The following is a 112617-nucleotide window of genomic DNA, read 5'->3' as shown; positions in this document are numbered from 1 at the left end:
CAAAGCTGATCGCAATAGCTAAGGTGTTCGGCGTGAAGCCCTCAGACATCGACCCCGCCCGAACGGAGCTTGACGGTATCGAGATGCAAAGCGCACCCGCACGGAACGCCTATTCGATCTCGCCATCCTTGAACGGCGACAAGGGTCGTGTGTTCCTCGAGGTTGCAACTGAAATGCCGTTTTCCGAGGCGGCGAAGATCGTTCAAATTATCACAGAAAGTTCAGATGACTGACAACCTTCCATACCTGACGTCGGTCAAGGGACGCCCGCACCTACACATCCGCGACGGGAAGAAGCGGATCAGTACTGGTGAAACGAGCCGCGGAAAAGCTACAGCGGTGCTCATGAAATACATCGCGGAGAGGCCGGGACGTAACGAGCATGAGGCCACCATCGAGACGGTCTCCGACCTTATGTCGGTGTGGGCCGCAGAGCGGCAGGAAAAAAACGAGAAGACTTGGAACCGCAAATTCAAGTATCTCGAGAAGACAGTCAATCGATACGCTGGCGACGTCACGCTGCAAGAGATCGACAAGGAGTGGTCGAAAGATTACGCGTATTCACGTCGTCAGGACGGAGTTGCGGGACCCACGATCCGGCAGGAATTATCGTCATTGACTTCAGCGTGGAATATCGCAATCGGCGCAAAGCTGATTTCGATCACGATGCCTAAGCTTGATTTGCCGCCGGCCTCGGAAGCGAAAGACGTCGCGCTGACGCGGGATCAGGCGCGTGCTCTGATCGCGGCATGCGAACATGCACACATCAAGCTATTTGTTCGACTGTGCCTTGACACTGCCGGTCGCCCAGGCGCGATCCTCGCCCTGCCCTGGCATCGGGTTGACTTGGAGCTTGGGGAAGTCGACCTGCGCGAGACGCGCGAAGAGAGAGCCGCCAGGGGTGATGCTCGGATCAAGCCAGCTGCACATGTGCCCATCAATGAAGGCATCGTGGAAGCCCTCACCGAAGCTCGGAAGCGGTCCGTGACTGGCAACGTCATTGAGTTCGGCGGTAAGTCTATCGCATCGGTGCGGAAAGCATTTGGGACAGCGGTTGAGCGGGCCGGCTTGGGCGGCTTGGACATCACTCCGCACGTTTTGAGGCATACGGCTGCGACGTGGATGGCCCAAGCTGACGTGCCGCTGTTCGAGATCGCGGGTAGACTTGGTCATAAAAACACAACGATGGTGGAACGCGTTTATGCGCACCACCGTCCGTCGTATCAGTCGAAGAGCAAAGATGCCGTCAGGCTTTAGAACGGATCCTGGACTGCATTTCCATTCAAGTTGTGCTGGCCAAGGTTTTTACCGTTCGGGTCCATGTCTACTTGCTCATTGATGAATGCTGCCATGCCCAGAACGTCAGGTGCGCCGGAAATGTATGTCCGGAATTTGCCGGTGTCGGGGTCGTTCTCATTGTACGGTCCACCGATCACGTCGAGGACGCCAATGTCTTTCGGATTTGTGCGGCAGATTGTAAGCAGTGTGCCAGTCATCTCGTCGACAAGCATCGACACCATCTTCGATGTTGAGCCCTCAGGGAGAAGCTCTTTCACAATCTTATCCGATTGAGCGACAATACCGTTTTGCCCGCGGCCAGCGTACGGCATTCCACGCTCTGCCGCGATTTTGACTGCATGGTAAACGTACGGCCGGAGGCGACGCAGCATCGCTGCTTCTTCGAGCTCCATGACTTCACCAATCGGCTTTCCGTCCGGAGCAGTCGCGACGAAAGTCATGCGCTTCTTTGAGCGGATGACGGGAAATGTTTCGCCGTTTTTCGGGTGACCGATATTCGACTTAACTGCGCAGACCCACAGGGAGTCACCCTTATCGATCTTAATGTTCTCGTACATACCCTTAGATGCCGGAACCATTACGATTGAATGCCGTGATGCGTTCACAAGAGCAGCCGAGCCACGCATCGTTGCGATCAGCTCGTCTGATGTTGTGGTTTCGTCGATCTTCTTGAGGCCGTCTTTTGTCAGGTGCGATGTCAGGATGACGGCGCATTTGGCTTTGGATGCGAAGTCGTCGAGGATATCGATGACAGAATATACCATGGTGTCATCTGTCTGATTTGCGCCACACAGCGACGTTAGCGTATCAAACACGACAATATCGGGGTTGAGTTCAATAATGGCATCAAACAACTCAACTCCACCATCTGAAAGCTTTGCTTCAGCGTTGATCATGTGGTCGGGGGTCACCATGTTGCGCTTCGCTTCACGGTAACAGACAACCTCAATCATGCCGGACTCACACGCGGTGATGTAACGATCAAAAGCACCATCCGGCAGGACGTTCGAGAGACGCTGGTTAAACATGAGGGGTGACTCTTCGCCGAGCACCAGTACCATGCGCTGAGGCTTGTCGTGATTACGGAGTCCGAACAAATCCATGATGCCCGTCGCGGCTGCGTTGATGCCTGCGTGCACGAATGCGGTCGTTTTGCCCGCAGATCCCTTCATTGCAACGACAGTACAAACACCCACCGGGATCAGAAAACCGTCCACATATTCCTGAGGAGGGCATGTCCTCATCAGCGATTTCGGGTCGATACCATTTTTAATGAAGTAGCTCAGTCGAGCCTTTGTCGGTTGTGCATTTGTCATTTCGTCATCCATGTTTGTAGGGCACAAAAGCTGCGCCGATTAAGACTTGAATTTCATGTTGGGGGATTCGGGCCAGAGACCTGTATCGGGGCCAAGGTGATGTTCCTCAGCGAGCAACTGGGCGTCGCCCTGAGCATCGCCGCACCGCTGGGAGATCCCAGCGAACGACTTGAAGGCCGAAAGGTTTGCGGCATCGACAGCGTCGAGGCAGATGAACATCAAAGCCAAGCCACGCCGAACGTGCGGAAGCGTCGTGTGCCGGCACAGTAAGCGGAACGCTTCGTACTGATAGGTGATGAGGAGATCCCTCAGGTCGTCCATCAGTCGCGTGACAAGCCTGCCGCGCTCGCTGTGCTGGTCCACGTAGTCGAGAAGCCAGGACTCGCCGTTGCGGCGGTATGCGGTCAGCGAAGCGGTGAACGACACCCCGGCGTAGAGTTCTGCGATCTCATATGAGTCACGCTTCTCCAGATCCGAGAACGAGAACCTTTCAGCCAGCGTCCGTCCGGTCTTGATCTTACCGATGACGACTTCGATGTCGTGCGTCGTCGTGCTGATCGACCCGCGGATGAGCCTCCCCGCCGTGTGTGTGATGTCGTTGTTCATGTGCCTGTCTCCGTTCTTCAGAGACATTCGCTGCACCGGCTGTTTGGCGCATTTCGGCGGGCGTATCGAAACCGGAAGATGCTGCTGTTAAGTGAGCGGTAGTCATGAAATTCCCATTGCTTTCAGGGATGTATCATTTCGCAAAACTTCCGCATTCTGATTTCGGTGACTTGCCCAGCCGCGCATAGCAATGGGTCCGATCGGTATCCTGATGGAAAGCAGGAGATCGACATGACGCATGTGAACGACGCGACCAGAGCACTCATTCAAAGCTACGAGCAGTGCCACCTGAATGCGTATCTCGACGCTGTCGGGGTCTGGACGATCGGCTGGGGCACGACTTCCAGGGCCGGTGTCGGGATCTCGCCGCGGGCCGGCATGACGATCACGCAGGCTCAGGCGGATGCCTACTTCGAGGCGACACTGGAAAAGTTCGGCGCCGAGATGGACCGGTTGATCACACGCCCGATCAACGAGAACCAGCGCGGCGGCTACTTGTCCTTCGTCTACAACGTCGGTTCGGCGAACTTCGCCACATCATCTTCGCTTCGCCAGTTCAACGCGGGCAACGTGCAGGACGCTGCGGATCGCCTGCGGCTATAGAACAAGGGCACCGTCAAAGGGAAAAAGGTCGTTCTCCGTGGCCTGACACGGCGCCGGGAAGATGAGCGGTCGCTGTTTCTGACGCCGGTCACGGCAGCCCAAGCACCCGTGAAGCCGATCAGTGTGCAGAAGCCGTTCTGCGCCGGCCTTTGGACGCGCTGATGAGGATCAACGTCATCATCGCCGCCATCGCCGCGTCGGCGTGGGTCTACGCAATCGCAGCCGGGAGTTGCTGACATGTTCAAGTTTATCACCGTCACTCTACTGATCGCGACTATCGGGCTGCTGACCATGGTTCTATTTGAGAACCGGGCACAAGGCGCGATGATCGATGTTGCAGTGACAGCAGACCACGCATCAGACCGGATCGAAAAGTCGGGCACAATCAGGGCGCTCGACGAACTCGCGCGGATCTGCAAGCCGGGTTGGGATACGTGATGCTGGGCAGGGTTCAGTTCGCCGTAGCCCTGGTCGCGATTGTCGCGGCGTTTGGGGCGTATGTCTTGTCCTTGCGGTCGGACTTGCGCGCGACGGATGTCGAGCTTCAGGCATCGCGGCTGGCCGTGTCAGCGTATGCAGAGGCGGCCGATGTGATGGTCGCGCAGGTGGAAGCCCTGCGGACTGCGAGGCCGGCCTCTGATGCTGCATATATAGACAGGCTGGCCCGCATCAGGGCAGCCAAAGGTGTGTGTGTCGACGAGGCCCTCCCGGGCGCTCTGCTCGACTGAAGAAGAACTGGTGCCTGCGGCGGCTTTGGTCGGGTGGGTAAGGAAAATCAGGAAGAAAGTGGTGGTGTGATGAAGTCTTGTTCTATTCTTTCTGTTGGATTTCTTCTCCCGCTGGTCCTGTCTGCTTGCGCCGCAGGCACTGGGTTTCCGGCTGCGGTTACGCCGCCGCGCATTGAGATCGTCTGCCCTGATCCCGCTGGTCGCTCCTTGCTCCTCGAAGGCTCAACGTTCCGGGACCTGGCAGCCAGCCGAGCTGAGGCCTTGGACGGCTGGCAGCAATGCCACGACGGCCTGAACATCTCTCAGTCGTCTTCTGTCAGCACCCGTCGGTAGACTTCCCTTAGAAACCTTAGCTCATTAAAAACGTAGCCCGCATCATGCGGGAATAGCGTGTGATTTTTCCACCTGATGAGCTTGCACCAACCGCGCGTCGTGCATGCGTGCGTCAGCCCCGTCGTCAGGCCGACCAGCAGATTCTGACCCAGTGGCGACCCATCCACATTTCCTGTCAGTGTCCAACGGCCGTGCCTCTCGCGCCGGATTGACCACCTCTCGACGTCGATGCAATTCATCCCGTCGCCCAGTTTCATGCCATCTTCAAACCGGAGGATCCACGTTCCAAGGTCCGGGTAGTCTGCCTGCGTCATAGCATCGACATCCCCTTGACGAAGGCGGTCGCCATACGCTCGGTGTCGGCACCGACGCGGTGCTCTCGCGGCGCATCTGACAAGTGGCTGAAGGCCACCAGCATGGCGCCCATCTGACCCTTGCAAGCCATTTTGACGATCCTGTCCACGTCCTGAAACCTCGGCGGCACGGCATCGATGACGTCGACCAGCTTAAAACACCAGTTCCAGTCGAAACCCGGCGCGTCGCTGACAACGCTCCGTTGACCGATGCGGGCCAGGAGTTCCCTCGCGACGTCAGCGGCCGCCGGCGCCCCGTCCAGATCTGTCCTGCTGATGCCGTGGATCTGCTCAGCTCGCGCGTCCCAGGACCGCGCTGGCCAGTCAGGCTCCGGCTTGATAAGTGACGACCAGGTCTGCAGTTGGCCACCAGCGATGATTGTCAGACCGACCTCTACGGGCCAGCTGTTCGCGTCGAGGCCCGATGCCTCAAAGTCGATGAAGACCAGGTGGTCAGTCGTGAACGACATGACGCCTCCGTTCGCCCGTTAAGGCCTAAAACTGATTACAGAAATGGTAGGAGACCCGGGTAACGATCCCGGCCGTGAACGCTGATCTGGCGCCTTAAGGGGGTATAAGACCCTCCCGCACACCTGTGCTGTCTCCCGTTCGTAGCCCCGTGAGGGCCGCCGTGGGCTACGATATTCGGTGCTGGTGCGTTGCGGTGTCCATATCAAGACAGTGTACCACAGCGGACTCGGCGTCAAGCGAGTTCACGCATGATAAGACAAGCACATCAGGGGAGAGTGCGAGCGTTCATCTGTACGCAGATCGCTTGATAAGACGTCATCATGCGTGTATCTATTTTGCAACCATCGACGAGAGGGATGTAATCCACAGATTACAAAGTCGCATCTGTCTCATCTCTTTGTAAAACATACGATACATACAAGTTCGCATGATAAGACAAAGCACACACCCTTGGTAAGGGTGAGGTCGAGAGTTCAATCCTCTCTCACAGCACCATCTGAACCCCTTGATATTAAAGAATACCCTTGCGTTGCAGGTGCTTTGTCCATCCTGATGTTACAAAGCACGTTACAAAGTGGGTTCTCTATGGCAGGTAAATTACGGCACTTTCAGCTCCGCGACGGGCGCTACTACGCTCGACTCGTTATTCCAAAAAGTCTCCGAGCCTACCTCGATAACAAGACAGAACTTCGTGAGCCTCTCGGCGGTGACCTTCGTGCTGCAGAACGTAAGCATCCGGGTGTCTTGGCTGGACTGTTCCAAATCATTGCAATTGCTGAACAGCAAAGAGCCTCAGCCGAAGGGGAATTGGCGGTTCCCGGACGGTATCCTCTGTCGGCCCAGCAGATAGCTCTGCAAAGCTACGAAGCCCGGTTGATGCAGGATAACGATGCACGCAACACGCAACCAGCATACGGCCTAGTCGCTGTAGACGATCGCTACGTGGCGATGTTACGCTGCGGGATCGCAGGAACGGCGAGTAACCTCGAGCTGGCAAATTTGGTTGGCCATCGTATCGAGCATTTTCGTAAAATTGGAAATACTACCGCGGAACCTAACACACCTGAGTGGCGAGAGCTGGCACGTGCCCTTTGCACGTCAGAGCTAGAAGCGCTTGCCCGCGTCGTCGAACGTGATGACGGCGACTACTCTGGTGTTCCAGTTGATCCGATATTGCAAAATGTTCCGCCGCTCGAACGAGAAAGGGCATCCGTGTCCCTCTCGGGATTGTTTGAAGACTATATTGCCACGCGGAATTACCTCGGTCGCAGCAAGGGCACAGAGCTACGCTGGAAACCCGTATTTCCGAGCCTGGTGTCCCATCTAGGCCATGACAACGCGCGCAAGATTTCAAAAAAGACATTATCAAGTGGCGGGATATGCTAAGAATGTCCCTGGCGCCTAGCACAATAAAAAAAGTTCACCTCACAGCCGTTAAGGCAGTTTTGAAGTGGGCCGTTTCCGAAGACCTTTTGGATGAGAACCCGGCTAAGGATGTCCGGCAGGAAATGCCAAAACAGATTAAATCGAGGGAGCAGGGATATACGGAAGAAGAAGCGAACGCGGTTTTGCTATTTGCTTACAATTATGAACCAAAGCCCTTCAACGGCGGTTCCATTCGAGAATATCCTCAAACGTCAGCTGCAAAAAAAATGGGTCCCGCTCCTTCTTGCCTACAGCGGCGCCCGCGTCGTTGAGCTGACGCAGCTTCGTAAACTGGACATCTCACTGGAAGGCGAAATTTACTCAATGCGTATTACGCCGGATGCCGGAACAGTTAAGTCTGGCGGCTATCGGGACGTGCCGATCCACCCTGCCCTTGTCGAAGCCGGCTTCATCGCCTTCGTTTCTGCAGCCCAATCAGGCCCACTGTTCGTCCCTGAATACGGTAAAGGGACCGTTCTAAAACGCGCGCAAACTACTGGTAACCGAATTGCTGAATGGCTTAAAAAAGAAGGGCTCGTCCCGCCTGCGGTGAGCCCCAACCATGGGTGGCGACACCGCTTCAAGACTGTTGCACGTGAAGAGTGAGGTGCCCCCCGAAAACTGGACACTGACGTAAGCTCCGATTTGCTGTCTGTTGATCTTCACCACGAAGGAGATCGAAGATGTCGAAACGAAAGCAGCACGCCCCTGAGTTCAAGGCGAAGGTGGCGCTTGAGGCGCTGAAAGGTGAGGCGACGGTGTCGGAGCTGGCGAGCCGGTTCGGCGTGCATCCGACGATGATCAACCAATGGAAACGTGCGCTGCTGGATGGCGCGTCCGGTGTCTTTGAACGCGGCGGCCGCAAGACGCCGGTCATCGATGAAGACCAGGTCAGGGATCTGCATGCCAAGATCGGGGGAGCTGGCGGTGGCCAACTCTTTTTGGAAAGAAAGCTCAAACCTTGGGGCGGGAAGTGAGGCGCAGCATGGTCGAGCGCGACCATCCGGACCTGTCGATTGGCCAGCAGTGCGCGCTGCTACAGGTTTCTCGGTCGTCGTTTTACTATACGCCGCAGGGTGAGACGGAGCAGAACCTCGCGCTGATGCGGCTGATCGACGTGCAATTCCTGGAGACGCCCTTCTTCGGCGTGCGCCAGATGACGTGGCACCTGCGCAACGAGGGACACGCGGTGAACGAAAAGCGCATCCGTCGGCTTATGCGCCTGATTGGTTTGATTCCAATCTACCAGAAACCCAACACCAGCAAGCCGGCGAAGGGGCACAAGACCTATCCCTACCTCTTACGCGGGCTGCGCGTAGAGCGGCCCAATCAGGTTTGGTGCGTGGACATCACCTACCTGCCGATGCGCAGAGGGTTTCTCTATCTGGTGGCGATCATGGACTGGCACACCCGAATGGTTCTGGCGTGGCGGATCTCGAACACGCTGGACGCCGACTTCTGCGTCGACGCGCTGAACGAGGCAATCTATCGGTTCGGGCCACCTGACATCATGAACAGCGATCAGGGATCGCAGTTCACATCGTTTGCCTGGACAGACCGCCTGCGGCGGTCGGGCGTCCGCATATCGATGGATGGCAAGGGCCGCTACTTGGACAACATCTTCATCGAGCGCCTGTGGCGCACGCTGAAATACGAGTGCGTCTATCTGCATGTCTGGGAGACCGGGTCTCAGGCCCGCGCGGGTGTCCGGACATGGATGGGGTTCTACAATCACCGCCGCCCGCACAAAGCCCTTGGCGGCCAACCACCGGCCGTAGTCTACTCGCTGAAAGTCGAAGCAACGCAACCCGATCAGCAGGAGCAGATCAGAGCTTAGAAAGCGCCAGATCCTGTCCAAGGGAAGGGGAGCACCTCATCCCTCTGGCATTGGTGCGCGTTCACCCCGACAGAAACACTCGACGCCTTGGACATCGACGGCCATGTGCGCGGCGCGGCGCTCTTGCCGCCGGTTCACCTTCCGCGGCGCATGTGGGCCGGTGGCAGTCTCACGTTTCACCGCCCTCTCCATGTGGGCGAGCCGCTGGAGCGGTCGACGCGCATCCGGTCATTGGTCGAAAAGCAGGGCAAGACTGGCCCGATGGTTCTGCTGACACTCGATCACGTCATACATGGCACTCAAGGTCTCGCCATCGAAGAGCGCCAGGACATCGTTTACCTGCAGATCCCGGAGATGTTCACGCCACCGCCGAAGAAAGACCTTCCAGCGGCCCCTCAAGAGATGATCGAAACGCCCGAGACGCTCCTTTTTCGCTATTCCGCGATCACATTCAACGCCCACCGCATACACTATGATCAGAGCTATGCGCAGACCGTCGAACAATATCCCGGACTGGTCGTGCATGGTCCGTTGCAAGCGACATTCCTGATGCGCGCGGCAACACGGCACAAGGGGCGATCACCATTCTTCTTCGAGTTCCGGAGCGTGCATCCTATGTTTGCGGGTGCCACCTGCGACATCGCTTGCCAGGAAGACGAAGAGGGCCTTGCGCTGTGGACGGGTCAGAACGGACACCAATGCATGCAGGCCCGCGCCGTTTGGGAGGAAACACAATGACGGTTCTCAAGGGGATGCGAGTGGTCGAGGGATCAGCGTTCGTTGCCGTGCCTCTCGCCGGAATGACCCTAGCGCAAATGGGGGCGGAAGTGATCCGCTTTGATCGCATCGGCGGTGGACTCGATGCAGGGCGTTGGCCACTTGCCCCCAACGGAAACAGCTTGTTCTGGGCTGGCATGAACAAGGGCAAGAAATCCATTGCCGTCGACATGAAAGCTGCGGAAGGCAGAGAGCTGATCTCTCAGATCATCACGGCGCCGGGGGACGATGCAGGGATGTTTCTGACCAATCTGCGGGTCCGCGGTTGGATGGACTATGAGACCCTGAGCAAGGCCCGCGAAGACCTCGTGATGGTCACTCTCACCGGCGATCGCCATGGAAGGCCTCAGGTGGACTACACGGTCAATCCGGCTTTGGGCATTCCGATGATGACAGGCCCCGAAGACAGTCAGGAGCCTGTCGCCCATGCTCTTCCCGCTTGGGACCTGATCGCGGGCAACCTATGCGTTTCAGCCCTCCTCGCGGCAGAACGCCACCGTTTGCGAGGTCATGGCGGACAAGAAGTTGAAATTGCGTTGAAAGATGTGGCTGCAGCCACGCTGGGCCACCTTGGTATCATTGGCGATGTCTCGCTGAATGGCGCGGATCGTGGCAAAGCAGGCAATGCCCTCTATGGGGCCTATGGACAGGATTTCCTCTGCGCCGACGGGCGGCGGGTCATGGTCATCGGTCTGACCCATCGCCAGTGGATCGGGCTGGTCAAGGCGACAGGCCTGGGTGACGCGATCAAGGGGCTTGAAGCCAGGCTGGGTCTGTCTTTGGACGATGAAGGCAATCGCTGGAGACACCGCAAAGCGATCACAGCAGTTTTCGAACCTTGGTTCGCGGCGCGCAATGTCAGCGATTTCGAAGGGACGTTTAATAGCGCAGGTCTCACCTGGTCTGAATTCAGATCCGTGCGGGAGGCAATGTCCGACGACTCTGATCTGAGCGAAGACAACCCGATGTTCAGAGCTGTCAAACATCCTGATACCGGCACTTATTTGACTCCTGCACACCCGGCCATTTTTCACGGTGCACCCCGGGAAGCTGCGACAGCAGCCCCGGTTTTGGGTGCAAATACAGAGGAAATATTGGCGGACATTGTAGGACTCAGCAGCGCCAGTATAGGTGCACTGTTCGATAAAGGCTTGGTCGATGGGCCGCGCACAGGAGCGCACAAGACAGCCGCTTAGTTCGAGGATTTTTGCGCTAGCATTCAACCCAAATCGTGCAGCGTGACAATCAAGATGAGAATCTCATGCCGATTGTCGCGCTACACAAATCGCTGTGGTCAAAGAAATGCGGCAGCCGGAACAGGTATTTTAACTGCTGACATTACTCTATCTTCAACGCGGATATCCGAATTGAAGTATGCGACAAGGCAGCCCCTCGGGTTAAAGGGCTGCCTGTTCGGGGTAGGTTTGCTGCGTTGACGCAAGCGCCGGGGTTCTATGTCTACGACCAGTCCTACGCCTATGCCTACGCATCACAGCTTTCAACTGATCGAAGCCGTCGTCGAACATCTTGACGGTGCGCGGGTGCCCATTCTTACGGATGCCTACCGCGGCGGCGCACGGCTCTTTCGTAGATTAACGAACCGCAAGGGCGCGACCGTGGAACGCGCGATGAACCCCTTAGTCCCAGGCGATGCCGTGCTCTGCTCGCACGGAGGCAACCGCGACAAGAACCTCGCGGCGGCACTCTGCGACAATGGTGAAGGCGTCTGACCACTGTTGCACCTCATATCTGGGGTGGCAGTTACCCGTCTCAACTTGTCGGCCATGACTTGGCTGTGCGCACGATCCAAATCAGATGGAGTAATGCCCGTCAACGATGTCCATCTCGGCTCCGCGCCTGCGCAACGAAGTCAAGCACGAGCCTTTGCTACCGAGATTCAGCGTGGCCGTGCGAAAACGTTGGTCTCGATCAGATTGGCCGCCTTATGCAAAGCCGTCGCGATATCCTGCATCGCCTCCGCACTTGTCTGACCCGCAATGCTGATGGCGCTGAGCCCCAAGCGGGGCCTGCCGTCGGCGTCGCAGACCACAGCGGCAGCGATGTTGAGTCCGATGAAGAGGTTGCCGAAATCAAAGGCGAAACCGGTTACCCGCGCCGTCTCGATATCCTCCCAATATGCCTCGAATCCCGGCGGGGACTGCCATTTCAAGCGGTCATAGGCCGCCTGCGCATGGCCCCGTGTGACACCCGTGAGCGCGGCATAGCAGCGGCCGACTGCACCAATCATCGCCGGAAGGCGAGACCCGGTCTCCAGCTTCGCGTGCACAGTCTTGTGCGGCGCTACACTGTCGATCAAAACGATGCGGTCGCATTCGGTGATCTGCCACAGGGCAATCAGCACGCTATGCTCTGTCGCAAGTGCATTCAGCAGGGGCCGGATCAGATCATTGGGATTGGCGCCGAGGATGGAACCCACGATTTCCAGGACGCCCATGCCGATCCGGTAGGTCTTGTCCTTTTCGTCGAAGGTAACGAAGCCCTCATTGGCGAGGGTCTTGAGGATGTTAAACGTGGTCGATCCGTTCAGCCCCGTTGCCCGCGCCATGGCGGCCACGCCTTCCGGCTCACTCGCCATGGCGATGCGCCGCAACAGCTTGATCGCGTTCTCGACGGCTGGGACGAATTTCGACGGGCCGGTTTCTTTCATGCTATCCCTCATGCAGCCGCCTTCTACACGGCATCCCCGCGATGCACGTCATTTGACTTGTCCTGCGCCACGATCGGCCGCGATCTGTTTGCCAAGCTCGTGCTTCATGCAACTCCGTCAGGTCACCGGATTGACTCGCACGAGGACGTCCGCCCGCCCGGTATGGGCTGCCTTTCCATGCTGGTTGACCAGTTCGAATCGGCGCCCGATGCGGCCGGTATTGCCGCTGCGGCCAAGGCTTTTATCCAGGATGTGCAGTTTAAGATGCAGCGTATCGCCGATGAATACCGGTTCCTTGAACTGCCAGTCCTGCACGTCCAGAAGTGCGACTGCGCTGTCCTCGAAGATGCCAAGGTTGTGCATAAGACCGAGGGCCAGTCCAATGCCGAAGGCGCCGTGCATCAACCGCTGGCCGAACCGCGTTTGCTTTGCGAATTCCGCGTCGTTGTGCACCGGGTTCCAATCGCCGGTCAGCATCGAGAACATCGTCAGGTCGCTTTCTGTCATCGTGCGTGCTTGGCTGGTAAAGACCTGCCCCACCTCAAAATCGTTGTAGTAGAGCGAATGGCTCATGACGCATCTCCTGACAGTCTCGCTTCGGCCATGTCCCGCAAGCGGGTCTTCTGAATTTTTAGCCCGTTGGCACTCTCGGTTGTCGGAAAGGCATCAAGCATGATGACCATCAGCGGCACCTTGTAATGCGCAAGTTTTGACTTGGTATGTGCAATGACGGCATCCGCGTCGGGCGTCGCTCCCGGCTTGGCCACGACGAAAGCCACGGGCCGCGTCTTGCCGTCGTGCGTGACGCCGACGACCTGCGCCTTGGACACACCGGGGGCTTGCGCGATGACCTCCTCGATCTCGGCAGGGTCGGTCAGGAAGCCTGACAGACGGACGAAGTCGCCGTTTCGCGCGAGATAAACGAAGGTGCCGTCATCGCGCAGGAACCCCGCGTCGCCGGACAGGAAATAGCCATCGGCGTCTAACGCCTTTGCCGTCGCCTCCGGGTTCTCGAAGTAGCCCTTAAAGTTCGTGGGCGCTCGGATCTCCAGCATGCCAGCCTCTCCTGTCTGGCACAGCGCGCCGGTCTCGCTGTTGCGGACGCGGATCTGCACGGTGTCGCCGCCCGCAGGGCGGCCGCCTCCCTGCAACCGCTGTTCGACCAACAGGGCTAGGGGCTGGATCGAGAAGATGGCGTTGACCTCGGACGCGCCATAGACGCCCACCAAGGGCAGACCTGCAGTTGCCATTTGCCGCAGGGTTTCGCTTAGGCCGGGGGTAAAAGAGGCAAAGCCGCAAAGCCGCGCCTCTGCGAAGCCATCGCGGTCGGCCTCCCACATCTGACGGAACATCTCGTCCGAGCCGAAGAAATGAGTGATCGCGTTCGCGCGAGCCATCTCGATTGCCGGGGCAACCTGAAAGACCGGCATTATGTGGACAGTTGCCCCGCCCGCGACGGCGGCCAGCGTCGGGTTCAGTCCGAAGACGCCACAAAACGGCATCGCGGCCAGATACCGCGCGCCGGGCTGGTTGAAACCATAGGCCCCAGCGCACAGGGTTGCGTGAAGGGACAGCGTTTCTTGCGTGTGCAGCACCAGCTTGGGCTTGCTGGTGGTGCCAGAAGTCGTGAACAGCAGAAGGGGGTCGGCCGGGGCAGCGTCCTGCGACGGAGTCGGATTGAGATCATCGAAACTACAAGCAGCGACGGCCAGACCCGCGATTTCAGTCCCGCCCGCAGGCGACGCGAGCGCCGTCAGGGTGGGCAGCGTCGTCATGTCGAGGGCGGCGATCATTTCGGCAAAATCCGCATGGCTGTCGTCGCTGTCGAAGATCAGCATTCGGGCGCGAGAACTAGCCAGTATGTGATGCAGCTCGGCCGTGCGATAACGGGTGTTGACCGCCGCCACGACGGCGCCGATGCGCGCCGCGCCGAACAGTAGGGCCAGCCACGTGTGCGAGTTGTTCAGCCAGACTGCAACACGGTCGCCGCGCCCCACGCCCTGCCCCGTCAGCCACGTCGCCGCTTGACCGACGTGCCGGTCGAATTCGGCGGCACTGACGGCCCGCCCTGTGGCGGTGACCAGAACGGGGCGGTCATCGTCCCGGTCTTGGCGGGCGGCGATCAGACCGTCGAACGTCAGACGCGACGTCATCAGTAAAGCTCCATCAGCTTTTCGTTGTCGGACAGCTCCTCGGGCATCCCTTCCCAGATCATGCGACCGGATTTCATCACAACGGCACGGTCCGAGATTTTGAGCGCCTCGCGCACATTCTGTTCGACCAGCAATATCGAAAGCCCCTCCTGTTCCTGCAGCTTGCGGATCGGGGCGAGCAGGTCCTGAAAAAGCTTCGGCGCCAGACCAATCGAAGGCTCGTCCAGCAGCAGGATTCGAGGGCGCGACAGCAAGGACCGCCCGATGGACACCATTTGTTGCTGTCCCCCGGACAGGGTCGAGGCGGGCCGGTGCATGAATTCCCGAATGACGGGCAGGATGTTCAGCACCCAGTCGATGCGCTCCTCCCGCTCGTCCTTCGGCACAGACGTCGCGTGCATCCCGAGCGCGAAGATTTCGTTCACCGTGAGTGACGGAAAGACGCCCCTTCCCTCGGGGACCATGGCCACTCCCATGTCGGCGATGGCGCGCGGCGTGCTGCCGGTCACGTTCTGTCCATTCACCTGCACCTGTCCGGCTTCGGTGGGCAGCAGACCGAACATCGCTTTCAGCAGGGTCGACTTGCCCGCACCGTTATGACCGATCAGGCATAGCACCTCGGCCTGATTCAGTGTGATATCGATTTCCGAGATCACAGGGCGACCACCGTATCCGGCGGCTAGGTCGTGGGTCTGCAGAACGGCGGTCATGCGCGGTCTCCGAAATAGATTTTCGCCAGTTCTGGGTCATCCAGCACAGACTGGGGATCGCCGTCCGCCAGCAGCTTGCCCCGATCTAGAAATGCGATCCGGTCGGAAATTCCGATGACGATGTCAAGGTTGTGCTCGATGATGCAGACCGTGACGCCCTTAGCCACGTCCTCGCGCAGGATCGTCAAAAAACGGTCATAGGAATTCGGGTCGAGCCCCGAGGCGGGTTCGTCCAGCAGCCACAGCCGCGCCTGCGTCGCCATGATCCGCGCAAGGGACAGGAACTTGCGTTCTGCATAGGCGAGATCGATTGCACGGGTGTTGCGCTTGTCGGCCAGTCCGGTGCGTTCCAGCACCTCATCGATCCGCTCTTGCCGCCGGCGCCGTGCCGTGCGGGACATGGGCAGTGGCAGGGCGTTGAATTCGGTGGCGTTCAGGGTGTTTTCCAAGACCGTCATGCCATCGAACAGCCGCAAATCCTGATAGGTGCGCATGACACCCATCCGGGCAATCCGGTGCGGACTCACGCCCGCGATGTCATTGCCCAGCCACGTCACCTCTCCACTGTCGCGGGCGAGGTTGCCGGTGATCAGGTTGAAGAAGGTCGTCTTGCCCGCACCGTTGGGGCCAACCAGCGTCGTGACGATGCCGGACCGCAGATCCATCGTCACATTGTCGACAGCGGTGACGCCGCCGAAGCTCTTGCTGAGGTTTCGGATCTGCATAAGTGGCTCGTTCAGGGCGGGGGCGCTTACGCTCATTTCCCCGCCCTCCGGCCTACGATGCCGCCGGGGCGGAAGATCATGAGCAGCGTCATGCCAAGGCCATAGATGATCTGCTGCAGGGCCCCGATCTCTGTTTGCGGCAGGAACGCGAAGTAGGAGATCAGCGAAGGCAGCAGCAGGAGGACTGCGGCCCCCACGACAGGCCCCGCGATGGTGCCTGTGCCGCCGATGATGACCATCGCCATGATCAGCACCGAGTTATCCAGCGTGAACGTCTCTACGTTGATAAAGCTGAGGTAGCTGGCGTAAAGCACCCCCGCGACGGCGGCCAGCGCAGCCGAAATGACGACCGAGATTGTCTTGATCATGGGGACGTTCTTCCCGAACGACGCCGCGGCGCTTTCGCTGTCGCGGATGGCGCGCAGATTGCGGCCGAAGCTGGAGTGGACCAGCGCATTGATTGCCAGCAATACCAGGATCAGCATCGCGACCGACAGGATCGAGAACTGGCTGGGTTGATAGACCTCCACCCCCATGATTCGGACAGCGGGGATCGCCAGCACACCACCGATGCCGCCGGTGAAACCCTTCCATTCCGAAAAAATCGTGACGGCCAGCACCTGCAATCCCAAGGAAGCGGCGACGAAGTATTCGCCCCGCACCCGAAGTGCCGGAAGCGCCAGCAGCAGCGACACCACGGCGGACGCTGCCATGGCGGCAGGCAGGGTCACGAAAATCGATGGGCTGACATTCTGCGCGACCCAGGATCCGGTATACGCTCCGATCCCGAAAAAAACCGCATGGGCCAGCGAGTAGATTCCCGCATATCCCATGATGAAGTTCAGTGTGACCGCGAGGATCGCATAGATCGCGATCAAATTGACGAGATTGAAAATGTAGGCTTCCACGTCGCCCCCCTCAGTGCGCGATAGTCCGGCCCAGCAGGCCCGACGGTCGGATGATGATGAAGGCGAAGAGGATCGCGAAGGTCACTGCCTCGGTCCATTGCGAGTCGACGACCAGCAGCGCCATGCTTTCGGCCAGTCCCAGCAGAACCCCCGCAAGCACAGTGCCAGGGATCGACCCGATACCGCCCACGATGGTCGCCGCAAGCGAGATCAGCATGACATGGTGCCCGACGGACGGATTGAGCCCCGTCGTGGCCGAGGTGATGATCGCCGCGGGCACCACCAGCAGCGATCCGATGGCGAAGGCCATGGCCTCGATCCGCCGTGGATCGAGACCGAAGGTGCGGACCAGCTCTGGATTGTCCGACAGCGCCCGGAGAGACATGCCGACGTGGGTCTTTAGCAGCACGAACTGCAGCCCACCCAGAAACACAACGGCGCAGAGGATAGCAATCCAGGCGAGTGGCGAGACGTAGATGTTGTCGAACATCTCGACACTGCGCGACAGCGAGGTGTTCACGGTCACGAAACCGCGGCCGAAGACCATGCCAATGATATTCTGGACCGCGATCCCAACCCCGAACGACGCGACGAAGACTGTGAAGAAGGACCCTTCGTGCCGCTGGATTGGGACATAGACCAGCCGGTCAAGCGCCAGACCGAAGACCACCGCCCCAATCGCCGCGGCGAGGATGCCGGGTGCGACGCCCCAACCGGCGTTGAAGACCGCATAGAACAGGTAGGCGGCGACCACGAAGGTCGCGCCATGGGCGAAGTGGAAGATCCGCGTCGATCCGAAGATCAGCGAAAACCCCACTGCCGTCAGCGCATAGAGCGCACCTGTCTGCAGACCAGTGATGGCCAGTTGGATCGCCAGCATCGCCCGTCCCCTATTCGAAGTTGACGGATGTCAGGGCCTCGGCCGCGCCGTTCTTGATCTCCTTGACCTGGATCGGGAACAGCAGCGTGCCGTTGTCCTGGAAGGTCACGGTGCCACCAACTAGATCGAAGCTGCCCATCTCCTTGCGCTTGTTCAGAAGCGCCTCTCCGGTAACGTCGTTGCCGTCCTTTTCGATGGCAGCGGCCAAAACGCCGTAAAGCAGCGTCGCGTTGTAATAGTTGATGTTGTAGGCGGTCGGGTCACGGTCATATTTCGCACGGTAGTCAGTGACGAAGCGCTTAGTGACGGGGTCCTGCGCTTCCAGGTCGACACCTTGGCCGGTGATCAGCATCCCCTCGGATTCAGGCAACGCAAAAGCATCAGGCACAGCGTAGCCGGAATAGGAAGCCAGCTGCGCGTCCACGCCATTATCACGTAGCTGCTTGACGATCTGGATCTGCTGGTTGCCGTAGCTGGCGACATAGACAACGTCGGCCCCTGAGGAGCGCACCTGTGCGGCCACGCCGGAGAACTGCTGCGCCGTGGTGGGGACCGAATAGGCCTCGACCAGCTCCGCACCGACCTTTGGGAGCTCGGTTTCGAATTCAGCCTCCATCGCTTGGCCCAGTGGATCGTCGATGTAGATCAACGCCACCTTGGTCAGCTTGCGCTCATTCACCATATAGGGAACGATCGCTCGCACCTCGAGGTTAGCGAGCGGGATGACGTTCCAGAAGTATTCACCCAGCGTCGCAAGATCGGGACCAACGCCGCCACCGTTCACCGCAACGACCTTGTTGCGCATAGCCAAGGTCGAGATCGCCTTGGACACGCCGGTGAAGGCGGACAGAGTGTAAGGCACCTTTGTCACGTTCACCAGTTTCGTCATTCCTACGACTGCAGGCTGCGGCAAACCCTGACTGTCCTCGTAGGCGATGGACAGCGGTCCGGACAGAATGCCGTCGGCATTGATGTGATCGACCGCCAGATCGGCGCCGGACATGAAGACGTCGCCGTAGACCGCATTGGGGCCTGACAGCGGGAACAGGGCCCCAATGGTATGGTCGGCGGCCGCTAGCGGCTGCGCGAGGCAGACAAGCGCGCCGACCGCGGCGAAAGTATTCCTGAGCGTGATGGACATGACGTTCCTCCGTGAAAATGACTGACGGCCCCCGCATCTGGCAGGACCGCATTTTGCAGCTTGCCGGTGCAAGTGCCGCTGCCCATTGGCGCGTCGCTTGCATCTCCTCCCGGCGCGGCATCGCGTTGTCCCGCGCATCGGACAACTTGTGCCGCCGCCTTCATTCTGTATAGTAAATGATGTTCTGCAAGGAAAATATGCATGCGATCCTCAGAAAACTTGGATTTAAAAGGCAACGACCAGACGTCACGAGGGCGGCTTCGCCGCGCGAAAATTCTGCCTGAAGCGCCGATTTCCCCTGTCACTTCGACTGCACGCTTAGCGCACGGAAGGGACATCCGGTGATCGACGATGCCACCCTTTGGACCTTTGCCCGATTTGCGCCAGGCCAGCATTTCGCTCCTGTCACCGTGCCACTCGACGCCAATCGCGTCGCAGGATGGGAGGCGATTTACGGTGCCGTCATAGGCGCGACAGCCCCGGACGGCATGATCATCGCCGGCATGATGGAAGCCTACATCCACGCTATCCAGCCACGCCCCAAAGGCAACGTCCATGCAGGACAGAAAATCGCACTGACCGGCGCGCAGGTCGCCTTGGGGCAGACGTTAACCTACCGCGTCGGCGTTGCCGAGAAGGCCGAGAAGAAGGGGCGTCACTGGGTCACCTTCACCGTCCGCGCCGATCACGACGGGACCGAGATCCTGAACGGTCGTATCGTCGCCATCTGGAACGCATGAGGAGCATGCGATGACCGATTTTCCCGCCACCATCGCCCCGCTGACGCTGACAACCAGCGTTGCCGCCGCAGAGGCATACGCCGCGCTGACGCAGGACTTTAACCCGATCCACCTCGACCCCACATTTGCAAAAGGGACCGCCTTTGGCAAACCGATTGCGCATGGAACGATGGCCCTGAACCTGCTCTACGCCGCCGTGGACGTGGCCACGGCACAAGCGTTCTACATCGCAGACCTCAATATCCGTTTTTCGGCACCGACCTACGTCGGTCAGGTGATCACTGGGATCCTGCGCCAACAGGACGGCGCGCTGTATGCACTCGAGGTGCGGACTGACGACAACCGCGTGGTGCTGACGGGCACCGCTCGCCTCGCCAACAGGGTCGCACCGTGACCGCCTATCTGCGCGCTGCCTATGCCACGCCATTCGGCCGGCAGGAGGGGTCGGACCCCATCGGCCTGATGACCAGCGCCGCCGACCGCGTGCTGGACGACGCAAATCTTACGCGCGGCGACGTTGACGGGCTGATCTGCGGCTATGCCACCACCCTGCCCCACCTGATGCTGGCCAGCCTCTTCGCCGAAAGCTTCGGCCTGAAACCCACTTATGCCCATGGCCTGCAGATGGGCGGCGGCACCGGGGCCGCGATGATCCACCTCGCCCACATCCTCGTAACTTCGGGCACCTGCCGGTCCGTGCTGGTCGTTGCGGGTGAAAACCGCCTGACGGGTCAAAGCCGCGATTCATCACTGCAGACGCTGGCGCAGGTCGGCCACCCGACACGAGAGGTCCCGACCGGGACGATCGTGCCTGCCTACTACGCCCTTCTGGCCGCACGCTACCTGCATGACACTGGCGCTACACAGGACGACCTAGCGGCCCTTGCGGTCCTGATGCGCCGCAACGCCGCGCGCACGCCCGGCGCCCATCTGCAGGACCTTGTCACCGAAGCGGAGGTCATGGCCTCGCGCCCTATCGCCACGCCGCTTAAGCTGCTGGACTGCTGCCCTATCTCCGACGGCGGTGCGGCGGTGCTGGTAACGGCCGCCCCCGGCGACGGGCCCGCCGTCGCCCTGACCGGCGCGGGGCAGGCCCATCTGCACCAGCATGTAACTGAGGCGCCCGATGACCCAGCCCTTGGTGCGCGGATCGCAGTGGCGAAGGCCTACGCCGAGGCGGGCATCAGCGCGGCCGACGTCGGCCTGCTGGCAATTTACGACAGTTTCACCGTCACGCTTGCTTTGCTGCTGGAGGCTACTGGCATCAGCGCCCCGGGCCGCGCCGGGGCAGAGGCGCGCGCAGGACGCTTCAACGCCAGCGGCGACCTGCCGCTGAATACGCACGGCGGCCTGCTGTCCTATGGCCACTGCGGCGTCGCTGGGGCCATGGCCCACGTGGCAGAGACGCTGGCGCAACTGCGTGGAACCGCGGGCGAGCGGCAGATCCCTAACCGCCCTACCCACGCGCTGATTCACGGCGACGGCGGCGTCCTGTCGTCCCACGTCTCGCTGGTGCTGGAGAGAGTGTCGTGACCGCGATCCGCTATCAACGCTGCGCCGCGTGTGGCGACGCCTGGGCGCTCGACCGCCCCCGCTGCAGGACCTGCGGCGCCGATGCCCCGGCCTCGCACGACAGCACCGGTTGCGGCACGGTGTTCTCCGTCACGATCCAGCACCGTGCCCCAAGCCGCGACCATCCGGAGCCGCTGCCGTGGTGCATCACGCTCGTCGATCTGGACGACGGCCCCCGCATCATGGGCCACGCCGATCCGGATACCGCTATCGGCGACCGGGTGGCGGGCCGTATGCAGGATTTCGCCGGCACCCCCGTGCCGACCTTCACAACCGTCAAGGAGGATTGAGAGATGAGCCAGGTGCTCAAGGACAAGGTCATGCTTGTCACCGGCGCCGGGGGTGGCATCGGGCGCGACCTCGCCCTGGCGGCAGCCGCTGCTGGTGCCGCCGTCGTGGTCAACGATATCGGCGCCACACTGAAAGGCGAGCGCGAGAACCAGGGCGCGGCCCAAGCCGTCGTGCAAGAAATCGAGGAAGCGGGCGGGCGCGCCATCGCCAACGGCGGCAGCGTCAGCGACCCGGACGCCGCCCGCCAGATGGTGGCGGACGCGGTTGCGGCGTTCGGCCGTCTTGACGCCGTCGTCAATAACGCGGGCATCCTGCGCGACGGCTTCTTCCACAAAATGAGCTTTGAGGACTTCGACGCCGTCATCAAGGTGCACCTCTACGGCGCGTTCAACGTCTCGCGCGCTGCGGCGGACCAGTTCCGGGCACAGGAAAGCGGCGCGCTGATCCACATGACCTCGACCTCCGGCCTGATCGGCAACCTAGCGCAGGCGAACTATTCCGCGGCTAAGCTTGGCATGGTTGCCCTATCCAAATCCATCGCGCTCGACCTCAAACGCTGGAACGTCACCTCGAACTGCATCGCTCCCTTCGCGTGGAGCCGGATGACCTCGTCCATCAAGGTCGACAGCCCGGAGCAGGAGGAAAGGGTGCGCAAGCTGCAGGAGATGAAGCCTGCCAAGATCGCACCGCTGGCAACCTACCTCGCCTCCGACGCAGCGCGCGACGTGACCGGTCAGATCTTTGCCTGCCGCAACAACGAGATCTTCGTGATGAACCAACCGCGCCCCGTCCGGTCTGTCCACCACAGCGAAGGCTGGACACCCGAGAGCGTCGCCGACCACGCCATCCCAGCCCTAAGGGCCGGCTTCACCCCGCTCGACGTATCGGCGGACGTATTTAACTGGGACCCCATCTGAGGAAAACGACATGCCCAAGCGTAAGGACAAGATCACCTCCGCCATCGGGTGGAGCACGGCCGACAGGATTCAGGTTCACGGCCTTGATTTGCCATCCGAAATCCTCGGCCACGTAAATCTAGGCGACATGGCCTTCATGCAGGTGACGGGGCGCAAGCCAACTGCACCGGAATCAATCGTCTTCAACGCAATCGCTGTGACGCTGGTGGAACACGGCATCACCCCCTCGGCCATGGTGGCGCGGCTGACCTACATGGGCGCGCCAGAGTCACTGCAGGCCGCGGTGGCCGCAGGCCTCTGCGGGCTCGGGACGGTGTTCGTCGGATCGATGGAAGGGGCGTCGAAGATGCTTTACGCCGCCCTGCCCCCCGGCGAGAAGGCGACCGAAGCGGACCTCAGCCGGATCGCCAAAGAGACAGTGGCCGCATACAGTGCCGCAGGCAAGATCGTCCCCGGCCTGGGTCATCCGGTGCACAAGCCTGTCGATCCTCGCACCCCGCGCTTGTTCCAGATCGCCGAGGAGAACGATATGTCCGGTTTATATGTCGCTCTGATGCAATTGATCCAGACTGAGGCAGAGGCGTCATCCCGCAAGAAGCTTCCAATCAACGCCACCGGCGCCATTGGCGCGATCTGTTGCGAATTCGGCTTCCCCCAAGAGATCATCCGCGGCTTCGGTGTCATGGCCCGGGCAATTGGCTTAGTCGGGCACATCCTCGAAGAAACCCGCAACCCAATTGCCTTCGAGCTTTGGCAGCGAGCAGAGGAGGAGATCTTGCAGACGAGCGGTCCGGACGCGCAGTAAGTCGCAGAAGATATTGCGAGTGACAGCAGCAGTTGTGCTAGTCAGGAGAATAACCTCCGCGAGGTTACCGTTCACGTGCCGGAGAAGGACTATTGATGAACATGGAGCCCCTCTGCCGGCATCGCCTTTTCCGGGGCCCAACGGGGCTCCAGAAACTCCGGGAAGTATGACCCCTTCCGAAGATTTGGGCTCTGAACATCGACGGTCCCGGCCCGCGTTGCCCACCGGCGCTCACGATACCCGTTCCGATGATTGACCCGTTCGGTGCTCCGCTCATGTGTTCCAGCATCGCATCGCTGGTCAACTGCCAGCGCCATCAGGCGGTCGGCGACAAACCCAAGCATCTCGGCCAATATCTGATGATCCGCGGTGTCCGAAAGAAGCGCCTTCAGCGCCACGGTTTCTGCTATCATGTCTTTGGTCATGGGGGATCTCCTCGATCGTTAGGTCAGTTTTGCAACTCAACCCTACCGGAGAACGTCAATGGCCGCTCAGAACCCGCGCGGACTGCAAAACCGGAGGCAGACACTGGCTATGTTTCAGACACCAAGAGGTTGCGCCCCTGCATCCCCAACGTGGGCAACAGATCCCCCCACGACCGATCCAGATACGCTTCAACGCCTGCGCGCATCGATCATGTCGGCCATCACGCAAAGCAATTCAAACATCATTGTCGCGCCGACTAATGCGGTCATGCCACCGACGTCGAACGGCGGTGCCACCTCAACCACATCGGCACCGACGATATTGACGCCTGCCAGAAGGCGCAGCATTTCTTGCGCCTCGCGGGTGGTAAAGCCGCCGATTTCCGGCGTACCGGTGCCGGGCGCCATCGAAGGGTCGATACTGTCGACATCGAAGGTCACATACGTTGCGCCATCATCTACAATGGTGCGGGCCTCCTCCATCACGCTGGCAACGCCGCGTTGAACGAATTCCTCCATATAAATAATACGGATTCCCTGCGACCGCGCCCAATCATGTTCAGTTGGATCGTAGACCGACCCGCGTATGCCGATCTGAACCATCCGTTTGGGGTCGATCAGTCCCTCCTCGATTCCACGCCGGAATGGTGTGCCGTGGGTATAGGGATTATCACCGAAATAAGTATCGTTGGTATCCGAATGAGCGTCGAAATGGATCAGGCCGACCGGGCCTTTGGCCGCAACGGCACGCAGCACGGGAAGTGTCGTCAGATGATCACCACCAACAGACAATGGGATCGCGCCGGTCGCGACGATTTCAGCCATGCCGCGCTGGATCAGATCAAGCCCGTCCATCAGATTGATCGGGTTCACGGCCAGATCACCCACGTCCGCCACGTTCGCTATTGAAAACGGAGCCACCCCGGACACGTGATGCGCACGGCGCATCAAGCTCGACATGCTGCGCACCTCGCGCGGGCCATGGCGTGCACCAGCACGGTTGGTAGTGCCCCCATCCCACGGAACCCCGATCAGCGCGATATCCAAGCCAGCGGCGGATTCCACGGCGGGGAGTCGCATGAACGTTGCATGCCCGGCAAAACGCGGGACAAGCGATGCATCGACGGGTTGGTGGAAATTGGTCATGCCTTACATCCCTTAGAAAATTCGCTTTCGATCATGGCGACAATGCCATTCACACTGTCGGCCAGCAGCCACTCCCCTTTTTCGGCCGATGACCCTTCAGTCAATGAAAGCACACCAGAGTCCGGCACCTCGTCGCTGGGGCGCGGATAGCGGTCGTAGGGTCGAAAGTTTGCAGGCCCGTCGTGGGTCGCGCGAGCCAGATCCACCAGTTCCGGTCGCAGCGCCAACATGATCGATGTTTCGATGACTGAAGCGTGCTCCAGCTCGATCCCAGGATAACCGTCAGGAAAAATTCGGTCCAAGGTCTGCGGCTGAACCATGTCCCAGTGATCGACCCGCAGGATGACAAGGTCGCGCACGACATCTCGGCCCAGTGCGTCGAGTGCCAATTCTATTCCTTCGATGGTTGGCCCAATGTTTTCAAAGTGGCCGTTGACGGTCACGATTTTACGCACATTCTGCCGATAAAGATCGCAGATCACGTCTCGCACGATCAGCGCAAAAGTATGGGCCGTCAGGTTCAACGTGCCTGGAAAACGAGGGCCGCCGCCGGTCTTGGGCTGCGACCGGTTGCCATATGCGACTGTCGGCAGAACGAGACCACCGACAAGCGACGCAGCCCGCACGGCAATTGCCGTCGGAATAACAACGTCCACATTTAGCGCCATATGCCGCCCGTGCTGCTCCGTCGCGCCGAGGGGCAAGAATATGGGGGCGCCAGCGGCCACACGCGCGGCAACCTCCGGCCACGGCAGGTCGGCGTAGAAAACACTTTCGGTCATAATGGTTCCATCATGTCATTGCCGCGCCGCCATTGGCACCAAGGCATTGTCCTGTAAAAAATGTGGCGCCCGGTCCCGCAAGGAACACGACCGCGGCAGCAACCTCTTCTGGTTGTCCGATGCGACCCAGTGGATTGGCGGTTTCCGCAGCCTTCTCATCGTCTGTCAGTGCCGAAAAACCCAGCAATGGTGTATCCGTTGGACCTGGGGCGACGGCGTTCACCAGAATGCGCGGGCCCAATTCGCGGGCCCAAGACCGCGTCACGCCGATCATGGCCGCCTTCGTGCCGGCGTAGACGGCGCCTCCGGCACGGCCCAGATAGGCAAGCTCTGACACGATATTGATGATCCGTCCGCCGTCGGGCAAATGCGGCAGCACTTCACGTGCAACCAGCATCGCTGCACGCACATTTACCGCAAACATCGTATCGATATGCTCTGAGGTCAGCTGTGCCAGCCGCTGTTCCCGCAGGATGCCTGCGTTGTTCACAAGAATGTCGATTCCGCCCAGATGTGCCTGCGCTTGTGCCACTGCCGCGATGATCTGGACCTCGTCACGCAGATCGCAGGCAAGGATGTCATTACCGGGCTGCAGGTCCAGTCCGATCACCCGGGCGCCTGCCTGCCGCAGCGCCACCGCTGTCGCCAGACCGATCCCGCTGGCTGCGCCGGTCACAATCGCCGCCTTGCCGGTAAGCGGCATTACCACGGCACCTCTCCTCGGTCGACGCCCAGCGATTGACCAGTGATGTTTGCAGCCATGGCCGAAGCCAGAAACAGATAGGTTGGCGCCATATCCGCCGGTTCCATCAGGCCAGAAAGGGATTGACCGGCAACGATCCGGTCAAGCAGTTCCTGTTCAGGCAAGCCTGCATCGGCCGCCATGTGAGCCAGTGAACGCATGGACGCTGCCGTGCGCACCCAACCTGGACAGACCGCATTCACGCGAATGCCGCGTGGTCCCAGTTCGCGTGCCCAGGTTTTCGTCAGCCCGATAATTGCGTGTTTCGAGGCGACATAGGCACCGAAGCCGGGTTCCGCCACGCGACCCCAAATCGACGACGTGTTAACGATTGCTCCCCCAGCGCCCATGCGACCCAAAGCGGCGGTCGTGACCAAAGTCGTGCCAATGACGTTCACATCGATGACCCGACGAAATGCATCCGACAGGGTGCCGGACGAATCTGCGATCGGCGTCATCAGCTCCAGACCCGCGTTATTGATCAAAACATCGATCCGATTAAGCGGTGCGAGGGCTGCGGCAACTTGATCGGCATCTGTGATATCGGCAACCGCCGCCGTCGCGCCGAGTGTTTCGGCACATTGGTTCACTGCGATGTCATCAGCGATCAAATGCAGGACCGCCCCTGCTGCGGCAAAACCCTCTGCGATGCCCAAGCCGATGCCGCGGCTTGATCCGGTGACCACGACGGTCCGCCCCGTGAAGTTGAGCGACATCAGTGCTTCCCCTCTTCCCGCATCATGCGCATGATCTTCCTCTCCATCACGCCATAGCCATCAAGTGCAATCAGGTCTTCCTTGTTGACGAGCCGTGTCGGGGGCTTGAAATCCGGCAAAATCTCTTCCTTGACCCGGCCCGGGTGGCTTGACAGGAAAATAATCTTGTCAGCCAGAAAGATGGCTTCCTCAATATCATGGGTCACGATGACCATCGTCGTGCCAGATGCCTGCGCAATGTCCATCATCAGTTCCTGCATTTGCCAACGCGTTTCGGCGTCCAATGCGCCAAACGGTTCGTCCATCAGCAGCACCTTTGGCGCGTTTGCCAGAGTGCGCGCGATGGCGACTCGCTGGCGCATCCCCCCCGACAGCGTCGACGGATAAGTATCGATGAATTTTGTCAGTCCGACGAGATCAATGAAATGGGCCGCCCGTTCCCGCCGTTCAGCCACAGGCACACCATTCACGCGCATTCCGAATTCGACATTCTTGCCGACTGACATCCAATCGAACGAAGTATAGGCCTGAAACACCATTCCCCGGTCCTGCCCTGGCCCGTCAATCTGCTGACCGCCAATCTGGATCACACCAGAGGTCTGGGTTTCCAGACCCGCGATCATGCGCAGGATTGTTGATTTCCCGCTGCCGGACGGACCCAACAGGACGCAGACTGATCCCGCGTCGATATTGAATGACACGTCGTCTACTGCTGTCAGGTCGTCGCCAGATGGCAACCGAAAGGTTTTCGTCACGTTTTGCAACGTCAACAGTGACTCGGTCATCAGCGCACTCCGCGCAGATAAGGGAACAGACGGCGGTGCAAAATCGCAAAGGCTATGTCGCAAATCAGCCCCAAAGCGCCAATCACAACGATGCCGGCAAGAATTTCATCCGTGCGCAAAAACCGCCGCGCCCGCATCATCATCGCACCGATACCCGTTGACGAAGCAACGATTTCAGCAATCACAAGATAGGTCCACACCACAGCGAGCATCTGCCGCATAGCGACCACAATATTGGGAAGTGCCGCGGGGAGAATGACCCGCAGCAAGGTGACGCCGCGACCAGCTCCCAGCGTCAGCGCAGTCTCGACCAGTTCTTTGCGGACCTCTTTGGTGTGATCTGCGATCAAGGTTACAAGAAAGAAGATTACCCCAAGGAAGAGCAGGGCCAGCTTCGGTGCTTCTCCGGTGCCGAACCACATCAAAAGTATCGGAATGAACGACGGCGCCGGTAGATACCGCCACGCCGACACAAAGGGACCAAACACCGCATCTACCGCAGGAAAGGTCCCCATTACGACGCCCAGGGGCACTGCAACGGCACAGGCCATCGCGAAGGCCACCACGACCCGCATGAGTGAAATCAAAACATCGGATCCAAAGCCCTGATTGGCGAAAAGGTCATATATTGCGCTAAACACACTGACCGGCGACGGCACAAGAATTGGATTGACCAATCCCGCCGAAGTCGCAGCCAACCAGACGCCAAAAAACACAACCCAGATCCCAATCGCTGAAACAGCGCCCTGACGTGGCGACACCGGGACGCGCACTTGAAGTCGCCGGGATGATCTACCCGCGTCGGCCATTGTCTTTGCAACCTCGGGTTTGGGACCCTCCGCAGCTCGCGCCGCGAAGCGTCGCACTTCAGTTTGCCGCGAAGGCTTGGCGGTAGCCCTGCGCCACGAGATCAGACATCAGGCTGCAGTCAATGCCGGCAGCCGGGTCAACTGTTTCAGTCATTAGTCCCAACTTGACCCACCATTCGTTCGTCAGTGCAACCGAACTGACCATCGATCCGTTCGCTAGACCGAAAGGAGGCTCGCCGTCCAACACACCGCAGGTGCGGGCGGATTCATCGAAATCGAAGGTGTAGTTTCCACCCTCGACGCTTTTGCCATTCGTGCCGATTACGGATGCCACGTCTTCTGGCGACCACTTCAAATAAGACGCGATCAAGCCATTTGTTTCTTCAACGTTGTCGTGCCAGTATTGCCGTCCGTCCCATTCCGCCTTCAGCACGGCAAGGGCGGCTTCGCGGTGATCGGCAATGAAAGTCTTGTTCATGTAAAGCGAGTCCATGAAGATGCCTGTTTTAAGCATCTCGGGATCGGTTGTATTCACGACAGATCGTGCGCCAGGCGCGGCAGCCAGCACAGTGCCGATCCACGGTTCATACATGTATGCTGCGGCGAGGTCGCCAGACAACATTGGTCCGACTGCTTCATCAGCGTTAAGATTGACCCATTCGACATCGCCAGGCGCGATACCAACGCGGTCGAGCCACAGTCCCATCAGCAACTCGCCAATATAGGCCTGAGGCGCGGCAACCTTTTTTCCCTTTAAATCAGCCGGTTCAATCCCTTCAGCCAGAATGATGTGATCCACACCAAAGGATGGATTGAGGTATGCAACGTTGACCGTGTTCAAATCAGCCGCAATTGCCACAGGGATATAGTCAGCCGTGCAGCCATAGACATCGATTTGTCCCGCGGCCAAGGCAGAATGGCCCCCGATCGGATCCTCGAAGATCGTAAGGTTCAAGTCGTAGCCGGGTATCAGGTCCTTCTCCCGGGCAACCTCCAGCATCGCGTAGCCAGGCCACGAGACACACATCCCGACATTTACAGTCTCTTGCGCCCACGCAGCGCCGCCTGCGCAGGTGGTTACAGCAATTGCAAAGACAAATGGGCTACGTGGCATCCTGATCTCCATATGCGATGATTTAGAGAACCATATGAGGTAAAAAATTTTAGTCCACTAAATTTTTTACCTAGACAACTTTTTATGTTGACCCTCAGATCATGTCGCAGGACAACACGGTCTATGACAGATATTCGCACCACCGGGCTCCGCGAACGGCAAAAGGAGGATCGCCGAGAGCGCATCATCGCCGCCGCGAAAAGCCTCTTTGAAAAGGCGGGCATCGAAAACATCACGATCGAAGCCATCGCAGAGATCGCAGGCATATCCGGCGTCACCGTTCACAATTACTATGGCACGAAATCCAACATCCTTTTGGCGCTCGTTGCCGAAAGTGACAGCGCGTTGATCGACACACTTGCGCGAGATCTGGTTGGACATCCGGAAAACGTGTCCGAACTGGTTTTACGCTTCTTCGATATTATCTGCGCGCATACCCTGACCCACCTCGACAAGGCGATCTGGCGGCAGGTTATTTCGGCCTCTGTCAGCGCGACGGAACCGAGGTTCGGAAAGCTGTATCATGAGCTAGACGATCGTCTGGCACAGGTTCTGATCCGAGAGATTGGCCGCTTGAATGACAAGAAAATGCGCATCACGGCCGACCCCGTTCATTTGGGGTGGGCGCTCTTCAACGTGCAAAATGCAAGATTTATCGAATTTATCTCGAATGACAAAACCGAACAGTCAGTTGTCATGCAATATTTAAGAAACGATCTGGAGGCACTGTTCCCTCCAACGTCCGCCTGAGAGATGTCCCGTCACAATAGCGGATCGCTGATGATCGTTGTGACGGAAATGAAATCGCCATTTTTTGCCAACTCAAAGACTTCATGCCACAAGGACTGAAGATGATGCGCGGCCTGTCAAGGTGGCGGCTGCCCATTCTTACGGATGCCGACCGCGGCGGCGCACGGCTCTTTCGTAGATTAACGAACCGCAAGGGCGCGACCGTGGAACGCGCGATGAACCCCTTAGTCCCAGGCGATGCCGTGCTCTGCTCGCACGGAGGCAACGGCGACAAGAAACTCGCGGCGGAACGCTGCCTTGAGCACTTCGTAGTCGGAAGTAAGCCTGGCACACGGGTCGCGGCGGGCTGCTATCATATCCAGAATGTGAACTCGCTGCACGCCAGCTACGGCAGGTTCATTAAGCCCTTCTGTGGGCCAGCGACGAAGAACCTGAACGGCTACATCCGGTGGCTGGAAGTCCGGATGGAAGAGATGCAACCGGCAAAATTTATTCTTGCCTCATAAGCTTGGCGCTGATGTGGTCGGATTTCCGATTCGATCTCTCCTTACTAGATTTCTGCAAAGCGGCGAATGTCAGCATCAGGAGTTTTATTAAGAACGAGGTCAAACAAACTAGATATTTCTGTTGCAGAAGCTAAAGATGCAGCGTCAGTAAATCTTCCATTGACCGTGTCGCGGTGCCGGAAGTCTATCGCATTTGACGACCTCAGGAAAAGTTCCTATGAATGAAGATCAGGGGTTTGTGAGAACCCCGTGAGGCGTCAGCCCAATCTCGCATCCTTCCAGTTTCGATCTCACATTTGGAGGATGCTTCATGGCGTCATTTAGCGAGATTTCCGTATCGACCCTGTCCCGACTGGTGGGCACACCCGACTGCCCCGTGCTGATCGACGTGCGCACCGACGAGGATTTTAACGCAGACCCGACCCTGATCCCAAGTGCGTATCGCCACCCTTTTGCAAAGGTGGCTGATCTGGCCGACGCCCTCAACGAACAGGCGATCGTCGTCTACTGTCAGAAGGGCCACAAGATCAGCCATGGTGCAGCCGCGGTATTGCGCGCTGCGGGCGTGCGTGCGGAAATTCTCGAAGGGGGGCACTTCGGTTGGCGAGACGCCGGGCCTCCCACGGTGTCGACGGAAAAGTTGCCGCCGCTTGACACCTTGGGCAGGACGGTCTGGGTGACCCGTCACCGGCCCAAGATCGACCGGATCGCCTGTCCCTGGCTCATCCGTCGCTTTGTCGACCCGAAAGCGCAGTTCCTGTTCGTGGCGGCGTCGCAGGTAAATGGCGTGGCCGAAAAGTTCGATGCCGCGCCCTTCGACATCGAGGGTGTATTCTGGAGCCACCGGGGTGCTGCATGCACGTTCGATACGATGATTGAGGAGTTCGGCATTCGCAACGATGCCCTCTCCAGGTTGGCAACCGTCGTGCGTGGGGCCGACACCGACAGCCACGATCTGGCACCGGAGGCGGCAGGACTTCTTGCAGTGTCACTCGGCCTCTCTCGGATGTTCCGCGACGATCTGGACCAGCTCGAGGCCGGCATGACGCTATACGACGCTTTCTATCGCTGGGCACGCGACGCGACTGGCGAAGGTCACGATTGGCCCGCTGCAACGGGCAAGGCATAGATCATGCCACAACCCATAAACATCATTGCGAACGATAAACCCTCTCTAGCACAAGCGACCCGCGTCTGGTGGAAGATCGGCATTCTGTCTTTCGGCGGTCCTGCTGCCCAGATCGCGCTCATGCACAAGGAGGTTGTCGACGACCGCAAATGGCTGACCGAGGACCAGTTCCTCAACGCCCTGAGTTTCTGCATGCTTCTGCCCGGGCCGGAGGCCATGCAACTGGCGACCTATGCGGGCTGGCGGCTTCACGGCACCTTGGGAGGACTGATTGCCGGACTGCTGTTCGTTGTTCCCGGTGCGACGGTCATCATGGCGCTTGCCGCCATCTACAGTGTCTACGGCAACGTGCCCCTTGTCGCGGCGCTGTTCTACGGCATCAAGGCCGCCGTTCTGGTCATCGTCGTCGAGGCGTTGCTGCGCGTCGCGAAGAAGGCACTGTCGCAAAGGTGGCACTGGGTAGTTGCGGGGCTTGCCTTCGTGGGCATCTTCTTTCTGTCGATCCCCTATCCGTTGATCGTTCTGATGGCGGGTCTTGTGGGGTGGTTCATGGCAACCGCTGATACGCAGGGTCAGGTCATCAACATGTCGCATGTCTCGTTCGCCAAAACCGGTCGCACGATCGGCATCTGGCTGTCGATCTGGCTGCTTCCGCTTTTGATCCTGACATCGTCAGGAGCCCCAGACATTCTGGTTCAGGTTGGCAAGTTTTTCTCGACGCTCGCCGTTGTGACATTTGGCGGAGCTTACGCCGTCCTTGCGTATATGGCGCAGGACGTCGTGGTTCAATTCGGATGGCTGTCGCCGCAGGAAATGGTGGATGCCCTGGGACTGGCAGAGACCACGCCCGGCCCTTTGATCCTCGTTACCGAATTCGTCGGCTTTCTGGCAGGCTTCAAGGACGGCGGACTTCTGCTCGGAGCAGCGGCTGCCCTCGTGGCGCTCTGGGTAACGTTCGCGCCTTGCTTTCTCTGGATATTCGCAGGTGCCCCCTACATCGAATGGATCTCAAACCAGCCCCGGCTGAAGGGTGCTCTCAAAGCGATCACGGCTGCGGTTGTGGGCGTCATCCTCAACCTTTCTATCTGGTTCGCACTGCACGTCTTGTTCGCAAGGGTTACGCGGCAGCAACTGGGGCCAATTACGCTTTGGCAGCCAGAGCTGGCCACAATTGAATGGCACGCACTGGCGCTGTTCCTCTTGTGCGCCTTTCTGGCGTTCCGACTGCATTGGGGCATCATCCGCATTCTACTCGTCGCCGCAGGTCTCGGCGCAGCAGGCCAGATGATCTTATGACGTGTCGGTCGGGACTCGTCACCACCGCCTTTCTTAGCGGGACGCAAACCCGGACATTGGTGCAACTGCTGCGAAAGCAAACTTTGTCCGCAAATAGACTTCGACAAGCATCGTAGCGAAGTTCCGCTGCTCGCTGACAACTCCTCCATGACGCATGCGGCGATGGTCGGCTCTGTGCCTAAAGTAGCTGCGGTTCATCCCCATTGGTGAATGGCACATAATGGGAACACAGACAGCCACAGCTGCGTTATCCAGACAGAAATTTCAATGAAGGAGAGACGAGATGAACTGGGATCAAATTCAAGGCAACTGGAAGCAGATGACCGGTAAGGCAAAGCAGCAGTGGGCTGACCTGACCGACGACGATCTGGCACATGCCAACGGTGACCGTGACGTGTTGGAGGGTAAAATCCAAGAGCGCTACGGCGACAACAAAGAACAGGCCAAGAAGCGCGTCGACGCCTGGATCGACTCACTCTGAGGACCGCTGAATCATAGGATCAGCCCGGCCCGTTGCAATCACGGCGCCGGGCACTTTTCATGGCGAACGTAACATCTGGATGCGGCGCCAAAAATGCGACGGTCGTGACACCGCCAGTGCGGACTTCATGAATTCATTCAAGTCATCGGTGCGGTGAGCACGCACTCGACTCCTGTCGGGTGATAAATGATCCGGACTGATCTTTCGAAGTCGATGGCCAACAAGTTCTCCACGAGGATCGTTCCGAATCCCCGACGACTGGGCGGCGTAACGCGCGGACCTCCGGTCTCGATCCAACGCCAGACCAGCGTCTCGGCGTCTGCTTCACTTTTAGCCGGCGAAGTCCATTCAACCGACACTGCCCCGTTCGGCGTCGAAAGTGCGCAATAATTCGGGGCATTCGTGCCAAGCTCATTCACGGCGAGGGCCAAGGAAGGTGCCATCTTGGGGCTGAAAGAGACAGGTGGACCGAAAATCGGTATCTGCTGTGTCGGAAAGACGGCAATCGTATTGGCGATCACTTCCATCATAGAGGCGTCCGTCCAGCGCGTGTCGTTCAGGATGTCATGTGCATGTGCGAGCGCGCGGAGTCGGTCGGCAAGGACCGTGCGACCCGTTTCAATATCTGTATTCCGCATCGTCTGCGACGCCATTGCCGATACCATCAACAGGATGTTTTTTATGCGATGTTCCAGCGCATGGGTCAGCATCAAACTCCGCGCCTCGGCTTCCTTGCGCGCCGTGATATGTTCTCCTCGTGTCCGAAAGGAATTGGCCCGTCGTTGGTGCATATGACGAAAGTTGCACGGGGAAGGCTACTGGGGTCTGCTGTCAAACCTGTTCATATGATTGACGTTCTGCGGTGTTCAATTAAGCTGCAATGACCAGAAACAGGTTAGGTCGGTGCGGTTGGCCCGGCCCCCAATTCCAAGCGGGTCCTTACGTGCATCGGCGCTCCGATAGTCGCGTCCCATGGTCCAGACGCCTGCACATGTCGTGCGGGCATGGGAAAGAATATGGAAATGCAGCAACAGATCGCAGTGGTAACACTTGGGATATCCGACCTCGAAAGATCGAAGGCGTTTTATCAAAAGGGGTTCGGCTGGACCCCGGTTTTCGAGAACGCTGAAATCGCCTTCTACCAGATGAATGGATTTGTCTTTGGCACATGGTTGAAATCGTCTCTTGAAGACGACACGAAGCAGCAAGGTCTGTCGGCGTCGGCTGCTGTGACGCTTGCACACAATGTGCCCGAAGACAGCGATGTTCAAACTGTGATCGACAAGCTTGTTGCCGCCGGAGCGGCAGTGCTTCGTGAAGCTGACGAGCCTCCCCAAGGCGGACGTCGCGGATATATCGCGGACCCGGACGGTCATATCTGGGAAATCGCGTTTAACCCACTGTGGCCAATCAACGAAGACGGACATGTGGCCTTCAAAATGTAACGCGATGAAAGCCTGCTGAGCGACGTGTCCGGTGCGTCGCTCGACAGATCTTTCAAACCAGATGCGGACTATCAGGTGACAACGTCAGACGGCAGCTTGGTCCGCATAGCCGACCAACACAGCTTGCGGATACCCCCAAATTTTTTCGGTCGTTTGCCTGCCCGTCACAGCGTTACAAAGCATGGCGTAAGTCATTGATTTATATAACACGGTCGAGAGTTCAATCCTCTCTCACAGCACCATCTGAACCCCCTTAGCTTCAAGAAGATGCGCGTTATTCGTGGGTTGGAATGTTCTTGTTGGTACACAAGGACGGTACACATGGGATTACGAATGCCCAGACCAACGAAGACTTCGAACGGTATCTGGCAGGATCGAGTCAGGCTGCCTGCTGACGTTGGCGAAAGTGTTGGCCGCGATGTCATCAAAGAAAGCCTGAACACGAGAGACGAAGCCGAAGCCATCACCCGCTTCATCATCCGCCACGCTCAGTCGTTGTCCCCCCAACGTTGGTAACAGATCCCCACGACCGATTCAGATACGCTTTAACGCCTGCGCGCATCGATCATGTCGGCCATCACGCAAAGCAATTCAAACATCATTGTCGCGCCGACTAATGCGGTCATGCCACCGACGTCGAACGGCGGTGCCACCTCTACCACATCGGCACCGACGATATTGACGCCTGCCAGAAGGCGCAGCATTTCTTGCGCCTCGCGGGTGGTAAAGCCGCCGATTTCCGGCGTGCCGGTGCCGGGGGCCATCGAAGGGTCGATGCTGTCGACATCAAAGGTCACATAAGTTGCGCCATCACCTACGATGGAGCGAGCCTCCTCCATCACGCTGGCGGCGCCGCGTTGAATGAATTCCTCCATGTAGATGACACGGATGCCCTGTTCGCGGGCCCAGTCGTGTTCGGTCGGATCGTAGACGGACCCGCGTATGCCGATCTGAACCATCCGTTTGGGGTCGATCAGACCCTCCTCGATTCCCCGCCGGAACGGTGTGCCGTGCGTATAGGGATTGTCGCCAAAATAAGTGTCGTTAGTGTCTGAATGCGCGTCGAAATGGATCAAGCCCACTGGGCCTCCCGTCGCGACGGCCCGCAGCACCGGGAGCGTTGTCAGGTGATCTCCGCCGACTGACAACGGGATCGCGCCAGTCGCCACAATGTCAGTCATGCCGCGTTGGATCAAAGCGAGCCCATCGGTCAGATTAATCGGATTGACCTGAAGGTCACCCACATCCGCTACGTTCGCGATCGAAAACGGGGCCACCCCGGAGACGTGATGCGCGCGGCGCATCAGACTGGACATGCTGCGCACCTCGCGCGGGCCATGGCGCGCACCGGCACGGTTGGTGGTGCCGCCATCCCACGGAATACCGATCAAAGCGATATCAAGGCCTTGGGCGGTGGCCACCGCTGGCAGCCGCATGAACGTTGCGTGCCCGGCAAAGCGTGGAACAAGCGATGCATCCACGGGTTGGTGAAAATCGGTCATGCCTTGGGTCCTATTTCAAATTCGCTTTTGATGGTGAGCGGTGCATCTGTGCTGGCCCTGAACGTTCTATCACCTATTTCGGGACGGGTTGTCAGCCTTTGCTGTTCAGAAAAACCATGAGGTCTGCAGATCAAGAACTAAAGGAGGGTCGTTTCCCCCCTGCTGCGTTGATCATGCGCGCCATCCAATATGATCTGCTTTTTGGCCGCAAAATGTGGTATGGATGATCCATGCGACGCAAAGGCGTCATGGCGACGTGCTGCGTCCGTTTGCGGAGGTCCTGCTATGTCCAAGACAATCGGCAATCCCCTGACATGGGTCACTCAGAGGCTCGGCGACAGCTCTCAGTTCATGGGCGAAAGTGGCCGTGCTTTGGGTTCAGTGGACCGTGACCCCATCGTCATCCGTCAGTTGGTAGGTAGTGACGTCACGGATGCCCTTCGGAAAGGAGCACAGGATTTCATGTCCCTGCGAACCGATGTCATCGCTCTCGTCCTGATGTATCCCATCATTGGCATCATGCTGGTCTGGTTCGCATTGGACCGAACGTTGTTGCCACTGGTATTTCCGATCGTCGCAGGGTTCGCATTGATAGGTCCCGTGGCCGCCATTGGCCTCTACGAGATGAGCCGCCTGCTGGAGCGAAGGGAGAATGTCAGTTGGGCGGACGCACTCCGGGTCATAGGATCCCCGTCCTTCGCACCGATCGCCACCCTTGGCGCCTATCTGGCAGCCGTCTATATTGTGTGGCTCATCGTCGCCGTAACGATTTACAATGTCACGATAGGCCCAGAGGCGCCGTCTTCGATAGGCGCACTCCTTCAGACCGTGCTCACAACGTCCGCGGGTTGGGCTTTGTTGGTTGTCGGGGTGGGAGCAGGATTGATATTTGCCGTCTTGGTGCTGGCGATAAGCGTCGTATCGTTTCCACTCCTCTTAGACAGACCTGTGGGGTTGTCGGTCGCCGTCGTTACATCGGTGAAGGTAGCACGCCAGAACCCCGGCGGTGTCGCCCTATGGGGTATCGCCGTTGTCGCCCTGCTCGGAATTGGCATCCTGACGTTCTTCATCGGTCTCATTGTGACACTTCCAATCCTGGGTCATGCGACATGGCATCTATACAGGAAAGCCATTGCCGAACATTCCAGCTCATTGGCGTAGGTCACCGCCCGCCTTCACGATCGATATCAGATACCCTGAAAAAACCTGAAACCCGGGCGCCGCGGCCGCAGGAAGACGACGCTCTTTCAGAGCAAATCGAGGGGCCTGTCATTCCGCATTCGCCCTCTTCAATTTCCGGCGATCAGGTCTTCGGGTCACTCCATTCAGCGAGCATTCCAATCCTGCCATCAAGGACGCGAGATGTTGATTATCGAGAGCATGAAAGATCTGCCGGTCATAGCAGGACGGATGGGTCATCGGCGTAGTTTACCAAGTGGTCTGCTGCGGCTCATCAGGAGCTTAATTCACGCACACAACCAAATGGTGATATAGATCAAATATCGCTTTCATGTTATAGTATAAGTGTTCTGAATGGGAGATGCGTAACGCCAAAAAGGGAGGGATTAGACATGACCGTCAAGACAATTCTTACGTGCCTGACATCCGTATCAACAGCGGATTCAGTTTTGTCAGTGGCTTGCAACCTTGCCCGGCAACATGGTGCGCATCTGGTAGTCCTACGCATTATTGAGGCGCCAACGGTCTACCCTCTGGCTGACATGCCAATTCCGGTGTCAATTTACGATGAATTCAGCGCCATGCAGTCGGAAAAGACCGCCGCGCTCAAAACCGTATTCGACAAACACACCCATGCCGAAGACTTTGTCTCGGAGTGGCGCGACATCAAAAGTGAATTCTACACGCCTGAGGATTGTATCATAGAAAGCGCCGGAGGCGCCGACATCGTGATCATGGCGGCTGTGAGCCGTGACGAGGAACGGTCCCTGTATGTCAAAATGCTGGAGCGCGTCATCCGCTACTGCGGCAGACCAGTGCTCCTCGTTCCTGCAAACCTGCGCAACGAGATGGTCGGACACTCAGTGCTGGTCGGGTGGAACGGATCGAAACAAGCCGTGCGGGCGGCCCATGACGTCCTGCAGTTGCTGAGTGCGGGTGACAAGGTCGAGATCATGAAAATCTCCGACACCAGCACCAACGGCGAGCCTGACGATTCAACGAGAGATCTCGCGGCGGCGTTTGACAGGCATGGCATCGATACAACGGTCGTGCAGCGGACGTGGTCGAAACCTGGAGTTTCCGAGGTCTTAAGCAAGGAAGCGTTCGAGATCGGCGCGGATATGATCGCGGTTGGAGCTTTCGGTCACTCCCGGATTTACGACTTGGTGGTTGGCGCCGCGACGCGCAACCTGCTTGCCCACTCTGACCTGCCCGTGATGTTCTCACGCTGATTGGCGGCCCCTTCCCGATCTGAAAAACGCCAGAGGACAACCTCGGTCCTTGACCCATAATATCTTACGATATCATCAGGAAGCACTCGTCATCTGCCCAGTTCGTTTCCGATCAAATCACCTGCTTAGTTTGCTGCGCATCGGCCCAGGCCGAGATCCAGGATCGATATTTCTCATTCTCGGGGGCAAAGAACACTGCTGCAGCATTGGCAAGCAGTTGCTTGAAATGACTGCCAGGCGTCATGTCGTCAAGGTCTTGAGTGGCCGCCGTGCCGCGCATTGGAGAGGTTCGATTTGTTTGAACAGGTTCCAAGGGCTTTTTAAGTGGTTTTCCGCCTTGGTTGCCGTGTCGGGCCAGCGCCTTTTCGACGGCCTCAATACAAAAGTCGGCCTCCACGCTATCGGTCGACAACGCATCGGAGGCGATCAAGATCGCTTCCGACCGCACGCAGGCAGTCAAGGTGCAGCTGACATTCGGCTAGGCGGCGGCCCTTTCCCGACGGGACGTGGCCCGACCACCCTAGCTTGGAAGTGCCCCGCAGAACCCACCGGATGTCGACAAGCCAGAGCCCAGGGCCAGCATCGGCGGCGCCTGATAAGGGTTGGGCGGCGTGCGCAGCGTATCGAGGCCGATGACAAACGCCACGCCGGCGATGGCGAGTGATCCGGTCAGCAATCGGGTCATGGCCGCGCCTCCAGTCCGCTGACCGCACGGATGCGGATTCCCAGAAATGCGCCCGCGAAGGCCGCGGCGAACCAGACCCAGCCATGCAGGCTGCCAGTGCCGATGCCGGAAAAGAAAGCCCCGACATTACAGCCGAACGCCAGCCGCGACGAATAACCAAGCATGAGGCCGGCGATGATCGTGACAATCCAGGCGCGGGCCGGATAGGACGGCAGCGGCTGTGACAGCCCCCCGCTTCGCCACGCCGCCACGCCGAAAGCGCCTGCGATCATCCCGAAATTAGTCAGAGAGGTGTAATCCGTCAGCACACTGGCGTTCAGCCGCTCTTCCGATCCGACAGCGGCATAGAAGGCAGAACCGGACAGATCGGCCCCCAGCGCCGTAACCCCCTTTGCCGCCCAAAGGCCGAGACCATAGACCACGCCCCAAGGCTGGCCGGCGACAACGAGGTTCGCAATGGCAAGCGCCGCAAGCGTCAGGGCCGCCAGGACATAGCGTCGTGGCAGGCGCCATGATCCGGGCTTGCCCAGCCACAGCAGCACGGCCGCGACCAGCGCCAGCCCCACCAGTGTGATCATCAAGCCCGGCGTGCCGCGCAGCGTCAGAATCGGCAGCGCGCCCAAGTTCGTCCACCAGATCAGATGATAGGCCCCCGCAAAGCTGCCCAGTGCAAAGAACGGCAGCGCCAGCAGGCCCACCGGATTGCCCGATCCCGCATTGACCAGCGTGCCCGATCCGCACCCCAGAACGACCTGCATGGCCGCGCCAAAGACGAAGGCGCCGCCGATCATGGCAAAACCGATCGGCGCCTGCGCGCCGGTCAGCTCTTGCGGATGGGACGCCAGCATGGGGATCGCGACGCAAGCAACCACCGCAATCGACAGAAGCTGCGCCAGAATGCCCGCAGGCTCGCGCCGCAGGATCATCGCCCGCCACGGCCCTGCAAAACCAAAGCGGAACCCTTCGAGCGCGACGCCGAACCCCAGACCGATCAGTAGCATCAGCGCGTAGCGCACGCCGACAAACAGCGCCACCATCGCGATGACGACAAGCGCGAGCCCGATCAGCCCGGTTCTAGCCGCCAGGGGGCGGAAACCGGGCGAAGCCAACGTCGTCGCGGTCATCAGTTGCCGCCAGTGATCTGGCTAAGGAAATTTGCGATCAGGCCGGGCTGGTTGGCCATCTCACCGTCGGTCTGCGAATATTCGACCATCGACCCCGGGTAGAGCTTCACGTTCTCAATCCCCGCCAGTTCCGACATGGCGAACCAGTCGGTCGCCGCCCAGTGGCCCGTATTGCAAAAGGACACGACGGCATCGCCCTCCTCGATCCCGAGCTTCGCTTTCAGGGCCGCGACATCTGTGTCGCTGCCAATGGCCGTCGCGCCGGGACGAAAGAACTCAGTGTAGGGCAGGCTTTGCGCACCCGGCAGCGTGCCCGGACGCGCGGCTGCGGGATGCGCCTTCTTGCCCTCGAAAAAGGCCGTGGGCCGCGAGTCGATCAGCTTGCCCCCGGCCTTGCCGGCGATGACGTTGTTCACCTGATCGGTGCCGGCGGTCCATGTGTCGTTCCACGTGATCGAAAGATCGGTCTTTGCCGGCGCGATGGCTTCGGTCGAAACCGGCAGTCCCGCGTTCACCCACCCCGTCGCCCCACCGTTCAGCACGGACAATTGAGTAAAGCCGGAGCTTTTGAGCGTCCAGTAGACGCGGGCCGCCGCACCGAAATCGGTGTCGGTATCTCCCTGAGATACGATGACCACCGGTCGATCAAGAGAGAGGCCGAGATCCTCGTAGGTGGCTTCCAACTGGGCGACGGGCGGCACTTCGCCCGGATTGTTGCTGGGTCCGCGAAACCGGCCATAAGGCGCACTGACCGCTCCTTCGATGTGCCCTGCATCGAAACCCTCGTCGCGCACGTCAAGAATAATGGGGGACTCGGACGTCTCCGACAATTCGACTGGTGTGATGAGCGGACCGAGGTCCCCCGCCAGCGCAGTGGTCGCAGCAAGTGTTGCGAGGCTTGTCGTGATGGCGACTTTCATACGAAGCATGGGATAGCCTTTCGATAATGGGGTCTCAGTCGCTCAATTGAGGGGGTAGCGGCAAAACACAAGGCGACGCAGCCCGACCTAGCAACCGAAGCGAAGAAAAGTGTTCTGCAAGGCTTTCCATGACGGGATGCTGAGCTGTTTTGATGGAAGTTGTCGGTCCGATCCGACGCGACCGAGGGCTGGATTTAGAACATTGTTCTTAATTCATCTTAGGTTTCCCGTTGGGGGAAACGAGATGCCCGGTGACACATTGAAACGCGCGAGCGTGGTTCATGCATAGACGGAACTGTTCGCAGAGCAGTCTCAGGTGTTCCATCCCGGAATCGGATCCGACATAAGCCACCCCACCCGGCGCGAAACCTGCTACGACCGGATACCCTCGGGGACGATGCGGGAACGGTTTATCCTCACTTGTGCGACGGGCCTCACGACCGGAAGCCACCTGTCGCGCACATGGGCCGCCAACGTCACTCCATCCATCGTGCCCGGGATCTCGATGTCCGCAAACAGGATGCCGATGTCGAGATGCTTAGCCGTTCGACGTCAGCAGCCGATCCAATTCACTCTGCATGTCACCGACGAGCACGAGAGACTCGGTCAGCGGTGTCGGGTTGCCCGACCCGCGCAGGCGCGTATCCGCAAGCGGCGAAACCGGCTTGTCGTTGACGCGAATTTCATAATGCAGATGCGGCGCCGTCGACCGTCCCGTCGATCCGGCCCGACCAAGCTCTGTGCCGGTCTCGACGCGCTGCCCCACCCGCAATCCCTCGTTCAGCGCGCTTAAGTGGGCATAGAGCGTGTGAACGCCGTTGCCATGATCCAGCTCGACCACGGTGCCATAGCCGCTGCGTTTGCCCATGTAAGCGACTTTGCCCTGCTGTGTCGCCGCGACAATCGCACCCTGGGGGGCTGCAAAATCAATGCCGCTGTGCATCCGCACCGTTCCCAGAATGGGATGCATCCGCATTCCGAAAGCCGAGCTGAGGCGGGCGCCGCGGATCGGTTGGTCGAACGTCTGCAAAAGCACCCCGTCCTTCATGATCGTGGTCCGCCGCGACGTGTCATCGGGCCACAGGATTTCATATCGGCCATCGGCCAGATCGAGTTGCGCGAAATCGATGGTCGGATCGCCGACGACACGATCACCGGACCGGTACTCCCGCCACATCAGGCGGATGTGTTCTCCTCCACCCAATCGGGTGCGCAGATCGAATGTCTCGGCCAGGACCAGCTCCAGGTCCGTCGCGAACCGCGTCGGAATGCCCGCACCATCAAGGGCCGCAAAGATCGAACTGCTGACCGTCGCTTCCCCCGCGCGCCTGACACTGACAAGCTGCGGCGGCAGAATCTGGACAGTGGGGTCCTCTCCGAAGGTGGCCCGGATACGCGATCCGTCTTCTTTTTCGAGCGTAGCCGTCTTGGGCAATCCATCGCTTGATACATTCAGCGCGAGTCTTTGCCCCGGTTTCAGATGACGCACATCGAATTCGGACCCGATTGCCTGAACCACGTCGCGGCTGGTTTCCGTGTCGAGGCCGGCCGCTGCAAGAAGCCCAGACAGGCTGTCCCCCGCGCCCACAACCTGCGTCCATGTCACAGGTTCATCCACGGGTGTCGACACCTTGTCACCTGCGTCCGCAACCGAAGGTGCAAGACCGTCGTCTGCGGTCGTGGCGCTGCGCGGCATCTCCTCCTCTGCGCTGTCGGACACAGCGGTGGACAGTGCGGTCGGCGCGTCGCGATACTGCGACACGCCGAATGCCACCCCGCCCGCGACAAGCATGGCAGTCCAGTATCTCAACCGTATCAACATTTCACTGTCCGCCACGCCTTTTGTCTTTGGACGTCCCCTGCAGGAAACCGTCGAGAGCTTATTGCTGTGCCACGCCTCGTTTGACAATGCCGCCGATCAAAACCGGCCAGACCCCGCCCAAAACCCGCGCGGGCGGGCCCCTCAATTCGAAATGAGGATGCGTTGAGACCAATGACGTGTCCGGCCGCGACACCGGCACTCGGTCGGATCGCCGCCCCGGCTCTGACGTGATCGCAGCCTTCCAAACAGGGAAAAGGCTTGAAAACCCAAAGGTCTCCGACACGCAGCCTACGTACAATGCGCACGAATCAACGCCCCTTGGCGGTCTGGCCCTCTTTCTGTGTGACGCGTTGCATTGCATGCAAGTGAAAGGTCCGGTTCACCGCTTCAGGCAAGCGCAACCCTATGTCTGAAACGAAAGCGACACGCCAACGCAGATCATCATCGACCTCACCACAACGCCCCTGAATTATTCGAAGTGCGTCAACCGGGACAGCGTTGAGATCCGGCACACCGGCCTGAAGTCGCAAACTTCGTCATTAGCGAAGGTAAACGTAGGTCAAATGGTCTCCGACATGGTCTACGGCTCCTAGCAGCTGCTGCCAGCTGCAGCGAAAACAACGGCTAGCCTGAAATGCTGGTGCCCCCACACGGATGTTAGCATCATCTAAACCCCTTATTATTCAATGACATACATACATATTTTTAAGGGCCGTGTGTAGTGATTGTGTAGGGTTTTTGGTAATTTAGTCTGGCTGACAAACGCGCAATGGAGGCACATGCATTAGCTTTTTGACCTTTGAATAATGTGCAGAGGTTTCGGCGCAGTCCCCTCGCCCCAGTTATCGGACCACAAAGCGTCATGCCGCAGCCTCGCACAAAAATCACTTTCCTGCTGTTCAGTTAGTCCAAGGCGCATCCATTCTCAGAGGTAAACCTCCCTGAAAAGTGGCAGCTTCGTGACATTTGCCTCCGAGATCAACGTTGCGGCACAGCTCATCCAAAGCAGACTATTATCAATCCCGCCGCATCATCCTGACTTTGAAGTATTGAAGGAAAGAGCCCTCGTTTCCACCACCTAATTAACAGATTGATATACCAAAAGATTCAACACGAGACATCAGATAATTAAAAGTTTAGTTTGTATGATCACTTAATGGCCTACTTTCTATTTCAACGTATCCATGACCGATTTTCCTCGACGCAGTCCAGCGGCATTGATGGTGGCCATATTTCGGGACCACGCTTCATTAATCAGCTCAGTCCATTGAACCACTTCGATGGAAGAACCTTCTAAATCCCCTCCAAGTTGCCTTATCCGACCTTGTCCATTGGCAGTGTGGTTCCATCCAACCATCTGCTCATCGGCAAGGTCTCCAACTATGTCTGCCACGACATAGCAGAAGAACCTACAATCGGGCGCAACCTTGATCTTTCTCCGGTCAAACGCTTCGATCTGACCACCTTTAAGCTGCTTAATATATTTAACAACTTGCCGTTCAACATCGTCCTCTGACTTTGGATAAGAAGTTCTACCCGGCCGCTTAAACTCAATAATCATAATTTTAGATAATGGCTCGGACAGATTAATGTCATCCCCGTCTGATTGACCATCCATCACGCCCAAACCAAAAGCTTGATCCCAGAGGAAGAGGTCGGGTCGCAGATCACTGTCATTATTTCCCAACACCTGATCGAGCCGCTTATCGGATGAAAACGATTGTGTAAAAGCGAGACGTTCGTCGACTATCCATAAGTCATGTGAAGATGACTCTGCCCGGCTCCCAACTACGTTCATCGGACAAATGAAAGTATGGAGGGTTTTTTCTAGATGAAAATCCTCTTTCTTTTCACCACGCTTTCTCACCCTTAAGATGAGACGCTCCATAACTTCTAGCACCAACTTCCGCTTTACTACGTGCTGCGCCAATGCAAGCTTTTCAGACTTCTTAAGGTCTTTGGCAGCCTCGATAACAGTTTGTTCAAAATGCTCTGGCACATTTTTCTCTGATGTTAGAAGCTCGATAATCTCTTCAAGGCTTTCTCTGCGATTTTCTTCGTTCCGTATCTGATGTTTTACTAACCCAGCAGCAAACTCTTCAGGCGTCCTAGCTCCAAAAGGAACCCTATCAAGTTGTGTTTGTTCGTCTGCAAATCCATAAATTGGGTATCGCGCAACAAATTCTTGATAGTCAGCCTTCCTAGCGCTTTCGTACTTTGCAATTTGCTCTGGCAGATAACTCTTTTTCACTGCATCTATACAAAAACGAGAAAGGGTCTTGAGCTTTTTCTCATCAACCGTGAACGCTGTGCGCCCCTCATTGACGTGATCATCCAAAAAAAGACCCGGAGACACACCCGTGAAAAACTAGGTCATCCATGTCGCCTTCCTCGAGCCGTCGGATACCGATTAGCTTGTCCACTTCTCTTGTCGCAACAGTGCGCTCGTCCGCAAGAAGATGTAACTGGTGCATTCCGTCGAGGCCCTTGCTTGCATCCTCTTTGCAAGTAAAACATTCGATAGTCAGGATACCAAAATCGTCATGTGGTGGCGTCTCAATCGTAACTTTTTGACCAACAACAAGCTCCGATATCGCCTTTGGATAGGTTGTGATATCTCCATTGATGTTAACGAATATTTCGGGACCACTACCAACGAGGAAGTCGGCAATAAAATGCGCACTAAAGTATCGGAGAAATGTGTCGCGTTTTTTGGGGAAGTGTTGAATATAACGATCCCCCCGAACCCCAGAAAACTCTACCCGTGTCCCTAGGCCCGAGATTCCACCAGCTTCCGGGTCGCGATCAACGATCTGATCCTTATTTGCGAGAACAAATTCGAAGGCTCTTCTTTCGATTCCAGTTGGGCCTTTATAGGTGCTGAAAACTGAGATACTTTTGAAGCTGTCTAGCCAAAACAGCCGCCCGACACCCTTGCCACCCTTTTTGCTCTTAAAGTCGGTATCAATCACACGAAAGGCATCGAATCTATCTTTGTCCAAGCCGATACCGTCATCGGTAATCGCTATTTTTACCTTTGACGAATCCGAGAGCTTACCAACCTCAACGTCAATTCGGCCCTTTCTCTGATCGCTATCAGCGCGTTGATCATTTAAATCATCAATGGCAAACTTAGCATTACTAACAGCTTCAAAAACCGGCTGGAGCGCTTGAGCTGCATTTGATGGCTTCGTCAATTTCCTAACGCGGTTAACGATGTTTTGGTCGATTGAGGCCATTCAACATTATCTCCTTGCTGTTACGATACTTTGCAGAAGTCGTGCGAAGTGTCACCTCCCTATGGCGGTCGCCAAAGACCGCGAGGGTCTTCATAGGCTGTGGGTACATGGATGTCAGCTATGGCCGCAGTTTGGATTTCACCCCAGTGCTATCGGTGGCGGTGGGTTTTTCACATACAAACCTCAATTTAGGGTTGGAAATCTCTGCCCCCTTCATGAATAGCACCGGCGAACGAAATCCCCCCCATACCCTGCCCCAACAGCTACATCAGCAGACGACCTCACTTAAAACAGACACGACGTAGGGGGCAACTTTCCCCGTTTACTGTTGAAGAGGCTAGCTCTTATGGCACGCGGGGTGTCCCGCAAGAGCATGGTCCAGTGAGTCGTCTCAGTCACACCTTGAAAGTGTTCCAATAGAATATCCTTTACGTTTTTGAGACAGTCAGGCATCAGGGCCTAGAACCTATTGATACAGTTTGGATAAGATGATGATTGTTGGATACGGACGAACCTCGACCCTTGATCAGACCGCAGGATTGGAAGCGCAGGAGCGTGATCTGGTGGCGGCAGGATGCGAGAAGTTGTTTGTCGAGCAGGTTTCATCAGTCGATGTGGCGAACAGGGTCAAGCTGGCAGAGGCGATAGAGTTTGCTCGGGATGGAGACACCCTGCTGGTCACGAAGCTGGATCGGTTGGCGCGGTCAGTTGCCCACCTGATGGAGATACTGGCGACCTTAAAGGATCGTGGAGTGGCGTTGCGGATACTTGACCTAGGCTTGGACACGGACACCCTCAATGGCAAGCTCATGATGACTATTCTCGGGGGTGTGGCCGAATTTGAGCGCGGCATCATGTTGGAACGACAGCGGGAAGGCATCGCCAAGGCAAAAGCGAAAGGCCGGTACAAGGGGCGCAAGCCTACGGCGAGGGCGAAGGCTGATGAAGTGATCAAGCTGCACGGCGAGGGGGTCGGGGCGACAAGTATTGCTAAGCGTTGTGGGATAGGCCGGGCCAGTGTTTATCGGATCGTGAAGGACAGGGCTTTGCAGGGCGGGTGAAAGCTTTCTGTGGTTGCCGACTAAACAGGCGGGTGAGGATGGGCGAACCCGCATGACCGCGTTACAGACCCTGTAAGGGCCGCACAGGCGATCCATAGGATTTCCCTGATCTGGGTGGCCCCGAAGATTGGAGGCCCAGTAAGGCTCCTACGAGTGGCCCTATGAAGGGTTGCACTTACAGACAAGTAAACTTTGAGTTTGTTCGTCTCATGTTGGGCCCTGCGGTTAATTCCGTGGGGCCTTTTCACATTCGCCACACGCGATGCAGACAACCCGACCCATCACGTCACCTTCGGGAGTGATGATCTGTCGCGGATTGCGTCCACCCCTTCAAATGACCTGCCTTAAAGGAATACCACAATGCAGAACCAATCAACCCGCTCTTTTGCCATCGCCGCCGCCGATCAGATGATTGCCGATCGTTTTCAATGTGCCTACGGAACATCGACAGTTTCTGAATATCTTGACCATCTCGACCACCACTCCACCGCTCACCTTGCAACCCACCTTGCGTGTCGGGTCAACCGAACGGCAGGACAGCAGCGGCGTAAATCTGAAATCCGCTTTGACGGAGATGGACGGCTCGTCATTGGTGTTCCGATGAACGACCCCCGAACGAACAAGACCCGTCATGCCACAACTGACTTCCTGATATGGATCGACCTCATGGAAAGCGGTGCGGATGGGGCGTGGGTCTATAATCATAAGACCCGCGACAGGCGGGCGGGGCAGGTGCGCTGCAGCGTTCCGCTTAAGGGCAATAGAAGTGGCCCGGATCGTGCAGCCGTCGCTAGAATTATCGCCAATGCCAAGAGTGGTCAGCGGGCACAATTGCTCGATCATGATCCGTTCAATCTTCGTCGAGCCAACATCTATTTGCTAAACCAAATTGCAGGAACAGACGGTCGCAAAGGTTTCTCTAAGACTGATACGCTGGCGAATATGCTTGATGCCGTGAACGCTCGGTCGGCACTGGTGGGCAAGAATTACGACTATGATTTTGAAGTCGGTCAGTGAGTATCATTATCGAAATAACAGGAGAGGGTATGGGCAACCATGCCCCCTCAACCGACCTTGCATGTCCCCGCTGCGGTCAACCATTTATCCCCAAACGATCCAACCAACGATACTGCTCCTCCGCATGTCAGAAAGCCGCAACGCACAACGCATCACGCGGCCCCAGGACGACTGCTGAAAGCCCTGCAAAGAAACTCGAGAAGCGTCGGCAGTGGGCAACTCTTCTTTACCTAAATGAGACTTTCTACGGCACCCCTCCGGGAAATCGGCTGGGGCTGTTGAAGGACTGGCTGGACAGGGCGAGAATGGGCGACACGACCCTGAGGGCGGCTTTGGCTAGACCCTCCTTCACAAAATGGAACGACAATAAGCGGGTCTGTTTTAGACATTGCTTGGCGTATCCATCGGCCCCCCACATGGCGCACCGTTACTGTCGCCATTTTCTGGCCTGCAACGTATCAGACTGGGTCAATGGCCGCGCAGATGCACCTGAGACCGGGGAAATCAGCTACGGTCTGATGGCAACAGCCTGAGCCACAGAGCAAGGGATTGTACACCATGTTCGCCAGCCTCCCGCCGCCTAGTCCACCCTCCCCCTATATATAAGGGGACCTTGAGGGACGAACGGGAGGGGGGCAACTTGCATGTAACCGTTGGCGCGGTCTCAATCACACCTTCAAAGCTGACTGGAAGTGTCCGTCTTGGAGCTTAAAACGGCTGGGAGACGAGTCGAGAAAAGGCAACCGTTTCAGGTCATTCAATTAGGTTGCATCGTAGAACCTACGCAAAAACATTGAGGTTACCTTGGGGTTTACCATCAGGGATCACCTTGAAGGTTTAACCTATCAGCAATCAAACTCATCAAACCAACCTTTAAGGGGCAGAGCATCAGTGTTCCGTGGGTGAGGTCTCTCCCGATCATATGGCCGTCACAAGTCATCCCGAACCAGACCTTCAAGGTGCAGGGGATTGGCAAGAGGTCTGTGCGTATGGGGTCTCCCCTCCGATAGGCTGACCCCGACAGGAGACCTGTAAGGTTGCCGCGAGATGTGACCGGGAGGGGTTGGTGGTGTGCAAACCCCGTGAGGCCCTGAGAGGCTGTGTGAGGGAGCCTACAGGCGGCAAGTGGCAAGTATCCCTGACACGGGTAGCCCTAAGGTTACATTGGACTCTGGGGGGCCTCTGTGCGGCTCTCTGCTACATCATATGTTTTGCGTCATATTTACAACAGCATGTCCGATATCTGTTTTAGTGGCCCTATGCTGCTCGGGTGACTCGGAATGAACCGACGCGGTAACGGGGCTAGGCGGCCTTGAGGGTGTGGAGCTGGCTTAAACTGCTACCGGACTGCTATGGTGGGATAATCGATTACCCCGCTGGCCTCCAAAGCCGCCCCCAGATATTTGGCCTGCATGTCCAACAAATCGTCGCCACCATAGCCGCCCGCCACCTGACCCTCACCGTGACCGTGACCCATAATGAGCGATTGAATATTGGTTGGGGCCGTGCGTCTTAGCCAGTCTTTGACCGAGTGGCGGAGTGAATACGGCACCTTGCGTATTTTTACCCAAACCTTTGCCGCCTTCATTGGCTTAATCAGGGTAGCCGACAAGGAATTGGCGTTGCGATGGTGGGCGTATCGGGGAAACACGTCAGAAGAACCATTAAGAGCGCGGTCATGCCGCCGCTGCATCATTGTCAGGGACGTGCCGACAAGGGGTACGCGCCGCAACCGTTCGCCCACCTTCAGTCTGCGTCGCCCATTAGGTTTGATTTCAAAGTGTGGGGTCGCATCCTGCAAATGAAGTTCATCCCATTGCAACCCTCGCGCCTCATTGGGGCCAATCCCGGTGAACATCATCAGCTGCCAGATGTCCCTTGCATCATCATTCATTCCACTATGACAGGCACACACCTTTCGGATGTCCTCTAGGGTGAGTGGATCGCGCTTGATTTCACCAGCAGCGCCATCATCCTTGGCCAATTTGATCTTATTAAAAGGGTTGCGCCAGTCCAGTATGTCGAAGCGGTTCTCACCATAATTGAGGATTGCCTTGATTGTCGTAATACGTCGCTGGACCGTCCCTTGAGCGTTACCTCTGGCGGTCAGACTGTCACGGAAAGCATAGGCGGCTTCCCTATCGATGCTCTTGAGCAAAGGGTCCGTCCGCCCCATCGACAGTTCAAGTCCGTCCACTACCAGCTTCACCTGTTTTGACATATCGTGATACGATGATCGCCCCTCATTGTCCTTGAGATAAGCCTGAACCACGGCACTCAGAAGTATAGGAGGTCTCTCCACGCCAAACAGCTGTGCCTTTGCGAGTAAGCCAAAAGCAGTTCTAGGGGGATTGTTCTCGAACGGCGCGTTGAGCGATTGAGGTGTCAACTTTTCCGCTTCTGCCAACGCTGCCGTGGTGAACGCATTGAATCGCCCACTGTCCGCCTGATGATCAATGGGGCCAATCTTGCTGGTGTCTGGACGCGCCAGTCCATGTGCGACGGCTGCGCTGTGTAAAATGCTCCACTCCACCTGATCCGTTGACGTGCCATCTGCCTTGGCCTGCATTGCCTCGAACCGTGCGTGTTCAACTTTCCATGCTTCTAAAATCTTGAGCGGGTCACGAGTTTTAAGTGACCATTCGACAGCGCTACGTCCTAACATGACTCGCATCTGAGGTGACGTAACACGCCGCCGATACTTGGCATTGCCAGTCGGGGCGAGCTTCAGGTGCGGCAAATCCATAGACAACCTCATGTTCGCAAGACGCAACGGTGTAGCGTTTGTGTAGCGGTTTCCCTACTAACACCATGAAAACATAACGATTTCAATAATGATTGGTGCCCCCACACGGACTCGAACCGCGGACCTACTGATTACAAATCAGTTGCTCTACCAGCTGAGCTATAGGGGCACTGACGGCGATTTAGCGTGGCCTGCCTCAGGGCGCAAGACCCTAGCGGTGCGCCCGCGCGAGAAGAATGACTGCAAGAAGACCGACCGCGCAGATCACGAGTGCGGCGGGGGCCGCCTCGGCGATGTTTTCGAGGCTGGCCTTGGCATAGACCCGCGTCGACAGGGTATCCTGACTGGACAGCATCAGCGTCGCGGGCAGCTCCTTGATGGCGTCGACGAAGGTCAGCAACAGGGCAGAGCCGATACTGGCGCCGATCAGCGGCAGATGCACCGCGCGCAACGTCTGACCCGCCGTGCGCCCCAGCGACCGGGCGGCCATTGGCAGGCTGGCCGGCACCCGCCCGAGGGCCGCATCGGCCGCACCTTGGGCGATGGCAAAGAAGCGCACGACATAGGCCAGCACCAGCACCCCCGCGCTGCCCGTCAGCAGCAGGCCCGGATCACGCCCGGTGACCGCCAGGATCATGTCCGCCAGACCGTTGTCGAAGGCCGCAAGCGGCACGAGGATGCCCAAGGCCAGCACGGCACCGGGGGCCGCATAGCCCAGACCCGTCACCGGCAGCAGCAGGCGCGGCAACGCCCGGCCCGACAGCCGCGTGCCATAAACCATGAACACGCCCCCGATCACCGCCAGCACTGCAGCCACGCCGCAGACCGCAAGGGTGCGCAGCAGCGCGGCGATCAGGCCGGGCGCCGCCCACTGCGCGGCCCCCAGCGCGTGGGACGCGAGGACGCCGACCGGCAGGACGAACCCGGCGAGTACGGGCAGAACACAGACGAGGGCCGCGATCCAGCGGCCCGCGCCGGTCAGGGCCACAGGTGTCACGGGCCGCACGTTGCGGGCCGAGGCGGCAAATCGCGACCGGTGCCGCGAGACCTTCTCCAACCCCACCAAAATTACGATGACCGACAGGATCACGCAGGCGATCTGTGCCGCACCGCCCAGATTGCCGCCCTGCCGCCAGACCGAGAAGATGCCCGTCGTCAGCGTCTGCACGGCGAAATAGTCCACGGTGCCGAAATCGTTCACCGTCTCCATCATCACGACGGCGACACCGGCGGCGATGGCGGGCCGGGCCAGCGGCAGGCCGACGCGCCAGAACCGCGCCACGGGTCCGGCGCCCAAGGCCCGCGCGACCTCGTAGCCCGCGCCGCTTTGTTCGCGAAAGGCGGCGCGCGCCAGCAGATAGACGTAAGGGTAAAGGGCGGCAGAGATCACGAGGATGGCAGCACCCCGCGTGCGGATCTGCGGAAACCAGTAATCGCGCGACGTGGCCCAGCCGAAGCTTGCGCGCAGGCCGGTCTGCACCGGGCCCGCGTAATCCAGAAAATCGACCAGTGCATAAGCGCCCACATAGGCCGGCACCGCCAGCGGCATCAGCAGCGCCCATTGCAGCCAACCGCGCCCCGGAAAACGGTACATCACCACCAGCCACGCGGTCAGGGTGCCGACGACCGCCGTCAGCGCCCCCGTCCCCGCCATCATCACACCGGTGTTGATCAGATAACGCGGCAGCGTCGTGGACAGCAGATGCGGCCAGATGTTGTCGGACGGCGTCAGCGCGAACCACACGACGGCCACCAGCGGCGCGAGCACGATGACGGCGATCATCACGGCACCTGCGGACCACGGGTCCACGCGCATGCGGGACCGGCGGCGCGTGACTTGCGATACCTGAGCAGTTTGGTCTGACATAGGCCCAGCGCTAGACGAAACCGGTTCCACTGTCCAGAAATCCCGTTATGATCCCGCAAAACCATAACAAGACGTGAGCAGGGCAGACATGGAAATCGCATTGCACATCGGCGCCAACTGCACCGACGAGGATCGGTTGCTCAAGTCGATCCTGAAAAACGGCGACACGCTGGCCGAACACGGCATCAACGCCCCCAACCCCGGCAAGTATCGCCGCCTGATCCGAGAGACGATCCAGAACCTCAACGGTGCCGCCCCGGCCGAGAATGCCCGCCAGATCATGCTCGACGCGATTCTGGACGACGACACGCCCCGGCGGCTGGTGATGAGCAACACGAACTTCATCTGCGTGCCGAACCGGATCTTTGACAACGGGGTGCTTTACGATCAGGCGGAATTCAAGCTGCGGGGGTTCCTGCAGCTGTTCCCCGAGGATGAAATCGACATCTATCTCGCCCTGCGCGATCCCGCGACATTTCTGCCCGATTCCTACAAGCGGTCGAATGCCGACAGCTTTACCGCCTTCATGCAAGGGCGAGAGCCGCACGGCGTCGTCTGGTCCGACCTTGTCCGCCGCATCCGCCAGATCGCGCCGCACGCCACGCTGACGGTCTGGTGCAACGAGGATACGCCGCTGATCTGGGCCGAACTGGTGCGCGACATTGCGGGGCTGGACCGCAACGTGAAGATTACCGGCGGCTTCGACCTGCTGGCCTCGATCATGTCGAAGGAAGGCATGAACCGGTTTCTGGCCTACATGCAGGTGCATCCGCCCAAGACCGATGCCCAGAAACGGCGCGTCATCGCCGCATTCCTCGACAAGTACGCCCTGACCGAAGAGGTCGAGGAAACCGTCGATCTGCCGGGTCTGACCGCCGAGGATATCTCTGACATGTCAGAGGCCTACGAAGAGGATGTCGCCCGGATCGCGGCGATGCCGGACGTCACCTTCATCATGCCCTGAGGCGGCGCTTGGCGCCCGCCCCCGGGGCCGGCGTCAGCTCATGCCCAGTGCTGCCATGTACATTTCCATCATCGCTTCTTCCTCGTCCAGATCATCCTTGTCGCGCTTGCGGATCGCGATGATCTTGCGGATGACCTTGACGTCATAGCCACGGCCCTTGGCCTCGGCCATGACCTCTTTCTGCGCGTCGGCAATGTCCTTCTTCTCCGCCTCCAGCCGCTCGAAGCGTTCGATGAACTGGCGCAGTTCCTCGCCGGCGACGTTTTCGGTCTGGATGCTGGTGGCGGTGTCGGACATGGCGGCTCTCCTGTCGGGTGGGGATGAAGGCAATCCCTAGCGGCTGCCCCCCGACCTTGCAAGACCGGGCCTTGCAAGGCCCGGACCCTTGCGCGGGCGGGCCTGACACTGTAGCCCGGCGCCGCGGACAAACGGGGGCGGACGATGACATACATGATCTGGGCAGGTGCTGTGATTTCGGTGCTGGGCCTGTGCGGCGTGATCTATTCGGTGATCGCCGTGGCCCGCGCCAAGCGCAGCGGCATGGACGACGCCGCCCTGCGCGCCCGGATCGGTCAGGTCATGCCGATCAACCTCGGCGCCTTTCTGTCGGCCATGCTGGGACTGGCCATGGTGCTGGTCGGATCGCTGCTCAGCTAACGCGCCAGCGCCGCGTCCAGCAACCGGCCGATCCGGGGATCGGCGAGGGCATAGAGCATGATCCGCGCGTCGGCCGCGCTGCGATGGCAGGTCACCAAACCGTCGCCCCGCATCCGCATCAGATGAACAGAGACCGCCGATTGCGGCGCATCCACGGCGTCCTGCAAGGCGCCGACCGCCAGCGGCCCCGCGCGCAGCGCCGCCAGAAGGCGCAGGCGCATGGGATTGGCCAGGGTCTTGAACAGGGCCGCGGCCGTCTCTGCCGCAGCGGCATCCAGCGCGGGATCAGGCGTGGTCGGTTCGGTCATGGCATCCTTCGGAACCGGGGGCATTCAGTCGTGATACTGCCACGGCTGGCGCCGGTCTGTCCCCTCGTCTAAACCGGATCGGTGGTGATCGAAAGGAGCGTTGCTGTGCCGGTGGACTGGATATTCGGACTGATCGGGGAACTGATGATCGGCAGCGCCGCCGCCGTATTTCTGCTCGTCAACGGGCGGATTATGGGCGCCTCTGGCCTGCTGGGCGGGTTGGTGGACGGCAGCGGCAGCGATGACGCAGGCGAGCGCATCGCGCTGCTCGCCGGTCTGATTCTGGTGCCCGGCCTGCTGACCTGGGCCAAGGGCGGCAGCGACACGCATCTGACCGGCAATCTGGCGCTGATCGTGGTGGCGGGACTGGCGGTCGGCATCGGGACGCGGCTGGCCAACGGCTGCACCAGCGGGCACGGCGTCTGCGGGATCAGCCGCCTCAGCCTGCGCGGCATCATGGCCACACTGGTCTATGTCGGCGCAGGCGCCGCAACCGTCATCGCCCTGCGCGGCCTGATCGGAGGTTTCTGATGCGCACGCTGGTGAGTTTTCTTGTCGGTGGCCTGTTCGGCGCGGGCCTGCTGGTGTCCGGCATGACGGACACGGCCAAGGTGCAGGGGTTTCTGGACTTTTTCGGACACTGGGACGTCACACTGGCCTTCGTCATGGGCGGCGCCATCGCACCGATGGCCCTGGCATGGCGGCTGACGCGGCACCGCCGCCCGGTTCTGGGCGGCGCCTTTCCCGCGCAGCCCGCACCCGTTCTGGACACCAAGCTGATCGGCGGATCGGTGCTCTTTGGCATCGGCTGGGGGCTGGCCGGCCTGTGCCCCGGCCCCGCGCTGGCCTCGCTGTTCTGGGCTGGCACCAGCGGGCTGGTCTTTGCCGCCGCAATGATCCTTGGCATGATCGCAACACCGCCCCTGCGCAAGCGGCTGGACGCAAGGCCGCAGGAGGGCTAATCCTGCGGCATGGATATACGCCCCCTCACCCCCGCCTTCGCCGCCAGCCCGCAGATCGACCCCGCCGACGCAGGCGCGATCAAGGCGGCCGGCTTTACCACCGTGATCTGCAACCGCCCCGACGCGGAAGTGCCGCCCAGCCATCAGGCCGACGCGGTGCGCAAGGCTGTCGAGGCCGAAGGGATGACCTTCGTCGTCAACCCGGTCACGCATCAGGGCCTCAATCAGGACATGGTCGAGATCCAGAGCCAGGCCGCAGCCTCCGGCAAGACGCTAGCCTATTGCGCCTCCGGCACCCGGTCGACGATCGTCTGGGCGCTGGGTCAGGCGGGCAAGATGGATGCGGACGAGATCATCGCCGCCGCAGCGAACGCCGGTTACGACGTCAGTGGTCTGCGCAACAGTCTCAGCTGACACAGCGCGCACCGGGCGATCAGGTCCCGGACCTGCGGACGACTTGAAACGACGCGCGTCGGACAGCCGTTCGACTCGCGCAGGCGCCCCTAAATTTCGGGGCGAATGACCTTCCCCGTCGGTCTGCCCCATTTCCGCTAAAGCGACAGCGGATCGGCTGACCAATCGACATCCTCGACCGCGTCGGCATCGAACTGCATCGCCGCGTCGTCGCTGGCGCGGGTGCGCAGGTGCCGGCCGGCCTCGGGTGCGCCATCCATGTCGGTCATGGGAATGGTGTCGGCCTCGTCCTGAATGCGGACTGCAATCTGACCGGCAATCTGACCCAGACGCCCGCGTGCGACCGTGTTGCCATTGGGATCGACCAGCCGCACCATGCCGACCGTGCAGCCGTTCAGCGGCAGGCACATGCCCACCTCCATGCCCGTCAACGTGGACAGCGGCACCTTCATCCGGTGCAGCACCGCATCCAGCCGCGCCGGGGCGGACAGCACCGCCGCCCGGAACTGGTCCTGCCAGTCCAGCGTGGGCGCAGGTGCTGCGGCCGTCGTCTGCGGCGGGGCCGCCGTCTGGACCGGCAGCGCCAACAGCAGCGTCCCTTGCCGTTCCGGCAGTCCGCAATCCAGCGACAGGCGCAGCAGGCGGTAAGTCTGTTCGGTCAGAGCAAAGCCCGCCGCGCGGGCATTGTCGAACCGCGCACCCAGTCCCAGTGTCCGCGCCCAGCCGTCCAGCACCGTGCGGATCGTCGTCTCTTCCATCTCGTCCAGAATATGCCGCAGCAACGGCAGCACCAGCGTCCCTTCGGTCCGCGTCACGCGGGGTCCGTCCGGCGGCGTGGCCGTGACGCGGCCCGTCGTCATCATCTCGATCGTCGCGGACACGAGGCCCGCGTCGCAGGCCATGATGCCGCAGACCGCACCGTCGCGGGTCAGTCCCATCAACAGCAGATCGTCGTCCATGTCAGCCAGCAACGCGTCCAGCGGCAGCGCCTGTTCCGCCACGCTGCCGACGGTCAGTTTCAACGCCAGATGGGTCTGCGCCGCCCGCGCGACCGCCAGACGCACCGCCCGCGATGCGGTCAGCGGCACGTCGGGAGTCTCCGCCTCCGGGTGCCGTGTCATGCGGTGCAGCACCCCGGATCCGGTCACCAATGTCATGCTCGTCCTCGCAGATCAGGGTCGACGCCTCCATGGGGGCGCGGGACCCAGATGTCGCGCAAATTGGTTTCCGCTTGCCTAACGCGCATCCACCAAAGCAACGTTTGCACCCGCGATCGGCACAGGAGTCGGCAGGGTGACGCGAAAACACGCACCGCCACGGCCCGCGACATGGACGATATCGCCGCCAAGGCGGCCCATGATCTCCTTGCAGATCGCAAGCCCGAGGCCCGCCCCGCCCGCCCGCGACGAATCCCCCAGTCGAGAGAACTTCTCGAAGATGACGGCACGGTCGGGCCCTGCGATACCGCGCCCGTTGTCGGTGAAGGTGACGCTGCAGATGCCATCGGCGGCACTGGCGGCGATGGTCAGCGTCGGCACCTCCGCGTCACAATACTTGGCCGCGTTCACGATCAGGTTGATGAAGACCTGCGCCAGCCGGTCCAGATCGGTGTCCAGCCACAACGCCTCGGCCCGCCGGTCGCGGACAATCCGCAGCACCGCATCGCTTTGTCCCGCCGCACCCAGCGCGCGGTCCAGCAGGGCATCGAGCCGCCCCTGCTGCATATGCAGCGTCACCTGACCGCTTTCCAGCACCGCCAGATCCAGCAGATCGTCCAGCAGGCGGGTCAGGCGCTGCGCCTCGGCATTGATGATCCCGGCCATGCGGGTCGTATCCGCCGGGTCGATGTCACCCTCGCGCAGGATATCCGAAAACGCCCGGATCGAGGTCATCGGCGTCCGCAGCTCGTGACTGATCTGCGACAGAAACGCGTCCTTCTGCACCGACAGCGCCATCAGCTTGGCGTTGGCGTCGCGCAGCGCGCGCGCGGTCCGGTCCTGCTCTGCTGATTTCGCCTCCAGCTGGTTGGAATATTCGAGGATCTGCGCCGTCTCGTCCGCCAGCGCGATCAGGTCCTCGACCGTGACGGCAGCACCTTGGGTCAGCTGGGCAATCATCGCATGCGCCGTGGCAGCACCGACGGACCCCGACAGCTCCCGCTCCAGCGCCAGAACAAAGGTCGGGGTCACGTCGGGCAGGCTGTCCGCACGACCCTGCCGTGCTGCGGCGCGGGCAAAGATCGCCTGCGCCTGCGCCGCTCCCAGAATACGCTGCGACATGATCAGCAGATCGTCGGCAGTGACGGTGGACCGCGCCCAGACCGGCCCCTTGTCGCCGTGATCGAAGACATTGACGAACTGCGCGCCCTGCAGCCGTTCCAGCGGGGCCGGAAACGACAGGACCGACCCGGCAAAGAACAGCCCGGTATTGAGCAGCATCGACCAGAACAGCCCGTGCAGCACCGGATCGACGCCCGCGATCCCGAACAGCGCCTCTGGCCGCAGCCAGGACAGGCCGAACGGACCGTGCGCTATCACCCCGGCAGGGATCAGCGCATCGGCGCCGAAACTGGGCAGGAACAGGCACCAGACCCAGACGGCGAACCCCGACGTCAGCCCAAGGATCGCACCGGTCCGGGTCGCACCGCGCCAGAAGATGCCGCCCAGCATCGCGGGCAGCACCTGCACCACGCCCGAAAACGACACGAGGCCAATCGCCGCCAGCGCCCCGCCGCCGCCCGACAGGCGAAAATACAGATAGCCCAGCGCCAGCACACCCGCGATCGACAGCCGACGCGCCAGCATGACGACGCGGCGCACGTCGCCGGACATGATCGCCCCAGGACCAGACCCTGACCGCATCCACAAGGGCAGAACGATATGGTTCGACACCATCGTCGACAGCGCGATCGTGGCCACGATCACCATCGAGGTGGCCGAGGAAAACCCGCCGAGAAACGACAGCGTCGCAAGGCTCTGATGTCCCTGACTCAACGGCAGGGTCAGCACGAAAAGGTCCGGGTTGGCGCCTGCCGGCATGATCCGCAGGCCCACGACGGCAATCGGGATCACGAAGAGGCTCATCAGCATCATATAAAGCGGAAAGGCCCAGCTGGCGGTCTGCAGGTGCCGCTCATCGGCATTCTCGACCACCAGCACCTGGAACATCCGCGGCAGGCACAGGAAGGCCGCCGCCGACAGAAAAATCAGTCCGGCCCAGCGGCTGCCCGACTGGGTCCAGTCCGCGATGGGCGAGGTCTCGATTTCCGCCAGCATCGCGGCGGCCCCGTCCGACAGGCCCCAGACCACAAAGATGCCGACCGCCAGCAGGGCCACCAGCTTGACCACCGCCTCGACCGCGATGGCGATGACGACGCCGTGGTGCCTTTCGTTGGCATCCAGATTGCGCGTGCCGAACAGGACGGTAAAGAACCCCAGCCCGATGGCGATCCAGACGGCGGCGCGGTTCAGCTCTGTTGCTCCCCAGTCGGCGCCGCCGGCGCGGGCGAAGACCTGAAACGACAGGGTCACCGATTGCAGTTGCAGCGCGATGTAGGGCGTCGCCGCCACGATCGCCATCAGGGTGACGATGACGCTTAGCGTCGTCGACTTGCCGAACCGAGCCGAGATCAGGTCCGCGATCGAGGTGATCCGCTGCGTCCGCCCGATCCGCACCAGACGGCGCAGGATCCACCACCAGCCGACCATGACCAGCGTGGGGCCAAGGTAGATCGTCACGAACTCCAGCCCCGACCGGGCAGCGTAGCCGACAGCGCCGTAAAAGGTCCAGGCGGTGCAATAGATCGACAGGGACAAGGTATAGACGATGGGCAGGTGCAGCCAGCCACCCTGCCCCCGCGCCGCACGCCGCTCTGCCGCGAAGGCCACGACGAACAGGAAGGCGACATAGCCCAGCGCCACCGCAATCAACGCATTGAAGGACATCATCCCAGGGCGTCCGTATCCGGACTGACGTCCGTCGCCGAATCCACCCGAATCCGGCGCGACACCACGGCGGTCAGCACGATCAGCAGGGTCCATCCGGCAAAGACGAACACGACCGCGGCGGCCATTCCGCCGGTCTGTCCGGCGGGCCGGGTCCACATCAGGGGCAGCAGCCAGATCACCGCCCCGGCGACCGGCAACATCCGTGCCACGTCCCGCAACCGGCGCTGGCGATAGCTGTCGCGTGCCAGAAACAATCCGGGCCGGCCTGCCCGCGTCTGGACCGGGTCCGGTGGGGCGGCCGGGTCAGGCATCGCGCGGCGCCTCTGCCAGCAGCCGGCGCACCTCGGCACAGATCGCGGCGTTGGAAAACGGCTTCGTCATGAAGACATCGGCACCCAATTCCTGCGCCAGCGCCCGGTCACGCGCCTGCCCCCGCGCGGTCAGCATCATCACCGGCAGACCCGCGGTATCGGGATCGGCGCGCAGATCGCGCAGGATGTCGAACCCCGACCGCCCCGGCAGCATCACGTCGAGGATGATCATGTCGGGCCGCTGCGCGCGCACCTTGGCCATGGCCGTCTCGCCGACCTCGTGGGTGTGCACCGTGAACCCGTCGCGGGTCAGGATAAAGCTGATGGCCTCGATGATGTTCGGTTCATCCTCGATCAGCAGGACGCGTCTTGCCATGGGGTCGGTTTCCTCCCGGTCGCACCACCCCCTCCTCGGGGTGCCACCGGCAGACTATCGCGACTGAGGGCCACGCTGTCAAAGCTCCTGAACGCCGGCAACCGCAGGTTCGCGGCGCGCCGGACAGTCCTGCCGCGGGCAGATGGCGCAGCCCGGCCCGACGGGCACCGGCGGAGAGGGATCGGCGGCCGCCGTGGCGGGATCGTCCGGCCGGACCAGCATCAGTGCCGCGATCAGCGGCGGCAGGTAGGGGCCAGCCGGATGCGGCACGACTTCGGCCAGCGCATAGCAGGTCAGACGGGACTCGGACGGGCCGGCCAGCGCCACCCGAGCGACAACCGGACGTCCCGGCTGCCCCAGCGCGGTGAAGACCGGCCAGAACGGGCACAGGGTGTCGCGCGGCACGGCAAAGCCGGGCACCGCCTTCATCAGGGTCACGACGCCCGCCGCGTCGCATTGCAGCACCCCCAGCGGCGGCGCGTCCGGCAAGGTCGCCAGCCGCCGCATTACCTGCGCCAATGGCCGCCCCAGTTGCGCGGCAAGGCGCAGCGGATCGTAGTCCGCATCACGCGCCGCAAGTCCAATCACGTCCAGCGGCAGGGCCAGAGCATCAGCGATATAGCGTTCGTCGTGGTCGCGCAGCACGTCCGCCAAGGCTCCGCCACCCGTAAGGCTGGTTGTGCTTTCAGCACCACCCGCCTCCAGTTCAGGACGATGAAAGCCGGTCTTCGCCAGCGTCCGTTCCATCTGCGCCAGCGGCGACGCCGCATCCCCCGCAACCGGATCACCGCCTGCGCCAAGGGGCGCATCGAAACAGGCGACCAGCGCCGCCGTCGTCTCGGCAAGACGCCCGGCGTCGGCGTTGATGTTGCGATGAAACCGCGCCTGCCAGTCCGCGTCCAGGGGCGTCTCTCCGGTCAGGATCGCCGCCGACGACTGGATCGCCGTCACGGCGGTGATGACCCCGTGCAGGGCCGCGGCCAACGCGGGATCGTGGCTGATCCGGTCCGACAGCACCTTGACCCGGCCGTCCAGCGCCGCGATCTGCCGCGCCTGTGCCGCGATCAGCCGGGACCAGCCGGGATAGCGGGTCGCCAGATCCTCGGCCTGTGCTACCTCGACCGCCGTGGTGGACAGCGCAGCGGCCGCCATCCGCATCCGGTTGATCAGGGCCGTATCGGCACCCTCCGACAACAGCACGGGGTCCAGCGAAAGATGATCCGCGATCCGTCCCACCAGCTTGCCCGCAACCCGCCGCCGGTCGTGTTCGATCAGGTTCAGATAGCTGGGCGAAATGCCGACCGCCTGCGCCAGATCGCGCTGCGACATTCCCGCATCCAGCCGCCGCGCCCTGATCCGCGCACCCGTCGCATTCATCCGCCCACCCTCCTGAACACCCGCCAAAGGCGCGATGAACCCGCACAACGCACCGCAATACAGCACGATTTACAAACCCACCCCGGCATCTGTGCATTTGTTTACAAATTCCGCGCAGCCTTGGAAAGGTTTCTTTGAGAATGGCGATATCACCCGCATTGTCGCGGCAGCGCTGTCAAGTGCATGTCAACGGACGGGAGGGTCCGGCGACGATGAAACATGAGGGAGGATACCAATGACGAGATCGCATTTCTCACGCCGTGGCGTGCTGAAGACCGGGGCCGTAGCCGGCGCCGGACTGATGCTGCCCACCTACCTGCGTGCGCAGGATTCAGGATTCACCAACGCGCCGACCGGCGACACGGTCACCTTCGGCTTCAACGTGCCGCAGACCGGCCCCTACGCCGAAGAAGGCCTTGACGAGCTGCGCGCGCAAGAGCTGGCCGTTCAGCACCTGAACGGCGAAGGCGACGGCGGCATGCTGTCCACCTTCTCCTCCAAGTCGCTCGACGGGACGGGCGTCCTGGGCAAGAAGGTCCAGTTCGTCACCGGCGACACGCAGACCAAGTCCGACGTCGGCCGCGCCTCGGCGCAGTCGATGATCCAGAAGGACGGCTGCATCATGATCAATGGCGGGTCCTCCTCGGGCGTCGCCGTGGCCGTGCAGGGCCTCTGCCAAGAGGCCGGCGTCATCTTCATGGCGGGTCTGACCCACTCCAACGACACGACCGGCAAGGACCGCAAGGCGAATGGCTTCCGCCATTTCTTCAACGCCTATATGTCCGCCGCCGCCCTGTCGCCGGTGCTGGAAAAGGCCTACGGCACAGACCGTCAGGCCTATCACCTGACCGCCGACTACACCTGGGGCTGGACGCAGCAGGAATCCATGGCCGCCGCGACCGAAGCGATGGGCTGGAACACCGTGCAGAACGTGCTGACGCCCGTGGGCGCCGGCGACTTCTCCTCCTACATCGCACCGGTGCTGAACTCCGGCGCCGATATCCTCGTGCTGAACCACTACGGCGGGGACATGGTCAACTCCTTGACCCAGGCCGTGCAGTTCGGCCTGAAGGGCAAGCAGGTCAACGGCAAGGACTTCCAGATCGTCGTGCCGCTCTATTCGGAACTGATGGCCAAGGGTGCCGGGTCAAACATCGAAGGCGTCTACGGCTCGATGAACTGGAACTGGCAGCTGCAGGACGAGGGCACCAAGGCCTTCGTCAAGTCGTTCGGTGAAAAGTACGGCTTCCCGCCGTCGAACGCCGCACACACCTGCTACGTCCAGACGCTGCTGTACGCGGATGCCGTGACACGCGCCGGGTCGTTCAACCCCTGCGCCGTGGGCGAGGCTCTGGCGGATTTCGAGTTCGACGGCATGGGCAACGGCCCGACGCTGTATCGCGCCGCGGATCACCAGTGCTTCAAGGACGTTCTGGTCATGGAAGGCAGCGCCAGCGCGTCCGGCAATGCCAACATGGTCGGCTACGACACCCTCAAGATCATCGAGCAAACGCCGCGTGCGCAGGTCGAATATCCCGAGGATCACCCGATGTTCGCCGGTGGCGCATTGGGCGAGTGCAACCCGGGCGCCTAAGCGCCCAGCGGGGCAGGCGCATGCCGCCTGCCCCACCGCAGACGTGTCACCCGTGACACCGTCGCCTGTTTTCAAAGCCTGTGAACGCACGCCCGAACCCCCTGAGGAGCGGACCGATGGACGCTATCATTCTTCAAATTCTCAACGGTCTGGACAAGGGATCGGCCTATGCGCTGATCGCGCTGGGCCTCACCCTGATCTTCGGCACGCTGGGCGTGGTGAACTTCGCCCACGGCGCGCTGTTCATGATCGGCGCCTTCTGCGCCGTCACGATGCAACGCCTGCTGACGCTCAGCCATACGGTCATCGACCCGACGCAGACCGACTTTCTGGGCAATCCGCTGCAGACCAAGGTGCCTTACCTCGCCTCTGTCTTCGGCGTGGACGGTGCGCAATCGCTGATCGCATGGTCGGTGCCGCTGTCGATCGTCCTCGTCATCCCGGTCATGCTCTTCGTCGGCTGGGCGATGGAGAGGGGTCTGATCAAGCACTTCTACAAGCGCCCCCACGCAGACCAGATCCTCGTGACCTTCGGCCTTGCGATCGTGCTGCAGGAAATCATCCGCGCCGTCTACGGTGCCAACCCGATCCAGTCGCCGGCGCCGCCGATGTTCAGCGGATCGGTCGATCTGGGTCAATACATTGGCTTTCAGGCCAACGCGATCGTCTACCCGATCTGGCGTCTGGTCTACTTCGCCTTCTCGGCCGTCATCATCGCCGCCGTCTTTGCCTTCCTGCAGTTCACCACCTTCGGGATGGTCGTGCGCGCCGGCATGGCGGACCGTGAAACCGTCGGCATGCTGGGCATCGACATCGACAAGCGCTTTACCCTGATGTTCGGCCTCGCCGCCGCTGTCGCAGGGCTCGCGGGGGCCATGTATGCGCCCATCGTTTCGCCCAACTACCACATGGGCATGGACTTTCTGGTGCTTTCGTTCGTCGTGGTCGTCGTCGGCGGCATGGGCTCGCTGCCCGGGGCCGTCCTCGCGGGCTTCCTCTTGGGCATCCTGCAGGGCTTTGCATCCATGAACGAGGTCAAGGCGATCCTGCCGGGCATCGACCAGATCGTCATCTATCTGGTGGCCATCATCATTCTGCTGACACGTCCCCGGGGCCTGATGGGCCGCGCCGGCGTGATGGAGGACTAAACCATGCTGGGTCTGACCAAGAAAGACTTCATGCTGCTGCTGGTGGTCGTGGCGATCACGCTGCTGGCGCCGATCATCCTCAACCCCTTTCCGGTGAACTCCTCGCTCGGGCAGTCGTTCAACGCGGGCTATCCCGCCCTGCTGCAACGCTTCGCGATCTTCGGCATCCTCGTGATCGGGTTCAACATCCTCTTCGGCCTGACAGGGTATCTGTCCTTCGGCCACGCGGCGTTCCTCGGCGTCGGATCCTACGCCGCCGTGTGGATGTTCAAGCTTCTCAGCTTCAACATCGTCCCGGCCATCATCCTCAGCGTCATCGTCGCTGGCCTCTTTTCCATCGTGATCGGCTACGTCAGCCTGCGCAGGTCCGGCATCTACTTTTCGATCCTGACGCTGGCCTTCGCGCAGATGTCCTATGCCCTCGCCTATTCCGTGCTGACCCCCCTCACGAACGGAGAGACGGGCTTGCAGGTCTACCCCTCCGACCCGCAGGTGCTGGCCAGCGCCGGCGCGCCCTCCGCGCCCCACCTTTTCGGGCTGCCGATGGCCGAATCCACGACGATCTACTTCGGTGACTGGCAGTTCACGTTCGAGGTCGGCTACTACCTCTGCGCCCTCATGCTGATCCTCGCCTTCTACCTGTCGATCCGCATCTTCCGCTCGCCCTTCGGGATGATGCTGCGGGCGATCAAGTCGAACCAGACGCGGATGAATTACACTGGCCTGAACACGAAGCCCTACATGCTCTGGGCCTTCATCATCTCGGGTATGTATGCGGGCCTTGCCGGGGGCCTGCTGGCCGCGATGGACCCGCTGACGGGTGCGGAACGGATGTACTGGACCGCCAGTGGCGAGATCGTCGTCATGGCCATCCTCGGCGGCGTCGGCACGCTGATCGGCCCGGTCGTGGGGTCCGGTGTGATCAAGTATCTGGAAAACATCGTCTCCAAGATCAACGACAACGTGTTGCACGGCGCCTTCCGCGCCCTGCCCGACGGGTTGGAGAATTTCATCATCAAGATCATCCACCCCTTCGTCGGCGAAGGCTGGCAGCTGACCCTCGGCCTGCTGTTCATGGTCGTCGTCATCTTCCTGCCCGGCGGTCTGGTGCAGGGTGGGCAGCGGCTGGGCGCATTTTTCAGCCGCAAGTCCGGCAACGCCACCGCGGCGGAACGCGACGCCGCCCGCCAGAAGCCTGCGGAATAAGGAGAGAACACCATGGGAATCCTTGAAGTCAAAGGCATCAACAAGCGCTTCGGCGGCTTGCAGGCGCTGGGTGACGTGAACCTGTCCATTCAGGAAAACACGGTCCACGCCATCATCGGCCCGAACGGTGCGGGTAAATCCACCCTGCTGAACGTGCTGGTGGGCAAACTGATCCCCGACAGCGGGTCGGTCATGTTCGATGGCCAGTCCGTGCTGGGCCGCAAACCGTTCGAAATCGCGCAGATGGGCATCAGCCGCGTGTTCCAGACGCCAGAGATCTTTGCCGATCTGACGGTGCTGGAAAACGTCCTGATCCCCTGTTTCGCGAAACGCGACGGATCGTTCCGGATGCACGCTCTTGAACCCGTCCGCCACGAACGCGAGATCGGCCATCAGGCCGAGGCGATGCTGGACGAGGTCAACATGCTGTCGAAATCCAACGTCGTGGCTTCCTCGCTCTCGCGCGGCGACAAGCGGCGGCTGGAAATGGCGATGTGTCTGGTGCAGGAACCGCGCCTGATGCTGCTGGACGAACCCACCGCCGGCATGGCGCGGGCGGATACGGAAAACACCATCGCCCTGCTCAAGGATATCCGCGTCAAGCGCGGGATCACCATGGCGATCATCGAACACGACATGCAGGTGGTGTTCAGCCTGGCAGACCGGATCACGGTCATGGCGCAAGGCACGCCGCTGGTCGAAGGCAGCCCCGACCAGATCAAGGTCGACCCGAAGGTGCGCGAAGCCTATCTGGGCGAAACGCAGATCTAGCCGATTTTACATCGATAAATCGGAGCCTCCAAATTTTCGATGAAAATTTGGCCAGCGCATAAGGACAGAACATGACCGCCCCATTCGACATCAAGAAGAACTCTGCCGCCGTCGACCGCCCCTTCCTTTCGGTCTGGGAAATCGAGGCCTATTACGGCGAAAGCTACATCGTCCAGAACGTCAGCTTCGACATCCACGAAGGCGAGATCCTCGCCCTTCTGGGCCGCAACGGCGCCGGCAAGACCTCGACCCTGCGCACCATCGCGCGGCTGGGCAACCCGGAACTGAAGCACGGCGAGATCTGGCTGGATCACCAGCCGCTGCACCTGATGAAAAGCCATCAGGCTGCGGCCCACGGCATCGCGCTGGTGCCCGAAGACCGCTGCATCATCGCGGGCCTCACGGTCGAGGAGAACCTGCAACTGGCCCAGATCGCCCCGCCGATCGGCTGGTCGCTGGAGCGGATCTACGAACTGTTCCCGCGCCTGAAAGAGCGTCGCAAGCAGGAAGGCGTCACCCTCTCGGGCGGCGAACAGCAGATGCTGGCCATCGCGCGCGCGCTGGCCCGTGACATCAAGGTGCTACTGCTGGACGAACCCTACGAAGGACTAGCGCCTGTCATCGTGCAGGAAATTGCGAAAACGCTGAAGATCATCCGCGATCAGGGAATCACGACGATCATCGTCGAGCAGAACGCCGTCGCCGCGCTGAAACTCGCGGATCGTGCCGTGATTCTGGACACCGGATCGGTTGTCTTCGACGGATCGGCGCAGGAAGTCCTCGAAAACGAGAAACTGCGGGCCGAATATCTCGCTATTTGATCTGCGTCGTTAACCATTGATTCGCTTTTCACTCTGAATCAGCGATCCGGTTTACCAGTGGGTAACCGGATCGTTCGATGTTTGAGGGGTCCCCTTCCACCCCTCAAAGCAAGGAGTCCCGTCATGCTCGTCCCACTCACGTCCATTGCAGCGCCGTCGCCTTTGACCGTGCCCATCATGGACCATAGACCGACCGCCGACGCCGCAGCCCTGGCACGCGATCCGACACCCTTCATTCCCTTGCCCATGCCGTCCCAATACACACAAAAAGGGGCCGTGGCCGAAGCACGCATGACCGATACCTCTGACAGCATCACCAAGATCGAGCGGGTCTTGAAACCCTATGGTGTCACAATGCTGCCGCGCGGTCAGGCCGACACCAAGGCCCAGACCGACAGCCGCGAACCTCAGGATCCCGCCGTGCAGGCGCAGGCCGACGCTGACGACGGATCTGCTACCGGTCCGGCACCCGACACCGGGTCAGACCCGGCCGCAAGCGGGGTGCGTGATCCACGACCCATTCCCGTGCCGTTGCCCGGCTGATCCGAAACGGCCGCAAACGCTTTCCACCCACGCGCTGTTAGCCTATAAGTCCGCCAATCGCGCGGTCTTCAGGCCGCGTCTGTCATGGAACAAAAGCAGTGGCCGGGAAAATCATGGGCAATAAGACCTCTCAGGACAGCGACGTCAGTTTCATTCAGGCCTTGGCCGAATTGCTGCGCGCCAACGACCTGACCGAATTGCAAGTCAAGCGCGACTACGCCGAAAACGACAGCCTGAACGTCCGCGTCAGCCGTCATATCCAGGCCGCACCCGCGCCGCAGCAGCCGATGATGGCGCAGGCCGCAGCGCCCGCCACTTCGGCCCAGATGCAGACCCCCGTCCCCGCGATGCCGGCCGATCCCGCCGCCCATCCGGGCGCCGTCACCTCGCCGATGGTCGGCACCGTCTACATGGCCGCCGAACCGGGTGCAGCCGCCTTCGTGTCGACCGGATCGACGGTCAAGGAAGGCGACACCCTGCTGATCATCGAGGCAATGAAGACCATGAACCACATCCCGGCACCCCGTGCCGGCACCGTGAAACGTATCCTGGTCGAGGATGGCGGTCCGGTGGAATTCGGCGCCCCCCTGATGATCATCGAATAGGGGTTTTACCATGTTCGACAAGATCCTGATCGCGAACCGGGGCGAAATCGCCCTGCGAGTCGTGCGCGCCTGCCGGGAAATGGGCATCGCTTCCGTTGCCGTGCATTCCACCGCCGACGCCGACGCCATGCACGTCCGCATGGCGGACGAGGCCGTCTGCATCGGCCCGCCCTCCTCGGCCCAGTCCTACCTGAACTTTCCGTCGATCATCGCGGCCTGTGAAATCACCGGCGCGCAGGCGATCCACCCCGGTTACGGCTTCCTGTCGGAAAACGCGGCCTTCGTGCAGGTGGTCGAAGACCACTCGCTGACCTTCATCGGCCCGACCGCCGCGCATATCCGCACCATGGGCGACAAGATCACCGCCAAGGACACGATGAAAAAGCTGGGCGTGCCCTGCGTCCCCGGCTCTGACGGCGGCGTGCCGACCCTGAAGGATGCCCAGCGCGTCGGCGCGGAAATCGGCTATCCGGTCATCATCAAGGCCACCGCCGGCGGTGGCGGCCGCGGCATGAAGGTGGCGCTAACCGCCGCCGACATCGAAAAGGCGTTCCACTCCGCTCGGGCCGAGGCAAAAGCCGCTTTCGGCAACGACGAAGTCTATATCGAGAAATACCTGACCACCCCGCGCCATATCGAAATTCAGGTCTTTGGCGACGGCAAGGGTAACGCGGTGCATCTGGGCGAGCGTGACTGTTCCCTGCAACGGCGCCACCAAAAGGTGCTGGAAGAGGCCCCCGGCCCCGCGATCACGCCCGAACTGCGCGCGCGCATCGGCAAGGTCTGCGCCGACGCCGTGGCCCGGATCAACTACATCGGCGCCGGCACCATCGAATTCCTGTTCGAAAACGACGAGTTCTACTTCATCGAGATGAACACCCGTCTGCAGGTCGAACACCCGGTGACCGAGAATATCTTCGACGTCGATCTGGTCCGCGAACAGATCCGCGTCGCCGCCGGCCTGCCGATGTCGTTCACCCAGGACGATCTGAAGATCCGCGGCCACAGCATCGAGGTGCGGATCAACGCGGAAAAGCTGCCGAACTTCAGCCCCTGCCCCGGCACGATCACCCAGTATCACGCGCCGGGCGGCCTTGGTGTGCGCATGGACTCGGCGCTCTACGACGGCTACCGTATCCCGCCCTACTACGACAGCCTGATCGGCAAGCTGATCGTCCACGGCCGCGACCGGCCCGAAGCCCTCGCGCGTCTTGCCCGCGCGCTGGGAGAGTTGATCGTCGACGGTGTCGACACGACGATTCCCCTGTTCCACGCGCTGTTGCAGGAACCGGACGTGCAGACCGGCAACTACAACATTCACTGGCTGGAACACTGGCTCGAAACGCATCTGGGTTGAACGGATGGCAGTGGGTCTGACACCCGACCTGCTGCTGCACGCCTACCGGCAGGGTATCTTTCCCATGGCCGAAACCCGCGACGCCACAGAGGTGTTCTGGGTCCAGCCCCGGATGCGCGGCGTGTTGCCGCTGGACCGCTTTCACGTCTCGCGGTCCCTGCGCAAGACCCTGCGGCGCGGGCATCTGACCGCCAGCGCCGACAAGGCATTCGCCGGTGTCGTGCGGGGCTGTGCAAACCGCGCCGAAACCTGGATCAACGCCGAGATCTTCGATGTCTATCAGGCCCTGCACGCGCAGGGCGATGCCCATTCGATCGAGGTCTGGCAGGACGACACGCTGGTCGGCGGAGTCTACGGCGTCACCATCGGGGCTGCGTTCTTTGGCGAGAGCATGTTTTCCACCGTGACCGACGCGTCGAAGGTGGCTCTTGCCTGCGCCATCCAGCGGTTGCAGGCGCGCGGTTTCCGCCTGTTTGACACGCAGTTCATAACGCCGCATCTGGAATCGCTGGGGGCCGAAGAAATCCCGCGCAGCGGCTATGAACGGCGTCTGTCAGAAGCTTTGGCCATCGCGGCCGATTTCGGGCCCGCCGGCCCGATCCCGCTGGATCAGGTCGCCTCGCACCGCATCACCCAGACGTCATAGCGCGGGTGATCCATCGCGTTCAGCGCGGGGGCAGAGGCGATCATCCAGCCGTCAAAGACCGGCACCTGCTCATTACGGTCGTTGACCTTCAGCTCCGCAAAGGCGTCGCCGGTCGGATTGTCGGCGGGAACGCGACAGTCGTTCATGGTGATTAGCAGCGACCCCACCTTTTCCGACTGACCGACTTTCAGTTCAAGATCCGTCAGGTGCCCCGTCACCTTGTCCAACACGCGCAGCATGCCACCCGGCAGGGACGACGCCTGCTGCGCGGCAGCCAAACCCGGCAGCAGCGTCAGGCACAGGGCCAGCGCGCGGATCATTCCGGTGTCCAGGCCTCGTAATCGGACCGGTCGGCGGGCGCCGCACTGCGGATCGAGCCTTTGGGGGCATAAGCTTCGGGCGTGCCCGTCAGGTTGGCCAGGTGCGGCTTTTCCCAAGGCTGGTGGACCAGAGGGCGTTCCGTCGGCGGCTCGTCCCAGGTCCGGTGCAGCCAGCCGTGCCATTCGGGGGCGACCTTGGACGCCTCGGCCTCGCCGTTGAAGATCACCCAGCGGCGGCTGTCATCGGCGTTACGGTAAAAGATGTTGCCGCCGGCGTCCTCACCCACGCGCTCGCCCTTGCGCCACGTCCAGAACTGGGTGGCAAAGGTCTGCCCGTCCCACCAGGTGAAAGCGCGTGCGAGGTTGCGTGCAAAGCCCATGATCGTCTCCGGTTGCCTGTCCCCGTCATGCCCCAACGGCGGCCAAAGGTCCAGAGGCACCGGCCTCGGGCAACCGGGCCGTCACCTCGATCTCGATCTTCATCTGGGGCGTCTGAAGGCCCGCGCGGATCATCGTGGCGGCGGGGCGGGCGCGGGCAAAGGCCTCTGCTACGATGGGCCAGCAGGGTTCCCAGTCAGCGCTATCCGGCAGGATATAATTGACCCGCACCACATGATCGAGGCCGCTGCCCGCCTTGTTCAATGCGTCCGCAATGGTGTCCAGCGCATTGCGGCACTGGTCGCGGACATCCTCGGGCATGGTCATGCTGGCATAATCATAGCCCGTCGTGCCCGCCACAAAGACCCAGCCATCGGCCACGACAGCGCGGGAATAGCCGATCTTCTCCTCGAACGGCGATCCGGTGGAAATGTGTGTGACGGTCATGGGTCAATCTCCGTATCTGATACGAGCGATGAGACCATCACCCGGTGCATAGATGTACAAGTCCTGTCCTTGCGGCCGACCATTGTAAAACGATCCACTGGTCATCAATGCCGTTGCCAAATTGTCAGCAATGTCCTTTGGCCAGTTGTAGGCACAAAAGAACATCGACCACGTCTGAGGATCGCCCGATGTGTCAAGGGAGGGTTGTATCGGTGTTGGCAGCCAGTCATCAGGCCAGGCGTAGAGCCAGTCGGGGGATGCAGCAGATGCGAGGACCGGAGGCACTTCGGGCGCATCGGCGCCCAGCCGGGCAATCGCGTAGACGCAAGAGTCATTCGACCACCGTTTTGACGCCATGACGTGCGAGATCGGTACAATGTCGCGAAAGTAATCGCGGGCGAAGCGCGGATTGTCCCAAGCTACAATCCACAGGACAAACAGGCAGACGATCAGGATAGGCAAAACGAAAACGACCCCCGCAATGGCGAGGGCCGTCCAACCGATTAGTGAGGAGAGCCGCATCGCTTACGCGCTGGCGGATTCCTTTTCCTTCTTCTTGCCGTCGTCGTGGATCATCAGCGGGCTGGCGTCGGGGCCAACGGCCTCTTCGTTCACGACGACCTCCGTCACCGTATCCATCCCCGGCAGATCGAACATCGTGTCGAGCAGGATGTCCTCCATGATCGACCGCAACCCGCGTGCACCGGTCTTGCGGTCGATAGCGCGCTTGGCGATCGCCTTCAGTGCATCCTCGGTAAAGGTCAGCTTGGTGTTCTCGATCTCGAACAGGCGCTGATACTGCTTGACCAGCGCGTTCTTGGGCGCGGTCAGGATGGTGATCAATGCGTCCTCGTCGAGGTCGGTCAGGGTCGCTATGACCGGCAGACGGCCGACGAATTCCGGGATCAGGCCGAATTTCAGCAGGTCTTCCGGCTCCAGCTCGGTAAAGATCTCGCCCACGCCGCGTTCGTCCGGTCCCTTGACGTTGGCGCCAAAGCCCATGCCGGACCCCTTGCCGCGCTGCGCGATGATCTTGTCCAGGCCCGCAAAAGCGCCGCCGCAGATGAACAGGATGTTCGTCGTGTCGACCTGCAGGAATTCCTGCTGCGGATGCTTGCGCCCGCCCTGCGGCGGCACGGAGGCGACGGTGCCTTCCATGATCTTCAGCAGGGCCTGCTGCACGCCCTCGCCGCTCACGTCGCGGGTGATGCTGGGGTTGTCGGACTTGCGGGTGATCTTGTCGACCTCGTCGATATAGACGATGCCGCGCTGCGCACGCTCGACGTTGTATTCGGACGCCTGCAGCAGCTTCAGAATGATGTTCTCGACATCCTCGCCAACGTAACCCGCTTCGGTCAGGGTCGTGGCATCGGCCATCGTGAACGGCACATCCAGAATCCGCGCCAGCGTCTGCGCCAGCAACGTCTTGCCGCAGCCCGTCGGGCCGATCAGCATGATGTTGGATTTCGCCAGTTCGATGTCGGATTTATCGCTGTTGTTCAACCGCTTGTAATGGTTGTGGACGGCGACGGACAGCACCCGCTTGGCATGCATCTGGCCGATGACGTAATCGTCCAGCACCTTGCAGATGTCGCGGGGTGTCGGCACGCCGTCGCCCGATTTCAAAGAAGCGGATTTCGTCTCTTCGCGGATGATGTCCATGCACAGCTCGACGCATTCGTCGCAGATGAACACGGTCGGACCCGCGATCAGTTTGCGCACCTCGTGCTGGCTTTTGCCGCAGAAGCTGCAGTAAAGCGTGTTCTTGCTGTCGCTGCCGGTGGTGCTTGCCATTGGTCGTGTCCTTCGGCCGTGGGCCTTTTGGTATCGCGCTGTCCTTGGTCACAAAGACTAGGACAGCGCCGGGGAGGCCACAACGCCAAAATCACGCAAGCCATCGCGCGATCAGGCGGGTGTGATCGTCAAACCCCTGTTTTATGCGTCGTCACCCTTATCGCGGTTCGTGACGATCTCGTCGATGTGACCCCACTCAAGGGCCTCTTCCGGGGTCATCCACTTGTCGCGGTCCAGCGCCTTCTGGACCTTGGCCATCGGCTGGCCGGAATGCTTGACATACAGCTTGTACATCCGCTCGCGCGTCAGCTCGATGCTGCGCGCACGGATCAGGATATCCTCTGCCGTGCCCTGCGCACCGCCGGATGGCTGGTGGACCAGGAATTCGGCGTTCGGCAGGGCAAAGCGCATGCCCTTTTCGCCACCGATCGCGATGACCGACCCCATGGATGCGGCCAAACCGCACACCAAGGTCGAAACCTTGGGCCGGATGTACTGCATCGTGTCGTAAATGCTCATCCCCGCCACGACGGACCCGCCGGGAGAGTTGATGTACATGCTGATTTCCTTCTTCGGATTCTCCGACTCAAGGTGCAGCAGCTGGGCCACGACAAGCTGGCTCATGCCATCGTGGACGGGGCCGTTGACGAAGATGATGCGTTCCTTCAGCAACCGGCTGAAGATGTCGTAGGCGCGTTCGCCCCGCGCGGTCTGTTCGACCACCATCGGCACGAGGTTCATGTAGGTCTGGACAGGGTCTTGCATAAATATGCCTCTGGTTCTGGACGCCTTCGCGCACACGTCTTTTCGGATAATCCCAAGTCTATGCACCCCGGCGCAGGGCTTCAAGGGCAGTCGATTCCAGCACACCCGTTCGGCCCGGCATGACAGACCGGAATGAAGGCTTGGCTAATGCGCAACCAATCGTCCCTGCGGCTTGAACCGCACGGTCTGCGCGTTATTTCCGCCCCATGACCGACTGGACCCCTACCCGCGCCGCCGCGCTGACCCGTCTGCAGGACTTTGTGCCGCATGCGGCGGGCGATTACGCCAAGCGGCGCGACTTCGATCTGCCGGGGCACCCCGGCGTCAGCCGCCTGTCGCCCTGGCTCCGCCACCGACTGATCACCGAAGACGAGGTCATCGCGGCCATCCTCGCCCGCCACAGCCCCGACATGGCCGGCAAGTTCCTGTCGGAAATCGGCTGGCGGCTGTATTTCAAAGGCTGGCTGGAATTGCGCCCCGGCGTGTGGTCCGCCTATCAGTCCGAACGGGACGCGGCGTGGAACGACGTCCAGACCCAAAGCGGGCTGCGCCAGCGGTGGCAGGACGCCTGCACCGGCCAGACCGGCATCGCCTGTTTCGACCATTGGGCGCAGGACCTGGTGCAGACCGGCTATCTGCACAATCACGCGCGGATGTGGTTCGCCTCGATCTGGATCTTTACCCTGCACCTGCCATGGACCCTGGGCGCGGATTTCTTCCTGCGTCATCTGCTGGATGGCGACGCGGCATCCAACACCCTGTCTTGGCGCTGGGTCGCGGGCCTGCACAGCCGCGGCAAGACCTATCTGGCCGATCCCGACAACATCGCGACATACACGCAAGGCGCCTTTCGCCCCGAAGGTCTGGCGCCGCAGGCCCCGGCGCTGGACGGACCCCCGCCTCCCAGGACCCGCCCCTGCCCCGTCTCGGACCGGTTCGACACGCAGGGGCGGACCGGCCTTCTGCTGACCGAAGACGACCTGCACCCCGATGCGCTGCTGGACCGCGGCCTCGCGCCCGTGGCCACGGCGACGCTGCAGGCGACCGCCGGGCGCAGCCATCTGGCCGTGGCGCCGCTGGTTCATGACTTCACCGCCGCCGCCATTGCCGATTGCACCGCGCGGCTGGCGGACCGGCTGGGCCCCGTCACCGCCTGCACCACGACCGACGACGTGGCGGCGTGGGCGCGAACGCATGCCCTGGACACCGTGACGACGCACCACATCCCGACGGGTCCGGCGGATGATGCGCTGGGCGATCTGCGCCGGACACTTTCGGATCACGGCATCGGCCTTTGCGTGCAGGTCAGACCGATCGACGCCCTCGCCTGGCCGCATGCGACCGCCGGATATTTCCGCTTCAAAGACGTCCTGCCAGAGGTCTTGGCACAGGTCCGCGGCTGATCTGATACAGGCCGATTGCGGCCTTTCCAAGGCACACCCACAGCCGCCGCCACGATTCGACCATATTCCCGGCCATGCGCCGCAAAAAGACCCTGAACATCCTGATTAAGACAAACACACGGCCAAATGCCGCCGCGACTGTTGCCTATGCGTGAACACTAGAAAGCAGCGATTGCCACGTTGGTTGTCGCCAGACAGGATGGTTTGCGCATGCCCGATGGTGTCGTCCTTAATATCGGTAACGATCGTCGGCTGAATAGCGGCGATCAGGCGTCGGCCTACAGCACGTTCACCGTGTCGCAGACCCTTGGCACCGGTACGGTCCAATACCGGACAACGACCAATAACACGCTGGTGACAGTCTCAGGCACCTATTACATCGACACGAGCGGTGCGGTCCAATTCTCGCCGAACACCCCGTTTCCTAACAATCTGGCCGCCGTGATCGTGCAAACCGCACCTGACGTCGGCGTCTACTACGGCACGACCGGCAACGACGCTGCTTTGAACGGCGCCGGCGGATCGGATGTCATCTACGGCGGCACTAATGCAACTGGCACGGGGACTGGCAACGACACCATCAATGCCGGGGCCGGCAACGACTTTGTCTATGCCGGCGACGGCAACGACTCGGTCTATGGCGGCGACGGCAATGACACGCTCTATGGCGGCGCGGGCAACGATTTCATCGACGGCGGCACCGGGGACGACCTGATCAACGGCGGTGGCGGCAACGACAGCATCAACGCGGGCGACGGCAACGACAGCGTCGACGGCGGCATCGGCAACGACATCATCGACGCGGGCACCGGCGACGACCGTGTCGCCGGCGGTGCCGGCGCCGACATCATCGCCTTGGGTGACGGCAACAACACCGGCTACGGCGGCACCGGCGCTGACACGATCACGGCCGGCAGCGGGTCGGATGTCATCTATGGCGGCGCCGGCACCGACAGCATCAGCGCGGGCGGCGGCAGCGACACGATCTTCGGCGGCGACAGCAACGATACCATCGACGGCGGCGCCGGGACCGACACGATCTATGGTGAGGCCGGCAGCGACAGCATCTTCGGCGGTGACGGCAACGACGTCATCTACGGCGACGACCCCGCGCCGGCTGCCGTCACGACCGAAACGCTAAGCTGGATCAATCAGGCGGCCAGCGGAAGTGACGTGCGCAACGGGTTCACGCAGGACACCGGCAATATCAACGTCAGCGTCTCGTTCCGCGACGACGGCAGCACGACGTCGACGCTGACCAGCAATACCACGATCTACAATAACGGCGACACGGCGTTCAATCCGGCGTCTTCCGTTCAGGTGCTGGGAACGACCGGCGCAACCACCACGACCGTGATCGACTTTGCTGCCGATCCCGCCAGCGGCGTCTCGGACGCTGTCGGCAACGTCGGCTTCTTTTTGACCGACATCGACATGGTCACGTCGAACGGGAACAACTTTCAGGACCAGTTCATCATCTACGCCTACGGTCCTGACGGCACCCTCGTTCCGGTGACGATCACACCCTACGGCGACGATGTGGTCACGAACACCGGCGCAGGCGCCGGACAGAACACGATCACCGCCGGCAACTCCAACAACGAAGCCGATCAGGCCAACGGTGCGGCCTACGTGTCGATCCCCGGCCCCGTCACGTCGATCGAGATTCAGTTCATCAACGCCAACGGCCGCACGACCAACCACGGCGCCTATATCAGCGACGTGCGCTTCACCACGATTCTGCCGACCGGCGGCAACGACAACATCGACGGCGGCGCAGGCGACGACCTGATCTATGGCGGCGCGGGCGACGACAATCTGGTCGGTCGCGGCGGGAACGACACCATCTTCGGCGGCGACGGCAACGATACGATCGACGACGAACCGGGTGCATTCAACGGCACCAGCAGCGACGTCTTCTACGGCGGTGGCGGCGACGACATCATCTACACCGGAGGCGGCAACGATCTGGCCTACGGCGGCACGGGCAACGATTACATCAACGGCGAAGAGGACGACGACGTCCTCTATGGCGACACCGGGGATGACATCCTGGCTGGCAGCGGCGGCAACGACACGCTTTACGGTGGACAGGGCCGCGACACCCTGTGGGGGGGCACCGGGGACGATGTCCTTTTCGGCGACGACGGCAACGACAGCCTCAGCGGTGACGACGGCAACGACATCCTCTCCGGCGGGACGGGCGACGACACCCTGTCCGGCGGCACCGGCAACGACAGCCTGAGCGGCGATGCGGGCAACGATACGCTGAACGGCGATGCGGGTAACGACACGCTGTTCGGTGGCGACGGCATCGACTTTCTGAATGGCGGGACCGGCGACGACAGTCTGTATGGCGGCGCGGACAGCGACAGTCTGGCCGGCGGCACCGGGTCCGACACCCTCTCGGGTGACGCGGGGGACGACATTCTGGCCGGTGAGGCCGACAACGACACCGTCTACGGCGGGGTCGGCAACGATATCCTCTACGGCGGCGACGGTGACGACGTCCTTGGCAGCCTGGCCGACGAGGCGGGCAATGACGTCCTGTATGGCGAGGCAGGCAACGACAGCCTGTCCGGTGGTCTCGGCAACGACGTCCTCTACGGCGGCACCGGCAACGACAGCCTGACCGGCGGACCGGGCAGCGACAGCCTGTTCGGCGGCGCCGGCAACGACACGTTCACGGTCTCTGACGACAACGACCAAAACGTCGTCGCCGGCGGCGAGGACGCGGGCAACACCGATATCGACACGCTGCGCCTGCTCAACGCGACCTCAACCAATGGTGCGACGGTCACGTACACAGGCACCGAGTCCGGCACGGTCACATTCAAGGCCGCGACCGCGACCGTCAACTTTTCGGAAATCGAAAGCGTCGTCACGACGGCCTATGCCGACACGGTCAACGCCAGTGCCGCGACGGGCGGCATTCGCATCGACACCGGCGCCGGCAACGACAGCATCATCGGCGGCAGCGGCAACGACACGATCATCGCAGGCTCCGGCGCGGACCGCGTCGACGCAGGGGCCGGCAACGATACCATCGACCTTGGCAACGACGGCGCCGCCGACGTGCTGGTCCTGCGCAACGGCTTTGGCCGCGACACGATCGTCAATGCCGACGCGCCGGTCGCAAACCCTGACGGCACCTTCACCTCCATCGACAAAGTCGATGCCACGGCCCTGACTGACCTGCAGGGCAATCCGGTCAACACCCGCGACATCGTCATCACCGACGATGGTTTCGGCAACGCCGTCCTGACCTTCCCGCGCGGAGAGCAGCTCGTCCTGCAGGGCCTGTCCCCCGCCGCCGCCTCGAACGAGTTTCTGCTGAACGCCTTCGGCTTTCCCCTGCCCGACGGCACCGTCAGCGGCACCGCGGGCGCCGACACGATCGGGCCGGGCTATACCGATGCCGACGGCGACCGGATCGACGGCAACGACAACATCCTGTCCGGCAGCACCGGCAACGACGACCTGATCCAGGCCGGCGGCGGCAACGACACGGTCTTTGCCGGCGAAGGCAACGACCGCGCCTATGGCGGGACCGGGAACGACATCCTTTACGGCAGCAACGGCAACGACACGCTGTTCGGCGACGCGGGCAGCGACACGCTGATCGGCGATGCAGGCAACGACACCCTGTTTGGCGGCGACGGCAACGACACGCTGGAAGGCGGCACCGGCAACGACAGCCTGTCCGGTGACGGCGGCGACGATACCTTCCGCCTGCAGGCCGGCTTCGGCACCGACACGATCACGGGTGGCGAGACCGCCGAGACGCTTGGCGACACGCTCGACGCCTCTGCCCTGACCACCGCCACGACCGTCACCTTTACCGGCGCCGAGGCCGGCACGCTGTCCAGCGCCGGCAACACCGCGACCTTTTCCCAGATCGAGCAGATCATCACCGGATCGGGCGGCGACACGATCGTCGCAGGTGCTGGCGACCAGACGATCTTTGCCGGTGCGGGTGCCGACACGATCACCGGCGGGGCGGGCAACGACACCATCGACGTCGGTGCCGCCGACAATGCCGTTGACACGCTGATCCTGACCAACGGCTTCGGCGCCGATATCGTCACCGGATTCGAGGCGCCGACGTCGAACGGTGGCAACAGCTTTACCGGCCACGACCGGCTGGACGTCACAGGCCTGACCACGAATGGCCGCGTGGTGAACGTGCGCGACGTCACCGTCACGAACGACGGGGCCGGCAACGCGGTCCTCACCTTTCCGGGCGGCGAAAGCATCCGCCTGACCGGCGTTTCTGTCACCGCCGCGCAGAACCCGTTCTTCCTGAATGCAATGGGAATCCCCCTGCCCGACGGCACCGTGACTGGCACGGCTGGTGCCGACACCATCGGCACCGGCTACACCGACGCGGACGGCGACCGGATCGATGGCAACGACGCGATCCTGCCCGGATCGTCCGGCAACGACGACGTCATCGCGGCGGGCGACGGCAACGACACCGTCTATGCAGGCGACGGTCGCGACACCGTCTTTGGTGGCAACGGCGCAGACATCCTGTTCGGCGGCACCGGCGACGACACGCTCTACGGCGACGCGGGGAACGACACGCTGTCCGGCGATGCGGGCAACGACAGCCTGTTCGGCGGCGCGGGCAACGACCGGCTGGAGGGTGGCACCGGCAACGACGTGCTGTCCGGCGACGGCGGCGACGATACCTTCATCGTCGGCAACACCACGGGGCGCGACACGATCACCGGCGGTGAAACGGGCGAGTCCACCGGCGACACCCTCGATGCGCGCGCCATGACCGCCGACACGGTCCTGAACCTGACAGGGTCCGAGAGCGGCACGCTCACCAACCCCGCCAGCCTGACCGACGGCAATCCCGCCACCGACACGGTCGTCACCTTTACCGAGGTCGAGAAGTTCTTCCTCGGGTCCGGCAACGACACCGTTCTGGGCGGCGAAGGCGATGACGTCGTGGACCTTGGCGCCGGCGACGACGTGTTCAAGCTGTTCGGCGGTTTCGGCCACGACACCATCACCGGCGGCAACGCCGGGCAAACACAGGGCGACACGCTGGACGGCAGCGCGCTGACCGACAATCTGACCGTGACCCTGAACACCCCCGGTGCGGGCACACTGACGGACGGCACCAATACCGCGACCTTCACGCAGATGGAACGTGTGGTCACCGGCAGTGGCAGCGACAGCATCACCGGCAGCAGCGGTGACGACACCATCTTCAGCGGCGCGGGTGCGGACCGGATCGACGCGGGCGCCGGTAACGATCGCATCGACCTTGGCGCCGCCGACGGCGCCAACGACACGGTGGTCCTGCAGGACGGCAGCGGCAACGACGTGGTGACGTCCTTCGAAGGGCCGACGGTCAACCCCGACGGCAGCTACACCGGACGCGACCAGCTCGACGTCTCGGACCTGACCGACGCCGACGGCAACCCGGTCAACGTCCACGACGTCACCGTCACCGACAATGGCAGCGGCAGCGCACTGCTGACCTTCCCCAACGGTGAAAGCGTGTTGCTCACCGGCGTCTCGCCCAGCCTCGCGGCCAGCCCCTTCTATCTGCAGGCGCTGGGCGTGCCGTTGTCGGACGGCACCATCTCCGGCACCGCGGGCAACGACATCCTCGACGCAGGCTACACCGGCGACCCCGATGGCGACCGCGTCGATGCGGGCGACACCGTGCTGCCTGGCACCGGCGCGGACGACGACCTGATCGAGGCGGGTGCCGGCAACGACACAGTCCGTGCGGGCGCCGGCGACGACCGCGTCTATGGCGGCACCGGAGACGACGCCCTCTTCGGCGGGGCGGGCAACGACACCCTGCACGGCGACGCCGGAAGCGACACGCTGACCGGTGGCGCCGAGAACGACGCCCTGTTCGGCGGCGCTGGCAACGATTCCTTCGTCTATGCCGACGGCTTCGGCACCGATACCGTCGCGGGCGGCGAGGACGCAGGCCAGACCGACACCGACCGCATCGACGCCAGTGCGTTGACCGGCGACGTGACCGTCACCCTGACGGACGCCGAGGCCGGCACCCTGACCGACGGCACCGGCACCGTCAGCTTTACCGAAGTCGAACAGATCGTCACCGGGACGGGCAACGACACCATCTATGGCGGGGCGGGCAACGACAACGTCGCGACCGGCGCCGGCAACGACAGCCTGTTCGGCGGGGCCGGCAACGATGTCCTTGATGCAGGCGACGGCGACGACATCATCGACGGCGGCGCGGGTGACGACACCATCCTGGCGGGTGCGGGCAACGACACCATCACCTTTGGCCGCGGCGACAGCGTCGATGGCGGCGCGGGCAACGACACCTTCACGCTGACCGCCGACCTGGACGGCGGCCCGCGCGACATCACGATCGAAGGCGGCGACGGCACCGATACGCTCAACATCCGCAACGCGGTGCTCAGCAGCCGGACCGAGGATACGCCCGGCGATCCTTCCTCTGGCACGATCCTGCTGACCGACGGCAGCCTCGTCACCTTCCACAGTATCGAAAACCTCGACAACATCATCTGCTTCACCCCCGGCACGCGCATCGCGACGCCGCGCGGCGCGCGCGACATCGCGACCCTTGCGGTCGGCGATCTGGTGATGACGCGCGATCACGGCCTGCAACCGATCCGCTGGATCCAGCGCCGGACCGTCACCGCCAACGGTCGCTTTGCCCCGATCCGTATCCGCCCCGGCGTCGTGACCGGGCTGGAGCGTGACCTGCTGGTGTCCCCGCAGCACCGCATGCTGTTCCAGGGCTACCGCGCTGAACTGCTGTTCGGCGAAAGCGAGGTGCTGATCGCGGCCAAGCATCTGGTGGACGGCCTGTCGGTCACGCAGGACACAGGCGGCGTCGTGACCTACATCCACATGATGTTCGACGCCCACGAAGTGGTCTATGCCGAAGGCGCCGCGACCGAGAGTTTCCACCCCGGATCACTTGGCCTAACTGCCATCCACGATGCCGCCCGCGAAGAGCTCTTTGCGATCTTTCCGGACTTGCGGTCCGACGTGAACCACTACGGCGACACTGCCCGCCGCTGCCTCAAACGCCACGAGGCGGAGTTGCTGCGCGTCTGACGCCTGCCCGTTCGCGCCCCGTCACTCTGCTCGGTGACGGATCGGCGCTGATCCCGCCCGGTGCGCCTGCCAGCGCACCGGGCGCTGGTCTATCAGGCCCCCAGCCAGTCGCGGTAATCGCTGACCAGCAGGTGCTTGGGGGCCACGTCCTCCTCGATCTTCGAAAACCGCCCGATGGGGTCGCGAAAGATGTTGTCGGTCTCGTCGTCGTTCACGGTGCTGACCTCTCCGATCAGCACGTCGCCGCCTTCGCCCCAGAAGGCGTGCCAGTGGCCGGGCATCAGCGTGACACTCTCTCCGGGCGCAAACCGCAGCTTGTCGCCGGGCGCGAAGTCGCGGCGCAACCCGTCGCACAGGACCGTCCCGCCCGCCGTCTCGTCAAAGCCGCCCCGATCGTCCGACCCATAAAGCTCCACCACCAGCGTCGCCCCGCCCCGGTTGATGATATCCTCGGCCTTGATGACATGGGTGTGCATGGGCGACAGCTGATCCTGCTTGGAAATCAGCAGCTTTTCGGCATAGCACATGCCGCCGCCGCGCTGCAGGTCGGCCAGCCGCCCGTTGCGCAGGGTGAACAGGAAAAGGCCCATCTCGTCGTAACGCCCGGCGCCATAATCGGTGATATCCCAGCCATTGCGGGCCCGGATCACCTCCACCGCCTCGCCCGCGCGCGCCTTGAACGCCTCCGGCGACCAGTAGGCCCAGGGCGGCAGGGTAAAGCCGTAGGACCGGATCATCTCGTCCGCCTCGGCCATGATGTCGTTGATGCGGGATCGTTTCATGCAGCACCTCCAGAGCTTTGCCCGCAGACTGTGGTGCTGCGCTGCGGCTTGCAAGGGCCGGACGTCCCGAGGGATCCCGGAATTTCATAAGGTCTGCGGAACGGCGTCCTACCCGGGGCCGGAACAGCCTCTCGCCTTTGCCGCAAACCTGCCGATTGACCGACCGCGCCTGCGCCCGATCGGTCTTCCACTCTTGCGATACGGACGTTTTCGTCCGCGCTTCACTCCGCCGGTTGGGGACGGATGTCGGATGCCATGCCTCGGGTCGTCTCTCTGGCACCGAAGCCGTGGCGAAAGACGATGAACAGGAAAATCAGCATGGAACCGGCGGTCATCAGGCTGCCGACGCTGCTGAACAACTCCGTTCCGCCGTGTGTCACGATGGCGATGCCGGGGACCAGAATGACGACGCCGATGACCGCGACGACATAATGCACCCGGGCCAGCCGTGTGCGGGCAGCCTGCGGTGTCAGCTCGTAGTAGATTCCGAAAAGCGCCAGCGTCGCCCACCCCACAAGGTTGAGGTGGGCATGCGTTTCCGCATAACTGTGATCGCCACTTGCACCCATGAAGATACCAAGACCCATACCAACGGTGACGCAGATCACCGCGCTGGCAAAAAACGCGAAGGGGAGAGTTTTCATGTCATGAACCTCTTTTGATGCGACCGCCGCTTGGCGCGACGGCAGATCACAGAATGAGGTTTTCTGCCCGCGGTGCTTTTCAGATTGCGTCAGGCCATGTCGAAAAGCAGCAAAGAACAAGGTAAATCTGATTGCCGGACGCATCGCATATGCACTGTCACCGCGATGCCATGCGCCAGCGCGGCCGCCAGTCTGCGGGATACCTCAGGCGCTGCGGCGCACCGGCATCCGCTTGCCGTCGGCCCAGGCCGCCGCCGCCCGCCCGAAGGCCGCGAACAGCGGACGCGACACGGCGTCCATCCCCGCCTTGTATTCAGGGTGCCACTGCACGCCCAGCGCAAAGCCCGGCGCATCCTTGACATGGATCGCCTCGGGTGTGCTGTCGGGGGCGGTGCCGTCGATAACGATGCGGTCGCCCGCCACCTTAATCCCCTGCCCGTGCAGCGAATTGGTCATCACCTCGTTCGCGTCCATCAGGCGATGAAACACGCCACCTTCGGTAAAGGTGATGCGGTGGCGCATCGCGAATTTCTCCTCGATCGTGCCGTCGGGGGGCATGCGGTGATTGTCGCGCCCCGGCAGATCGCGGATCTCGGGGTACAGCGATCCGCCGAAGGCCACGTTCATTTCCTGAAACCCGCGGCAAATGCCAAGGATTGGCAGACCCGCCGCCACGCAGGCCCGGATCAGCGGCAAGGCCACACGGTCGCGGTTGCGATCAAATGCGCCATGCGCCTCGGTCTCGGCCTCGCCGTATTCCTCGGGATGGACGTTCGGCCGACCGCCGGGAAACACGAAGCCGTCGCAGGCGCAGAGCAGATCATTCACATCGACGACCGCCGGATCGGCGGGGATGATGACCGGGATCGCGTCGCAGACATCCTTGACCGCCTGCATGTTCATGTCGCCCGCGGCCTGCACCAGATAGCTGTCGTTGATCAGGTGCGAATTGCCGATTATACCGATGACGGGACGTGACACACGAAACTCCTTCAGGCGATGACATGGCTTTTATAGGGGTTCTGCGCCGGATTGCCTAGGTGACCCACCGCACAACCGCCCCTGCGCACAGGCACGGGCGGCCAGCCTGCCACAGTTTGCGTCAACAAAGGCTAAAGGTCAGCGGTCCTGCCCGAAAAAGCGGCAGATTACGCCTCGCCGTCCAGCCTTGCAGCCGCCAGACCCGCCATCGCCGCCACGACATCGTTGTCGGATGTGTCGCCGGTGACGCCGACAGCCCCGATCACGACACCATCCGCCTTGACCAGCACGCCGCCCGGCACCGGCACGACCTGGCCGCCGTAGACGCCGTTTAAGGCGGCCATGAAATAGGGCTGCGCCTCGGCCCGCGCCATCTGCGCGCTGCCGGGCATGCCCAGCATGACGGCGCCGTAAGCCTTGCCGTGGGCGATGCCGAACCGACCGGGTGCCGCGCCATCGGCACGGGCAAAGGCCTTCACATGGCCGCCCGCGTCCAGCACGACGACCGACAGCGGCTTGAACCCCTTGTCAGCGCCGGTCTGCATCACGGTCTCGATGATGGTGTTTGCCTGTGCGGCTGTGATCTCGGTCATGGTGGTATCCTTTCAGTTCGCCTTGGCGACAGCGCGCCAGTCGTGCAGCAGCGGTTCGGTATAGCCAGAGGGCTGTTCGCGCCCCTTGAACACCAGATCACAGGCCGCCTTGAACGCCGGCCCGTCGAAGCCGGGCGCCATCGGCGTGTAGCCCGCATCGCCCTTGTTCTGATCGTCCACGACGGCAGCCATCTTCTGCATGACTTCCATCATGCGGTCCGTCGTCATGATGCCATGCAGCAGCCAGTTCGCCAGCGCTTGGGACGAGATGCGGCAGGTCGCGCGATCCTCCATCAACTGGATGTCGTGGATATCCGGCACCTTGGAACAGCCGACGCCCTGATCGACCCAGCGCACGACATAACCAAGGATGCCCTGCGCGTTGTTTTCCAGCTCTGCCGTGATCTGGTCCTCGGACCAGTTCCGGCCCTGCGCCACCGGGATCGTCAGCAGATCGTCCAGCGTGCCGCGCGCGCCACCCTGCTTGATCTCGTCCTGCCGCGCCAGCACGTCGATGGCGTGGTAATGGCTTGCGTGCAGCGTGGCAGCGGTCGGCGACGGCACCCAGGCACAGTTCGCACCGGCCTCCGGATGGTTCGTCTTTTCCGCCAGCATCCGTTCCATCAGGTCCGGCATAGCCCACATGCCCTTGCCGATCTGGGCCTTGCCCTGCAATCCGCAGGCCAGCCCGATATCGACGTTGCGATCCTCGTAGGATGCAATCCAAGGGGCGTTCTTCATCTCGCCCTTCGGAATCATCGGGCCTGCCTCGATGCTGGTGTGGATCTCGTCCCCGGTCCGGTCGAGGAAGCCGGTGTTGATGAACGCCACCCGGTCCTTGGCCGCACGGATGCATTCCTTGAGGTTGACGGATGTCCGCCGCTCCTCGTCCATGATCCCCAGCTTGACGGTGTTTGCAGGCAGGCCCAGCGCCGTCTCGACGGCGGTAAAGATGTCGTTGGCAAAGGCCACTTCTTCAGGCCCGTGCATCTTGGGTTTCACGACGTAGACAGAGCCCGCGACCGAATTGCGGATGCCGTCCGTCTTGGCCAGATCGTGCATCGCGATCATCACGGTGCACATGGCATCCAACAGGCCCTCGCCCACCTCGCGGCCTTCGGCGTCCAGCACGGCGGGATTGGTCATCAAGTGGCCCACGTTGCGGATCAGCATCAGGGACCGGCCCTTGAAGGTGATGTCGTCGCCGTCGGGCGCAGTAAAGACGCGGTCGCCGTGCAGCGCGCGGGTGAAGGTCTCGCCACCCTTTGTGACCTGCTCTTCAAGGTCGCCACGCATCAGGCCCAGCCAGTTGCCATAGGCCAGCACCTTGTCTTCGGCGTCCACGGCGGCGACGGAATCCTCGCAATCCATGATGGCAGAAATCGCGGATTCGAACCGGATGTCGCTGATGCCGGCCTTATCCTGTGCGCCGATCTCGGACTTTGGATCAACTTCAATTTCGATCAGCAAGCCGTTGACGCGCAACATGATTGTCAGCGCGTTACCCGACCCGGTATAGCCCGCGAACTGCCCCTGATCCGCCAGTTGCGGCGTCAGCATCCCGTCCTCGACGCTCAAGGCATCGATATCGGCCCAGGATCCGTGCGCCAACGGCGCCACGCGGTCCAGATGCGCCCGCCCCCAGGCGATCGCGCGCGCGCCGCGGTCGGCGTCATAGCCCTTGCCACGGGGCAGATCGCCCAGCGCATCGGTGCCGTAAAGCGCGTCATAAAGGCTGCCCCAGCGCGCATTCGCGGCGTTCAGCGCGAACCGCGCGTTCATGATCGGCACGACCAGTTGCGGTCCGGGGATGCTGGCAATCTCGGGGTCGACATGCTGCGTGCCCACGCTGAAATCCGGCCCCTCGGGAACCAGATAACCAATCTCTTCCAGAAACGCGCGGTAGGCCGCAGGATCGAACGCGCCGTCCCGGTGATCGCGGTGCCAGGCATCAATGCGGGCCTGCAGGTCTTCACGCTTGGCCAGCAGATCGCGGTTGCGCGGTCCCATCTCGGCTACCAAGGCTGCAAACCCGTCCCAGAAGGCCTCGGCCGACAGGCCCGTTCCGGGCAGGGCTGCAGTCTCGATAAAATCAACGAGCACGGGTGCGACTTGCAGACCGGCCCTGTTCAAGCGTTCGACCATGACGATATCCTTTGCGTGTGTTGAACGCTCGCTACAGGATATGATAACCAAGGTCCAGACGCGGTCAGAAATTCTGACCAATCCGCTGTTCAGCCCCCGGCTGACGGCTTGCGTGCCCCCCTGCACCGGTCAGAGCAATAGCGCACCTCGTCCCAGACCTTTGCCCAGGCCTTGCGCCACGTGAAGGGGCGACCGCAGTTTGCGCAGACCTTGACCGGCAGATCCGCCTTCTTGCGCATGCGCGGCATGGCTCAGTTGCTGTCGGCAGGCACTTCGGCGCCGGTGCGTGCGTCGATCTGGGTGTCGGCGCCTTCGGGCGTATTCCCGTTCGAGCTTGTCCAGAACAGCAGTCCGACCAGAAGCAGCAGCGCGAACCCCACGACCACCGCCATGCCGCGCAGCGGCCCGCGGTGACGTTTTTCCTGCTTGTCCAGATCCGTCTTGGGTGCTGACATGTTGTACTCCGTCCTGTCTGTCTGCCGCCGCTTGCCGCGGCGGGTTCGAATTCATAACGTCGCCGCAACCACACAGTTTCACCCCGGAAGGTCGATCCCATGAAAGACGCAGCGCCGCAAGCCATTCATCTTGCCGACTATATGGCCCCCGGATGGCTGGTGGAAAGTGTGGACCTGACATTTCGCCTTGCACCACAGACCACGCGCGTGCTGTCCCGGATCGCCTTCAAACCCAACCCGGACAGCCCCCGGCAGCCTTTTTTCCTGCACGGAGAGAGCCTGCGTCTGATCAGCGCAGCCGTGGACGGCACGCCCGTCACACCGCAGGTCACCGCCACGGGCCTGACCTGCGACGTCCCCGACGCGCCCTTCGTCTGGGAGGCAGAAGTCGAGATCGCACCCGCCGACAACACGGCCCTCGAAGGGCTTTACATGTCGAACGGCATGTACTGCACCCAGTGCGAGGCGGAGGGTTTCCGCAAGATCACCTACTACCCCGACCGCCCCGACGTCATGGGCGTCTTCACCGTCCGCATCGAAAGCGATCTGCCGGTGCTGCTATCGAACGGCAATCCCACGGCGTCGGGCGACGGCTGGGCCGAATGGCACGACCCCTGGCCCAAACCCGCCTACCTCTTCGCGCTGGTGGCGGGCGACCTTGCAGCGCACCACGATACCTTCACCACGATGGAAGGTCGCGACGTCGACCTGAACATCTGGGTCCGCGCCCCCGATCTGGACAAATGCGCCTTTGGCATGGGGGCCTTGATCCGGTCGATGATCTGGGACGAACAGACCTATGGCCGCGCCTATGACCTAGACGTTTTCAACATCGTCGCCGTCGATGACTTCAATATGGGCGCAATGGAAAACAAGGGCTTGAACATTTTCAACTCAAGCGCCGTTCTGGCCAATCAGGCGACATCGACCGACACCGATTTTCAGCGGGTCGAGGCGATCATCGCTCACGAGTATTTCCACAATTGGACCGGCAACCGGATCACCTGCCGCGACTGGTTCCAGCTCTGCCTCAAGGAAGGTCTGACCGTCTTTCGCGACCAGTCCTTCACCGGCGACCTGCACGGCCACGCCGTCAAGCGGATCGAGGATGCCCTCGTCATGCGCAACCGCCAGTTCCAGGAGGACGCAGGCCCCCTGTCGCACCCGGTAAGGCCAGAGAGTTTTGTCGAGATCAACAACTTCTACACCGTCACCGTCTACGAAAAGGGCGCTGAACTGGTCGGCATGCTGAAACGGCTGGTGGGCGACGACGGCTACCGCGCCGCACTCGACCTCTATTTCGACCGGCACGACGGGCAGGCCGCCACGATCGAGGATTGGCTGGCCTGTTTTACCGACGCTACGGGCCGCGATCTGACCCAATTCAAGCGCTGGTATGCGCAGGCCGGCACACCGCGCCTGACCGTGACCGACGACTTCAAGAACGGCACCTACAGCCTTCACATCACGCAGAAAACGCCACCCACGCCCGGCCAGCCCGACAAGATGCCGCTGCACATCCCCGTGGCCTTGGGCCTGCTGGACGACACCGGGGCCGAGGTGCTGCCGACCACACTGCTGGAGCTGACGCAGGCCACCCAGACCTTTACCTTCGACGGCCTCGCCGCGCGCCCGATCCCGTCGATTCTGCGCGACTTCTCGGCCCCCGTCATCGTCGATCGCACGCCGCCCGCGGGCGAGCGTGCGTTCCTGCTCGCCCATGACACCGATCCGTTCAATCGCTGGGACGCAGGCCGCAATTTGGCCCGCGACATGCTGCTGGACCTGATCCACGCGGGCGGCGGCGCGCCGGATGCGGGCTACCTCGACGGCTTGCGCGCGACGCTGACCGACAGCACGCTGGACCCCGCCTTGCGCGCCCTGATCTCTCATCTGCCGTCAGAAACCGATCTGGCCATCGCCTTGGCTGCGGCGGGCGAAACTCCGGATCCGGTGCAGATCCACCGGGTGCGACAGGCCGTCCGCAAACAGACGGCGCAGGCGCTGTCCGATATCCTGCCACGCCTTTACGCCGACATGCAGGTCCAAAGCCCGTTTGCCCCCGACGCCCGGCAGGGCGGGCAACGCGCGCTTGGCAATGCGATCCTGATGCTGCTGTCGGAACTGGACGACGGGGCCGCCGCACAGGCGCAGTTCGACGCCGCCGACAACATGACCCAGCAACTTGCAGCCCTCGCTGCCGTGCTGCACGCGGGCCGCGGCGAGGCCGCAGTCGCCCGCTTCTACGACCAGTGGAAGGACGACCGCTTGGTGCTGAACAAGTGGTTCGGCATCCAGATCACCATGGCCGCCCCCGCGGCAGCCGTCGACACGGCGACCCGCCTGACGCAGCACCCGGATTTTCAGTGGAAGAACCCCAACCGCTTTCGCAGCGTGATGGGCGCGCTGGCCGCGCATCCGGCGGGATTCCACTGCGCGGACGGCGCCGCCTACGCGCTTCTGGCGGACTGGCTGATCCGGCTTGACCCCCTCAATCCGCAGACGACAGCACGGATGGTGACGGCCTTCGACAGCCTTAAGCGGTATGATGCCGACCGGCAGACGCTGATGCGGCAAGCATTACAACGCATTGCACGCACCGAAGGCCTGTCGCGCGATACGACAGAGATGGTGACCCGCCTTTTGCAGTGACTCTCTTGGCGCGGTGGTTAAGACTCCGTAGATGACATGGAACCGTTACCGTTTCCGGGCATTAAGAGTTTATGAAAGACCGCATAGATCCGCTGATCGTCGAACGCGCACCCTGGATGTACCGGTCTTGGCCGGGCATGAAATACTTGCGCGGGCTGATGCATCTGGCCCTCGCCTACGACAAGACGGTGGATATCGCCTCCGGTCTGCGTGACGCGCCCTCCTCCCAGATCATGGGCAAGATGGGCGATCTGCTGGCCAAGCATGTGGAGGTGTCGGGTCTGTCCAACCTGCCGCTGCACGGTCCCGCACTGGTCGTGGCGAACCACCCGACCGGGATCGCCGACGGCATCATCCTGCACCACGTCATCGCCCGGACACGGCCCGACGTCTATTTCTTCGCCAATTCCGACATCCTGCGCGTCATGCCGCAGATGCAGGACATGATCTGCCCCGTCGAATGGCGCTTGGACCGGCGGACCCGCGAAAAGACCCGCAACACGCTCGACTACGTGCGCGAAGCGACCGAGGCCGGGCGTCTTGGCGTCATCTTCCCCTCTGGCCGTCTGGCCAAACGCCGCGGCTTCAAGCTGCACGAACGCCCCTGGATGGCGTCAGCGGCCATGCTCGCGCGCAAGTTCGACCTGCCGGTGATCCCGATCAACGTGCAGGCGCGCAACTCGGCGCTGTTCTACCTCTTCGACATGATACACCCGACCCTGCGCGACGTGACCCTGTTCCACGAGACGCTGAACAAGGACCGCCAGCCCTATCGCATCACGGTCGGAGAGCCTATTCAGGCCTCTGCCCTGCCGAAATCCTCTGAAGAGGGAATCGAGATGCTGAAAAAGGCGACCCTCGCGCTGGGCGGCATCGACGCCCCCACGGTCAACATCATTCGAATGACCCGGCGCCCATTGTTGAAACCCTAGCCGAGGCGGCGGCCTCTCCGGCGGCCACGACCGTCGCGGGGCGCAGCACGGGGCGCGGACGTTCGCGCACGACGCAGTAATCCTGCTTGCGGGTCCAGTCGGACATCTCTGCAATCTTGGCGCGGTTGCTCATCGGACCCCAATCCGCAGCCACCCCCCGCCAGCGCCCGTCGTGCAGCGCCACCGCGCGGTCGCGCTTGACCGTGCGCGCCATGATCCGGGCGGCACAGGACAGGTTGTCGATCGGGTTCTGCAGGGCCGTGCCGGTGGTGGCGCGACAGCCGTAGCCCCGCGCCGTGGCCGGCAGGATCTGCAACAACCCATACCACAACCCGCCGCCGCCCACCGCCTTGGGGTTGTATGTGCTTTCGTGCTTGGACAGCGCCGACATCATGCCGACCCAAAAGGCGCGGCGCAGCGTCGGGCTGTTTTCGGCGTAGGCGGGGCACCAGGCGTCGATATCGCGCGGCACAATCGAATCGAGTCCCTGTGCCGCGACCGCCGACATCGTCGCCCGCGCCCAGGCCTTCGCCACCGGTCCCTTGCCCCAGCGGGTATGCGGCACAAAGGTCGGACGGACCTGCGGACGCACGCTGGGCGCCCCCTTGATGACTTGGACGGGATACCGGATCATGTGGTCGGGGCGCGCGACGGGGCGAAATGAGCCAAGGCGCGCGGCCGCTTCGACCACCTGTGCGGTGGCAAGATCCTCTCGGGATACGGGGCGATGTTGCAGATCGGCAGCCACGGATGTGGTGCACAACCCTGCAATCACTCCCCCCAGAATGATGTGCTTGATGCGCATGAAGGACGAATAAAGAGACTCACGCGTCGGTGATCAACCCACCGGTCCCGCCATCGGCGGTAATCCGCAAAAAAGGGGCGCCCTTGCGGACGCCCCTGATCATCTTGCGGTTGTGGGTGGATCAGGCGGCGTTGCGCTTGTGATCGCCTTCGCGGACTTCCTCGATGATCTTGGCGACAAAGGCCTCCAGATCGTCCGGGTTCCGGCTGGTGATGATCCCGTTGGAAATCGCGACGGGCTTGTCGACCACAGTGGCACCGGCGTTCTTCAGGTCCGTGCGGATCGACTTGTACGATGTCATCTCGCGACCTTTCACGACGTCCGCCTCGATCAGCAGCCACGGCGCGTGGCAGATGGCGGCGACGATCTTGCCGTGCTGCACAAAGCCCTTGATGACGTCGATCGCGTCTTTCTCGACGCGCAGCAGGTCGGGGTTGATCTGGCCGCCCGGCAGGACGATCGCATCGTAATCCTCGACCTTGACGTCGGCAATCTTCAGATCACCCGGTACGTCGATGGACCAGTGATCCTGATCCCAGGCCTTGATCTTGTCACCGTCGAGCGTGGCGACATGGACGGTCGCACCGGCCTCACGCAGCTTCTTCAGCGGCGTCGTAAGTTCGACCTCTTCAAAGCCGTCGGTCGCCATGATGAGGATCTTGGATTCAGTAATAGCAGTCATTGGTGCTCTCCTTTGCGGGGTTCGCTTCGTTCTGCCGTCTCAACGGGCACCCCCCGGCACTTGTTCCAATCACGGGGCTGGCCTAGAAGGGCGCAACAGCTGATGAGGACCGCCATGCTCGACCTTGAATACGCCGCCCCTGCCCCGAAAGTCATCGCGGGCGCCAAGCACGACTGGGAACTCGTCATCGGTCTGGAAGTCCACGCGCAGGTGGCCACCAAGGCCAAGCTCTTCTCGGGTGCCTCGACGCTCTTTGGGGCCGAACCCAACAGCAACGTGGCCTTCGTGGACGCCGGCATGCCCGGCATGCTGCCCGTCATCAACGAAGCCTGCGTCGCACAGGCCGTCCGCACCGGATTGGGCCTGAAGGCGCAGATCAACCTGATGTCGGCCTTTGACCGCAAGAACTACTTCTACCCCGACCTGCCGCAGGGCTACCAGATCAGCCAACTCTACCATCCCATCGTGGGCGAAGGCGAAGTCTTGGTCGAACTCGGCGACGGCACCGCGCGTCTGGTCCGGATCGAGCGTATTCACCTTGAACAGGACGCCGGCAAGTCGATCCACGACATGGACCCGACCATGTCATTCGTCGACCTAAACCGCACCGGTGTGGCGTTGATGGAGATCGTCAGCCGCCCCGATATCCGCGGACCCGAAGAAGCGGCCGCCTACGTCGCCAAGCTGCGCCAGATCATGCGCTACCTCGGCACCTGCGACGGCAACATGCAGAACGGCAACCTGCGCGCCGACGTGAACGTCAGCGTCTGCCGCCCCGGCGATTACGAGAAATATCAGGCGACGCAGGACTTCGGCCACCTCGGCACGCGGTGCGAGATCAAGAACATGAACTCCATGCGGTTCATCCAGATGGCGATCGAGGTCGAGGCCCGCCGCCAGATCGCGATCATCGAAGATGGTGGCAGCGTGACGCAGGAAACGCGCCTCTATGATCCGGACAAGAACGAAACGCGGTCAATGCGGTCCAAGGAAGAGGCGCACGATTACCGCTACTTCCCCGACCCCGACCTGCTGCCTTTGGAAATCGAACAGGCTTGGGTTGACGATATCAAAGCCTCCCTGCCCGAACTGCCCGACGCGAAAAAGGCCCGTTTCATCAGCGACTTCGGCCTGTCGGATTACGACGCCTCCGTCCTGACGGCGGACGTCTCAAATGCCGCGTATTTCGAGGATGTGGCCAAGGGCGGCGACGGCAAGCTGGCGGCGAACTGGGTCATCAACGAACTTTTCGGGCGCCTGAAGAAAGACGGCGACAAGGGCATCGCCGACAGCCCGATCCCCGCCGCCCGCCTCGCGCAGATCGTGGCGCTGATCAAGGCCGAGACGATCAGCGGCAAGATCGCCAAGGACGTCTTTGACATCGCCTATACCCAAGACCGCGACCCCGCGGAAATCGTCGAGACCGAAGGCATGAAACAGGTCACCGACACCGGCGCGATCGAGGCTGCGGTGGACGAGATCATCGCCGCCAATCCCGCACAGGTCGAAAAGGCCAAGGCCAACCCCAAGCTGGCGGGATGGTTCGTGGGTCAGGTGATGAAATCCACCGGCGGCAAGGCCAACCCGGCGGCCGTCAACGCGCTGGTGGCCGCAAAACTGGGTCTCTGACCGGATCGGCGGTGTCCCGTCTGACACCGCCGCACGCCCTTGGCGAACCCGGACCCGGCTGCTAAGGACACCCCGTCAGCTGCAGGGGGTCCCATGACACACTATGAATACAAGGTTGTTCCGGCACCCCGGCGCGGAGAGCGCGTCAAGGGCGTGAAGGCTGCAGAAGACCGCTTTGCCATCGCCCTGACGAACGTGATGAACACCCACGCCGCCCAGGGCTGGGAATATCAGCGCACCGAAACCCTGCCCGCGGAAGAGCGTGAAGGTCTGATGGGCAAGGCGACCGTCTTTCAGAACATGATGGTATTCCGCCGTCTTCACGCGACGACCGCCGCCGATCACGCGCCCGATATGCCGATGATCGAAGACAAGCGTGCGACGCAGGAGTCCCCCGTCACGCCAGAGCGTCCCGATGACGCACCCGCGGCAGACCCCGCGACCGCCAGACCTCACCCGGTCTTCAGCGCCCCGCCGCTGACGGCAGCAGCACCGCCCGTCACAGCACCCGTCGTCGCGGCCCCCTCCGTCACCGCCTCCGGTGACGAAACCGTGCCCGGACCGACCGTTACGGAAGACGACCGCCGCTGATCAGCGAAACGTGATCGCCAGCGCATGCAGGCGGTCGATGATGTCCGGCCCCAGCGCGTCATGCACCGCCCGGTGCTTGGCCAGCCGCGACTTGCCGTCCAGCGAGGCCGCCCCGATCACAACCTGCCAGTGGCTTTCGCCGGACCCGTCATCGCCGCTGTGACCGGCGTGCAGGTGGCTTTCGTTGATCACCTCCAGATGCTCCGGCGATAAACCGCGCGTCAAGGCGTCCCGAATGTCCGCGTCAAGTGCCATAATTTTCGTCCTGCCTCTTCTATCTGCCGCCCATGGGTTTAGAGTGCATGCTCCGAGTCGGAAAGGGACGATCCCATGAATAAAAAAGACCCCTTCGGTTTCGACATGTCGGTGTCGAGCAGCAAGAAGAAAAACCCCCGCGGGCGTCGGGGTATGTCGGGCGCGTCCGAAACCTCCACCCGCATCTGCGATCACGAAGGCTGCGAGGAAGCAGGCCAGTACCGCGCGCCGAAATCGCCGGATTCGATCGACGACTTCTGGTGGTTCTGCAAGGACCACGTCCGCGAATATAACCTCAAGTGGAACTTCTTCGACGGCACATCAGAGGCAGAGCTGATGGCCCAGATGGAAAAGGACCGCGCCACGTGGGAACGCCCCACCAAGCCGATGAAGCGCACGGTCGAGGAACTCGCCTGGGCGCGCCTTGGCGTGTCCGACCCGCACGAGGTGCTGGGCGAAAACGCGACCCGCAACCCCGGCAAGAACGGCGGCGGCACGCGCAAGCTGCCCCCGACCGAACGGCGCGCGGTCGAAATCCTCGACGCCAAGGACAGCATGTCCAAGGCCGGCATCCGCAAGTGCTACAAGGCGCTGATCAAGGTGCTGCACCCGGACATGAACGGCGGCGACCGCAGCCAGGAAGAACAGCTGGCAGAGGTCGTCTGGGCCTGGGACCAGATCAAGGCCAGCCGCAACTTCCGTGAAAAGGACTGACAGCGCACCTAGCGCCGCTTTTTGTCCAGCCGGGGCGTCAGCCAGTTACTCTGCGTGCGAGGTCCAAAATAGGTGGGGCGCCTCGCCGCCACGGCAGACTCTGCCCGCTGGGCGCGTTCCTTGCGCCAGACCTTGAACAGCAGATGGCAGGCGATCAGCGTCGCCAGCCACAGCGCCGCCAGCCCCGGATGGTCCACCAGCGTCAGCACGAACATCAGCGGCCCGAACATCGTGCCGTAGAACGGCAAGGCCAGCGTCCCGCCGATCAGCGTGCCGACAAAGCTGACAGCGATAATCCCGCGCAACGCGCGGATCATCCCCGTCGCCCCGGCATAGCCCAGCCACTGACGCCCCAGATAAAGCCCGCCCAGCGCACCAAGGATGCCGGAGGCCACGAACCACAGATCGGCCTGCGTCAGGCTGCGAAAGACCGTCTTGGTCCCGCCCATCTGCGCCACGATGAAAAAGCTCAGCACACCACCGCACAGCCCAACGACCACCGCCGCCGCGCACAAGCGCCGCTCGCCTGCCGTCGGGCGCAGGGGATGGATGAAGGTCTCTTTCATGCGGCAAATGGTCCTGTGAATGCGCCGTTACCCTTCAGCCTTACCGGACTTTCAAACCACCGTTAAGCACGTGGCGCCTGAACACATCGTTTCCGCGCGGGCGTTACGCCGATTGGAACTTTAAGCTGACACCGTTCAGACAGTGCCGCTTGCCCGTGGGTTTGGGTCCGTCGTCAAAGATATGGCCCAGATGGCTGCCGCAGCGGCGGCAGTGCACTTCAGTGCGCGACGTGAACAGGGACTTGTCGATCTTGGTGCCGACCGCGTCCGGCAGAGACGCGTAAAAGCTTGGCCAGCCGGTGCCGCTGTCGAACTTGGTGTCAGAGGGATACAGCGGCAGATCGCAGCCCCGGCACAGGTAGGTGCCCGGCGCATAATTCTTGTCCAGCGGGCTGGACCCGGCGCGTTCGGTCGATTCCCGCCGCATGACGGCATATTGCGCATCGGTCAGCATCGCGCGCCACGCCGCCTCGGTGCGCGTGACCTCGAACGTTTCGGCACGCAGTGCCAGGGGGGCGACGCTGGCAGCCAGTGTGGCGATCAGAAAGCTTCGGCGGTGCATGGCGGTCTCCTTGAATTGTTGCAACCACAATAACAGAGGCCCGGCCTGAACGCGCCCGCAGGATCGTTGCCGCACGGTGATGTGACGGGATGTGTCAACGCCCGGATGAAAAAAGGGCGCGCCGTCGCCGGCACGCCCCCATCCAAGCCATCGAAGCGGCGTCAGGCTTCGATCACCTGCCCGACGGCCAGCACATCGCCCGTCGGCGCGCCCGTGGTCGACCCGCCCGCAGGTTCGTCGGATATGGCCAGCGTGCCACCGGCAAGCTGCAGCGCCAGTTCCGCACTCACAGGAAGGGTCGCGACCTGATCCTGCGGCAATACGCCCAACGAGACCGGTGGATTGTCACCGGCAATCAGCCACAGCTCCAGCGCACGGCCATCGCGGGCCTGCCCGGCAGAGCGGTCGAGCGTCAGATTGCCCGCAGCCGCGTCGTAGCTGGCCTGCACGACAAGGCTTTCGTCCGCCGATGCGATCTGTGCGACATAGGTCGGCGTGGAAACATTGCCCCCCGACGGTGGCATCACGGTGGTAAAGACCCACAGCACGACCAGCGCCGCGACCAGACCGCCCGCCATCGCCGGCAGCAGCCCCATCCGTTGCAACCACGACCGGGCAGACGCCTTCGCCCCAGCGCCCGCAGGCTCGTGAAACAGCGTCTCCTTGATCCGCGCCAACACGTGCGGCGGCGGCGTCACCGGCGCGATGTCGTCCGTCAGGGCCACCATGCGGTCCGCCCAGAAGGCATATTCGGCCCGCAGGTCCGGGTCGACGCCCAGCACCTCCTCGTAGGCCGCGGTTTCGTCTTCGGTCAGCAGACCGAGGACATGTTCCGCCGTCAGGGCGCGTTCTTCGTCGCGATCAAACTCATCCGTCATGGGACAGACACTCTCTCAACTTCAACAGGCTGCGGCGCAGCCATGTTCTTACTGTGTTGAGCGGCACATCATAATGATCTGCCAGCTCCTGGTAGGTCTCGCCCTCCAGATAGGCGCGGCGCACGGCACCGGCCTTGTCTGGATCAAGCTGACCCATGCAATCGACGATCCGGACCCGGTCCGACGACGCGATGGCCAGCGCTTCGGGTCCGGGGCGGGCGTCCGCGACATCCGCCGCTTCGTCCAGACCCGCACCCATTTTCGCACGTCGCGCCCTCACCCGGTCCACCGAGTGGTTGCGCGTCACCGTAATCAGCCAGGTCATCGGCGACAGACCGTTGACCCGGTAGCGATCCGCGTTCCGCCAGATCTTGACGAAGGCTTCCTGCAGCGCGTCCTCGGCTTCGGCCCGATTACCCAACACACGCAGGCAGACGCCGAAGAGTTTCGCCGAGGTTGCCGCATAAAGTCCTTCGAAGGCCGCACGGTCGCCAATGGCCATCCGCGCGATCATGTCTTCGATGTCAGAGGTCGTCGTCATCTCACACTCACACTCACCAGGTGCCCTTACTTTGGCTCATCCGCACAAAAAGGCAACATATCCGGGGGCCATCCCTGCAAAGGGAGCATGAGTGTTGCACCCCTTCCCCTTGGCAAATCCCGCGATATGTTGCATCCCGCAGTGAACGAACGCGATCCGCGACAGCAAAGGCAGCAATCCCATGGCCGACGGCATGACCGATATCAACGCAACGCCGACCGAGGACATCTCTGTCCGCGATGTTTTCGGCATCGACAGCGACATGAAGATCAGGGGCTTTGCCGACCGCACCGATCGCGTGCCAGAGGTGGACAGCACCTACAAGTTCGATCCCGACACGACGCTCGCGATCCTCGCAGGCTTTGGCTACAACCGCCGCGTGATGATTCAGGGCTATCACGGCACGGGCAAATCGACGCACATCGAACAGGTCGCGGCCCGGTTGAACTGGCCTGCCGTCCGGGTGAACCTCGATTCACACATCAGCCGGATCGACCTGATCGGCAAGGACGCGATCAAGCTGCGCGACGGCGTGCAGGTCACCGAATTCCACGAAGGCATCCTGCCCTGGGCCCTGCGCAACCCCGTCGCCATCGTCTTCGACGAATATGACGCGGGCCGCGCCGACGTCATGTTCGTGATCCAGCGCGTGCTGGAAACCGACGGCAAGCTGACCCTGATGGACCAGAACGTGATCCTGACGCCGCACAAGTATTTCCGCCTCTTCGCCACCGCCAACACGGTCGGTCTGGGCGACACGACGGGCCTGTATCACGGCACCCAGCAGATCAACCAGGCGCAGATGGACCGCTGGAGCCTTGTCGCCACGCTGAACTACCTGTCCCACGACGCCGAAGCCGCGATCGTGCTGTCGAAATCGCCGACCTACAATTCCGACAAGGGCCGCCGCGTCGTCAGCCAGATGGTGACCGTGGCCGACCTGACCCGGACCGCCTTCATGAACGGCGACCTGTCCACGGTGATGTCGCCGCGCACCGTCCTGGCCTGGGCCGAAAACGCGCGGATCTTCAAGGACGTGGGCTACGCCTTCCGCCTGTCGTTCCTGAACAAATGCGACGAACTCGAACGCCAGACCGTGGCAGAGTTCTACCAGCGCTGCTTCGACGAGGAACTGCCCGAAAGCGCCGCGAGCATGAGCCTGGCCTGACGCGGCCAGAGTGTTGGCGTCAATCTGAACGCCCGAAGGAGAGGTCATGCGGCTGATGGGACGGATCGGAACGCTTGGCGCAGCCGCGGGCCTCTTGGCGCTCCTTTCCTGCGCGCCACCGGCAGAGCTGGGGGCCTATGACGTGACACTGGCGTCCAGCGGCAAACTGGCGCTGGTGACGGCCGTCACCCCTCTTCCCACGATTGCAGGGATCGAGTCCGCCGCCCTGCGCGACGCCCCCCGGCGCTGCACCGCCAAGGCCGCGGCAGTGCTTTACGAGATCGCAGCAAACGACCGGGACGCCGTCCTGCCCGCCACGGCCGCACTCCGCTTTGCGGGACGCTTCCCGGTCAGCCTCGACTGCTGACGGCAGCCTGAACTCATGACAGGGTGCATGACGCCCAGCGCGCCCAAGGCCTGCCTTTCCCACTGACCGGGGATACGCAAAACGGCGGCACGCGGTGCCGCCGTTTCTGTCACTACGTTTCGAAAGCTTCAGCCCTTGGGGGCCATCGTGGCGTTCGCCCACCAGACGATATCGTTCAGCAACTCTTTCGCGCCGCCCAGCAGGTGATCCTCGATCCCTTCGATCGGACCGTTGGCGCCCAGCGGATGCACGGCCATGAAATCGCCGCCGGCGATATGGACAGCACCGCGCACGGGGACCATTTCCAGCTCGACCGCGATGTTGCGCAGGTGCTCGACCGCGCGCGCAGCCCCCAGACCACCGTAGCCGATGACACCCATCGGCTTGCGGTTCCATTCCACATAGGCCTGATCCAGCGCGTTGTTCAGCGCACCGGTGATCGAATGGTTGTATTCGGCCGTCACGAAGATGTAGCCGTCGAATTCCGCGATCTTCTTCTGCCATGCGATGGCGGCCGGATCCTGGCTGGGGACGAACTTGTTGCCGCCCATCTCGTTGAACAGCGGCAGGTTGAAATCGCGCAGATCCACCAGTTCGGCGGTCATGTCGTCGCGGGCCTGCGCCTGCTTCAGCATCCAGGCGGCGGGTTTGTCGGCGAAACGGGCGTCGCGGGTGGACCCGATGATGACGGCGATCTTGGGCAGCGTGGCCATGATGAAACTCCTGTGTTCTGATCGCCCCAGACATGCGCCCGCACGCCGCGGCGCGCAATTGACGCAGCAGCACACAGTCTGTGCGCAATCTCACGCATGGGGCGGCGCTGGACACCGCAACCGCGCGCCCCACCTTGCCCCGGTGTCCACACAGTGATTTACCGATGCCATGAACAAACCATCCGACAACCCCGCCGATCCGTTCAAGAAGGCCCTCGCCGAGGCCACGAAGGTCATGGCCGACGATCCGGACCTGACCGTCAGCTATTCCGTCGATCCGGCGGGCCAGACGGGCGACAGCATCCGCCTGCCGCAAGTCAGCCGCCGGATGTCGCGGCAAGAGGTGCTGCTGGCACGTGGCACCGCCGACGCCTTCGCGTTGCGGCACAAGTTCCACGATGCCGCCACCGCCGCCCGCTATGCCCCGCCGGGGCAGATGGCGCGCGACATCTATGACGCGATGGAAACGGCAAGGATCGAGGCGGTCGGTGCGCAATACATGCCCGGCACCGCCGGCAACATCGACGCCAAGATCGGCAACGAGGCGCAGCGCAAGGGTTACGATCAGATCAAGTCCTCCGCGGATGCGCCGCTGGCCGTCGCCGCGGGCTATCTGATCCGCCATCTGGCGACGGGCCGCGACCTGCCGGCAGGTGCCGACAACGTCATGAACCTGTGGCGCGGCTTTATCGAGGAACAGGCGGGCGGCACGCTTGAAAGCCTGAAAGACACGCTGACCGACCAGAAATCCTTTGCCCGCTTCACCCGCCAGATCATCAAGGATCTGGGCTACGGCGACCAGCTGGGCGACGACCCCGACGCCCCCGACGACGATCAGGATGACGAAGCCGAAAGCGGCAACGAGGACGAGGAGCAGCCCGACAGCACCGGCGAGGACAGCGAAGGCGAAGAGGCCGAGGCCAGCCCCGAGCAGACGCAGGAAGACCAGCAGGATGCGTCGCAGGCGCAGGTCAGCATGGACGATTCCGCCGACGCCGAGATGGGCGAAGAGACCGAGATGCCCGAAGGCGAGGCCCCGATGGACCCGCCGCAACCGGCCCCCGCCTCTGACGCCGACCCCGACTACAAGGTCTTCACCACCCAGTTCGACGAGGAAATCGGTGCCGCCGATCTGGCGGAGCCTGCGGAACTCGAACGCCTGCGCGCCTACCTCGACCAGCAGCTGGAGCCCCTGAAGGGTGCTGTCTCGCGTCTGGCCAACAAGCTGCAGCGCCGCCTGCAGGCCAAGCAAAGCCGCAGCTGGGAATTCGACCGCGAGGAAGGCATCCTCGACGCAGGGCGTCTGGCACGGGTCGTGGCCAGCCCCACGACGCCGCTATCCTTCAAGGTCGAAAAAGACACCGAATTCCGCGATACCGTGGTGACGCTGCTGCTGGACAACTCCGGCTCCATGCGGGGCCGCCCCATCTCCATCGCCGCGATCTGTGCCGACGTCATGGCCCGCACGCTGGAACGCTGCGACGTGAAGGTGGAAATCCTCGGTTTCACCACCAAGGCCTGGAAGGGCGGACAAAGCCGCGAGGCCTGGTTGAAGGACGGCCGCACACCAACGCCGGGCCGCCTGAACGACCTGCGCCATATCGTCTATAAATCCGCCGACGCACCCTGGCGGCGGACCCGGCCGAACCTTGGCCTGATGATGAAGGAAGGCCTGTTGAAGGAAAACATCGACGGCGAGGCGCTGGAATGGGCCTACCGCCGGATGGTGAACCGGCCCGAGCAGCGCAAGGTGCTGATGGTGATCTCGGACGGCGCACCGGTCGACGACAGCACGCTGTCGGTGAACCCCGCCAACTATCTGGAAAAGCACCTGCGCGACGTGATCGCGATGATCGAAAAGCGCCGCGGTGTCGAACTCGCCGCCATCGGCATCGGCCACGATGTCACCCGCTATTACAACCGCGCCGTGACGATCACGGATGTAGAGCAGTTGGCGGGGGCAATGACCGAGCAACTGGCGAGCCTCTTCGACAGCGATCCGCGCAAGCGGGCGCGCGTCCTGGGCATGCGCAAGATGATGTGATCGGGCCTCGCCGGGCGAGACCCGATGCCTCAAAGGTGCATTTGGCTTCGCCAAATCACCGAGGCGGGCGTATTTTGAAAAAAGCGAGGACAGGAGCCGCATGTTTCAGAGCTTTGATGCGACGAGCAACCCGGGCCAAGGGCCGGACCGGCTGGCGGCGCTGCGCGACGTGATGCGGGCCGAAGGGGTGGACGGGTTTCTTGTGCCGCGTGCGGACCGGCATCAGGGCGAATACGTGGCCCCCTGTGACGAGCGGCTGGCCTGGCTGACCGGGTTCACGGGATCGGCGGGATTTGCCGCCGTGCTGGCCGACAGGGCGGGCGTCTTCATCGACGGGCGCTACCGCGTGCAGGTACGCAGTCAGGTGGCGGATGTGTTTACGCCGGTGCATTGGCCAGACACCACGCTGGCGGACTGGCTGTCAGAGCATCTGGCCGAGGGCGCGACCCTCGCCTTTGATCCATGGCTGCACACGGTCGACGAGATCGCCGGCCTGACGGACAAGATGACGGCGGCTGGCATAGCCCTGCGCCCGACGGATAACCTGATCGACCGGATCTGGACCGACCGGCCGGGCCGGCCTGTGGCACCATTCTTTGCGCAGCCGCTGGACCTGACCGGAGAGGCCTCTGCCGACAAGCGCGCGCGTCTGACGACGGGCGTGGATACCGGGGCCTGGGTCATCACCCTGCCCGACAGCATCGCCTGGCTCTTGAACATCCGTGGCGCGGACATCGCGCGCAACCCGGTGCCGCAGGCCTTTGCCATCCTGCACCATGACGGCCGAGTCGACCTGTTCGCACCCGCCGCCAAGCTGGCGGATCTGGCCGATCATCTGGACCCCACGGTGACGCTGCATGACCCGGACGCCTTTGCCGCGGCGGTGGCCGCCCTGCCCGGCCCGGTGCGGATCGATCCCAAATCCTGCCCGCAGGCGGTGCGTGACCTGATCAGCGCCGCGGTCATCGAGACCCCCGATCCCTGCATCCTGCCCAAGGCCCGCAAGACCGAGGTGGAGATCGCGGGCGCCCGCGCCGCCCACCTGCGCGACGGGGCGGCGATGGTGCGCTTCCTCGCCTGGCTGGACGCCGAAGCCCCGAAGGGCGGCCTGACGGAAATCGACGTCGTGACCGCGCTGGAAGGGTTCCGGCGCGAGACCAACGCCCTGCGCGACATCAGCTTCGAGACCATCTGCGGCGCGGGCGAACACGGTGCGATCGTGCATTACCGCGTCACCCGCGACACCGACCGCCCCGTCAGGCGCGACGAATTGCTGCTTATCGACAGCGGCGGGCAATATGTCGACGGCACCACCGATATCACGCGCACGGTCATCGTGGGCGACCCCTCGGCAGAGCATCGCGACCGCTATACCCGCGTCCTGCAGGGCATGATCGCGATCAGCCGCGCGCAATTCCCGCGCGGCGTCGCGGGCCAGCATCTGGATGCGCTGGCGCGCTTCCCGCTCTGGGTGGCGGGTCTGGATTACGACCACGGCACCGGCCACGGCGTCGGCAGTTATCTCTCTGTCCACGAAGGCCCGCAGGGCCTGTCGCGGCGGTCCACCACGCCGCTGGAACCGGGCATGATCCTGTCGAACGAACCGGGCTATTACCGCGAAGGCGCCTACGGCATCCGGATCGAAAACCTGATCGTCACCGTGCAGGCACCGGATGGCCCAGACGGGCGCGACATGCTGGCCTTTGACACGCTGACCCATGTGCCGCTGGACCGCCGCCTGATTGACACCGGCCTGTTGTCCAAGGCCGAAAGGGACTGGATCGACGCCTATCACGCGGATACACTGCAGCAGATCGCGCCGCTGCTGGAGGGGGCAGCGCGTGACTGGCTGCAACAGGCCTGCGCGCCGCTGTAAGCGGCGCCTTTCAATCCCCTGAATGAACGAAGGAATATCTGCCCATGGCCGATCACATCACCATTCGACCCGCAACGGGCACCTGGGTCGTCCGCGCCGGCGGCGCCGTCATTGGCGAGACCACGCATGCGCTGGAACTGATCGAGGGTGGACACGATCCGGTCATCTATTTCCCGCGCAATGACATCGCGATGACGTTCCTGGACCCCAGCGACCGCACCAGCACCTGCCCCCACAAGGGCCGCGCCAGCTATTATTCCATCGTCACGAAAAGCGGCACGCTCACCGATGCCGTCTGGTCCTACGAGGACCCGAAGGCCGACGTGGCCCAGATCGCGGGACACTTGGCCTTTTACACCGACCGCGTGGCGGTCGAGCAGGTCTGACACCGCCTCAGGAATGTTCCTCGGCGGCGCGCGCGGCCAGCGCGCGATTCATGGCCCTTAGGGCATCGACCTGAAACAGCGCGCCCTGCAGGACGGGCGCGCTGCCCTTTTCACCGATGGTGACCACCGGAATGAAGGGCTGCGCGCCCTTGTCGAAAATCGGCATCGCCTGTTCCAGCGTGGCGTTCGCGTCGATATAGGTGCCGCCTTCGATCATCTCCCAGCAGGCCTTGTCCGCCGCGGCACGCGGGTCGGACGTCGCCCGCATGACGGATCCCACGCGGAACGTTCCCAGCAGATAGGCCTGCGGCCCCGCCGCCAGATGCACGCCACGGCGTTCCAGTTGCGTCAGGAAGAACGACCGGTCCACCAGCCGTGATGCCAGCGCCGTCGACATCGACACGGCGACCATGACGGCCAGTCCCGTCTGCCAGTCGCCCGTCAGTTCGAACACGATCAGCGTCGTGGAAATCGGCGCACCCAACACCGCCGCAGCCACCGCCCCCATCCCGGCCAAAGCATAAAGCGTGCCGCTGCCAGACACCGTCGGAAACAGGCCCGTCGCGATGATGCCGTAGGCAAGGCCGGTCATCGCGCCGATCATCAGCGAGGGCGAAAAGACGCCGCCGCCCATGCGCCCGCCCATGGTGATCGCGACGGCCACGACCTTCAGCACGACGAAGATCAGCGCCTGTGACAGGATCAGGTTGCCGGTCAGGGCGGCACTCGTCGTCTCGTAGCCGACACCGATGATATGGGGAAAGTAGATCGCAATGCCACCCAGCAGTACGCCCGCCCCCGCGGGGCGCAGGCTGGCGGGGATCTTTAGCCCGAACTGGATGCGGCTGCCCAGATTGTCCGCCCAGAAGATCGCGCGCATCAGCACGACGGCGACCAGCCCGCAGACCAACCCCAGAATCAGAAACGCCGGCAGCTCGACATAGAAGCCCAGCACCGTGTCGCGCGGCAGGATGAATTCAGTGATATCGCCGAACCACAACCGGTTCACGACCGTGCCAGCGACACTCGCAATCACGATGGGGGCAAAGGCATGCACGGCAAAGTGCCGCAGCACGACCTCCAGCGCGAAAAGCGCACCCGCGATCGGCGCGTTAAAGCTGGCGGACACGGCGGCGGCCACGGCGCACCCCAGCAGGTCGCGCCCGGTGATGCCGTCGGCGCGGATCAGCCGGCAGATCGCGGTGGAAATGACGCTGGCCAGGTGCACGACCGGCCCCTCCCGCCCGCTCGACCCGCCCGTGGACAGGGTCAGCAGGCTGGCAAAGGCGGATGCGAGGCCTCTGCGGACCTCGACCCTGCCTTCATAAAGCGCGGCCCCCTCAATCACGTCGGCGACGGACCGCACGCGCCCGTCCTCGGTAAAGCGGTTCAGGACCAGCCCCACGATCAGCCCGCCGACGATGGGGATGATCAGGATCTGGTACCAGTGCAGACCGGCCACGAAGCTGTGCAGGTGGGTGGGGTCGTCGCTACCGTAGACCGTGCGCTGGATCAGGTCGATGCCCAGCTTGAACGCCACCGCCGCCGCCCCGGACGCGATGCCGAGGACGAGTGCGATGAACCAGAACTGGACCTGTGACGGGCCGCGCAGCTTCAACACCAGCCAGCCGCGCCGCAGGTCGTTGCGGCTGCGGGTCAGGGTCGGGCCGATCCAGCGCGGCTGCATCGCTTTCATGTGCTCTCCCTCTCTGGTCCTGACGGGTCCGCTGGCGTTAGGCTGCGACAGACACCAGCACAGGACCGCGCCATGACCATTCAGACCGCCATCGCCGCCCTCGCCACCCTTCTAGGGGATGGGCTGACACGGTCCAAGTCCGATCTGGACCTGCATGGCCGGTCCGAAAGCCACTTTGCCGACTGCCCGCCCGATGCGGTGGTCTATCCTGTGGACACCGCACAGGTCGCAGCAATCGTGCGCACCTGCGCCGCCCACGCCTGCCCGATCACCGCATGGGGCACCGGGACGTCGCTGGAGGGGCACGCGCTGGCCATCCATGGCGGCGTGGTGCTGGACCTGTCGCGCATGAACCGGCTGCTAGCGGTGAACGCCGCCGACATGGACTGCGTCGTGCAGCCGGGGCTGACGCGGGTCGCGCTGAATACGGCGTTGCGCGACACAGGCCTGTTCTTTCCCGTCGATCCGGGGGCCGATGCATCGCTTGGCGGCATGGCCGCGACCCGCGCGTCGGGCACGACGGCGGTGCGCTACGGCACGATGCGCGACAACGTCATGGCGCTGCAGGTCGTGCTGCCCGACGGGCGGATCATCCGCACCGGATCGCGCGCGCGCAAGTCAAGCGCCGGGTATGACCTGACGGGGCTCTTCGTCGGGGCCGAGGGCACGCTCGGGATCATCACAGAACTGACCCTGCGCCTGCGCGGTCAGCCGCAGGCCACCGCGGCCGCCGTCTGCGCCTTTCCCACGGTCGATGACGCCGTCGCCGCCGTGACCGAGACGATCCAGATGGGCGTCGCCATGGCGCGGATCGAACTGCTCGACACCGCCTCCGTCGCCGCGGTGAACGCCCATTCCGGCATGAGCTTCAGCCTGCAACCGCATCTTCTGCTTGAATTTCACGGCTCTGACGCCGGTGTCGCCGAAGATGCTGCGACCTTCGGCGAGATCGCGGCAAGCCACGGCGGCACCGGGTTCGACCGCGCGACCCGCACCGAGGACCGCAACCGGTTGTGGAAGATGCGCCACGATGCCTATTACGCGATCCTCGCCAGCAAGCCGGGCCACCGCGCCATCGTAACGGACGTCTGCGTGCCCCTGTCGCGCCTGGCACAGGCGGTCGCGGAGACGCAGGCCGACATCGCCGCCAGCCCGATCACCGGGCCAATCCTTGGCCACGTCGGCGACGGCAATTTCCACGCGATCCTGCTGATCGACCCCGACAGTGCCGCAGACCGCACCGCGGCCGAGGATCTGTCGCACCGCATGGCCCTGCGCGCCCTGGCCTTTGGCGGCACCTGCACGGGAGAGCACGGCGTCGGCATGGGCAAACTGGGCTACATGGCCGATGAACACGGTCCGGGCTGGGACGTGATGCGGCAGATCAAGGCGGCGCTGGACCCCGACGGGATCATGAACCCGGGCAAGGTCGTGCGGGGCTGACAGAGGCGGCTGGGCCAGCGCTCTGTGGCCCGGGAGAAATCTGGCTTCGCCAGGCCTCCGGCGGGAGTATTTGGAAAAAAGCGAGGACCGGAATCGGGCAGGCGGCCGGATCTTTCCGGCGCAGATGAATGGGAAAGGTGTCGGGCCTCAGGGCGCCGGCATCAGGGCACGGGCGGCGGCGCGAGCGGCGTCGGTGATCTGGTCGCCGGACAGCATCCGCGCGATCTCGTCGATGCGGGCGGCAGGATCGAGCGGGACCACGGTGGAGGTCGTGTCGTCTGCCGTCTGTCGCTTTTCCACGCGCCAATGGTGGCCGCCCAAGGCCGCGACCTGTGGCGAATGGGTGACGACAAGCACCTGACCGCCTTGCGCCAGGGCCGCGAGCCTGCGGCCCACCGCATCGGCGGTCGCGCCGCCCACGCCCCGGTCGATCTCGTCGAAGATCATCGTGATGCCGCCGGCACCCGCCTGTGACAGGCAGACCTTCAGCGCCAGCAAAAAGCGCGACAGCTCGCCGCCAGAGGCGATCTTGTTCAGCGGCCCGGGCGGTGCGCCCGGGTTGGTCGCGACGGTAAAGGACACGTCGTCGCGCCCCTCCGGCCCGGCGGGGCCGGCGGTCACCTCGGTGGCAAAGACCGCGCGTTCCATTTTCAGCGGCGCGAGTTCCGCTGCCATCGCCGCATCGAGGCGGGTGGCAGCGGCGCTGCGGGCGGCTGACAGGGCGTCCGCTGCGGCCTCGAAGGCGGTCAATGCGGCGGCTTCGGCGCGTTGCAGGTCCGCCAGACCCTTTTCGGAATTATCGAGCAGGGCAAGCCGCGCGCGCAGGTCGTCCGCGAAGGGCCCAAGCTCGTCGGCGGCCACGTTGTGCTTGCGCGCCAGACCGCGCAGGGCGAACAGGCGCTCCTCGGTCTGTTCCAGTTCCAGCGGGTTGAAGGTCAGCGCGTCCAGCGCATCCTCGACCCCGCGCTGGGCAGCGTCGAGTTCCAGCAGCGCCCGCTCGATCGCGGCCAGCGGCGCGTCAAGGCGTCCTTCGGCCCGGTCGGCGGCGCCGCCCAGCCAGCGGGTCGCATCGGACAGCTGCCCCTCTGCCCCCTGCACGCCCAGCGCCTCTCCGGCGCGAGCCACGTCAGAGCGGATCCGCTCTGCCGCCTGCATGGTCCGGCGGGCGGAGTCCAGCGCAGCCTCTTCCCCCGCCTGCGGGTCCAGCGCGTCGAGTTCAGCGGTCGCGTGGCGCAGATAGTCCTCTTCCTGCCGCACCTCGGCCACCCGCGCTTCGGCCGCGTAAAGCGCCTTGCGGGCGCGACCGAGTGCTGTCCAGAGGCTACGCACCGCGTCGATCTGCGGACCGAGACCGGCGTAGGTGTCCAGCATGTCGCGGTGGCCGCGCGGGTTCAGCAGGCCGCGATCGTCGTGCTGGCCGTGCAGTTCGACCAGCGTGTCCGACAGGGCGCGCAGGATCTCTCCGCTGACGCGGCGGTCGTTGACCCAGGCCGTCTTGCGCCCCTCGCGCGTGTTGACCCGGCGCAGCAGCAGCGTGTCGCCCACCGGCAGCCCCGCTTCCTCCAGCACCGCGCGGGCGGCGTGGTCTGCGGGCAGGTCGAACTCTGCCGTCACCTCGCCCTGATCGGCGCCCTGCCGCACCAGTTCGGCCCGGCCCCGCCAGCCCAGAACGAACCCGAGCGAGTCCAGCAGGATCGACTTGCCCGCCCCGGTCTCTCCGGTCAGCACGTTCAGCCCCGGCTGGAACGCAAGCGCCAGCCGGTCGATGATCAGCATGTCATGAATCTCGAGAGCGCGCAGCATCAGGTCATCCGCCGGGGGCGTGTCCCGCCTGTGATTACAACCATTCGCCGCGCACGACCTGACGGTAGATCGACGTCAGCCAGCTGTCGCCGCGCGCTTCCATCGTCAGGCCCTGCCCGGTCAGCAGCGCATAACTGTCCTGATACCAGACGGTCGACGGGAAGTTCGCGCCAAGGATCGCACCGGCGGTCTGCGCCTCGTCCGTCAGGCCCAGCGACAGGTAGGCCTCGACCAGACGGTGCAGCGCCTCGGGCGTCTGCTGGGTGGTCTGGAACTGTTCGACGACGACCCGGAACCGGTTCACCGCAGAGGCATAGTTCTTGCGCTTGAGGTAGTAGCGCCCGACCTCCATCTCCTTGCCGGCAAGGTGATCGAAGGCCAGATCGAACTTCAGGATCGACGCGCTGGCGTATTCGCTGTCGGGATATTGCTCGATCACCGCGCGCAGCGCCTGCAGCGCCTGAAAGGTCAGACCCTGATCCCGGCCCACGTCGTCGATCTGGTCGTAATAGGACAGCGCCAGCAGGTACTGGGCATAAGCCGCATCGCTTTCGGCCGGATAGAAGTCGAGGTAACGCTGTGCCGCAGCCCGGCTGTTGGGATAATCTCGGTCCTTGTGATAGCTGTAGGCCTGCATGATCAGCGCCCGCTGCGCCCATTCGGAATAGGGATACAGCCGCTCGATCTCGCCAAAGTAGTAGGCAGCATCGGCGGGATCGCCGGTCTCGAC

114 protein-coding genes, 1 tRNA gene and 4 pseudogenes (2 of these 119 running past the window's edge) are annotated in these 112617 nt (G+C 62.1%); 56 read left to right on the top strand and 63 right to left on the bottom strand.

All coding sequences use genetic code 11. The features are described 5' to 3' along the window. Both GLR48_RS11255 and GLR48_RS11250 read left to right on the top strand, forming a co-directional pair. Positions 1-233 carry the 3' portion of a helix-turn-helix domain-containing protein gene (locus tag GLR48_RS11255; RefSeq protein WP_237061436.1) on the top strand. The gene continues 115 nt to the left of window position 1, outside the view, so the window shows 233 of its 348 coding nt (coding positions 116-348); the start codon falls outside the window, past its left edge; it ends in the stop codon at positions 231-233. Beyond that, complete coding sequence (locus GLR48_RS11250; protein ID WP_237061432.1) at positions 226-1257, top strand: site-specific integrase; 1032 nt, start codon at positions 226-228, stop codon at positions 1255-1257. Before GLR48_RS11255 ends, GLR48_RS11250 begins: the two co-directional genes overlap by 8 nt. Here GLR48_RS11250 and GLR48_RS11245 read toward each other — a convergent pair. Both GLR48_RS11245 and GLR48_RS11240 read right to left on the bottom strand, forming a co-directional pair. Further along, positions 1254-2615, bottom strand: coding sequence for an AAA family ATPase (locus tag GLR48_RS11245; protein ID WP_237061426.1), 1362 nt, complete (start codon positions 2613-2615; stop codon positions 1254-1256). The two genes, GLR48_RS11250 and GLR48_RS11245, sit on opposite strands and share 4 nt — an antisense overlap. 39 nt (positions 2616-2654) lie before the next feature. After that, a complete protein-coding gene (locus GLR48_RS11240) occupies positions 2655-3221 on the bottom strand; it encodes a hypothetical protein (protein ID WP_237061424.1) in 567 nt (188 codons plus the stop codon). Between the two features lie 231 nt (positions 3222-3452). Here GLR48_RS11240 and GLR48_RS11235 point away from each other — a divergent pair, with 231 nt between their 5' ends. The 3 genes from GLR48_RS11235 to GLR48_RS11225 all read left to right on the top strand — a co-directional run bounded on the left by GLR48_RS11235 (position 3453) and on the right by GLR48_RS11225 (position 4552). Further along, positions 3453-3824: a lysozyme gene (locus GLR48_RS11235; protein ID WP_237061414.1), complete on the top strand. Its 372-nt coding sequence runs from the start codon at positions 3453-3455 to the stop codon at positions 3822-3824. A gap of 237 nt (positions 3825-4061) precedes the next feature. Continuing rightward, positions 4062-4262, top strand: a complete 201-nt coding sequence (locus tag GLR48_RS11230; protein WP_237061413.1) for a hypothetical protein — start codon at positions 4062-4064, stop codon at positions 4260-4262. Beyond that, positions 4262-4552 carry a hypothetical protein gene (locus tag GLR48_RS11225; protein WP_237061412.1) on the top strand — a complete coding sequence of 97 codons (291 nt, stop codon included), beginning with the start codon at positions 4262-4264 and terminating at the stop codon, positions 4550-4552. Before GLR48_RS11230 ends, GLR48_RS11225 begins: the two co-directional genes overlap by 1 nt. 302 nt (positions 4553-4854) lie before the next feature. On the opposite strand, the gene GLR48_RS11220 is transcribed toward GLR48_RS11225, so the two are convergent. Next, on the bottom strand, positions 4855-5199 hold the full coding sequence (locus tag GLR48_RS11220) for a hypothetical protein (protein ID WP_237061411.1): 345 nt from the start codon (positions 5197-5199) through the stop codon (positions 4855-4857). After that, on the bottom strand, positions 5196-5708 hold the full coding sequence (locus GLR48_RS11215) for a 3'-5' exonuclease (protein WP_237061409.1): 513 nt from the start codon (positions 5706-5708) through the stop codon (positions 5196-5198). Before GLR48_RS11215 ends, GLR48_RS11220 begins: the two co-directional genes overlap by 4 nt. Positions 5709-6249: 541 nt before the next feature. Here GLR48_RS11215 and GLR48_RS11210 point away from each other — a divergent pair. The 6 genes and pseudogenes from GLR48_RS11210 (at position 6250) to GLR48_RS11185 (ending at position 11478) form a co-directional block, all read left to right on the top strand. Then, positions 6250-7095 (top strand): hypothetical protein, encoded by an 846-nt coding sequence (locus GLR48_RS11210; RefSeq protein ID WP_237061407.1) that lies wholly within the window; start codon positions 6250-6252, stop codon positions 7093-7095. Positions 7096-7296: 201 nt separating this feature from the next. Then, the gene (locus GLR48_RS11205) at positions 7297-7740 is read left to right on the top strand and encodes a hypothetical protein (protein ID WP_237061405.1); all 444 of its coding nucleotides are present in this window, start codon (positions 7297-7299) and stop codon (positions 7738-7740) included. Positions 7741-7817: 77 nt separating this feature from the next. Beyond that, positions 7818-8971: pseudogene (locus tag GLR48_RS11200) on the top strand (IS3 family transposase). 57 nt (positions 8972-9028) lie between these two features. Then, positions 9029-9709, top strand: a pseudogene (locus tag GLR48_RS11195) (FAS1-like dehydratase domain-containing protein); the annotation flags it as partial. Beyond that, positions 9706-10944, top strand: coding sequence for a CoA transferase (locus GLR48_RS11190; protein ID WP_237061401.1), 1239 nt, complete (start codon positions 9706-9708; stop codon positions 10942-10944). The pseudogene GLR48_RS11195 and the gene GLR48_RS11190, both read left to right, overlap by 4 nt. Before the next feature lie 282 nt (positions 10945-11226). Continuing rightward, on the top strand, positions 11227-11478 hold the full coding sequence (locus GLR48_RS11185) for a hypothetical protein (protein WP_237061399.1): 252 nt from the start codon (positions 11227-11229) through the stop codon (positions 11476-11478). A gap of 167 nt (positions 11479-11645) precedes the next feature. Here GLR48_RS11185 and GLR48_RS11180 read toward each other — a convergent pair whose 3' ends face one another. The 8 genes from GLR48_RS11180 to GLR48_RS11145 form a co-directional block, all read right to left on the bottom strand. Further along, entirely contained in the window at positions 11646-12416 is a 771-nt protein-coding gene (locus GLR48_RS11180; RefSeq protein ID WP_237061397.1) for an IclR family transcriptional regulator, read from the bottom strand. Positions 12417-12533: 117 nt separating this feature from the next. After that, the gene (locus GLR48_RS11175) at positions 12534-12989 is read right to left on the bottom strand and encodes a MaoC/PaaZ C-terminal domain-containing protein (RefSeq protein WP_237061395.1); all 456 of its coding nucleotides are present in this window, start codon (positions 12987-12989) and stop codon (positions 12534-12536) included. Beyond that, the gene (locus tag GLR48_RS11170) at positions 12986-14569 is read right to left on the bottom strand and encodes an AMP-binding protein (protein ID WP_237061393.1); all 1584 of its coding nucleotides are present in this window, start codon (positions 14567-14569) and stop codon (positions 12986-12988) included. Before GLR48_RS11170 ends, GLR48_RS11175 begins: the two co-directional genes overlap by 4 nt. Continuing rightward, on the bottom strand, positions 14569-15279 hold the full coding sequence (locus GLR48_RS11165; RefSeq protein ID WP_237061391.1) for an ABC transporter ATP-binding protein: 711 nt from the start codon (positions 15277-15279) through the stop codon (positions 14569-14571). Before GLR48_RS11165 ends, GLR48_RS11170 begins: the two co-directional genes overlap by 1 nt. After that, positions 15276-16040 carry an ABC transporter ATP-binding protein gene (locus GLR48_RS11160; protein WP_237061389.1) on the bottom strand — a complete coding sequence of 255 codons (765 nt, stop codon included), beginning with the start codon at positions 16038-16040 and terminating at the stop codon, positions 15276-15278. Before GLR48_RS11160 ends, GLR48_RS11165 begins: the two co-directional genes overlap by 4 nt. Beyond that, a complete protein-coding gene (locus GLR48_RS11155) occupies positions 16037-16912 on the bottom strand; it encodes a branched-chain amino acid ABC transporter permease (RefSeq protein WP_237061387.1) in 876 nt (291 codons plus the stop codon). The genes GLR48_RS11160 and GLR48_RS11155 overlap by 4 nt, the downstream gene beginning before the upstream one ends. A 10-nt stretch (positions 16913-16922) precedes the next feature. Beyond that, positions 16923-17792 carry a branched-chain amino acid ABC transporter permease gene (locus tag GLR48_RS11150; RefSeq protein WP_237061385.1) on the bottom strand — a complete coding sequence of 290 codons (870 nt, stop codon included), beginning with the start codon at positions 17790-17792 and terminating at the stop codon, positions 16923-16925. A gap of 10 nt (positions 17793-17802) precedes the next feature. Then, the gene (locus tag GLR48_RS11145; RefSeq protein ID WP_237061383.1) at positions 17803-18933 is read right to left on the bottom strand and encodes an ABC transporter substrate-binding protein; all 1131 of its coding nucleotides are present in this window, start codon (positions 18931-18933) and stop codon (positions 17803-17805) included. Between the two features lie 341 nt (positions 18934-19274). Here GLR48_RS11145 and GLR48_RS11140 point away from each other — a divergent pair, with 341 nt between their 5' ends. Genes GLR48_RS11140 through GLR48_RS11115 form a run of 6 tightly spaced genes read left to right on the top strand, consistent with a single transcriptional unit; the run spans position 19275 to position 23258 of the window. After that, positions 19275-19673 (top strand): hypothetical protein, encoded by a 399-nt coding sequence (locus tag GLR48_RS11140; RefSeq protein ID WP_237061381.1) that lies wholly within the window; start codon positions 19275-19277, stop codon positions 19671-19673. A gap of 10 nt (positions 19674-19683) precedes the next feature. Next, on the top strand, positions 19684-20067 hold the full coding sequence (locus GLR48_RS11135; protein ID WP_237061380.1) for a MaoC family dehydratase: 384 nt from the start codon (positions 19684-19686) through the stop codon (positions 20065-20067). Beyond that, positions 20064-21206 (top strand): thiolase family protein, encoded by a 1143-nt coding sequence (locus tag GLR48_RS11130; protein ID WP_237061378.1) that lies wholly within the window; start codon positions 20064-20066, stop codon positions 21204-21206. Before GLR48_RS11135 ends, GLR48_RS11130 begins: the two co-directional genes overlap by 4 nt. Then, complete coding sequence (locus tag GLR48_RS25935; RefSeq protein ID WP_237061377.1) at positions 21203-21535, top strand: Zn-ribbon domain-containing OB-fold protein; 333 nt, start codon at positions 21203-21205, stop codon at positions 21533-21535. The genes GLR48_RS11130 and GLR48_RS25935 overlap by 4 nt, the downstream gene beginning before the upstream one ends. A gap of 3 nt (positions 21536-21538) precedes the next feature. Next, complete coding sequence (locus GLR48_RS11120; RefSeq protein WP_237061376.1) at positions 21539-22453, top strand: SDR family NAD(P)-dependent oxidoreductase; 915 nt, start codon at positions 21539-21541, stop codon at positions 22451-22453. A gap of 10 nt (positions 22454-22463) precedes the next feature. Then, a complete protein-coding gene (locus tag GLR48_RS11115) occupies positions 22464-23258 on the top strand; it encodes a citryl-CoA lyase (RefSeq protein WP_237061375.1) in 795 nt (264 codons plus the stop codon). Between the two features lie 113 nt (positions 23259-23371). On the opposite strand, the pseudogene GLR48_RS11110 reads toward GLR48_RS11115, so the two are convergent. The 8 genes and pseudogenes from GLR48_RS11110 to GLR48_RS11075 all read right to left on the bottom strand — a co-directional run. Continuing rightward, positions 23372-23683 (bottom strand): annotated as a pseudogene (locus GLR48_RS11110) (transposase); the annotation flags it as partial. Between the two features lie 189 nt (positions 23684-23872). Continuing rightward, positions 23873-24829: an agmatinase gene (gene speB, locus GLR48_RS11105; protein ID WP_237061372.1), complete on the bottom strand. Its 957-nt coding sequence runs from the start codon at positions 24827-24829 to the stop codon at positions 23873-23875. Further along, positions 24826-25611 (bottom strand): creatininase, encoded by a 786-nt coding sequence (locus GLR48_RS11100; RefSeq protein ID WP_237061367.1) that lies wholly within the window; start codon positions 25609-25611, stop codon positions 24826-24828. Before GLR48_RS11100 ends, speB (GLR48_RS11105) begins: the two co-directional genes overlap by 4 nt. A gap of 10 nt (positions 25612-25621) precedes the next feature. Continuing rightward, a complete protein-coding gene (locus GLR48_RS11095) occupies positions 25622-26314 on the bottom strand; it encodes an SDR family NAD(P)-dependent oxidoreductase (protein ID WP_237064521.1) in 693 nt (230 codons plus the stop codon). Beyond that, positions 26314-27069, bottom strand: a complete 756-nt coding sequence (locus tag GLR48_RS11090; protein WP_237061365.1) for an SDR family NAD(P)-dependent oxidoreductase — start codon at positions 27067-27069, stop codon at positions 26314-26316. The genes GLR48_RS11095 and GLR48_RS11090 overlap by 1 nt, the downstream gene beginning before the upstream one ends. Next, a complete protein-coding gene (locus GLR48_RS11085) occupies positions 27069-27854 on the bottom strand; it encodes an ABC transporter ATP-binding protein (protein ID WP_237061364.1) in 786 nt (261 codons plus the stop codon). The genes GLR48_RS11090 and GLR48_RS11085 overlap by 1 nt, the downstream gene beginning before the upstream one ends. Beyond that, a complete protein-coding gene (locus tag GLR48_RS11080) occupies positions 27854-28663 on the bottom strand; it encodes an ABC transporter permease (protein WP_237061363.1) in 810 nt (269 codons plus the stop codon). Before GLR48_RS11080 ends, GLR48_RS11085 begins: the two co-directional genes overlap by 1 nt. A 58-nt stretch (positions 28664-28721) precedes the next feature. Continuing rightward, positions 28722-29777, bottom strand: a complete 1056-nt coding sequence (locus GLR48_RS11075; protein WP_237061362.1) for an ABC transporter substrate-binding protein — start codon at positions 29775-29777, stop codon at positions 28722-28724. A gap of 123 nt (positions 29778-29900) precedes the next feature. Between GLR48_RS11075 and GLR48_RS11070 the strand changes: the two genes are divergently transcribed. From GLR48_RS11070 to GLR48_RS11050, 5 genes are all read left to right on the top strand, one after another. Next, on the top strand, positions 29901-30527 hold the full coding sequence (locus GLR48_RS11070; RefSeq protein WP_237061360.1) for a TetR/AcrR family transcriptional regulator: 627 nt from the start codon (positions 29901-29903) through the stop codon (positions 30525-30527). 83 nt (positions 30528-30610) lie between these two features. Beyond that, positions 30611-31033, top strand: coding sequence for a hypothetical protein (locus tag GLR48_RS11065; RefSeq protein ID WP_237061358.1), 423 nt, complete (start codon positions 30611-30613; stop codon positions 31031-31033). Between the two features lie 310 nt (positions 31034-31343). Further along, complete coding sequence (locus GLR48_RS11060; protein ID WP_237061357.1) at positions 31344-32162, top strand: chromate resistance protein ChrB domain-containing protein; 819 nt, start codon at positions 31344-31346, stop codon at positions 32160-32162. 3 nt (positions 32163-32165) lie between these two features. Continuing rightward, positions 32166-33458: a chromate efflux transporter gene (chrA, locus tag GLR48_RS11055; RefSeq protein WP_237061356.1), complete on the top strand. Its 1293-nt coding sequence runs from the start codon at positions 32166-32168 to the stop codon at positions 33456-33458. Positions 33459-33741: 283 nt separating this feature from the next. Continuing rightward, complete coding sequence (locus tag GLR48_RS11050) at positions 33742-33939, top strand: CsbD family protein (protein ID WP_237061355.1); 198 nt, start codon at positions 33742-33744, stop codon at positions 33937-33939. Positions 33940-34076: 137 nt separating this feature from the next. On the opposite strand, the gene GLR48_RS11045 is transcribed toward GLR48_RS11050, so the two are convergent. Next, positions 34077-34649: a sensor histidine kinase gene (locus GLR48_RS11045; protein ID WP_237061354.1), complete on the bottom strand. Its 573-nt coding sequence runs from the start codon at positions 34647-34649 to the stop codon at positions 34077-34079. 312 nt (positions 34650-34961) lie between these two features. Here GLR48_RS11045 and GLR48_RS11040 point away from each other — a divergent pair, with 312 nt between their 5' ends. Both GLR48_RS11040 and GLR48_RS11035 read left to right on the top strand, forming a co-directional pair. Beyond that, the gene (locus GLR48_RS11040) at positions 34962-35384 is read left to right on the top strand and encodes a VOC family protein (protein ID WP_237061353.1); all 423 of its coding nucleotides are present in this window, start codon (positions 34962-34964) and stop codon (positions 35382-35384) included. A gap of 321 nt (positions 35385-35705) precedes the next feature. Further along, positions 35706-35900: a DUF6538 domain-containing protein gene (locus GLR48_RS11035; RefSeq protein WP_237061352.1), complete on the top strand. Its 195-nt coding sequence runs from the start codon at positions 35706-35708 to the stop codon at positions 35898-35900. A 29-nt stretch (positions 35901-35929) separates the two neighbouring features. On the opposite strand, the gene speB (GLR48_RS11030) is transcribed toward GLR48_RS11035, so the two are convergent. Continuing rightward, positions 35930-36886 carry an agmatinase gene (gene speB, locus GLR48_RS11030; RefSeq protein ID WP_237061351.1) on the bottom strand — a complete coding sequence of 319 codons (957 nt, stop codon included), beginning with the start codon at positions 36884-36886 and terminating at the stop codon, positions 35930-35932. Positions 36887-37171: 285 nt separating this feature from the next. Here speB (GLR48_RS11030) and GLR48_RS11025 point away from each other — a divergent pair, with 285 nt between their 5' ends. Both GLR48_RS11025 and GLR48_RS11020 read left to right on the top strand, forming a co-directional pair. Next, complete coding sequence (locus GLR48_RS11025; RefSeq protein ID WP_237061350.1) at positions 37172-38047, top strand: DUF2189 domain-containing protein; 876 nt, start codon at positions 37172-37174, stop codon at positions 38045-38047. A 410-nt stretch (positions 38048-38457) separates the two neighbouring features. Beyond that, on the top strand, positions 38458-39297 hold the full coding sequence (locus GLR48_RS11020) for a universal stress protein (protein ID WP_237061349.1): 840 nt from the start codon (positions 38458-38460) through the stop codon (positions 39295-39297). A gap of 112 nt (positions 39298-39409) precedes the next feature. Here the strand turns inward: GLR48_RS11020 and GLR48_RS11015 are convergent, their stop codons facing one another. From GLR48_RS11015 to GLR48_RS10985, 7 genes are all read right to left on the bottom strand, one after another. Beyond that, the gene (locus tag GLR48_RS11015) at positions 39410-39727 is read right to left on the bottom strand and encodes a hypothetical protein (protein WP_237061347.1); all 318 of its coding nucleotides are present in this window, start codon (positions 39725-39727) and stop codon (positions 39410-39412) included. Between the two features lie 90 nt (positions 39728-39817). Then, positions 39818-39982 carry a hypothetical protein gene (locus tag GLR48_RS11010; protein ID WP_237061346.1) on the bottom strand — a complete coding sequence of 55 codons (165 nt, stop codon included), beginning with the start codon at positions 39980-39982 and terminating at the stop codon, positions 39818-39820. Next, positions 39979-41106, bottom strand: a complete 1128-nt coding sequence (locus tag GLR48_RS11005; RefSeq protein ID WP_237061345.1) for a YeeE/YedE thiosulfate transporter family protein — start codon at positions 41104-41106, stop codon at positions 39979-39981. The genes GLR48_RS11010 and GLR48_RS11005 overlap by 4 nt, the downstream gene beginning before the upstream one ends. Beyond that, positions 41106-42035 (bottom strand): sulfurtransferase, encoded by a 930-nt coding sequence (locus GLR48_RS11000; protein WP_237061344.1) that lies wholly within the window; start codon positions 42033-42035, stop codon positions 41106-41108. Before GLR48_RS11000 ends, GLR48_RS11005 begins: the two co-directional genes overlap by 1 nt. Positions 42036-42564: 529 nt before the next feature. Continuing rightward, the gene (locus tag GLR48_RS10995; protein ID WP_237061343.1) at positions 42565-43848 is read right to left on the bottom strand and encodes a M23 family metallopeptidase; all 1284 of its coding nucleotides are present in this window, start codon (positions 43846-43848) and stop codon (positions 42565-42567) included. A 1168-nt stretch (positions 43849-45016) separates the two neighbouring features. Next, the gene (locus tag GLR48_RS10990; RefSeq protein WP_237061342.1) at positions 45017-46186 is read right to left on the bottom strand and encodes a hypothetical protein; all 1170 of its coding nucleotides are present in this window, start codon (positions 46184-46186) and stop codon (positions 45017-45019) included. Continuing rightward, entirely contained in the window at positions 46179-47087 is a 909-nt protein-coding gene (locus tag GLR48_RS10985; RefSeq protein ID WP_237061341.1) for a hypothetical protein, read from the bottom strand. Before GLR48_RS10985 ends, GLR48_RS10990 begins: the two co-directional genes overlap by 8 nt. A gap of 488 nt (positions 47088-47575) precedes the next feature. Between GLR48_RS10985 and GLR48_RS10980 the strand changes: the two genes are divergently transcribed. Further along, positions 47576-48148 carry a recombinase family protein gene (locus GLR48_RS10980; protein ID WP_237064520.1) on the top strand — a complete coding sequence of 191 codons (573 nt, stop codon included), beginning with the start codon at positions 47576-47578 and terminating at the stop codon, positions 48146-48148. Between the two features lie 360 nt (positions 48149-48508). Then, entirely contained in the window at positions 48509-49165 is a 657-nt protein-coding gene (locus tag GLR48_RS10975; protein WP_237061340.1) for a hypothetical protein, read from the top strand. Positions 49166-50504: 1339 nt separating this feature from the next. On the opposite strand, the gene GLR48_RS10970 is transcribed toward GLR48_RS10975, so the two are convergent. The 3 genes from GLR48_RS10970 to GLR48_RS10960 all read right to left on the bottom strand — a co-directional run bounded on the left by GLR48_RS10970 (position 50505) and on the right by GLR48_RS10960 (position 53727). Further along, positions 50505-51911: a tyrosine-type recombinase/integrase gene (locus GLR48_RS10970; RefSeq protein WP_237061338.1), complete on the bottom strand. Its 1407-nt coding sequence runs from the start codon at positions 51909-51911 to the stop codon at positions 50505-50507. 93 nt (positions 51912-52004) lie between these two features. Continuing rightward, a tRNA-Thr gene (locus GLR48_RS10965) sits at positions 52005-52080 on the bottom strand. 42 nt (positions 52081-52122) lie between these two features. Continuing rightward, on the bottom strand, positions 52123-53727 hold the full coding sequence (locus GLR48_RS10960) for an ABC transporter permease (protein WP_237061336.1): 1605 nt from the start codon (positions 53725-53727) through the stop codon (positions 52123-52125). A 139-nt stretch (positions 53728-53866) separates the two neighbouring features. Between GLR48_RS10960 and GLR48_RS10955 the strand changes: the two genes are divergently transcribed. Then, positions 53867-54742: a hypothetical protein gene (locus tag GLR48_RS10955; protein ID WP_237061334.1), complete on the top strand. Its 876-nt coding sequence runs from the start codon at positions 53867-53869 to the stop codon at positions 54740-54742. A 33-nt stretch (positions 54743-54775) separates the two neighbouring features. Here GLR48_RS10955 and GLR48_RS10950 read toward each other — a convergent pair whose 3' ends face one another. Continuing rightward, positions 54776-55039 carry a DUF2312 domain-containing protein gene (locus GLR48_RS10950; RefSeq protein ID WP_237061332.1) on the bottom strand — a complete coding sequence of 88 codons (264 nt, stop codon included), beginning with the start codon at positions 55037-55039 and terminating at the stop codon, positions 54776-54778. A 144-nt stretch (positions 55040-55183) separates the two neighbouring features. Here GLR48_RS10950 and GLR48_RS10945 point away from each other — a divergent pair, with 144 nt between their 5' ends. Further along, positions 55184-55399: a hypothetical protein gene (locus GLR48_RS10945; RefSeq protein ID WP_237061330.1), complete on the top strand. Its 216-nt coding sequence runs from the start codon at positions 55184-55186 to the stop codon at positions 55397-55399. Here the strand turns inward: GLR48_RS10945 and GLR48_RS10940 are convergent. After that, on the bottom strand, positions 55396-55707 hold the full coding sequence (locus GLR48_RS10940) for an ArsR/SmtB family transcription factor (protein WP_237061328.1): 312 nt from the start codon (positions 55705-55707) through the stop codon (positions 55396-55398). The genes GLR48_RS10945 and GLR48_RS10940 overlap by 4 nt on opposite strands. 144 nt (positions 55708-55851) lie before the next feature. Here GLR48_RS10940 and GLR48_RS10935 point away from each other — a divergent pair, with 144 nt between their 5' ends. The 3 genes from GLR48_RS10935 to GLR48_RS10925 are packed head-to-tail and all read left to right on the top strand — an operon-like array spanning position 55852 to position 57083. Then, positions 55852-56238, top strand: a complete 387-nt coding sequence (locus GLR48_RS10935; RefSeq protein WP_272911544.1) for a YeeE/YedE family protein — start codon at positions 55852-55854, stop codon at positions 56236-56238. Further along, on the top strand, positions 56238-56669 hold the full coding sequence (locus GLR48_RS10930) for a DUF6691 family protein (RefSeq protein WP_237061326.1): 432 nt from the start codon (positions 56238-56240) through the stop codon (positions 56667-56669). The genes GLR48_RS10935 and GLR48_RS10930 overlap by 1 nt, the downstream gene beginning before the upstream one ends. 9 nt (positions 56670-56678) lie before the next feature. Then, positions 56679-57083 (top strand): TIGR01244 family sulfur transferase, encoded by a 405-nt coding sequence (locus GLR48_RS10925; protein ID WP_237061324.1) that lies wholly within the window; start codon positions 56679-56681, stop codon positions 57081-57083. 137 nt (positions 57084-57220) lie between these two features. Here GLR48_RS10925 and GLR48_RS10920 read toward each other — a convergent pair whose 3' ends face one another. The 5 genes from GLR48_RS10920 to GLR48_RS10900 form a co-directional block, all read right to left on the bottom strand. After that, complete coding sequence (locus GLR48_RS10920; protein WP_237061321.1) at positions 57221-58240, bottom strand: FliM/FliN family flagellar motor switch protein; 1020 nt, start codon at positions 58238-58240, stop codon at positions 57221-57223. A gap of 78 nt (positions 58241-58318) precedes the next feature. Beyond that, positions 58319-61030, bottom strand: a complete 2712-nt coding sequence (locus tag GLR48_RS10915; RefSeq protein ID WP_237061318.1) for an ATP-binding protein — start codon at positions 61028-61030, stop codon at positions 58319-58321. Beyond that, the gene (locus tag GLR48_RS10910; RefSeq protein WP_237061317.1) at positions 61027-61341 is read right to left on the bottom strand and encodes a DUF6611 family protein; all 315 of its coding nucleotides are present in this window, start codon (positions 61339-61341) and stop codon (positions 61027-61029) included. The genes GLR48_RS10915 and GLR48_RS10910 overlap by 4 nt, the downstream gene beginning before the upstream one ends. Next, entirely contained in the window at positions 61334-61717 is a 384-nt protein-coding gene (locus GLR48_RS10905) for a response regulator (RefSeq protein WP_237061315.1), read from the bottom strand. Before GLR48_RS10905 ends, GLR48_RS10910 begins: the two co-directional genes overlap by 8 nt. 78 nt (positions 61718-61795) lie before the next feature. Continuing rightward, positions 61796-63094 (bottom strand): helix-turn-helix domain-containing protein, encoded by a 1299-nt coding sequence (locus GLR48_RS10900; protein ID WP_237061313.1) that lies wholly within the window; start codon positions 63092-63094, stop codon positions 61796-61798. A 235-nt stretch (positions 63095-63329) separates the two neighbouring features. Here GLR48_RS10900 and GLR48_RS10895 point away from each other — a divergent pair, with 235 nt between their 5' ends. From GLR48_RS10895 to aat, 10 genes and pseudogenes are all read left to right on the top strand, one after another. Further along, on the top strand, positions 63330-64688 hold the full coding sequence (locus GLR48_RS10895) for a substrate-binding protein (RefSeq protein ID WP_237061311.1): 1359 nt from the start codon (positions 63330-63332) through the stop codon (positions 64686-64688). A 116-nt stretch (positions 64689-64804) separates the two neighbouring features. Continuing rightward, positions 64805-65836, top strand: a complete 1032-nt coding sequence (locus tag GLR48_RS10890; protein WP_237061309.1) for a branched-chain amino acid ABC transporter permease — start codon at positions 64805-64807, stop codon at positions 65834-65836. Positions 65837-65839: 3 nt separating this feature from the next. Further along, positions 65840-67042 (top strand): branched-chain amino acid ABC transporter permease, encoded by a 1203-nt coding sequence (locus GLR48_RS10885; protein WP_237061308.1) that lies wholly within the window; start codon positions 65840-65842, stop codon positions 67040-67042. 12 nt (positions 67043-67054) lie between these two features. Further along, a pseudogene (locus tag GLR48_RS10880) lies at positions 67055-67573 on the top strand (ABC transporter ATP-binding protein); the annotation flags it as partial. Next, positions 67562-67813 carry a hypothetical protein gene (locus GLR48_RS26060; protein WP_442915839.1) on the top strand — a complete coding sequence of 84 codons (252 nt, stop codon included), beginning with the start codon at positions 67562-67564 and terminating at the stop codon, positions 67811-67813. The pseudogene GLR48_RS10880 and the gene GLR48_RS26060, both read left to right, overlap by 12 nt. A 71-nt stretch (positions 67814-67884) precedes the next feature. Continuing rightward, positions 67885-68634: an ABC transporter ATP-binding protein gene (locus tag GLR48_RS10875; RefSeq protein WP_237061304.1), complete on the top strand. Its 750-nt coding sequence runs from the start codon at positions 67885-67887 to the stop codon at positions 68632-68634. A 123-nt stretch (positions 68635-68757) separates the two neighbouring features. Further along, complete coding sequence (locus GLR48_RS10870) at positions 68758-69177, top strand: hypothetical protein (protein WP_237061300.1); 420 nt, start codon at positions 68758-68760, stop codon at positions 69175-69177. Positions 69178-69290: 113 nt separating this feature from the next. Continuing rightward, complete coding sequence (gene accB, locus GLR48_RS10865) at positions 69291-69782, top strand: acetyl-CoA carboxylase biotin carboxyl carrier protein (RefSeq protein ID WP_237061299.1); 492 nt, start codon at positions 69291-69293, stop codon at positions 69780-69782. A 10-nt stretch (positions 69783-69792) separates the two neighbouring features. Beyond that, positions 69793-71139: an acetyl-CoA carboxylase biotin carboxylase subunit gene (accC, locus tag GLR48_RS10860; RefSeq protein ID WP_237061296.1), complete on the top strand. Its 1347-nt coding sequence runs from the start codon at positions 69793-69795 to the stop codon at positions 71137-71139. 10 nt (positions 71140-71149) lie between these two features. Further along, positions 71150-71785 (top strand): leucyl/phenylalanyl-tRNA--protein transferase, encoded by a 636-nt coding sequence (gene aat / locus GLR48_RS10855; RefSeq protein WP_442915785.1) that lies wholly within the window; start codon positions 71150-71152, stop codon positions 71783-71785. Here the strand turns inward: aat and GLR48_RS10850 are convergent. The 6 genes from GLR48_RS10850 to GLR48_RS10825 form a co-directional block, all read right to left on the bottom strand. Continuing rightward, positions 71749-72105: a DUF2155 domain-containing protein gene (locus tag GLR48_RS10850; RefSeq protein ID WP_237061290.1), complete on the bottom strand. Its 357-nt coding sequence runs from the start codon at positions 72103-72105 to the stop codon at positions 71749-71751. The two genes, aat and GLR48_RS10850, sit on opposite strands and share 37 nt — an antisense overlap. Further along, a complete protein-coding gene (locus tag GLR48_RS10845) occupies positions 72102-72485 on the bottom strand; it encodes an NADH:ubiquinone oxidoreductase subunit NDUFA12 (RefSeq protein WP_237061288.1) in 384 nt (127 codons plus the stop codon). The genes GLR48_RS10850 and GLR48_RS10845 overlap by 4 nt, the downstream gene beginning before the upstream one ends. Before the next feature lie 25 nt (positions 72486-72510). Then, positions 72511-72930: a RidA family protein gene (locus GLR48_RS10840; RefSeq protein WP_237061287.1), complete on the bottom strand. Its 420-nt coding sequence runs from the start codon at positions 72928-72930 to the stop codon at positions 72511-72513. Between the two features lie 3 nt (positions 72931-72933). Next, positions 72934-73392: a hypothetical protein gene (locus GLR48_RS10835; protein WP_237061284.1), complete on the bottom strand. Its 459-nt coding sequence runs from the start codon at positions 73390-73392 to the stop codon at positions 72934-72936. Positions 73393-73455: 63 nt separating this feature from the next. Then, positions 73456-74724 carry an ATP-dependent Clp protease ATP-binding subunit ClpX gene (gene clpX / locus GLR48_RS10830; RefSeq protein WP_237061283.1) on the bottom strand — a complete coding sequence of 423 codons (1269 nt, stop codon included), beginning with the start codon at positions 74722-74724 and terminating at the stop codon, positions 73456-73458. Positions 74725-74865: 141 nt separating this feature from the next. After that, positions 74866-75489, bottom strand: a complete 624-nt coding sequence (locus GLR48_RS10825; protein ID WP_237061282.1) for an ATP-dependent Clp protease proteolytic subunit — start codon at positions 75487-75489, stop codon at positions 74866-74868. Positions 75490-75695: 206 nt separating this feature from the next. Here GLR48_RS10825 and GLR48_RS10820 point away from each other — a divergent pair, with 206 nt between their 5' ends. Continuing rightward, the gene (locus GLR48_RS10820; RefSeq protein ID WP_237061281.1) at positions 75696-76892 is read left to right on the top strand and encodes an FAD-binding domain-containing protein; all 1197 of its coding nucleotides are present in this window, start codon (positions 75696-75698) and stop codon (positions 76890-76892) included. 210 nt (positions 76893-77102) lie between these two features. Continuing rightward, complete coding sequence (locus GLR48_RS25655; RefSeq protein ID WP_272911395.1) at positions 77103-83984, top strand: Hint domain-containing protein; 6882 nt, start codon at positions 77103-77105, stop codon at positions 83982-83984. A 92-nt stretch (positions 83985-84076) separates the two neighbouring features. Here the strand turns inward: GLR48_RS25655 and GLR48_RS10800 are convergent, their stop codons facing one another. The 7 genes from GLR48_RS10800 to GLR48_RS10770 all read right to left on the bottom strand — a co-directional run bounded on the left by GLR48_RS10800 (position 84077) and on the right by GLR48_RS10770 (position 89584). After that, positions 84077-84766: a D-lyxose/D-mannose family sugar isomerase gene (locus GLR48_RS10800; RefSeq protein WP_237061280.1), complete on the bottom strand. Its 690-nt coding sequence runs from the start codon at positions 84764-84766 to the stop codon at positions 84077-84079. A gap of 221 nt (positions 84767-84987) precedes the next feature. After that, complete coding sequence (locus GLR48_RS10795; protein WP_237061279.1) at positions 84988-85410, bottom strand: hypothetical protein; 423 nt, start codon at positions 85408-85410, stop codon at positions 84988-84990. 204 nt (positions 85411-85614) lie between these two features. Then, the gene (locus tag GLR48_RS10790) at positions 85615-86391 is read right to left on the bottom strand and encodes a gamma-glutamyl-gamma-aminobutyrate hydrolase family protein (protein WP_237061278.1); all 777 of its coding nucleotides are present in this window, start codon (positions 86389-86391) and stop codon (positions 85615-85617) included. Positions 86392-86558: 167 nt separating this feature from the next. Beyond that, entirely contained in the window at positions 86559-86984 is a 426-nt protein-coding gene (locus tag GLR48_RS10785; protein WP_237061276.1) for a GlcG/HbpS family heme-binding protein, read from the bottom strand. A gap of 12 nt (positions 86985-86996) precedes the next feature. Further along, on the bottom strand, positions 86997-89129 hold the full coding sequence (locus GLR48_RS10780) for a malate synthase G (RefSeq protein ID WP_237061275.1): 2133 nt from the start codon (positions 89127-89129) through the stop codon (positions 86997-86999). A gap of 89 nt (positions 89130-89218) precedes the next feature. Then, positions 89219-89368 carry a DUF2256 domain-containing protein gene (locus tag GLR48_RS10775; RefSeq protein WP_442915838.1) on the bottom strand — a complete coding sequence of 50 codons (150 nt, stop codon included), beginning with the start codon at positions 89366-89368 and terminating at the stop codon, positions 89219-89221. Positions 89369-89380: 12 nt separating this feature from the next. Beyond that, positions 89381-89584 (bottom strand): hypothetical protein, encoded by a 204-nt coding sequence (locus GLR48_RS10770; RefSeq protein WP_237061273.1) that lies wholly within the window; start codon positions 89582-89584, stop codon positions 89381-89383. 99 nt (positions 89585-89683) lie between these two features. Between GLR48_RS10770 and pepN the strand changes: the two genes are divergently transcribed. Together pepN and GLR48_RS10760 are read left to right on the top strand one after the other, a co-directional pair. Then, positions 89684-92236: an aminopeptidase N gene (gene pepN / locus GLR48_RS10765; protein WP_237061272.1), complete on the top strand. Its 2553-nt coding sequence runs from the start codon at positions 89684-89686 to the stop codon at positions 92234-92236. 71 nt (positions 92237-92307) lie between these two features. Then, positions 92308-93168 carry a lysophospholipid acyltransferase family protein gene (locus GLR48_RS10760; protein WP_237061271.1) on the top strand — a complete coding sequence of 287 codons (861 nt, stop codon included), beginning with the start codon at positions 92308-92310 and terminating at the stop codon, positions 93166-93168. On the opposite strand, the gene GLR48_RS10755 is transcribed toward GLR48_RS10760, so the two are convergent. Next, a complete protein-coding gene (locus GLR48_RS10755; protein WP_237061270.1) occupies positions 93131-93931 on the bottom strand; it encodes a transglycosylase SLT domain-containing protein in 801 nt (266 codons plus the stop codon). The two genes, GLR48_RS10760 and GLR48_RS10755, sit on opposite strands and share 38 nt — an antisense overlap. Positions 93932-94094: 163 nt before the next feature. Next, on the bottom strand, positions 94095-94655 hold the full coding sequence (locus tag GLR48_RS10750; RefSeq protein ID WP_237061268.1) for a type 1 glutamine amidotransferase domain-containing protein: 561 nt from the start codon (positions 94653-94655) through the stop codon (positions 94095-94097). A gap of 114 nt (positions 94656-94769) precedes the next feature. Between GLR48_RS10750 and gatB the strand changes: the two genes are divergently transcribed. Continuing rightward, complete coding sequence (gatB, locus tag GLR48_RS10745; RefSeq protein ID WP_237061266.1) at positions 94770-96284, top strand: Asp-tRNA(Asn)/Glu-tRNA(Gln) amidotransferase subunit GatB; 1515 nt, start codon at positions 94770-94772, stop codon at positions 96282-96284. A 93-nt stretch (positions 96285-96377) separates the two neighbouring features. Continuing rightward, complete coding sequence (locus GLR48_RS10740; RefSeq protein ID WP_237061264.1) at positions 96378-96875, top strand: DUF4177 domain-containing protein; 498 nt, start codon at positions 96378-96380, stop codon at positions 96873-96875. On the opposite strand, the gene GLR48_RS10735 is transcribed toward GLR48_RS10740, so the two are convergent. After that, positions 96876-97130, bottom strand: coding sequence for a BolA family protein (locus GLR48_RS10735; RefSeq protein WP_237061262.1), 255 nt, complete (start codon positions 97128-97130; stop codon positions 96876-96878). Between the two features lie 75 nt (positions 97131-97205). On the opposite strand from GLR48_RS10735, the gene GLR48_RS10730 reads away from it, so the two are divergent. Next, positions 97206-97844 carry a J domain-containing protein gene (locus GLR48_RS10730; protein WP_237061260.1) on the top strand — a complete coding sequence of 213 codons (639 nt, stop codon included), beginning with the start codon at positions 97206-97208 and terminating at the stop codon, positions 97842-97844. An 8-nt stretch (positions 97845-97852) separates the two neighbouring features. Here the strand turns inward: GLR48_RS10730 and GLR48_RS10725 are convergent, their stop codons facing one another. The 4 genes from GLR48_RS10725 to GLR48_RS10710 all read right to left on the bottom strand — a co-directional run bounded on the left by GLR48_RS10725 (position 97853) and on the right by GLR48_RS10710 (position 100391). Continuing rightward, positions 97853-98410 carry a hypothetical protein gene (locus GLR48_RS10725; protein ID WP_237061259.1) on the bottom strand — a complete coding sequence of 186 codons (558 nt, stop codon included), beginning with the start codon at positions 98408-98410 and terminating at the stop codon, positions 97853-97855. A 103-nt stretch (positions 98411-98513) separates the two neighbouring features. Next, positions 98514-98972 (bottom strand): peptide-methionine (R)-S-oxide reductase MsrB, encoded by a 459-nt coding sequence (msrB, locus tag GLR48_RS10720; RefSeq protein ID WP_237061258.1) that lies wholly within the window; start codon positions 98970-98972, stop codon positions 98514-98516. A gap of 161 nt (positions 98973-99133) precedes the next feature. Beyond that, positions 99134-99850 (bottom strand): anti-sigma factor, encoded by a 717-nt coding sequence (locus tag GLR48_RS10715; protein WP_237061257.1) that lies wholly within the window; start codon positions 99848-99850, stop codon positions 99134-99136. Continuing rightward, positions 99840-100391 (bottom strand): sigma-70 family RNA polymerase sigma factor, encoded by a 552-nt coding sequence (locus tag GLR48_RS10710; protein WP_237061256.1) that lies wholly within the window; start codon positions 100389-100391, stop codon positions 99840-99842. Before GLR48_RS10710 ends, GLR48_RS10715 begins: the two co-directional genes overlap by 11 nt. Before the next feature lie 181 nt (positions 100392-100572). On the opposite strand from GLR48_RS10710, the gene cobS reads away from it, so the two are divergent. Then, positions 100573-101559: a cobaltochelatase subunit CobS gene (cobS, locus tag GLR48_RS10705; RefSeq protein ID WP_237061255.1), complete on the top strand. Its 987-nt coding sequence runs from the start codon at positions 100573-100575 to the stop codon at positions 101557-101559. Positions 101560-101605: 46 nt separating this feature from the next. Beyond that, a complete protein-coding gene (locus GLR48_RS10700; RefSeq protein ID WP_237061254.1) occupies positions 101606-101926 on the top strand; it encodes a hypothetical protein in 321 nt (106 codons plus the stop codon). A 128-nt stretch (positions 101927-102054) separates the two neighbouring features. On the opposite strand, the gene GLR48_RS10695 is transcribed toward GLR48_RS10700, so the two are convergent. Continuing rightward, on the bottom strand, positions 102055-102639 hold the full coding sequence (locus tag GLR48_RS10695; RefSeq protein WP_237061252.1) for an NADPH-dependent FMN reductase: 585 nt from the start codon (positions 102637-102639) through the stop codon (positions 102055-102057). 169 nt (positions 102640-102808) lie between these two features. On the opposite strand from GLR48_RS10695, the gene cobT reads away from it, so the two are divergent. The 3 genes from cobT to GLR48_RS10680 all read left to right on the top strand — a co-directional run bounded on the left by cobT (position 102809) and on the right by GLR48_RS10680 (position 106945). After that, positions 102809-104683: a cobaltochelatase subunit CobT gene (cobT, locus tag GLR48_RS10690; protein WP_237061251.1), complete on the top strand. Its 1875-nt coding sequence runs from the start codon at positions 102809-102811 to the stop codon at positions 104681-104683. 100 nt (positions 104684-104783) lie between these two features. Next, complete coding sequence (locus GLR48_RS10685; protein ID WP_237061250.1) at positions 104784-106559, top strand: aminopeptidase P family protein; 1776 nt, start codon at positions 104784-104786, stop codon at positions 106557-106559. 44 nt (positions 106560-106603) lie between these two features. Beyond that, positions 106604-106945: a DUF427 domain-containing protein gene (locus GLR48_RS10680; protein WP_237061249.1), complete on the top strand. Its 342-nt coding sequence runs from the start codon at positions 106604-106606 to the stop codon at positions 106943-106945. Positions 106946-106952: 7 nt separating this feature from the next. On the opposite strand, the gene GLR48_RS10675 is transcribed toward GLR48_RS10680, so the two are convergent. Next, on the bottom strand, positions 106953-108632 hold the full coding sequence (locus tag GLR48_RS10675; protein WP_237064517.1) for a chloride channel protein: 1680 nt from the start codon (positions 108630-108632) through the stop codon (positions 106953-106955). An 81-nt stretch (positions 108633-108713) separates the two neighbouring features. Here GLR48_RS10675 and GLR48_RS10670 point away from each other — a divergent pair, with 81 nt between their 5' ends. Next, the gene (locus GLR48_RS10670; RefSeq protein WP_237061246.1) at positions 108714-110084 is read left to right on the top strand and encodes an FAD-binding oxidoreductase; all 1371 of its coding nucleotides are present in this window, start codon (positions 108714-108716) and stop codon (positions 110082-110084) included. Positions 110085-110231: 147 nt separating this feature from the next. Here GLR48_RS10670 and recN read toward each other — a convergent pair whose 3' ends face one another. After that, positions 110232-111887 (bottom strand): DNA repair protein RecN, encoded by a 1656-nt coding sequence (gene recN, locus GLR48_RS10665; RefSeq protein ID WP_237061245.1) that lies wholly within the window; start codon positions 111885-111887, stop codon positions 110232-110234. Between the two features lie 34 nt (positions 111888-111921). Further along, a protein-coding gene (locus tag GLR48_RS10660; RefSeq protein ID WP_237061243.1) for an outer membrane protein assembly factor BamD crosses the window boundary here: on the bottom strand, positions 111922-112617 show its 3' portion. 156 nt of this gene lie beyond the right edge of the window; only the last 696 of its 852 coding nucleotides appear in the window; its start codon lies beyond the right edge, outside the window; the stop codon is at positions 111922-111924.

It is taken from the genome of Loktanella sp. M215, from assembly GCF_021735925.1.
In the GTDB taxonomy this organism is placed as follows: Bacteria; Pseudomonadota; Alphaproteobacteria; order Rhodobacterales; family Rhodobacteraceae; genus Loktanella.
This window is presented reverse-complemented; position numbering and strand designations above follow the sequence as displayed.

What these genes read in the sequence shown, in the direction of transcription:
- GLR48_RS11250 (WP_237061432.1), top strand. Translation starts at nt 226, where the DNA reads ATGACTGACAACCTTCCATACCTGACGTCGGTCAAGGGACGCCCGCAC.
- GLR48_RS11245 (WP_237061426.1), bottom strand. Translation starts at nt 2,615, where the DNA reads ATGACAAATGCACAACCGACAAAGGCTCGACTGAGCTACTTCATTAAA.
- GLR48_RS11240 (WP_237061424.1), bottom strand. Translation starts at nt 3,221, where the DNA reads ATGAACAACGACATCACACACACGGCGGGGAGGCTCATCCGCGGGTCG.
- GLR48_RS11235 (WP_237061414.1), top strand. Translation starts at nt 3,453, where the DNA reads ATGACGCATGTGAACGACGCGACCAGAGCACTCATTCAAAGCTACGAG.
- GLR48_RS11230 (WP_237061413.1), top strand. Translation starts at nt 4,062, where the DNA reads ATGTTCAAGTTTATCACCGTCACTCTACTGATCGCGACTATCGGGCTG.
- GLR48_RS11225 (WP_237061412.1), top strand. Translation starts at nt 4,262, where the DNA reads ATGCTGGGCAGGGTTCAGTTCGCCGTAGCCCTGGTCGCGATTGTCGCG.
- GLR48_RS11220 (WP_237061411.1), bottom strand. Translation starts at nt 5,199, where the DNA reads ATGACGCAGGCAGACTACCCGGACCTTGGAACGTGGATCCTCCGGTTT.
- GLR48_RS11215 (WP_237061409.1), bottom strand. Translation starts at nt 5,708, where the DNA reads ATGTCGTTCACGACTGACCACCTGGTCTTCATCGACTTTGAGGCATCG.
- GLR48_RS11205 (WP_237061405.1), top strand. Translation starts at nt 7,297, where the DNA reads ATGAACCAAAGCCCTTCAACGGCGGTTCCATTCGAGAATATCCTCAAA.
- GLR48_RS11190 (WP_237061401.1), top strand. Translation starts at nt 9,706, where the DNA reads ATGACGGTTCTCAAGGGGATGCGAGTGGTCGAGGGATCAGCGTTCGTT.
- GLR48_RS11185 (WP_237061399.1), top strand. Translation starts at nt 11,227, where the DNA reads ATGCCTACGCATCACAGCTTTCAACTGATCGAAGCCGTCGTCGAACAT.
- GLR48_RS11180 (WP_237061397.1), bottom strand. Translation starts at nt 12,416, where the DNA reads ATGAAAGAAACCGGCCCGTCGAAATTCGTCCCAGCCGTCGAGAACGCG.
- GLR48_RS11175 (WP_237061395.1), bottom strand. Translation starts at nt 12,989, where the DNA reads ATGAGCCATTCGCTCTACTACAACGATTTTGAGGTGGGGCAGGTCTTT.
- GLR48_RS11170 (WP_237061393.1), bottom strand. Translation starts at nt 14,569, where the DNA reads ATGACGTCGCGTCTGACGTTCGACGGTCTGATCGCCGCCCGCCAAGAC.
- GLR48_RS11165 (WP_237061391.1), bottom strand. Translation starts at nt 15,279, where the DNA reads ATGACCGCCGTTCTGCAGACCCACGACCTAGCCGCCGGATACGGTGGT.
- GLR48_RS11160 (WP_237061389.1), bottom strand. Translation starts at nt 16,040, where the DNA reads ATGAGCGTAAGCGCCCCCGCCCTGAACGAGCCACTTATGCAGATCCGA.
- GLR48_RS11150 (WP_237061385.1), bottom strand. Translation starts at nt 17,792, where the DNA reads ATGCTGGCGATCCAACTGGCCATCACTGGTCTGCAGACAGGTGCGCTC.
- GLR48_RS11145 (WP_237061383.1), bottom strand. Translation starts at nt 18,933, where the DNA reads ATGTCCATCACGCTCAGGAATACTTTCGCCGCGGTCGGCGCGCTTGTC.
- GLR48_RS11135 (WP_237061380.1), top strand. Translation starts at nt 19,684, where the DNA reads ATGACCGATTTTCCCGCCACCATCGCCCCGCTGACGCTGACAACCAGC.
- GLR48_RS11120 (WP_237061376.1), top strand. Translation starts at nt 21,539, where the DNA reads ATGAGCCAGGTGCTCAAGGACAAGGTCATGCTTGTCACCGGCGCCGGG.
- GLR48_RS11115 (WP_237061375.1), top strand. Translation starts at nt 22,464, where the DNA reads ATGCCCAAGCGTAAGGACAAGATCACCTCCGCCATCGGGTGGAGCACG.
- speB (WP_237061372.1), bottom strand. Translation starts at nt 24,829, where the DNA reads ATGACCAATTTCCACCAACCCGTCGATGCATCGCTTGTCCCGCGTTTT.
- GLR48_RS11100 (WP_237061367.1), bottom strand. Translation starts at nt 25,611, where the DNA reads ATGACCGAAAGTGTTTTCTACGCCGACCTGCCGTGGCCGGAGGTTGCC.
- GLR48_RS11095 (WP_237064521.1), bottom strand. Translation starts at nt 26,314, where the DNA reads ATGCCGCTTACCGGCAAGGCGGCGATTGTGACCGGCGCAGCCAGCGGG.
- GLR48_RS11090 (WP_237061365.1), bottom strand. Translation starts at nt 27,069, where the DNA reads ATGTCGCTCAACTTCACGGGGCGGACCGTCGTGGTCACCGGATCAAGC.
- GLR48_RS11085 (WP_237061364.1), bottom strand. Translation starts at nt 27,854, where the DNA reads ATGACCGAGTCACTGTTGACGTTGCAAAACGTGACGAAAACCTTTCGG.
- GLR48_RS11080 (WP_237061363.1), bottom strand. Translation starts at nt 28,663, where the DNA reads ATGGCCGACGCGGGTAGATCATCCCGGCGACTTCAAGTGCGCGTCCCG.
- GLR48_RS11075 (WP_237061362.1), bottom strand. Translation starts at nt 29,777, where the DNA reads ATGCCACGTAGCCCATTTGTCTTTGCAATTGCTGTAACCACCTGCGCA.
- GLR48_RS11070 (WP_237061360.1), top strand. Translation starts at nt 29,901, where the DNA reads ATGACAGATATTCGCACCACCGGGCTCCGCGAACGGCAAAAGGAGGAT.
- GLR48_RS11065 (WP_237061358.1), top strand. Translation starts at nt 30,611, where the DNA reads ATGCCACAAGGACTGAAGATGATGCGCGGCCTGTCAAGGTGGCGGCTG.
- GLR48_RS11060 (WP_237061357.1), top strand. Translation starts at nt 31,344, where the DNA reads ATGGCGTCATTTAGCGAGATTTCCGTATCGACCCTGTCCCGACTGGTG.
- chrA (WP_237061356.1), top strand. Translation starts at nt 32,166, where the DNA reads ATGCCACAACCCATAAACATCATTGCGAACGATAAACCCTCTCTAGCA.
- GLR48_RS11050 (WP_237061355.1), top strand. Translation starts at nt 33,742, where the DNA reads ATGAACTGGGATCAAATTCAAGGCAACTGGAAGCAGATGACCGGTAAG.
- GLR48_RS11045 (WP_237061354.1), bottom strand. Translation starts at nt 34,649, where the DNA reads ATGCTGACCCATGCGCTGGAACATCGCATAAAAAACATCCTGTTGATG.
- GLR48_RS11040 (WP_237061353.1), top strand. Translation starts at nt 34,962, where the DNA reads ATGCAGCAACAGATCGCAGTGGTAACACTTGGGATATCCGACCTCGAA.
- GLR48_RS11035 (WP_237061352.1), top strand. Translation starts at nt 35,706, where the DNA reads ATGGGATTACGAATGCCCAGACCAACGAAGACTTCGAACGGTATCTGG.
- speB (WP_237061351.1), bottom strand. Translation starts at nt 36,886, where the DNA reads ATGACCGATTTTCACCAACCCGTGGATGCATCGCTTGTTCCACGCTTT.
- GLR48_RS11025 (WP_237061350.1), top strand. Translation starts at nt 37,172, where the DNA reads ATGTCCAAGACAATCGGCAATCCCCTGACATGGGTCACTCAGAGGCTC.
- GLR48_RS11020 (WP_237061349.1), top strand. Translation starts at nt 38,458, where the DNA reads ATGACCGTCAAGACAATTCTTACGTGCCTGACATCCGTATCAACAGCG.
- GLR48_RS11010 (WP_237061346.1), bottom strand. Translation starts at nt 39,982, where the DNA reads ATGACCCGATTGCTGACCGGATCACTCGCCATCGCCGGCGTGGCGTTT.
- GLR48_RS11005 (WP_237061345.1), bottom strand. Translation starts at nt 41,106, where the DNA reads ATGACCGCGACGACGTTGGCTTCGCCCGGTTTCCGCCCCCTGGCGGCT.
- GLR48_RS11000 (WP_237061344.1), bottom strand. Translation starts at nt 42,035, where the DNA reads ATGCTTCGTATGAAAGTCGCCATCACGACAAGCCTCGCAACACTTGCT.
- GLR48_RS10995 (WP_237061343.1), bottom strand. Translation starts at nt 43,848, where the DNA reads ATGTTGATACGGTTGAGATACTGGACTGCCATGCTTGTCGCGGGCGGG.
- GLR48_RS10985 (WP_237061341.1), bottom strand. Translation starts at nt 47,087, where the DNA reads ATGGCCTCAATCGACCAAAACATCGTTAACCGCGTTAGGAAATTGACG.
- GLR48_RS10980 (WP_237064520.1), top strand. Translation starts at nt 47,576, where the DNA reads ATGATGATTGTTGGATACGGACGAACCTCGACCCTTGATCAGACCGCA.
- GLR48_RS10975 (WP_237061340.1), top strand. Translation starts at nt 48,509, where the DNA reads ATGCAGAACCAATCAACCCGCTCTTTTGCCATCGCCGCCGCCGATCAG.
- GLR48_RS10970 (WP_237061338.1), bottom strand. Translation starts at nt 51,911, where the DNA reads ATGGATTTGCCGCACCTGAAGCTCGCCCCGACTGGCAATGCCAAGTAT.
- GLR48_RS10960 (WP_237061336.1), bottom strand. Translation starts at nt 53,727, where the DNA reads ATGCGCGTGGACCCGTGGTCCGCAGGTGCCGTGATGATCGCCGTCATC.
- GLR48_RS10955 (WP_237061334.1), top strand. Translation starts at nt 53,867, where the DNA reads ATGGAAATCGCATTGCACATCGGCGCCAACTGCACCGACGAGGATCGG.
- GLR48_RS10950 (WP_237061332.1), bottom strand. Translation starts at nt 55,039, where the DNA reads ATGTCCGACACCGCCACCAGCATCCAGACCGAAAACGTCGCCGGCGAG.
- GLR48_RS10945 (WP_237061330.1), top strand. Translation starts at nt 55,184, where the DNA reads ATGACATACATGATCTGGGCAGGTGCTGTGATTTCGGTGCTGGGCCTG.
- GLR48_RS10940 (WP_237061328.1), bottom strand. Translation starts at nt 55,707, where the DNA reads ATGACCGAACCGACCACGCCTGATCCCGCGCTGGATGCCGCTGCGGCA.
- GLR48_RS10935 (WP_272911544.1), top strand. Translation starts at nt 55,852, where the DNA reads ATGATCGGCAGCGCCGCCGCCGTATTTCTGCTCGTCAACGGGCGGATT.
- GLR48_RS10930 (WP_237061326.1), top strand. Translation starts at nt 56,238, where the DNA reads ATGCGCACGCTGGTGAGTTTTCTTGTCGGTGGCCTGTTCGGCGCGGGC.
- GLR48_RS10925 (WP_237061324.1), top strand. Translation starts at nt 56,679, where the DNA reads ATGGATATACGCCCCCTCACCCCCGCCTTCGCCGCCAGCCCGCAGATC.
- GLR48_RS10920 (WP_237061321.1), bottom strand. Translation starts at nt 58,240, where the DNA reads ATGACATTGGTGACCGGATCCGGGGTGCTGCACCGCATGACACGGCAC.
- GLR48_RS10915 (WP_237061318.1), bottom strand. Translation starts at nt 61,030, where the DNA reads ATGATGTCCTTCAATGCGTTGATTGCGGTGGCGCTGGGCTATGTCGCC.
- GLR48_RS10910 (WP_237061317.1), bottom strand. Translation starts at nt 61,341, where the DNA reads ATGCCTGACCCGGCCGCCCCACCGGACCCGGTCCAGACGCGGGCAGGC.
- GLR48_RS10905 (WP_237061315.1), bottom strand. Translation starts at nt 61,717, where the DNA reads ATGGCAAGACGCGTCCTGCTGATCGAGGATGAACCGAACATCATCGAG.
- GLR48_RS10900 (WP_237061313.1), bottom strand. Translation starts at nt 63,094, where the DNA reads ATGAATGCGACGGGTGCGCGGATCAGGGCGCGGCGGCTGGATGCGGGA.
- GLR48_RS10895 (WP_237061311.1), top strand. Translation starts at nt 63,330, where the DNA reads ATGACGAGATCGCATTTCTCACGCCGTGGCGTGCTGAAGACCGGGGCC.
- GLR48_RS10890 (WP_237061309.1), top strand. Translation starts at nt 64,805, where the DNA reads ATGGACGCTATCATTCTTCAAATTCTCAACGGTCTGGACAAGGGATCG.
- GLR48_RS10885 (WP_237061308.1), top strand. Translation starts at nt 65,840, where the DNA reads ATGCTGGGTCTGACCAAGAAAGACTTCATGCTGCTGCTGGTGGTCGTG.
- GLR48_RS26060 (WP_442915839.1), top strand. Translation starts at nt 67,562, where the DNA reads ATGCTGCTGGACGAACCCACCGCCGGCATGGCGCGGGCGGATACGGAA.
- GLR48_RS10875 (WP_237061304.1), top strand. Translation starts at nt 67,885, where the DNA reads ATGACCGCCCCATTCGACATCAAGAAGAACTCTGCCGCCGTCGACCGC.
- GLR48_RS10870 (WP_237061300.1), top strand. Translation starts at nt 68,758, where the DNA reads ATGCTCGTCCCACTCACGTCCATTGCAGCGCCGTCGCCTTTGACCGTG.
- accB (WP_237061299.1), top strand. Translation starts at nt 69,291, where the DNA reads ATGGGCAATAAGACCTCTCAGGACAGCGACGTCAGTTTCATTCAGGCC.
- accC (WP_237061296.1), top strand. Translation starts at nt 69,793, where the DNA reads ATGTTCGACAAGATCCTGATCGCGAACCGGGGCGAAATCGCCCTGCGA.
- GLR48_RS10850 (WP_237061290.1), bottom strand. Translation starts at nt 72,105, where the DNA reads ATGATCCGCGCGCTGGCCCTGTGCCTGACGCTGCTGCCGGGTTTGGCT.
- GLR48_RS10845 (WP_237061288.1), bottom strand. Translation starts at nt 72,485, where the DNA reads ATGGGCTTTGCACGCAACCTCGCACGCGCTTTCACCTGGTGGGACGGG.
- GLR48_RS10840 (WP_237061287.1), bottom strand. Translation starts at nt 72,930, where the DNA reads ATGACCGTCACACACATTTCCACCGGATCGCCGTTCGAGGAGAAGATC.
- clpX (WP_237061283.1), bottom strand. Translation starts at nt 74,724, where the DNA reads ATGGCAAGCACCACCGGCAGCGACAGCAAGAACACGCTTTACTGCAGC.
- GLR48_RS10825 (WP_237061282.1), bottom strand. Translation starts at nt 75,489, where the DNA reads ATGCAAGACCCTGTCCAGACCTACATGAACCTCGTGCCGATGGTGGTC.
- GLR48_RS10820 (WP_237061281.1), top strand. Translation starts at nt 75,696, where the DNA reads ATGACCGACTGGACCCCTACCCGCGCCGCCGCGCTGACCCGTCTGCAG.
- GLR48_RS25655 (WP_272911395.1), top strand. Translation starts at nt 77,103, where the DNA reads ATGCCCGATGGTGTCGTCCTTAATATCGGTAACGATCGTCGGCTGAAT.
- GLR48_RS10800 (WP_237061280.1), bottom strand. Translation starts at nt 84,766, where the DNA reads ATGAAACGATCCCGCATCAACGACATCATGGCCGAGGCGGACGAGATG.
- GLR48_RS10795 (WP_237061279.1), bottom strand. Translation starts at nt 85,410, where the DNA reads ATGAAAACTCTCCCCTTCGCGTTTTTTGCCAGCGCGGTGATCTGCGTC.
- GLR48_RS10785 (WP_237061276.1), bottom strand. Translation starts at nt 86,984, where the DNA reads ATGACCGAGATCACAGCCGCACAGGCAAACACCATCATCGAGACCGTG.
- GLR48_RS10780 (WP_237061275.1), bottom strand. Translation starts at nt 89,129, where the DNA reads ATGGTCGAACGCTTGAACAGGGCCGGTCTGCAAGTCGCACCCGTGCTC.
- GLR48_RS10775 (WP_442915838.1), bottom strand. Translation starts at nt 89,368, where the DNA reads ATGCGCAAGAAGGCGGATCTGCCGGTCAAGGTCTGCGCAAACTGCGGT.
- GLR48_RS10770 (WP_237061273.1), bottom strand. Translation starts at nt 89,584, where the DNA reads ATGTCAGCACCCAAGACGGATCTGGACAAGCAGGAAAAACGTCACCGC.
- pepN (WP_237061272.1), top strand. Translation starts at nt 89,684, where the DNA reads ATGAAAGACGCAGCGCCGCAAGCCATTCATCTTGCCGACTATATGGCC.
- GLR48_RS10760 (WP_237061271.1), top strand. Translation starts at nt 92,308, where the DNA reads ATGAAAGACCGCATAGATCCGCTGATCGTCGAACGCGCACCCTGGATG.
- GLR48_RS10750 (WP_237061268.1), bottom strand. Translation starts at nt 94,655, where the DNA reads ATGACTGCTATTACTGAATCCAAGATCCTCATCATGGCGACCGACGGC.
- gatB (WP_237061266.1), top strand. Translation starts at nt 94,770, where the DNA reads ATGCTCGACCTTGAATACGCCGCCCCTGCCCCGAAAGTCATCGCGGGC.
- GLR48_RS10740 (WP_237061264.1), top strand. Translation starts at nt 96,378, where the DNA reads ATGACACACTATGAATACAAGGTTGTTCCGGCACCCCGGCGCGGAGAG.
- GLR48_RS10735 (WP_237061262.1), bottom strand. Translation starts at nt 97,130, where the DNA reads ATGGCACTTGACGCGGACATTCGGGACGCCTTGACGCGCGGTTTATCG.
- GLR48_RS10730 (WP_237061260.1), top strand. Translation starts at nt 97,206, where the DNA reads ATGAATAAAAAAGACCCCTTCGGTTTCGACATGTCGGTGTCGAGCAGC.
- GLR48_RS10725 (WP_237061259.1), bottom strand. Translation starts at nt 98,410, where the DNA reads ATGAAAGAGACCTTCATCCATCCCCTGCGCCCGACGGCAGGCGAGCGG.
- msrB (WP_237061258.1), bottom strand. Translation starts at nt 98,972, where the DNA reads ATGCACCGCCGAAGCTTTCTGATCGCCACACTGGCTGCCAGCGTCGCC.
- GLR48_RS10715 (WP_237061257.1), bottom strand. Translation starts at nt 99,850, where the DNA reads ATGACGGATGAGTTTGATCGCGACGAAGAACGCGCCCTGACGGCGGAA.
- GLR48_RS10710 (WP_237061256.1), bottom strand. Translation starts at nt 100,391, where the DNA reads ATGACGACGACCTCTGACATCGAAGACATGATCGCGCGGATGGCCATT.
- cobS (WP_237061255.1), top strand. Translation starts at nt 100,573, where the DNA reads ATGGCCGACGGCATGACCGATATCAACGCAACGCCGACCGAGGACATC.
- GLR48_RS10700 (WP_237061254.1), top strand. Translation starts at nt 101,606, where the DNA reads ATGCGGCTGATGGGACGGATCGGAACGCTTGGCGCAGCCGCGGGCCTC.
- GLR48_RS10695 (WP_237061252.1), bottom strand. Translation starts at nt 102,639, where the DNA reads ATGGCCACGCTGCCCAAGATCGCCGTCATCATCGGGTCCACCCGCGAC.
- cobT (WP_237061251.1), top strand. Translation starts at nt 102,809, where the DNA reads ATGAACAAACCATCCGACAACCCCGCCGATCCGTTCAAGAAGGCCCTC.
- GLR48_RS10685 (WP_237061250.1), top strand. Translation starts at nt 104,784, where the DNA reads ATGTTTCAGAGCTTTGATGCGACGAGCAACCCGGGCCAAGGGCCGGAC.
- GLR48_RS10680 (WP_237061249.1), top strand. Translation starts at nt 106,604, where the DNA reads ATGGCCGATCACATCACCATTCGACCCGCAACGGGCACCTGGGTCGTC.
- GLR48_RS10675 (WP_237064517.1), bottom strand. Translation starts at nt 108,632, where the DNA reads ATGCAGCCGCGCTGGATCGGCCCGACCCTGACCCGCAGCCGCAACGAC.
- GLR48_RS10670 (WP_237061246.1), top strand. Translation starts at nt 108,714, where the DNA reads ATGACCATTCAGACCGCCATCGCCGCCCTCGCCACCCTTCTAGGGGAT.
- recN (WP_237061245.1), bottom strand. Translation starts at nt 111,887, where the DNA reads ATGCTGCGCGCTCTCGAGATTCATGACATGCTGATCATCGACCGGCTG.